The following is an 88,297-nucleotide window of genomic DNA, read 5'->3' as shown; positions in this document are numbered from 1 at the left end:
TGTTAAAGAGCTTTGTTAATAATAATTATAATAATTCGTTATGCTAACTCTGTTGACCTTATTAGTCAAGTTTTTCTTGTCTAAATATACTGATTAATTATAAATATCTTGACTATATTATAATATTGTTTTTAATAATATTTATTATTATAAATTGAATACGTAATTTTACAAGTATATTAATTATTTTGTAAATTTAAAATTTATTAATTATATCATATAATCTTATTATGATTAATAAATCATACAAATTAATAAAATATTTTATTTTAATTTTATAAACATATTTGTAATGTTAGGCATTATTCCATGCCATAATTTAAATGAATATGCAGCTTGGTAAATTAACATTCCCAGTCCGTCGGATAAATAATTACAGCCTTTTTTTTGACACCAATATAAAAAAGATGTTAATTTTTTTTGATAAAAAACATCATAACATCGTAGCTTATTATGTATTAAAGAAATAGGTAAAATAGGTATTTGGCCAATTGAGCTACTAGAAGTTGAATTAATAATTAAATCAAATTTTTTACCATTTAATTGATTAATATTACAAGAAGTAATATTACCATTATGTTTAAAATGATTAGCTAATCTATGAGATTTGACATCAGTGCGATTGGTTATTGTAATTATAGTTCCCAAGGTCAATAGTGGTAAAATTATTCCCCTAGCTGCACCACCAGCTCCTATTATAAGAACTTTGTCTCCACAATTTACCATTTTAAGTCTCTGAAGATCACTCAATAATCCAATACCATCAGTATTGTCTCCAAAAATTTTACCATTATCTAGTTTTTTTAAAGTATTGACAGCACCTGAATAATAAGCTCGTTCACTAAGTTCATCAGTAAATTCAAATGCTTGTTGCTTAAAAGGTAAAGTTATATTAGCTCCTAAACCACCTTGGGAAAAAAAACTTGAAATTGATTGTAAAAATCCATCAATTGGAACATATATACTTCCATAGGTATGTTGTATTCCTGTTTGCTTAGCAAATTCATTATGAATGAATGGAGACTTACTATGATAAATGGGATTCCCAAAAACTGCAAATTTAAACATGAACTATCCTTTACGTATTAAATCTCCAGTGATAATATTTCTAATTTCAGAAGGACGTTTTAAACCGTAAGTTTCACCTAATAAAATTGGAAATGATTTTCCAAATTTTTTTATAACATCTTCAAATGTACGACAAGGTTTTTGGTTCGCTAGATTAGCACTTGTTGATATTATAGGTTTACCAAATTTATTACACAGAGCTTTTATTCCAGGATGATTACTCACACGGATTGCCAAAGAATCGAATTTTCCAGTCAACCAAATTGGCGTTTGTCTAGAAGCTGGGACAATGAATGTTGTTGGACCAGGCCAATAAGAAAACATATAATCACGCTTAATTGAAGAAATTTTATATTCATCAACATATGATTTCAATTGATTATAATCATTACTGATTAATATAAAACCTTTGTTAAGAGAACGATTTTTAAGGAAAATTAGTTTCTCTACCGCGGTTTTATTTTCAGGATCACAACCAAATCCGAAAACTGCTTCAGTTGGATAAATTATAATTCCGCCTAGATAAAGTTCCTTTACGCAATGTTTTAATGAAATTAAAAAATCTTCTTTATGCATAATAAAATTTATTATATTAGCCGTTTTATTTGTTGTTTTTATAATTTATTAATAATATGTTTGAATAAATCAATTTTAACTCATATAGAAATAATATTGAATAATATAATTAGTTATTGTTAATAATTAAGAATAATATATTTTATTGTTTTAATACTTAAATAGTTATTTTTTAATTTTGATTTAGATAAGTTTTTATAATTTAGATAAAAAACATTACTATTAAAGCTGATTAATTTAAATCTTTAAATTAATCAATAACTATCATTTTAACATCTTACGTTTATCTAAAATAAACAAATGAAGGTCCTAAATCTAACCTTGTATTCTTATTACAAGTAAAATTATCATTTATATAATTATTATAATAATGATAAATTCTTAAAAATTATTTATCTTTAATATAAAAATCTATGTTTTTAAATTACCATACAAATTATGATTTAATTTAACATATATATTTCAAATAAAAAACCAATCATTATATCTAACATAGAATAATTTTATTTAGTTCTTTTAATTAAAAATTAATACAGAGATTGATATAGCAGTAAAAATAAATATAATGCTATATTATAACATTTAGTGAAAGCATTATAAATAAACATTAGAATTAAAAGTTTATCTTTAAAAAAGATATTGAGTGTATAATACATATAAACAAATCTATTTTATAAAAATATTTACTTTAATTATTAATGTTGAATGTTTATAAGATTTAATAATTTTATTATGATCAATGTTATTTTTAATTATAAATATAATTTAATTATACCTATTTAATTGATAATATAATATACTTCTAGTGAGTAAGCTTCATAATTCAATTAATGATGCAAGAAATGAAAAATTAATTAACTTATTTAATCATCTAAAGAAGTAATACATTTATGTCAGTTTTACCATTGTTATATTTTCCAGATGAGCGTCTACGTCAAAAAGCTTTACCAGTTAAAATAATTAATGAAGAAATACAAAATATTATAGATAATATGTTTGAAACTATGTATGCTTATAAAGGTATTGGTCTTGCAGCTACTCAAGTTAATATTAATCAACGTATTATAGTCATTGATATTTCTGAAAACCATAAAAATCGCTTAGTATTAATTAATCCAGAAATATTAAATATAACGGGTACTAATGGAATAGAAGAAGGTTGTTTATCATTGCCAAAACAACATGCCTTTATACAAAGAGGTGCAATAATTAAAATTAGTTCATTAGATCGAAATGGTGATGTTTTTGAAATAGAAACTAATGACCTATTATCAATTTGTATACAACATGAAATAGATCATCTAAATGGTAAATTATTTATTGACTATTTATCACCCTTAAAACGCCAGAGAATTAAAGTTAAGTTATCAAAAATGCTTAGAATTAAAAAATAATTACATTAAAATATAAAAAGCCTTTTTTAAAATTAGAAGAGAGAATTTTGATTATACCATCATTAAAAATTATCTTTGCTGGTACATCTGATTTTGCTGTATCTTATCTTAATGATATAATTACATCTAACCATATAGTATTAGCTGTATTTACTCAACCAGATCGTCCGTCTGGTAGAGGCTATAAATTAAAATATAGTCCTATAAAAATTTTTGCACAAAGTAAAAACATTCCAATATTTCAACCAAAATCATTGGATTGTAAATTACATCAAAATATAATTTCTAATTTCAATCCAGATATAATGGTTGTAGTATCTTATGGATTAATTATTCCAAACACAATACTTAAAATACCACGTTTGGGATGTATTAATATTCACGCCTCTTTATTACCAAGATGGAGAGGTGCAGCGCCTATACAAAGAGCAATTTTAGCTGGAGATAAAAAAACTGGAATCACTATTATCAAAATGGATGAAAAATTAGATACTGGAAATATATTATATCAAATTGATTGTGATATTAGCTTAAAAGATACCACATTAACACTCTATAATAAATTAAAAAAATTGGGTTCTCAGGGATTATTTAGTACTTTTTTAAAACTATATTATGGTAATATCAATTCTAAAAAACAAGATGAAAAATTAGCTAGTTATGCTAAAAAAATAAAAAAGAAAGAAGCAAAAATTAATTGGAATTTTTCAGCAAAACAATTAGAACGATGTATTCGTGCTTTTAATCCATGGCCAATAAGTTTTTTTTATGTTAATAATCAATTAATAAAAGTTTGGAAAGTAAGTATATTAGCTCATGTAGATAAAAAACCAGGAGAAATTATTAAAGTTACAAAACAAGGAATTCAAGTTGCAACTACACAAGGTATAATAAATTTAATTTGCTTACAACCTGCAGGTAAGAAACCAATGACAGTTAAAGAGCTAATTAATTCACGAAATGAAGTGTTTAAACCTAGCACTCAGCTCAACTAAAATACTAAAATAAGATAACAATACAACAAAATTAATCACCTTAAAGATTAAAGAGCAAAAAACCCAATTAATAGTGAGTTTTTTACTCTATTTTTTTTAAATTAGATAATTAACCAAAATTATTAATTATTAGTCGTTTTTATTTGTTTTGTTTTAATATTTTTCTGACGATCAATTAACTCAATATAGGCCATTGGTGCCTTATCACCAGAACGAAAACCACACTTTAGAATTCTAGTATATCCACCAAAACGATTTATGAAACGTGGACCTAATTGCTTAAATAATTTCGCAACAATTTCATTATCACGAATGTTAGCGAAGACAAATCTACGATTAAAGACACTATCAATTTTAGAAATAGTAATTAAAGGTTCAATAATACGACGTAGTTCTTTAGCTTTTGATAAAGTTGTCTTTATAATTTCATGACGAACTAAAGAGGCTGTAATATTACGAAACATAGCCTTACGATGACTTGAATTACGATTTAATTGACGCCCACTTTTACGATGGCGCATGATTTATCCTTTTATTAATATATTAATTTTTAATATAAAATTATTCTTCTATTATATTTTTTGGCGGCCAATTTTCAAGTCTCATACCAAGAGAAAGTCCACGTGAAGCCAAAACATCTTTAATTTCAGTAAGAGATTTTTTGCCTAAATTAGGTGTTTTAAGTAGTTCAACTTCAGTACGTTGTACTAAATCACCGATATAATGGATAGTTTCTGCCTTTAAGCAATTAGCAGAACGGACGGTTAATTCTAAATCATCAACAGGACGTAATAAAAGTGGATCAAATTCTGGTTTTTCTTCTTTTATTTCAGGTTGATGTAAATCTTGTAAATCAACAAAAGATTCTAATTGTTCTACTAAGATGGTAGCAGCTCTACGAATTGCTTCTTCAGGATCTATTGTCCCATTGGTTTCTAAATCAATAATTAATTTATCTAAATCAGTCCGCTGTTCTACACGTGCTGCTTCAACATTATACGCAATACGATCTATAGGACTATAACAGGCATCAACTAGAAGTCTACCTATAGGACGTTCATCTTCTTCACCTCTACGAATTCGATTAGCAGCTGGTACATAACCACGACCTCTTTGAATCTTTATACGCATATTAATAGCAGCATTTTTATCAGTTAAATGACAAATTATATGTTGAGGATGAATAATTTCTACGTGACTATCATGTGCAATATCAGCTGCAATTACAGGACCAATACCGGATTTATTCAAATTTAATACAACTTCTTCTTTACCTTCAACTTTTACGACTAATCCCTTAAGGTTTAGTAATATTTCTAAGATATCTTCCTGTACTCCTTCTTTAGTGGTATATTCATGCAATACACCATCAATTTCAACTTCTGTTACTGCATAACCTGGCATCGAAGAAAGCAAAATACGGCGAAGTGCATTACCAAGAGTATGACCAAAGCCACGTTCTAACGGCTCAAGAGTTACTTTAGCTTGTGTCGAGCTGAGTTGTTCTATATCTACCAGGCGCGGTTTTAGAAATTCTGTCACAGAACCCTGCATTATATCCTCTCTTTGGTACAAAGCCTTACTTAGAATAAAGTTCAACAATCAGATGTTCATTAATGTCTGTAGATAGATCCTGTCTTTCAGGAATGCGCTTGAAAAGACCTTCCATTTTTTTTTCATTAATTTCTAACCAATCTGGTTTTTTATTTTGCTCAGATAGTTCTAGAGCAGCTTTAACACGAGATTGTTTTTTAGCTTTATCACAAATTTTGATAACATCATTTGGATATACTTGATAAGAAGCAATGTTAACAAAACGGTCATTTACTATGATAGATTTATGACTTATTAACTGACGTGATTCTGCTCGAGTAGCTCCAAATCCCATACGATAAACTACATTGTCTAAACGACTTTCTAATAGAACTAATAAGTTTTCACCTGTATTACCTTTCAATCGTGCAGCTTTTTTATAATAATTACGAAATTGACGTTCAAGAATTCCGTAAATACGACGAACTTTTTGTTTTTCACGCAACTGAACACCATAATCCGATAAACGCGGTTTACGTATTCCATGTTGGCCAGGAGCTTGTTCAAATTTACATTTAGAATCGATCGCTCGAACACCAGACTTAAGAAATAAGTCAGTACCTTCACGTCGGCTCAGCTTGAGCTTAGGCCCTAAATATCTTGCCATTTTTTTCTCCAGCTATTTTAAAATAAATTATACACGACGTTTTTTTGGCGGACGACAACCGTTATGAGGGATGGGTGTCATATCAATAATATTGATAATCCGGAAACCAACTGTATTTAAAGCACGAATAGTTGATTCACGACCTGGACCAGGACCTTTTACCATTACCTCTAAATTTTTAATGCCGTAATCTTTTACCGCCTCTGCACAACGTTCCGCAGCAATTTGGGCAGCAAAGGGAGTTGATTTACGTGAACCACGAAAACCTGATCCACCTGCAGTTGCCCAACCTAATGCGTTACCTTGACGATCAGTAATAGTAACAATAGTATTATTAAAGGAAGCGTGGATATAAGCCACACCATCTAAAATTTGTTTTTTTACACGTTTACGTGTACGAACTAATGCCTTTGCCATTTTACTTATCTCGATTATTTTTTAATATGTTTACGAGGACCTTTACGTGTACGTGCATTGGTTTTAGTACGCTGACCACGAACCGGAAGACCACGGCGATGACGTAAACCACGATAACAACCCAAATCGATTAATCGCTTAATACTAATATTAACTTCACGCCGTAAATCACCTTCAATAACAAATTTAGCAACCTCATCTCGTAATTTATCAATTTGTTTTTCAGATAATTTACTTACTTTAATATTTTCATTAATACCAGTAATAGCACAAATTTTTTTAGAGCGAACTTTACCAATACCAAAAATAGTGGTTAATGACATAACTATATGCTTATTATCAGGAATATCTATTCCTGCTATACGAGTCAAATTACTCTCCTAATAATTTTCAATTAATTTTTGTACATTATATTGTGAATAAAAATATAAATTGAATAATTTGTTATAAAACAAATTATTCAATTAACCTTGACGTTGTTTATGTTTAGAATGAGACTTGCAAATTACACGGACAATACCGTTACGACGAATAATTTTACAGCTACGACATAGTTTCTTAACAGAAGTGCGAACTTTCATTTATAATATTCCTTTTTTACTATTAAATTTATTTAAAAATAATTAATCAGATTATTTTAAATTAGATTTTTTCAATGCAAGATCATATTGACTTGACATCATTAATGTTTGTACTTGAGACATAAAGTCCATAATAACTACAACCACAATTAATAATGAAGTCCCACCAAAATAAAATGGTACCTTCATAAGACTTCTCATGAATTCAGGAATAAGACATATAAACGTGATATAAAAAGCACCAAATAAAGTTAAACGAGTCATCACCTTATTAATATATTTTGCTGTTTGTTCTCCTGGACGAATTCCTGGTATAAATGCTCCAGATTTTTTTAAATTATCTGCTGTTTCACGAGGATTAAAAACCAAAGCTGTATAAAAAAAACAGAAAAAAATGATTGCAGCAGCATAAATCAATACATAAAGCGGTTGTCCAGGTTGAAGATATAAAGAAACAGTAGCTAACCATTTCCAATGATTATTATTACCAAGCCATGAAGTCATAGTTGCAGGAAATAGAATAATACTAGAAGCAAAAATAGCAGGAATCACACCAGCCATATTAACTTTTAACGGTAAATGTGTGCACTGTACTGCATACAAACGACGTCCTTGTTGTCTTTTTGCATAATTAGCCATTATTCGACGTTGACCTCGTTCGACGAAAATAACAAAAAATGTGACCATAAATATGAAAAGCAAAATAAATAGTAATAAAAAGATATGTAATTCACCTTGTCTGGTTTGTTCAATAGTGTGACTTATTGCTGATGGTAATCCTGCAATGATACCAGCAAAAATAATAATAGAAATACCGTTACCTATTCCACGCTCAGTAATTTGTTCACCTAACCACATTAAAAAAATAGTGCCTGATACTAAACTGACAACCGCTGTTGAATAAAAAAATAAGCCAGGTTTAAAAATTAAGTTATGCATACCTAGCATATTAGGTAAACCAACAGCAATACCCATTGATTGGAGTATAGCTAAGACCAAGGTGCAGTAACGCGTATATTTATCAATTTTACGACGACCTATCTCCCCTTCTTTCTTTATTTCTATTAGTTTCGGATGAATTGCAGTTAATAATTGAATAATAATTGATGCTGAAACATATGGCATTATTCCCAATGCAAAGATAGAAGCACGACTTAAAGATCCACCAGAAAACATATTAAACATCTCAATTATGGTTCCACGTTGTTGTTCAATTATTTTTTTAAGTATGCTCACGTCAATACCAGGAATTGGAATAAAAGAGCCAATACGAAAGACCACTAAGCTAATAAATAAAAATAATAATCTATTTTTTAAGTCACTTAAACTATTCTTGGTATTTTTAAAATCAAATCCCAATTGTTTTATCATTTAGTACTTAATCCTCAATTATGCCACCGATACCTTCAATAGCTTTTTTAGCACCATTAGTAACATTCAAACCACAAATTTTTATTGGTCTAGAGAGACCATTAGAAAAAATTATTTTAACGGATTTCACACGATTATTAATAACGTTAAATTTTTTCAGAGTATTTAAAGATATAATATCATCTTTAACTTTTATCAAATCAAATAGACGAACTTCTTGAACAAAATTTTTACGTGATGTAAAACCAAACTTTGGCAAACGACGATATATAGGCATTTGACCGCCTTCAAAACCACGGTTGATATTACCTCCAGAACGAGATTTTTGGCCCTTATGTCCACGACCACAAGTTTTACCCAAACCAGATCCTATACCACGACCTACTCTTTTACTAAAATGTTTAGATCCGATAGCAGGAGATAAATTGTTTAATCTCAAATTATTCATCTTCTTTTATTACTTTTACCATATATGAAATAACATTAATCATACCACGTATAGATGGATTATCCTTGCGTTCTACGGTATGACCAATACGCCGTAAACCTAAACCGATAAGAGTTAGTTTATGAGATGGTAAACAACCAATAGAACTACGTATCTGAGTTATTTTAATTTTTTTATCAATCATTTTATATCTCCATAATATTTTTTATAGATTTGCCCCGTTTAGCAGCAATCACTTCAGGAGAGCTCATATTACTTAATCCCTCTATAGTAGCACGAACAACATTAATTGGATTAGTGGATCCATACGTCTTAGCTAAAACATTATGTACTCCAGCAACTTCAAGTACAGCTCTCATGGCACCTCCAGCTATAATACCGGTACCTTGTGAAGCTGGTTGCATAAATACCTTAGAACCTGTATGAGAGCCCTTAACAGAATGCTGTAAAGTACCATTTTTTAATATGATGCTTACCATATTACGGCGAGCTTTTTCCATTGCCTTCTGTATAGCAGCGGGCACTTCACGTGCTTTACCATATCCAAAACCTACACGACCATTACCATCACCTACTACAGTCAGCGCTGTGAAAGAAAAAATACGTCCTCCCTTGACAGTTTTAGATACACGATTTACAGCAATTAGTTTTTCTTGTAACTCACCTATTTGTTTCTCGATATTTGCCATATTTAAATACCTACCTACTAGAATTTAAGGCCGACTTCACGGGCAGCATCCGCTAACGCTTTAATACGACCGTGATATTTGAAACCAGACCTATCGAAGGAAACACTAGTAATGTCTTTTTTCATTGCACGTTCTGCAATAAATCTACCTACAACACTAGCAGCTTTTTTATTACCAGTATATTGAAGTTGGTTATTAATAATTTTTTCTACAGTGGAAGCAGAAATCAAAACTTTAGAACCGCTTGAACTAATTACCTGTGCATAAATATGACGTGGGGTACGATGTACAACTAAACGAATAGCACCTAATTCTTTAATCTTACATCTTGTGCTATTACTACGACGGATACGAGCAGATCTTTTCTTGTTCATTATATACCTACTACTTCTTTTTAGCTTCTTTTATAGCAATTTTCTCATCAATATAACAAATACCTTTACCTTTATAGGGTTCTGGAGGACGATAAGAACGTAAATCAGCTGCTACTTGACCTATTAACTGCTTATTAGCACTTTTTAAAATGATTTCAGTTTGAATTGGACATTCAGCAAAAACACCATTAGGTAAAGAATGATTTATAGGATGAGAAAAACCTAAAGATAAATTTACTATATTATCATTAACTGATGCACGATAACCCACTCCAACTAATTGCAATTTTTTAATAAAACCTTTATCAACTCCAATAACCATTGCATTAATTATCGAACGGGATGTGCCAGCTTGTGACCAACCACTAACACAATCTTTACAAGGATTGAAAGTTAAAATATTATCAATATATTGTATTTTAACTGAACTATTTATAAACTGATGTAATTCTCCATTTTTACCTTTTATTGAAATTACCTGACCATTTAGTTTCACCTCTACACCAATTGGAATAATAATAGGCGTTTTAGCAATACGAGACATTAAATCCTCCAAAATAATTATTATCTTACGCTAAATGGCAAATAACTTCTCCACCAAGACCTATATAACGTGCCATACTATCAGTCATAACACCTTTAGATGTAGAAATAACAGCTACACCCATACCATCCATAACTTTTGGAAGGTTATTTTTCTTTTTATAAATTCTTAAACCAGGGCGACTTATTCTTTGAATTTTTGACAACACCGGTTTACCTTTAAAATATTTTAAAGTGAGTTCTAATTGCGTCTTTTTATCATTATCTATAACTTTAAAATTTTCAATATATCCTTCTTCTTTAAGAACTTTAGAAATTGCTAGTTTTAGTTTAGAAGAAGACATATTAACAGCGACCTTATTTGAAGACTGACCGTTACGTATTCTTGTTAACATATCAGCTACAGAATCTTGCATACTCATTAATTTTTTCCTCATTATAGTTAAATTAATCTGCAAAATTATTACCAACTAGCTTTTTTAAGTCCTGGTATATCTCCACGCATTGCTGCTTCTCTAACTTTTATACGACTTAAACCAAATTTTCGTAAAAAACCTCTAGGACGACCTGTTTGACGACAACGATTACGTTGACGTGAAGGGCTAGAATCACGAGGAAGACATTGCAATTTTAAAATCGCATCCCAGCGCATTTTATTAGAAACTTTAGTATTAGCAATAATTGCTTTAAGATCATTACGTTTCGTAAGTAATTTATTTGCTAATTTTATACGCTTAACTTCTCTAGCTTTCATTGATTTTTTAGCCATATTAGATATATCACCTCACCTTAATTATTTACGAAAAGGGAAATTAAAGGCTGCAAGTAAAGCTAAGCCTTCCTTATCAGATTTTGCAGAAGTACTGATAGCAATATCTAATCCCCGAATGTGATTCATTTTATCATATCTAATTTCAGGAAAGATAATTTGTTCACGTATCCCTATATTATAATTACCAAAACCGTCAAATGATTTAACTGAAAAACCACGAAAATCACGAATACGCGGTATAACGATGACAATTAAGCGTTCTAAAAATTCCCACATTCTTTTTCCGCGAAGTGTAACTTTACAACCAATAGGATATCCTTGTCTGATTTTAAATCCTGCTATTGATTTTCTAACTTTGGTAATTAAAGGTTTTTGGCCAGAAATTGCTGTTAAATCAGATATAGCATTATCTAATATTTTTTTATCCACAACCGCTTCACCAACACCCATATTTACTGTAATTTTACTGATTTTAGGAACTTGCATGACAGAATTGTAACCAAAATGAGCTTTGAGATTTTGGATCACTTCATTTTTATAATAATCCTGTAATGTAGACATCATTTTACTCCAAATTACTTAATTGTTTTGTTATTAGATTTAAAGAAACGAACTTTCCTACCTTCTTCAAATCTAAAACCTACACGATCTGCTTTTCCAGTAATTGAATTAAAAAGTGCAACATTAGAAATTTGGATTGCTGCTTCTTTTTCAATAATACTACCAGGTTTATTAAGTGATGAAATAGGTTTTTGATGTTTCTTTATTAGATTAACACCTTCTACGATAACCTTGCCAGAAATTAATATACTTTTCACCTTTCCTCGTTTGCCCTTATCTTTACCAGTTAAAACAATGATTTCATCATTACGACGAATCTTAGCTGCCATCATTATTTACCTCAATTAGAGCACTTCTGGTGCTAACGAAATAATTTTCATAAATTTTTCAGTACGCAGTTCGTGAGTGACTGGTCCAAAAATACGTGTACCGATTGGTTGTTCACTATTATTATTTAAAACAACACAGGCATTATTATCAAAACGAATTGTAGAACCATCTAAACGCCGAACACCTTTTTTACTACGAACAATCACTGCTTTTAAAACTTCCCCTTTTTTTACTTTACCACGAGGAATTGCTTCTTTAATAGTAATTTTTATTATATCACCAATTCTAGCATATCGTCGATGTGAACCACCTAACACTTTAATACACATTACTCTACGAGCGCCAGAATTATCAGCAACGCATAGCATAGTTTGTTCTTGAATCACTTTATTACCCCACTTAATTTTTTTATAATTACAACTAATTTTTAACAATATTATCTTTTTTTAAAAAAATTAATATTGTTAATATAAAAAATTTAATCAAGGAAAAAAACGAACGACCCTTCCGAGCCGTTCACCTATTATTATATTTCTATATCTATATTCTAATTTTGCAAAATAGCTCTTTCTATTACACGAACCAATTTCCATGATTTAGTTTTAGAAAAAGGACGGCATTCACAAACTTCTACTATATCATTAATTTTACATTCATTTTTTTCATCATGAATATGCAAATTAGTTGTACGTTTAATAAATTTACCGTATATAGGATGTTTTACAAGGCGTTCAATTACAACAACTGCAGATTTCTGCATCTTATCACTAATAACACGACCTTGTAGCGTACGGATTTTATTGGTAATCACAAATTATCAACCTTTTTCAGTTATTAAAGTTTTAACTCGTGCGATATCACGACGTACTTGTTTTAATAAATGAGTTTTCTGTAACTGACCGGATGACGCTTGCATACGTAAATTAAATTCTTCACGCAACAAACTAAACAGTTCAGTATTCAGTTCTTCAATATTTTTTTTACGCAACTTTGTTGCTTTCATTACATTATCGCTTTAGTTACAAAGGTAGTTTTGATAGGTAGCTTTGCAGCTGCCAATTTAAATGCCCCTCGGGCTAAATCTTCTGTTACACTACTATCTATTTCATAAAGAATTTTACCTGGTTGAATCATGGCAACCCAATACTCGACATTACCTTTACCTTTACCCATACGTACTTCTAATGGTTTTTCAGTTATCGGTTTATCTGGAAATACACGAATCCATATTTTACCTTGACGTTTAACTGCACGAGTCATAGCACGGCGAGCAGCTTCAATTTGTTTGGAACTTAAACGACCACGCTCAACTGCTTTTAAGCCAAACATACCAAAGCTAATTTTAGTCCCGGTAGCTAAACCACGATTTTTACCTTTATGTACTTTACGGAATTTTGTGCGTTTTGGCTGTAACACAGCGATTCTCCTTTACTTACGGTTTTTACGCTGCTGTTTTTTAGGTTGATTAGTTGAATCTAATTGTTCGATAGAAATTAAGTTACCTAAAATTTCACCTTTAAAAACCCATACCTTTACACCAATTACACCATAGGTGGTGTAAGCTTCAGCGATACTATAGTCAATATCAGCACGTATAGTATGTAAAGGTACACGTCCTTCACGACACCATTCTGTACGTGCTATTTCAGACCCTCCTAATCTACCACTAATTTCAACTTTAATGCCCTTGGCACCCAAACGCATAGCGTTTTGAACAACTCTTTTCATAACACGTCGAAACATTACGCGACGTTCTAACTGAGAGGTAATACTGTTCGCTATTAACTTTGCATCCAATTCCGGTTTACATACTTCAGATATGTTAACTTGCGTAGGAACACCAGAAATATTTGCTATAGACACCCTCAGTTTCTCTACATCTTCACCTTTTTTACCAATTACTATACCAGGACGAGCAGTATGGATAGTCACACGTATACTTTTAGCTGGTCTTTCAATAACTATACGAGATATAGAAGCTTTAGCTAGTTTTTTAGTAAGAAACTGACGTACCTTATAGTCGTTTTCCAAATTGCTTGCAAATTCTTTTGTATTTGCAAACCAAGTAGAATTCCACGGCTTTATGATACCCAACCTCATCCCATTTGGATGCACTTTTTGACCCATTACTAATCTCCGTATTTCAGCGATTAGATACAACTACAGTGATATGGCTAGTACGCTTTACAATACGATCAGAACGACCTTTAGCACGTAGCATCATTCTTTTCATAGTAGGTCCTTCATCTACTGAAATTTTTTTAATTCTTAAATCGTCAATATCAGAACCATTGTTGTTTTCAGCATTAGCTATAGCAGATTCTAATACTTTTTTTACTAATAAGGCTGCTTTTTTATTACTATACACTAAAACATTTAAAGCTTCTGATACTTTTTTTCCTCGAATCAAATTCACTACTAATCGCAACTTTTGGGCAGAAGAATGAGCACGGCGATATTTAGCGATACTTTCCACTTTTTTCCCCTACTTTACTTTTTTAACTTTCTTATCAGATGTATGACCACGATAAGTACGTGTTGGAGCGAATTCACCTAATTTATGACCTACCATTTCGTCAGAAATAAAAACAGGAATATGTTGACGACCATTATGAACAGCTATGGTTAATCCTATCATTTTAGGAAAAATAGTCGAACGACGCGACCAAGTACGTAAAGGTTTTTTATCACCATTTTCCACTGCTTTCTCTACTTTATTAAGCAAATGTAGGTCTATAAATGGACCTTTCTTGAGAGAACGTGGCATACGAGTGTATCCTCTATTATAATATTATTTATTACGTCTACGTACTATAAATTTATCAGTACGTTTATTATTGCGGGTTTTTTTCCCCTTAGTTTGAATACCCCATGGAGTTACGGGATGTTTGCCAAAATTACGACCTTCTCCACCTCCATGTGGATGATCTACAGGATTCATAGCTGTTCCTCGAACAGTAGGACGAATACCGCGCCAGCGAGATGCTCCAGCTTTACCAAAAGATTGTAACATATGTTGAGCATTACCAACTTCTCCTAAAGTTGCTCGACAATTAGAATTAACTTTACGTATTTCTCCTGAACGTAAACGCAAAGTAACATAAAAATTTTCTTTTGCAACTATTTGAGCATACGAACCAGCAGAACGAGCAATCTGACCACCTTTACCTGGTTTCATTTCTACATTATGTATAATTGAACCTACTGGAATATTATTAATTGGAAGTGTGTTACCTAATTTGATTAAAGCATTATTACCAGATTGAATCTTATCACCAACTTTCAAACCTTTAATAGCTAAAATATAACGACGCTCACCATCTTTATATAATACCAAGGCAATATTTGCAGAACGATTTGGATCGTATTCTAAACGTTCAATTGATGCAGAAACATTGTCTTTATTCCTTTTAAAATCTATTACACGATAACTTTGCTTATGACCACCACCAATATGACGCGTAGTAATTCTACCATTATTATTACGTCCTCCAGATTTAATCTTTTTCTCTAATAAATTAGCGAATGGTTTTCCTCTGTAAAGATTTAAATCAACTACTTTCACCATATGCCTATGACCTGGAGATGTTGGCTTACATTTCATAACTGCCATTATTGTTTTATTTCCTTCAGCATTATTCAGAGATATTAATAAAATCTAAGTTTTGGCCTTTTTGTAAAGTAATATAAGCTTTTTTCCAATTCTCTTGACGATTTTTTTGTTTTTTATTGTTTTTAATTTTATCTTTCACAATCAAGGTATTTACATTTTTTACTTTTACTTCAAATATTTTTTCAACAGCTAAAAAAATTTCTTTTTTATTAGTATTCTTACTTACTTTAAGCACAATAGTACTAGTATTCTTAACTAAAGAAGATGCTTTTTCAGAAGAATGTTGTTTTCTTATTATTTCAAAAAAACGTTCTTTACTATTCATTCTAGCATCTCCGAAATTTGTTTCATTGCATCAACTGTTATAATGATTTTATCAGACACAATTAAACTAACTGGATTAATATTTTTTACAGTTTTTATATCCACTTTATATAAATTGCGAGCTGATAAAAATAAATTTTTATCAGTTGTATGGGTAATTATAAGAATATTTCTACTACATCCTAAATTTTGTAATTTTTGCAATAACAATTTAGTTTTTGGATATTCTATAGCGAAATTTGTAAAAACTATTAATCTATTTTGACGTATTAACTCTGAAAAAATACTTTTCAATGCACCTCGATACATTTTTTTATTAACTTTTTGATTATATTTTTGGGGTTTTGCAGCAAAAGTTACTCCACCAGAGCGCCAAATAGGACTTCTTATAGAACCTGCTCTTGCACGACCAGTGCCTTTCTGACGCCAAGGTTTTCTACTAGAACCGCTTACTTCAGCTCTACTTTTTTGTGCACTAGTTCCTTGACGAGCACCTGATGCATATGCAACAACGACTTGATGAACTAATGCTTCATTAAAAGGATGACAAAAAGTAGTTTCAGAAATAGTCATAGTACTTTGAGCATCTTGCAATGATAATTCCATCGTCGCTATTCTCCTAAGTCTTAATGGCTGGTTTAATAATTAAATTACCACCTATAGCACCGGGAACACCACCTTTGACTAAAAGCAATTTTCTTTTAATATCAACACATACTACATCTAAACTCTGAATAGTTACGCGTTCTTTACCTAATTGCCCTGCCATTTTTTTACCCTTAAAAACTCTGCCAGGCGTTTGATTTTGACCTATAGAACCAGGGACTCTATGTGATAGAGAATTACCATGAGCAGCATCTTGAGTACGAAAATTCCATCTCTTCACTGTCCCGGCAAATCCTTTACCTTTAGATATACCAGTTATATCTACTTTCTTTATATCACAAAATAATTCTATGCTAATTTTTTGACCTAAAGAATATAATTCACTTTTGCCAACTCGAAATTCCCATAAACCAAGACCAGCTTCAACCATAGCCTTCTTAAAATGACCAGCTTGAGCTTTAGTTATACGATTTGTTTTTTTATTTCCAGTAGTTACTTGAATAGCATTATAGCCATCATTTACGAGATCTTTAATTTGAACAACATGATTATCTTTAACTTCAATTACTGTTATAGGAATGGATACACTTTCCTTAGTAAAGATACGAGTCATTCCGATCTTTTTACCAACTAACCCAGTCATTAATTCAACCTCTCCATTAACAGATCAACCTAAACTGATCTGTACGTCAACACCAGCTGCTAGATCTAGACGCATAAGAGCATCGACAGTTTTTTCAGTTGGTTCAACAATGTCTACCAAACGCTGATGTGTTCGAATTTCATACTGATCACGCGCATCTTTATTAACGTGTGGAGAAATAGTAACAGTAAAGCGCTCTTTACGGGTTGGTAATGGGATTGGACCACGAACCTGCGCACCCGTGCGCTTAGCAGTCTCAACTATTTCTGCAGTTGATTTATCGATTAAACGATGATCAAATGCTTTAAGACGTATACGGATTCTTTGGTTCTGCATGGACCAGAGCTCCCAAATATTTAGATTAAGAATAAAACAAATTACCTTATCGGTATAACCGATAAAACAGCTAATTATTTAATATCAATCATTAATTGATATTAAATAAATTATATTTATTATGGAATTAAATTTAGACAACCTCATGGGTTATTATACGTAAATTTATCAAATAATCAATAAATATTATATTTAGCTTTAAAATTGTTGTATTAAATTATGAAGTTTAATGAAGACATACAAATATCTTTTTTTATCATTAAGCCTAATAATTAAAATATCATTTATTTACAATCTTTAAATTATTGATTTATATAATCAGTTAATTTTGATATGAAAACTACAATACAAGAATAATAAAACAAACTCTCGCTCCAATACTACCATAAACACAGTTTATTTTACATACATTATTTTTACTTTTTTATAATAAATATAAAAAATATCATTTTTATTTAAAATGATTTTAATTGTTTCCATCAATAATCGGTGTATTAAATTAAATTAATAAAATAGTCATAGTACAATACAATTATATATGATTTTAATTAAATATCTTTATATATAATTGAACAATTCTATTTAAGTGGCCGTGCAGACGGCCACTTAAATATTAACTAACAACTTTAGTTACAACTCCTGCACCAACTGTTCTACCTCCCTCACGAATAGCAAAACGTAAACCATCATCCATTGCGATGGGATGAATTAAAGTAACAAACATTTTTATATTGTCACCTGGCATTACCATTTCAACACCGTCTGGAAGATCTATCGAACCAGTAACATCCGTAGTACGGAAATAAAATTGAGGACGATAACCTTTAAAAAAAGGAGTATGCCTACCACCTTCTTCTTTTGATAAAACATAAACCTCAGCTTCAAACTTTACATGGGGTTTAATAGTATTAGGCTTAGCTAATACTTGACCACGCTGAATATCTTCTCTTTTAATACCACGCAACAAGATACCACAATTTTCACCCGCTTGCCCTTGATCTAATAATTTTCGGAACATTTCAACACCAGTACATATTGACTTTACGGTTGGTTTAATTCCTATAATTTCTACTTCATCACCTACTTTTATACTACCACGTTCAACACGACCGGTAACAACTGTACCTCGACCAGATATTGAAAAAACATCTTCAATTGGTAATAAAAATGGCAAATCAATTGCACGTACCGGTTCTGGAATATATTTATCAAGATAATCAGCTAATTCTATGATCTTTTGTTCCCATTCCAATTCTCCTTCTAATGCTTTTAAAGCAGAACCACGAATAATTGGAGTACTATCTCCTGGAAAATCATACTGTGATAGTAAATCACGGACTTCCATTTCAACTAACTCTAAAAGTTCTTCATCATCAACTAAATCACATTTGTTCAAAAATACAATTATATAAGGAACACCAACTTGACGACCTAGTAAAATATGTTCACGAGTTTGTGGCATTGGACCATCAGTTGCGGCAACAACTAGGATTGCTCCATCCATTTGTGCAGCACCTGTAATCATATTTTTTATATAATCAGCATGACCAGGACAATCAACATGTGCGTAATGACGATTTAAGGTTTCATATTCAACATGAGAAGTATTGATAGTAATACCACGAGCTTTTTCTTCTGGCGCATTATCGATTTGATCAAAAGCACAAGCTTGACCGCCGTATTTTTTTGATAAAACAGTTGTGATTGCTGAAGTTAAAGTAGTTTTACCATGATCAACATGACCAATAGTACCTACATTTATGTGCAATTTATTTCGTTGAAATTGCTCTTTTGCCATGGTTAAATTCCTTAACTATAATATCTTTTAATAAAAGATATTTATTCAAATTAAAACCTATATTTTTATTTACCACGAGCTTCAATAATAGCCTGAGCGATGTTGTTGGGCGCTTCGTCATATCTCAAAAACTCCATGGAGTAAGAAGCACGACCTTTAGTCAACGAACGTAATTGAGTTGCATAACCAAACATTTCAGATAAAGGTACTTCAGAATAAATAATTACACCCATTGAATTTGATTCTTGACCTCTAAGAATACCACGACGGCTACTTAAATCTCCAATAACATCTCCTGTATTCTCTTCTGGCGCTTCAACTTCAACTTTCATAATTGGCTCAAGTAAAACAGGTTTAGCTTTTTTAAATCCATCTTTAAATGCTAAAGATGCGGCCAATTTAAAAGCTAGTTCTGAAGAATCTACATCGTGATAAGAACCAAAGTGCAAACGCACACCTAAATCAACCACTGGATAACCAGCTAATGGTCCCGCTTTTAACTGTTCTTGAATACCTTTATCAACCGCTGGTATATATTCATTAGGGATGACACCACTTTTAATATCATTAATAAATTCGTATTCTTTACTACCTAATTCTAACGGATATAGGTCAATCACTACATGCCCATATTGGCCACGGCCACCAGACTGTTTTATATACTTACCCTCAATATTTGTAATTTTTTCTTTAATCGTTTCTCTATAGGCAACTTGAGGCTTTCCTATATTAGCCTCAACATTGAACTCACGTCTCATACGATCAACAATTATATCTAAGTGTAATTCACCCATACCAGCTATGATAGTCTGATTAGATTCTTCATCAATCCATACACGAAAAGATGGATCCTCCTTTGCTAAACGATTTAATGCTAAACTCATTTTTTCTTGATCAGCTTTAGTTTTTGGTTCAAGGGCAATAGATATAACTGGTTCAGGAAATTTTATACGTTCAAGTACTACTGGGTCATTTAGGTCACATAATGTATCACCAGTCATAACATCTTTAAGACCTATAGCTGCAGCTATATCTCCTGCCCGAACTTCTTTTATTTCTTCACGTTTATTAGCATGCATTTGGACAATACGACCAAAACGCTCTCGATGAGATTTAGCCGAATTTAATACAGCATCACCTGAACTGACAACACCTGAATAAACACGAAAAAATGTCAAATTACCAACAAATGGATCATTTGCTATTTTGAAAGCTAATGCAGAAAATGGTTCTTTATCATCAGATTGACGCACAACAATATCATCTTGATTACTATTTAACAATCCTTTAACTGGAGGAATATCAGTTGGTGCAGGTAGATATTCTACTACTGCATCTAACATAGATTGAACACCTTTGTTTTTAAATGCAGAACCACAGGTAACGAGTACTATTTCATTGTTCAATACTCTTTTACGCAATGATTTTTGAATTTCATTTGCTGTAATAGTTTCATCATTAAAATATTTTTCCATCAATTGATCAGATGATTCGATAGCTGCATCAATCAAATTTTGACGCCATTCTTGGGCTATATTTAACATATTATTTGGAATTTCTTCAGATGTAAATGTAACACCTTGATCTTTATCATTCCAATAAATAGCTTTCATTTTGATTAAATCAATAATACCTATAAACTTTTCTTCTGCCCCAATTGCCAAGTGTATAGGAACAGGATTAGCTCCCAAGCGATTTTTTAATTGTTTGACAACATTTAAAAAATTAGCACCCATGCGATCCATTTTATTAACAAATGCAAGACGAGGAACTTTATATTTATTTGCTTGCCGCCATACAGTTTCTGATTGTGGTTGAACGCCACCAACTGCACAGTAAATCATAACTACACCGTCAAGAATACGCATAGAACGTTCTACTTCAATAGTAAAATCAACATGTCCTGGAGTATCAATGATGTTAATACGATGCGGATCAAACTGATTAGCCATACCAGACCAAAATGTAGTAGTGGCAGCCGAAGTAATGGTGATACCTCTTTCTTGTTCTTGAGCCATCCAATCCATAGTAGCTGCACCATCATGTACCTCTCCTATCTTATGGTTTACTCCAGTATAGAATAAAATACGTTCTGTGGTGGTTGTTTTACCAGCATCAATATGTGCACTAATACCGATATTTCGGTAATGTGTAATAGGTGTTGTACGAGCCATTTAATTCCTCTGATTTTTAAGACTTTCAAAGTAATTTGAGACAAGCAAATGTTTAAAATTTACTAGTAGTCAATTTACTGTAATAGTAAATTAAACATTTTGTTACCAACGATAATGAGCAAAAGCTTTGTTTGCTTCCGCAATACGATGAACTTCTTCTCTTTTTTTTACTGCAATGCCTTTATTTTCTACAGCATCTGAAAGTTCATTTATTAATCTTAGAATCATAGATTTTTCTTCTCTTTTTCGAGCAGCTTCTACAATCCAACGCATTGCTAAAGCATCACGTCTAATTGGACGTACTTCCACAGGTACTTGATATGTAGAACCGCCTACACGACGTGATTTAACTTCAATTATCGGACGCACATTTTCAATAGCTATCTCAAATGTTTCTATTTCACTTTTACCAAGACGTTTAGATAATGCTTTAAGAGCAGAATATACTATTGATTCAGATATAGATTTTTTACCATCAATCATTAAAATATTTATAAATTTACCTAATAATTCAGATTTAAATCTAGGATCTGGTAAAATTTTACGTTGACTTATAACACGACGACGTGGCATAAATACTCCGTTAACTTTATTGTTTTTTAGATTAAATATTAAAAATAAGTAATATATTACTTATTTAATATCAAGCTTTTTGCTTCTTCATGCCATATTTAGAACGTGCTTTTTTACGATCTTTAACGCCTGCGCAATCCAAAGCTCCTCTAATAGTATGATAACGTACTCCTGGTAAATCCTTAACTCGACCGCCTCGAATCAGAACTACAGAATGTTCTTGCAAATTATGTCCTTCCCCCCCTATGTAAGAGGTTACTTCAAAGCTATTAGTTAACCTTACTCGACAAACCTTACGTAAAGCAGAATTCGGTTTTTTAGGTGTTGTTGTATATACACGAGTACATACACCTCTTTTTTGTGGACAAGATTCTAGTGCTGGTACATTGCTTTTGGTGATTTTACGGATACGAGGCTTACGTACTAGTTGATTGATTGTTGCCATTAAGGAGCTCCCAGATGGATTTGCTTTTTTTAATTATTATTAAATAATAAAAATATATTGTGTTAAGAACTTTTTATAAATTAATTAATTTATAAACTAATTACCAAACTATTTGTTGGTGATGTTTTTCGGTTAACTCAACAAAACCATTATAGTTCACCAAACGTACTTTATTTGAAATTTGTTTAATTATTCCCCTTGCTATTAAATCTTCTTCTAATACCCAAATTATAATTGATTTATTTATTCTTAATATTTTATTTATTATTAAACTATCTTTCAAAGAAGCTAATACTCCATCTTGTAGTAAAAGAACATCATCTTCAACACTAATTAGTAATAATAATGTATCAAGATCGCTATAAGTAGGAGAATTCATTAAAGTATGAAGCATCGTTATTTTCATCTCAAAATGTCAAGATGTGATTATATTCATTTAAATTTTTACGTAATGTTTTAGAGTCAACTATTTTAACAACATTTAGCAAATTTAATTGATTAGCTGATAAACCACGTTGTATTAATGAATCTAAACATAAAAAATATTTTTTAATATCATATAATTTTAAAATATAAAAAGTAGAAGAATAGTTTTTTCCTAAGATTAAATCAGGATTTTGATTAGAATTTAGATGTAACACACCATCACCAATAAAAAAAATTCCAATATTTGTATTTAAATCACTGATCGCTATTGCGGCATTTAGTCCTTCTACACCAACACTATTACCGTAAGGCATATGGGAAAATATAAAAGCTATGCTATTCATTAAAATTGTACTATCCTATCACAATTTGAAATTGCTTCTGCCAAAGCTCTTAGTCCACTAAAATAAAAACCAGGTTGTAAATTGCCTGATGAATAAAATTTATTTTCAGCTTCTTGTGCATTTAATATCCCACGATAAAAAGATGACGATATACATATATTTAAAGATATTTCTTGTTCTCTACTAAGGTTCTTCCATGCTGTTATTAAATTAAATTCATTTTTAGGAATAATTATGAATTGATTAGCATTTAATACACCTTCTCTATAAAAAAAAATACTTTTTAATTTATGTCCTGCTTTCAAAAGAGCTCGAGAAAATAATAATGCACTGGTTGCATGTTGAGTACCATATGGAGGACCGGTTACTAATAAATTATAATTCATTATAAATTAATGCCTTATTTAAGATAAACTAACTTTTAATTATATTAATTAAAAAATAAAATTGTGATATACTACAAAATTAATAATATTACATTCAATTTAAAAGTATAGTAATTCTTCACCTATATTATTAATAATTTATTGATTATAAATCATTTATTTGTTTTTTTTGAATATTTTAAATTAATTAATAATTTATTTGGAATTATAAATATTTCAGATATATCAAATATAGCATATATAATATGCTTTAATTGTTTTAAAACTATATATTAGATAAATTTTTAAAATCATTCATTATTTATGAAATTTTATGATTATAATAAAATAATATGAGAGATTAAAAAAACATTTTTTTGATTTTCTAATGTGAGTTTTTATTCATTAACTAATACCAATGATAAATAAATAACTAAAATTCAACTTTATATAGGTTACAATAATTTAATTTAAAAGATATATAACTATTATACAAGATAAGCATTAATCAAATTAAAAAAAATTATAAATTATTTAATGGTTATATATTAATAATATTTATATTTTAGATTAATTTTTTTGAAATTTTTATTGATAGATTAATTCCAAATATCATTAATTGATAGATTATAGTAATTTTGTCGTAATAATACAATTAATATTTTGCAAATATTATGAATATTTTAGAATGATATTCAGTCAATGTTTATTAAATATCACTTATATAAGTTCGTATATTATTGGTTAAATAGTTAAAATAGTAAAATTATAAATAAATATTATTAATCGGTTAATTGCTAACACTATTATATTAAATTTTAAAAATTCAATTAAACTTATGTAATTGCATATAGTAATTAAACAAGTAATTTTACGTTTAGTTTTTTTTGTATCTAAAAACATTAATACTAAAAATTTAAGGATTTAAGAATAGATCTTTCTAATAAAAAAAATCGAATCATTTAACAATAAAATTGAATTTTTATGGGAAAAACATAATTATTTTTTTAATCAAGTAGTTTTATTAGTGAACTTAGACTATTTAAAAAATTTAAGAAAGTAGCACTTGCGGTCCGTGTAGAAATTGCATGTGAAGTAGCTGAAATTTCATATAAAAATTTAGATGAATTAATTCATCTAAATATCAAACATATTAATTAATAATCTCATCAAAAGTACTCATCGTTTACAAGTTACATCTGAAAAAGTTTTATCCTGATATTTTTAGATGTAAAAAAACCATTTCTAAAATGCTTATAAATATAATAACTAAACAACTAAATACTATCCAGATTGCAGATGGAATGCAAGTTAAAATCAATAGGCAATAAATTTGGCAAATAGTTGGTCGTATTTTTAAAATATTAGAAGACAAAAATAATTTTACTCATGGTGAAACTATCCTTGTAAAACTATCCTTGTTTAAGGAATAAGATAAAAAGATTAAGTTATTTATTATAAGTTCATTATAAATCATAAAATGAAAATTTCACAATAATTATTAACTTAATAAATTGTAAATAATAATCAACAAAAATCTATAATAACATGTAATATCAATAAATTAAAAACATAAACCTATCGCTTTATAAACTTTGATTATTGTTTCTTTTGCTTTCAATTTAGCTTTATTTGCTCCTTCGTCTATTATTTGCTTAAGAAAAGGTATATTATTACGGTAATAATGATAACGTTCCTGAAGTTCTAATAACATTAAAGAAACTTCATTAGAAACAACTAATTTTAATTGGTTATAAGTTTTGCCTTGAAAATCACTTTGTAATTCAAATACATTCTTACCTGTTATACCTGATAATATATTGAGAAGATTTGAAACACCAGCTTTTTCTTTAATATCGTAACGAATTATAGGAGGATTATCGGAATCAGTAACTGCACGCTTGATTTTTTTTTCTATAAATTGCGGATCTTCTAAAAGACTAATAACATTATTACGATTGCGATCTGATTTAGACATTTTTTTTTCTATTTCTGTAAGTGACAAAATTTTTGATCCAAATTTTAAAATCATTGGTTCTGGAATTTTAAAAATATCTCCATAGATACTATTAAAACGTTGAGCAATTTTACGACTTAATTCTATATGTTGCTTTTGATCTTCACCTACAGGTACTTTATTTGTTTGGTATAATAAAATATCAGCAGCCATTAATATTGGATAATTAAATATACCTGAATTAATTTTATCTTCACTAGTTAATTTATTTTTAAATTGCGTCATACGATTAAGTTCACCGTAATAACAAAAACAACTCAAAATCCAATTAAGTTGAGTGTGTTCTGCTATATGAGATTGAATAAAAATAATACTTTTATCAGGATCAACGCCACATGCTAAATAAAGAGCTAATGTATCTAAAATAGATCTATTTAATGTTTTAGGATTTTGGCGAACAGTTAAGGTATGTAAGTCCACAATGCAATATATGCATTCAAAATCGTTTTGTATTTTAACCCATTGACTAATTGCACCTAGATAATTACCAATAGTTAATTCACCAGATGGTTGAACACCACTAAAAACTACAAATTTTTCCATCATTAAATCCTAATAATCTAGGAAAATTAACTCTTTGATTTTTAATGAAAAAATATTACTAATTATTAATAAGTCAATAATATCGATTAATATTGCTTATAATTAAGGGAAAATTTTATAAGATGAATTCCTTTTATAAAACAACATTATTAATGTTTACTGAAAAATTAATAACTCATTAAGTTATATTTTTCTATTTCTTGTCTCATATTATCGATAACTTTTTTATAATTATTGTTATTAAAAATGGCAGAGCCTATAACAAACATATCAGCTCCAGCTTTAGCTATTTCACCAATATTATCTATCTTAATTCCACCGTCTACCTCTAAAATAATATCATATCCACTATTATCAATTCTTTGTCTTACTTCACGTAATTTTTCTAACGTATTAGGAATAAAAGATTGACCACTAAAACCTGGATTTACTGACATAAGAAGAATTATGTCTAATTTATCCATTACGTAATCAAGGTAGTTGAGAACAGTAGTTGGATTAAATACTAATCCAGCTTTACAGCCATTTTCTTTTATTATTTGTATAGTTCTGTCAATATTTTCACTAGTTTCTGGATGAAATGTAATATAATTAGAACCAACTTTAGCAAAAACAGGTATCAGCGCATCTACAGGCTTTATCATAAGATGTACATCAATTGGTGCAGAAATTCCATAATCACGCAATGATTTCAAAACCATAGGACCTATAGTAAGATTAGGAACGTAATGATTATCCATAACATCAAAATGAATTATATCTGCTCCAGAATTTAAAACCTTTAGGATGTCCTCACCTAATCTAGCAAAATCCGCTGATAGTATTGAAGGAGCTAATAGATATTTTTTCATCTAAATTTACCTATTTTATTGAAATTATTAACACATATAACAAATTAATTTTAACACTTACTATTATTTATAGTTCATTTGGTATTTATTAACTTAATAATTTGCTTAATATTTTATATTATGTTGGTATTGCATTTTTGTTGTTGGTGGTTATATCTATAAAAATAACAAAAATTATAATTTTTGAGACTAATAAACATACAATCTTATTAAGTTTTTTATTCAAACTATATTTATAAGTTTTATATTTTTACACTTTTTAAGTGTTATTATTCATATATTGAAAAATATTTATATATCTAATTTTCTATGTAAGCACAATCTTGACATTCGTTAATCACATCAAATATCAACTCATTAGATATACCATTACGTATTTCAGACATTCCAATTGATAAAGGAAGTATTAGTCTGAGTTTATCGGAAATTACTTTTTTATCTCTCATCATATAAGTTAAATAATCTTTAGGAACCATTTCTATTGGACCACGTATTGGTAATTTGGCTCTTTTTAATAGATTAATAATTTTTTCAGTATCACTCTTTTTAAATTGACCTAAACGTTCTGCTATACATGCAGCCATAACCATTCCAACAGATATTGATTCACCATGAAGCCAATTACCATAACCCATATGTGTTTCAATCGCATGACCGAAAGTATGACCTAAATTTAAAATTGAACGATGTCCTATTTCATGTTCATCAATAGAAACTATATTAGCTTTTAATTCACAACATCTACGAATACAATAAATCAATGCGTTTTCATCTAGTGCCATTAGTGAATCAATATTGTTTTCAAGCCAATGAAAAAATAAGTTATCTAAAATAATTCCATATTTAATCGCTTCTGCCAATCCTGAACTGAACTCACGTGAGGGTAATGAACATAAAAATTTAGTATCGATAATTACTGAAATTGGTTGATGAAAAGCACCAATCATATTTTTACCCAATATATGATTAACACCTGTTTTTCCACCAATAGATGCATCTATTTGAGCAAGTAAAGTTGTTGGTATTTGAATAAAACGAACACCTCGCTGATATATAGCTGCAGTAAAACCAGTTATATCACCAATAACACCCCCTCCTAAAGCAATTAAAATTGTATTACGACCATGTGATTGCTTTAACAGAGAACTAATAATTTGATTAACAGTTTCAAGATTTTTATATTTCTCACCATCAGGTAAAATTATATAATCAACTTTTATCCTTAAATTTTTCAATAATATTATAAATTCGTTTAAATATATTGGGGATAAAGTTTGATTGGTTACTATCATAACCTTATCATTGGCTTTTAAACACCAAAAGGAATTTAAATCCTTAAATAATCCATTAGATATGATAACTGGGTAAGTTCTGTTTCCTAATGAAACAGTAATTTTTTCCATAAAATTAAATACCTGATAAAATTTATTAACTTTACTAAGTTTTAAATTATTTCTTTTTCTAACATATAGATAATTTGATTTGCTACGATTTTTGTGTTTTGATTATCAGTACTAATTGTAAGATCAGCTATTTCCATATACAAAGGATTACGTTCTTCAGCTAATGATTTAAGTATTTTGCTGGGAGATAGATTAATTTGTTGTAATAATGGACGCTTTTTATCATGTTGAGTACGTGATAATTGTTTTTCTATTGTTGTTTTTAAATAAACTACAATTCCACGAGCTGAAAGACAACTTCTATTTTTTTGTGATTTAATAGACCCTCCTCCAGTTGCAAGAACAATTCCTTGTTTCCCAGTAAGTTCATTTATAATTTTTTCTTCACGATCACGAAATCCTTCTTCTCCTTCAACATCAAAAACCCAACTTATATCCGCTCCAGTACGTTTTTCAATTTCTTGATCTGAATCAAAAAATTCCATATTCAGTTGTTGAGCCAAATAACGACCAATAGTGCTCTTTCCAGCACCCATCGGTCCAACTAGAAATATATTACGTTTATCTGCCATATTGTTTGATATGAATGAAATTTATTAATAATATCCAGAAATTATGATTAAACCCTGGAAAGGTAAAGGAATTAAAACACATATAATTATCAACTCTGTTATATAATCATTAAAATACCTAAGACCCATAGACAACTAATTCATACTATCTATAACATTATTAATGTTTTTTAAAATTTATAACAATTATTGCACATTAAATTTTATATTAATAGTATTATTTACAAAAAATAATTTTAAAATTTAGATAAATAAAATTTTTACTAAAAGACAATAAATTATTGTCAGTTTCGATTATTGATAAAGAAATATTAATATTTAATTTTTAATTTATTTGTCATAATTTTTAAATTATTGAAATTAATGATTTCGAATCCATATTAATATTTTGATTATTAATTAATAAGTGAAAAATTAAGTTAGGCAACTATTAAAAATTATTTTTAATAGTTTATAAGACCTTTTTTTACTAACCATTCGCGTGCAATAAATAGAGTACTTACGTTTCGTGATTCACAAAAATTTGATTCTTTTAGTAATTCCAACATATTATGTATAGACCAATAATGTATAATTATTGGTTCTGGTTCGTCTCCTATTAGTTTTTTTTTATAAAGACTTTGAGCTAGTACAATATTGCTTATGCTATAGAGATAGGAAGGTGTAATAGTTATTTTACCAATTAATTCCAATTGATTAGCACCAAATCCTATCTCTTCTTTAAGTTCACGATTTGCAGCTTCCTTTATTGATTCACCAAAATTAATTAAACCTTTGGGAAAACCAATTGTATAACTTTCTGAACCTACAGCATATTCTTGAATTAAAATTAAATTATTATCAATAATTGGTATAATAATAACTGTTTCAAAATTAGATGCTTTAATACGTTCATAAACGCGATGTTCACCATTGCTAAAAATTAAATCTACTGATTCTATTTCAAATAATTTAGAACAAGCTATTGTTTTTACGTTAGTAATATTAGGTTTTTCTATTTTTTTTTTCATTGTTAATATCAAAATTTATGGCTTTAATAATTTTTAAAAATTAATTGTATTAATTTTTAAAATTTTCGTATGTATTGATTTTAAATTAACATAAAACATATAATTTTATGTTAATTTAATACGAATAAACATAAAAGTATAGTTAATTAGAAATCTATTTTTTTGATAAAATCAGTAATATATTTGCAAAACTTATCAGGATGAGAAATAAAGGGAGCATGTGCTGCTTTTTCCATTATAATAGAATTAGATAGCGAAACAATTTTATCTAAAATAGGTGAAATACAACGTGGTACTAAATTATCTAAGTAGCCGTAAATACGTAAAAATGGTATTTTAATTAAAGGTAATTTCGTACGCATATCTGTTTCAGTTAAAATTTTTAAACCATTATTTAGTACTTCAGCAGGCGTAATAGGTTGAGAAAATATTGCTTTTTTTAATGTTAAAACATCAAAATAACTTCTATTTGAACCTAATGTTTGTAATAATAAAAAACGATCTATTGTTTTTTGTAAATCTTTCTGAATATGAAATTGAAAATTTTTAAATACATTCAATTTTATACCTGGCCAAGATTTTGCAGCAATAAATCTTGGTGATGATGCTACAGTAATAATCCCACCTAATACTTCAGGCTTAATCAAAGCTAATTTCATAGCCACTAATCCTCCTAGAGACCATCCAATTAAGATTGATTGATAAGGTATAAATGGTAATAATTGAATTGCCATATCATTTAAAGTTAAAGCAGACAAATTTTGACTACGTCCATAACCTGGTAAATCAAATATATGCAAGCAAAAGTTTGCACTAAGGCACGGAACAATCTCATTCCATATTTCTGCATTAAGAGCCCAACCATGCAGTAAAACAAGATTTATTGTACCTTTGCCACAAGTATAATAATACATTTGAAATCAATTAAATATTAAAAAATACATAATAAAAATCCTGAATGAAGATATTAATTTTTAATTATGTGTTGCTATTTATTATTTATAAATTAGTTAAAACGTAATTAAGTTATATTATTTTAAATAAAATCTATTTTATATTTGAGATAGTCATAATTTTATGTATAATCAATGTAATTAAGCAAATAATTATTTATTATTTATTTAGGACTAATAATAATGCAAAATATGTTAAATGGATAAACTATATTTATTTTAATAATAGTTTTTTCCAAAATATTTTGATCTGAAATTGAGTAATTATCAATGATTAAAATAACTGATTCTGCTAAAAAACATTTTTTAAAATTATTGAATAAACAAAAAGATGGAACACAAATTAGAATATTTATTAATAATCCAGGTACACCTAATGCTGAATGTAGTGTTTCTTACTGTCAACCACATACTATTAAAGATACAGACACTGAATTAAATTTTGAAAAATTATCTATTTATATCGATGAAATAAGCTTACCTTATCTAAAAGAAGCAGAGATCGATTTAGTAGTAGATAAATTTGGATCTCAGCTGACATTAAAAGCACCAAATGCTACAAAAGTGCATAAACTGCCTGAAAATGCACCTATTAATAAGCAGATAGAATATCTATTGTATACGCAAATTAATCCACAATTAGCTGAACATGGCGGATATGTGTCATTAGTTGAAATTACTGATGATAATTATGCTGTATTACAATTTGGAGGTGGATGTAATGGATGCGCAATGATAAACGTTACCTTAAAAGATAGTGTGGAAAAAGCATTAATGATAGCTTTTCCTGTTTTAAAAGGAGTTATTGATAATACTGAACATCAGCATGGTAGACATTCTTATTTTTAATAAAAATTATTATTCAAAATTCATTTATTTTTATCAAAAAATAATTAAAATACAGTAAGATTGCAAATATTTAGATCAATAAATTTGAAGATATTATTTAAGTAACATTAATTATGTAATAATATCTTATTATTAAAAATAATAATTAGTCTGTATTTTATCTATTAAATTAACAAACGTAACATTCTGCGTATTGGTTCCGCTGCACCCCATAGAAGTTGATCACCAACAGTAAAAGCAGAATAATATGTTGAACCAATATTTAGTTTTCTTATTCGACCAACTGGAATCAATAATGTACCAGTTACTGCAGCTGGTGTTAATTGATGCATAGTTGGATCTTGATCGTTTTTGATAACCTTAACCCATTTATTATGTGAATCTATTATTTCTTCTACCTGTTCCAATGGTATATTTTTATTTAGTTTAATAGTAAATGCTTGACTATGACAACGTAACGTACCAATACGAACACATAATCCGTCAATTGGAATAATGGTTTTAGTGTTAAGAATTTTATTAGTTTCTGCTTGCCCTTTCCATTCTTCTCTGCTTTGACCATTTTCTAATTTTTTATCTATCCAAGGAATTAAATTATTCACTATAGGTACACCAAAATTATCAATTGGTAAAAAACCAGAATAGGTAAATTTAGCAATTTTTCTTTCAATGTCCAAAATCAAGCTTGTTGGATTATTTAAAGATTCTGCTACATGGTTATATATTGCTCCCATTTGTATTAACAATTCTTTCATATGACGAGCACCACTGCCAGAAGCAGCTTGATAAGTTGCAACTGATATCCAATCAATTAGATTGTGAGAAAATAAACCGGCCAATGACATTAACATTAAACTTACAGTACAATTACCACCAACAAAAGTTTTAATACCATTGTTTATTCCTTCACTAATTGTATGGCAATTTACCGGATCAAGAACAATAATGACATCTTTTGCCATACGTAATACAGATGAGGTATCTATCCAATAACCTTGCCATCCTATACTTCTTAATTTAGGATAAATTTCTTTAGTATATTCACTGCCTTGGCAAGTAATGATGATATCTAACATTTCTAAATGTTCTATATTAAAAGCATCTTGAAGAACACTATTAAAATTACCACCAAAATTTGGAGATAGTTTTCCTTGTTGTGATGTAGAAAAGAAGATAGAGTTAATCATGTTAAAATCATTTTCTTCAATCATTCGGGACATTAATACTGAACCAACCATGCCACGCCAACCAACAAAACCAACATTTTTCATGTTATCTCCCATATGGATTATTTGAATGTTCAATTTATTTTTTAAAGGCAATACTAAAATATTAATTTTACTTAGCTATGTGTAATAATTAAATTTACAAATAGCCAGAACTTTATAAATTATGTTAATTTCTATTAATAGAATAATTTTAAAAAAATACTAATTTTAGCTAATTAACAATTAATAAATTATATTAAAAAATTAAGGTGTAAAATAAATGAATGAGATAATTTCTGGAACAATATTATTACTATTAATTATGGATCCCTTAGGTAATTTACCTATTTTTATGTCAATTTTAAAATATATTGAACCTAAACGAAGGCAAATTATTTTAATTCGTGAAATGATAATCTCCTTAATTATTATGTTATTATTTTTGTTTTCTGGAGAAACAATATTAAATTTTTTAAATTTACGTACTGAATCAGTATCAATATCTGGAGGCGTTATTCTATTTTTAATAGCTATTAAAATGATTTTTCCTTCTTATGAAGATAACAATACAGGCTTACCTGCTGGTGAAGAACCATTTTTAGTTCCCTTAGCAATACCATTAGTTGCAGGACCATCCCTATTAGCAACTTTAATGATGCTAGCACATCAATATGTAAATCAAATATATATTATTATAGTTTCAATGTTAATTGCATGGGGAATAACATTAACAATTTTATTGCTTTCAGAACTTTTTTTACGAATACTGGGGGAAAAAGGTGTAAATGCATTAGAACGTTTAATGGGATTAATTTTAGTTATGTTGGCAACACAAATGTTTTTAGATGGTATTAGAGTTTACTTAAAAGTTTAATTTAATTAAATTTTAATTGAATTAAAAAGCAATTACAATATTAGGTAATATATTTTTTATCTATTATAGATATTTTAAATATCTATAATATGATTTTTTAGTAAAAATAATATTTTTTAGTAAAAATAATTTTGAATAGACTCTTATTATTTTGATAATTGATATAAAAGACTGAGTTTTAAAAATATCTTTTTTTTCCAATTAACATCATATTAATGAATATTTAATACTTAAAAAAAGATTACTATAATAATAATCTTGTAATTTTCATGACTCAATTGCTAGTCTAAGTTTTTTCATGGCATTTTTTTCAAGTTGACGCACGCGTTCGGCTGAAACTCCGTATTTATTAGCTAGTTCTTGAAGTGTTGTTTTACTATCCTCTTCAAGCCAACGAGTGCGTATAATATGCCTACTACGCTCATCTAAACTTTCTAATGCGTAACTTAATTTATCTGCTGCATGTAATTCCCAGTTATTTTCTTCAATACCATTAGCAAAATCAGAACTTTTATCTTGAAGATAAAGTACTGGTGCCATAGATTTATCTTCATTATTTTCATCATTATTACATAAATCAAAAGTCATGTCTTGAGCAGCCATACGAGATTCCATTTCACGGACATCTTTACTACTTACTCCTAATTCCCGTGCTACCATTTCTACTTCATTTTGGTTAAACCATCCCAAATGTTTTTTACTCTTTCTAAGATTAAAGAATAGCTTACGTTGTGCTTTTGTGGTCGCTACTTTTACAATACGCCAATTACGTAAAACATATTCATGAATTTCAGCCTTAATCCAATGGACAGCAAAAGAAACTAATCGCACACCAACTTCAGGATTAAATCTTCTTACGGCTTTCATTAATCCAATATTTCCTTCTTGTATTAGATCAGCTTGCGGTAACCCATATCCAGAATAGTTACGAGCTATATGGACGACAAAACGTAAATGAGATAGAATTAATATCTTGGCTGATTCTAAATCTCCATGATAGTGTAATTGTTTAGCTAAAATTTTTTCTTGTTCTGCTGATAACATAGGTAGTATATTTGCAGCCTGAATATAAGATTCTAAATTACCTAATGGAGCGAAAGTTATAGCTTGTGTTTTTTTTATCATTCAAACTCCTTTAATATTGTAATATAATTGCATTAATTAATATAATTTTTTTATAAAATGATTAAATATCTTTAAATATGTTTAGGTTGTTGCACAACTATCTTTAATTTAAGTTACTTAGATAACATTTTTATTATTGGAATGATATTAAAAAAATGTAATTAGTCATAATTATTATCTTTATATAACAAATTATAAATTAATTATTATATTACATATATAATAAAACATAATTCATATGTATTACCTTACGTTATTTTTTTAAGGTACTACATCATTAGTAGGTATATTTTAAGTATCTTCTTTGAATTTATAATTAATTTATATGATTAATAAATCATATAAATTATCATTGTAAGCCTTGATGATAACACTTTTTATTAACAAATATTTAATTTATTTTCTTTAATATTTTTTAAGAAAATAATGCTTCAATAAAATCTATAGATTTGAAAGTTCTTATATCTTCTCTACTTTCCCCAATACAAATATATCTGATAGGTATAGATAGTTGATTAGCTATTGAAAAAATAACTCCGCCTTTAGCAGTACCATCTAATTTAGTAATTGTAATTCCTGTGGGTTTTATGAATTCATAAAAAGATTTAGCTTGAATAACAGCATTTTGTCCTGTATTAGCATCTATAATTAACATTATTTCGTGGGGTGCAGATCCATCTATTTTTTTGATTACTCTAATAGTTTTCTTTAATTCTTCCATTAAATGTAATTTGTTATGAAGACGACCAGAACTATCTGCAATTACTATGTCAGTTTCACGAGATTTTGCAGCTTTTATCGCATCAAAAATCACTGAAGCAGAATCTGCTCTTTTATGTTGTGCAATTACAGGAACTTTATTTGTTTCCCCCCAAAATTGCAATTGCTCAATTGCAGCAGCCCGGAAAGTATCCCCGGCAGCTAAAATAACTGATTTACCTAATTTATTATATTGATAAGATAGTTTACCAATAGTAGTTGTTTTTCCAACACCATTAACTCCTACCATTAATATAACAAAAGGTTTTTTGTTTTTTATTTCTAATGGAATATCTATCCCGGTAAGTATATTGGCTAGTTCATTTTTTAATAAAATATAAATATCTTTTGTATCACATATGCTTTTAAATTTTGCTTGATGAGATATGTTATTGATAATCATTTTAGTAGTTTCTATTCCAACATCAGCAATCAATAACTGCTCTTCTATTTTATCAAACAATTCTTTATCTACTGATTTTTTTTTAAATAAATTAATTAAATTTAATGTTAAATTTTGACGAGTTTTTGTTAGACTGTTTTTTAATCGTGTAAACAATCCTTCATGTTGTTTTTTTAAATTATTTTGTATATTAACATTACGAAACTTATTATTTAATGTATCAATACTGTTATTACTAATTGATTTATTAAATTTATTGGTAGAACTTGCATTAAAAATATCTTCTGAAAGTTCCTTTTTAAAATTTAGATTATTATCAATTTCCTGATTAGTTTTAATTTTTTTATTTTCAGTACCTTCAGTTATTAGTGAAGACTTTTTTTGTATTTGATCATTTATTATTTTTTTATCTGTTTTTATGTTATTATTAAATAAAAAATCATTTTGATTTGTATTTGAATTATTTTTTTCTTGTTCAATCAAAGATATTTTTTCTGCCTCATCTTTTTTTTCTTTTTTTAATTTTAACCAAGAAAAAAAAGAATTGTTTTTCTTTTTTGTCATTATATTTTTGATTTTCCTATGATATTTTGACTTATTTTTTTACAATTAACTAAGCGTGAAATTTTATTATAAAAACAATAGATAACATACTTAATAATAATTTAATATTTATTTTTTTAAGAAAGTTATTTTAATATCACTATTATTTTATCATATCATATAAATATTTTAATGAAAAAGTTTTATAGTAATTATCGTTCAGGATCTATTCGCATTATTGCGGGACAGTGGCGTCGGCACAAACTACCAGTATTAAATAGTTATGGATTACATCCTACTACAGATCGTATGCGTGAAACTTTATTCAATTGGTTAAACCCTATGATCAAAAATGCAAATTGTCTTGATTGTTTTACAGGGAGCGGATCACTCGGATTTGAAGCATTATCTCGTTATGCAAATTTTGTGACTATGTTAGAGATAAAAAATTATTTAGTAAAACAACTAGAGATGAATTTAAAAAGATTTAAATCAAATAATGGCAAAATCATTCATACAGACACCCTGTTTTGGCTTGAAAATAACAAGGGTAAACCATTTAACATAATATTTATTGATCCACCATTTAATAGTAATTTATTAGATAAGACTATATTTTTATTAGAAAAGAAACAATGGATAAGTAATAATTCATTTGTATATATTGAAAAAAAATCAACTAATATAATAAATTATATACCAAATAATTGGACTTTATATCATAAAAAAACAGCTGGAAAGGTAACTTATTCTTTATTTATGGTTAAAAATAATCTAATTAAATGAAAATTTCGTAAAATTTACTATAAACACATTAGTAAAATATTATTTAATTATTTTTATAAGATATAAAAATAATTAAATTTATTTGTAATAAATATAACGCTTTCATAAAAAACAAAAATTATTAATAACAACTAATTTCTAAAATAATAACAAATATTATAATGAAAATGATTAATATAGACAAACGTCCAAGAAGGTTACGTGTTAATGTTTTAATGCGTAAAATTTTTCAAGAATGTAATCTAAACTTAGACAAGTTAGTTTTTCCGATTTTCGTTGAAGAAAATTTACATGATTACAAAGAAATAAAAACTATGCCAGGAATAATGCGTATCCCTGAAAAAAAGTTACCGTATGAAATTGAACGAATAGCTAAAGCAGGTATTAATATGGTATTATTATTTGGTATCTCTCATAAATTAGATAGCTTAGGAAGTGATACATGGAATGAAAACGGTCTAATAGCACGTATTATTCGTATATGCAAAAATACTGTACCAGAAATAATCTTAATATCAGACATATGTTTTTGCCAATATACTGATCACGGACACTGTGGAGTAATACGTAATAATACAGTTGATAATGATCAAACGTTAATCAATATGTGTAAACAAGCAGTTGTAGCAACAGCAGCAGGAGCTGATTTTGTTGCACCGTCTGCTTCTATGGATGGACAGGTAAAGAATATACGTAAGGCACTAGATTTATCTGGGTTTAATCAAACAGCAATAATTTCTTACTCTACTAAATTTGCATCTTCTTTTTATGGTCCATTCCGAGAAGCTACTGGAATTAATATTACAGGAGATCGAAATACTTACCAAATAAATCCAATGAATAGAAGAGAGGCTATTAGAGAGTCTTTAATTGATATTAATGAAGGTGCAGACGTCCTAATGGTAAAACCAGCTGGTGCTTATCTTGATATCTTGCGTGATATACGGGGAAAAACACAATTGCCATTAAGTGCATATCAAGTAAGCGGAGAATATTCTATGATTAAATTTGCGGCTAAAGCAGGCGCAATAAATGAATATAAAGCAATATTAGAAAGTTTAGGTTCAATAAGAAGAGCTGGTGCTGATATTATTTTTAGTTACTTTACGCTTGATCTTGCTGAAAAAAAAATAATTTAAAGCATAATCTATAAATTTATATTTTATTAATTATTTACATAATAATTAATAAAATTATTCTAAGAAATATATATATAATCATTCTCTATTAAATAATTAGGTTAACATCTAATATCTTGATGTATATTTTATTTTTAATAAAGAACCAAGATTAATATTATTAAGTTAATAATATTAATTAAAATATTATAAATTTAACTCTTAATTTAAGAAATTTTAGAATCATATAAATATTTATTATTTTAATCATTTCCTAAAATTATTAGGAAATAATCAATCAATGGATTATTCATTATATAACCTATCATAAAATTAAATTATAGTAAAATTTCTTTAAGGAGATAATAATGGTTAAACTTGGTATATTAATGGATCCAATTTCTTCTATTAATATAAAAAAAGATAGTACATTTGCGATGTTATTAGAAGCACAAAAACGAGATTATGAAATTTATTATATGGAAATAAATGATCTCTATATTTACGAGGGTAAAGCTTATGCAAATACATATTTATTAAATGTAAAAAAAAATTATGACAATTGGTATAATCTTGGTAAAAAACAAAATATTAAACTTTCTGATCTTGACGTTATCTTGATGCGTAAAGATCCTCCATTTAATATGCAATATATTTACTCAACATATATTTTGGAATATGCTGAAAAAGAAGGGACTCTTATTATAAATAAACCACAAAGTTTAAGAGATTGTAATGAAAAATTACATATATTATGGTTTAATGAATTTGCTCCTAGCACTTTAGTTACATGCAATAAAAAACATCTCAAAAAATTTTGGCAAGAAAATGTTGATATAGTAATAAAACCACTAAATAATATGGGAGGTAAATCTATTTTTTGTATAAAAAAAAATGATCTTAATTTTTCAGTTATCGTTGAAACTTTAACTAAGGAAGGACGTCTTTTTTGTATGGCACAAAAATACCTTCCAGATATTAAATACGGTGACAAAAGAATTTTAATAATAAATGGTGAACCGATACCTTATTGTTTAGCTAGAATTCCCAAAAAAGGTGAAAATCGGGCTAATCTTAGAACTGGTGGTATAGGTCAAGTACAAACTTTAAGCAAAAATGACTTCGAACTTGCTAAAAATATTGGCTCTGTCTTAAAAGATAGAGGATTAATTTTTGTTGGATTAGATATTATTGGAAATAAACTGACAGAAATTAACGTAACTAGCCCTACTGGTATATGTCAAATTGAATCAGCTATTTCAATTTCTATTACTTCTATGTTAATGGATGCAATTGAAAAAATATTGCATTAAATATTTGAATTATAATTAGATACCTATTAGTTGCTGTCCCCTCATTACAAGATCCTTTTTTTAAGCATTCTATTATATATATATTTGTGAACATAACGAAAAAGTAGTAATGGGATTAATTATTAACAAGTATATAAAAAACTTAACTATAGAAAATATACTTAACAAATTAAACATTATCTTTAGATAACAAAGACCTTAGTAAATTTAATAAACCAGTATTTAAAGGAGGCCCATTAGCTGAAGATTGCGGATTTATACTACATTCTGCACAACATATTTTTAATACTAGTATTTATGTATTTGAAAATATTATTATTACGATATTAAAAGATATATTAGAAGTTATTAGTTCAAGTTTACAACCTGATGATGTCCTTTTGATTATTGTGCTTTAAAAAAAATAATTAGAAAATGAATTAATGGCTAATTCTTGGTTAACTGCGCTAGCTAGCAGTAAAATTATTTTCCATACTCCTACAATATCGGTGTAAATATACATAATATTGCTAATTATGCGGGACATGCTTGATGTCAAAAAAAATTATAATAGGATTTGATTTTGGTATTAAAAATATTGGCGTTGCAATTGGACAATTAATTACTGGTACAGCACATCCTGTAAGTCCTTTAAAAGCTATAAATGGAATTCCAGATAGGAGACAAATTGAACAATTAATAAAAGAATGGCAACCTAGTTTGATTGTAGTTGGTTTACCTCTAAACATGGATGGCACCGAACAATATTTTACTTCTCATGCTAAGAATTTTGCCAATTACTTAAATAAAAAATTTGATATTAGTATTTTTATGCAAGATGAAAGATTAAGTACAAAAGAAGCACGTTCAGAACTATTTAGAAATGGAGGATATCGTTCTTTACTAAAAAAATCCATTGATTCTAAATCGGCTGCGATTATTTTACAAGATTGGCTTAGTGTAAATTTTTTAAAGACAGAAGATCATGTATTAAAATGATCTGTATCTTTGCTTATACTTTAGACTTAAAATTATAATTTTATGATTGTCAGAATAAAATACAATTACATAAATCGTTGTAATTAATTTTAGTTATAAAAGTAAAAAGCTAAATAATATAAATGATTAGTTTGTAAAACCACTAATTATTTTTTAAATAAGAAATCAATCATTTCATTTTCTAATATCTTGCGATCTTTATCATTTATTAAATTAAGTTTTTTCTCATTAATTAATATCGTCTGTTTATTTATCCATTTTTGCCAAGCTTGTTTTGAAATTTCGTTATAAATACGTTTGCCAATAATACCAGGATAAACTTTAGTATCTAATCCTTCAGTTTTACATTTTAAAAAACTACAAAAAATAATTCGACTCATTATTAATTTCTCAAAAAAATAAAATGTTCATTAGAATATTTATTTTAATTTAAAATCCTTTTAATAAACTCATAATCAATATAAATTAATTCATCACACTTTATAACAAATTAAATTTGATATCAATAATACAAAACATTATATATGTTAATTATTAAAATATTTTATAAAAATATAATAAAAGTATAATTCTATTAAATAAAATAATTAATTTTATACATATTAAAATAAAATTAACTAAAACTCAATAATTTTATTTAAGTAATGATTGGCTAATATTTGAGATGAGTTATTATATTAGCTAATATGTCAGAGTATAATTACTTAGGCATCTTAGGCATAGAGGTATATTTACTAGAAATTAGATATTATTTTAATGAGGTAAAAATAGAAAATTCAAAAACTAAGAATTATATATCATGATATTTTTTAAGTATTGGAGAATATAATTTCTGATTATTCATTTCAAAAAGTTCAATTAATTTACCATGATTCATGGCTAAAAAAATGCCATTATATATTTATTGAATTGATTACTAAAAAACTGCATGTATATGGTACTCTATTTCAATAGAGTATTAGAACTATATTAAAATAATCATAAGAATAAATATAATATTTAAGAATTAAGTTTTAAAAAATATCTTAAGAAATAATTGTTTTTTATTAATATCATTTATTTTTTATTAAAAATAATTCCAATAAATCATTTAGAAATAACCTTCCCTTCTTGGTAATTTTCCAATTTTTTTTTGTTTCAATTATATAACCTAAAGACACTGCTATATCTATATTTGATCTAACAGTTTTTTCCTTTAAACCAGTAAATAGCTCAAATTCTTTACGAGATAAATGTTTTATTAGACGAAATCTATTCATAAAATATTCAAAAGGTTTATCGATATCAGAAACAAAATATTTTTTATGAAGATAAAACCCTTCCATAAATCCTTTAGGATGACGAGTTTTTATAGTTCTTATGATCTTACCATTTAATTGTGTCACCTTGCCATGAGCGCCACAACCAATACCAAGATAATCACCAAAATACCAATAATTGATATTATGTTTACAATGGTAATTTGGTTTTGAATAATTTGAAACTTCGTATTGTTTATAACCACGATTGATTAATAAATCGTGTCCTTTTGTAAAAATATTCCATAATATACTATCCTTAGGTAATTTAATATCTTGCATCATATTGAACACTGTATTAGGTTCAATAGTCAATTGATACCATGATATGTGAGAAGGGTTAAGCAAAATAGCTTGATTTAAATCATTTAAAGCTTCTTTTAATGATTGTTTTGGTAAACCATGCATTAAATCAATATTAAAGTTATTAAATCCAACACTTTTAATTAAATGTATTGTATCACTTATTTCTTTTGACGTATGAATACGGCCTAAAGAATTCAAATTGAGTTCGTTGAAACTCTGAGCACCTATCGAAATACGATTAATTCCAATAAACTTATAAAAATACAGGAGATCAACCTCAATAGCACCAGGATTAACTTCTATTGAAATTTCTACATCTGATTTAAGATTTAAATTATCTTTGATCCCATTCATTAATAATTCTATGGATTTTATGTCTAGTAAACTAGGTGTTCCACCTCCAATAAAAATAGTATTTATTATTCTATTATTAATTAAATGAAGATCATTTTTAAGATCTAACAAAACATGATGTATATAATCAACATATGATATTTTTTTTTTAATCGATGTGAATTAAAATCGCAATAGTAACATTTTTTTATACACCAAGGTATATGAATATAAAGACCTAATGGAGGTAAATAATACATTATATATTCCATCAAAAATACCAATTCTACTATAAATTTATTATCTTAAAAATAACTAGAAAGTAACAAAATGAATTTACAACTATATAAATAATCTATTGATGAAATTTTATTCAGATATTATTATACTATAAATTGTTTTTATATGTTTTAAAATTATTTCTATCACCGAATATTGCAGTTCCAATACGCAGCATTGTACTGCCTGTAGCAATAGCTGCTTCTATGTCATGAGTCGTTCCTAATGAAAGAGTATCAATATTATTAAAGTTCTTTTTTAGATGTTGAAAGGTAATTGCCATTTTATTATAAACAGTTAGCTGTCTGTCAAAATTATCATCTAATTTAGGAATAGCCATTATCCCTCGAAGTTTTAACCTAGATAAAGATTGAATTTGCCCTACCATATTAAAAATGTTCTCCGCCATTATTCCTGATTTATTTTCTTCCCTACTTATATTAATCTGAATTAATACATTAAGTGGAGGCAAAAATATCGGTCTTTGCTCATTTAATCTATTTGCAATACGCATTCTATCAACTGTATGACACCAAGAAAAGTTTTCTGCTACTAATCGACTTTTATTAGACTGCAATGGTCCAATGAAATGCCATTCTAAATTAGAATAAAAGGTTTGTATTAATTTAATTTTTTTAATAGATTCCTGTACATAATTTTCACCAAAACTGATATGTCCTAGAGATGCTATCTTTTCAATATTGCTTAGAGGTTGATTTTTACTTACTGCAAGTATATTAATTTCTTTAGGATCACGATTGTATAATTTAGCAATATTATATATTTTTTTTGTTAAATTTTGAAATTTTTGTTGAATTGATATCATTTTCATAAAACTTTAAACTTGATATAAAATGAATTTAATTCACAGAACGAGCTTAATCAACACTATTAAACAATTATTTCTAAATTATTTCTATATAAAATTAACTTATTAAGTATTTATTTTAATAAATATTAGAATTTTATTCATTTAAGAATGAAATTAAGTCTTTCTGTAATTGATTTTGGTGTGTAAATATAAATCCGTGCGGACCATTTTCGTATAATTTTAATTTGGAACTATAAACTAAATTATGTGTTAATCCACTAGTAAATTGAAAGGGTAAAATTTGATCATTACTGCCGTGAATAATTAATATAGGAATATTAATTTTAGTTAAATCGCTATAAAAATTAGTTTCAGAAAACGATGTCACACAGTCAATAGTAGCTTTTAAAGATGCTGATAAAGCAATATTTAAAGCATAAATCATTATTCCTTCTGAAACCATGTTGCTAAAAAACATTTTCATAAATTCTTTAAAAAACTGTGCTCTATCTTTCAATATTTCTTCTTTTATAGTATCAAACATTGATTTTTCAATACCATTGGGATTTTCTTTAGATTTAATAACCATTGGTGTTATAGTTCCTAATAACACAATTTTTTTTACTTTATCTGTCCCATATTTGCTAATATAACGAGTTACATCTCCTGCGCCCATAGAAAATCCAACTAAAGTAACATTGTTTAAATTTAAATGTTCTATTAAATAATGAATATCATCAGAAAAGGTATCATAATTATAAGTAGTCCAAGGTTTTTCTGAACGACCAAAACCACGACGATCAAATGCGATTGCACGATAACCAAAATTTGCAAGATAATACATTTGACAATCCCACATATCAGAGCTTAATGGCCAACCATGACTAAATAGCACTGGTTGACCTTGTCCCCAATCTTTATAATAAAGATTACATTTGTCTTTACTCTTAAATATACTCATTGTTTATCTCTTATTAAAAATAAAATATTTATTTACAATATCGTCATTCTAAATATGAGCATTTATTGGGTTTTATTAAAAATAATTTCTGGATAACGTTCTTGTACAATTTTTAAATTAACCATATTGTAAGCGATATATATTATATTATTATTGCTATCTAATGCAATATTTGCTTTATGATTATTTTGAAATGATTGAAATTTTTTAAAATTATTACATTCTAACCAACGTACAGTAGAAATTTTAACATTTGTATATATAGCTTCTACTTTATATTCATAATTCAAACGTGATACAACCATATCAAATTGTAGCATACCTATTGTACCAATAATACATTCGTTATTATGAATAATACGAAAGAATTGTACATTACCCTCTTCTGATATTTCAACCAAGCCATTATATAATTGCTTTTGCCTAAAAGGATCTTTAGGACGAACACTATGAAAAATTTCAGGAGCAAATTTAGTAATTCCTAAAAAATTTATGTTTTCACCTTGTGTAAAGGTGTCACCAATCTTAATGGAACCATGATTATGCAAACCTATAATATCACCTGAATATGCTTCTTTTGTATGTATTCTATCACCAGCTATGAACGTCAATGCATCAGAAATAATCATATTTTTTTTAGTACGAACATGATATAATTTCATACCTTTGTTATATTTTCCAGATACTATACGAATAAATGCTATTCTATCGTGATGTTTTGGATCCATATTAGCTTGAATTTTAAATACAAATCCAGAAAATTTTTTTTCTTTTGGATACACCAAACGCATATCTGTATTACGTGGCATCGGAGATGGAGCCCATGAAACTAAATAGTTTAATATATGATCAATGCCGAAATTACCCAATGCAGAACCAAAAAGTACAGGGGATAATTTACCATTTAAAAATTTTTTTTGATCAAACTCAAAAAAAGATTCTTTTATTAATTTAATATCACTACGTAATTTCATGGCTAGTTCACTACCTATCTCAGCATCAAGATTATAATTATCAATACCTTCAATAATGTTCAATTCTTTTATTTTATGACCTTTTCCAGCTTGATATTTATATATAATATCGTTGTAAAGATTATAACTACCCTTGAAATTTTTACCAAAACCTATTGGCCAAGTAATTGGTGTACAATCAATATTAAGTTTTTTTTCTGTTTCATCTAATAAATCAAATGGATCACGTATATCACAATCAAATTTATTCATAAAAGTTAAAACAGGTATATCGTTTAATCGTGCAACTTCCATTAATTTATGAGTTCTTTCTTCTACACCTTTAGAAGCATCAATAATCATTAAACAGCAGTCAACCGCAGCTAAAGTACGATAAGTATCATCTGAGAAATCTTTGTGTCCAGGAGTATCCAATAAATTAATTAATTTACCGCAGTATAAAAATTGCATTACAGATGTAGTAACAGATATACCTCTTTGTTTTTCAATTTGCATCCAATCAGATTTAGCATATTTATTTGAGCCACGACTTTTTATTGTACCAGCTGTCTTAATTACTTTACCAAACAGTAATATTTTTTCTGTAATTGTAGTTTTGCCAGCATCTGGATGGGATATAATTGCAAAGGTGCGACGACGTGCGACCTCTTCTAAAAAGGAATTACACATAAATTAATTTCCTAAAAACAGCACGTCCCTATTCTAGTACTCATTAACAAATACTGTATCATTCATTGTTAATGAATATAACATAGTTTACATTATAATTATTAGTAAAAAGTTAAATTAAATACAAAAATAGTTGTTTCATTAATTTTAAAATAAATAGATTATGCATGTTTATTTTAGATGAAATTTTATTATTTAATATGCTGTTTCTAGTATGACCTGTAAAATTTATACATAAATGTGCTATTTAATGGTGTTTATAAAATAATTTATCATAATATTTACATTTTATTATTTAATATTTTAATTTATTAAAATTTTAGTATATAAGAACTTGATTTATATATCATTATATTCTTTCCTAGTTTCGATTTCAGCATTTAAAATTTCAAATTTTTTTAATATTAAATTATGACATAATCTAGATAATTCACGAACTGATAAATATTTATATGTTTTAAATTCTATAGGAGCAAGCATTTCAATAATTACCAAACCATTTTTTAAACGATTAAGATTAATATTATTAGTATTTGAAAAAACTACAGGAATAATAGGTACTTTTGCCATTATAGCAGCTTGAAAAGCTCCAGATTTGAAGGGCAATAAACCACGTCCATTATTACGAGTCCCTTCGGGAAATATCCAAAATGAAATACGCTTTTCTTTTAGTTGATTTACTAATTTCATAATAGTGCTATAAGCTTTCATTTTTTTATTACGATCAATAAAAATATTGCCAGTAATCCAATAAAATAAACCAAAAAACGGAATCCAAAATAAATTTTTTTTACCTATAGTCACTGTATTATTAGGTATGATTTTAGATAATATAACTAAATCATAATTATTTTGATGATTCGCTATATAAATGGCATTACCCAAATAATTTTCTACAGATTTAGATTTTCTTAATTTAATTTTAATTCCAAATAATGATGATAATATACTAAACATTCCACCACATATTGATAGATTTTGTGGATTCTTAGGAGAAAACAAACACCAAATAAAACCTATTGTAAACATTAAAAATGAATAAATAACAACGAAAATAATACGCAGTATTAGCAACATATATGTCTCATTATTACAACTTAAAATATTTAAGATTAAATAATTTCATTATTAAGAATTATATAAATAAACATTATAGAATAAAAATGTATTAAGACAATTTATTTTTAAACAATTAATAAAAACACCAGGCTTTAGATGTTAACACATTAATTAACAAAGTAACGCTTTTTATGCACTAAATTATATCTTTTTAATTTTAATAATTAAAATTTTAGTAATGATCTGGAATATAATTAAAATATTTTCTTACCACGAATAAAAATAATTAAATCTTTGACAGTTACTATAGGCATATTGTGATATTTAGCAAAAATAATTGCTTCTTCCATGCGAGCCATTGAACCATCATCATTAGTAAGTTCGCATAAAACTCCCGCTGGTTTAAAACCTGCTAATTTTACTAAATCTATTGTTGCTTCAGTATGTCCCGCTCTAACTAAAACTCCTCCATTACGAGCACAAATGGGAAAAACATGACCAGGACGATTAAGATCCTCAGGTTTTGCATGATCAGCGATTGCAGTACGAATAGTAGTAATGCGGTCTTTGGCAGAGACTCCCGTAGTGACACCTACAGCTGCTTCAATAGTAACGGTAAATCCAGTACCGTAAGAGCTTGTATTTTTTTCTACCATCATTGGTAAAGCTAGTTTTTGACGAAGACTTTCGTTTAAACAAAGACAAACAATTCCACTACAATAACGAATTGTTAATGCCATTTGTTCTACTGTCATAGTTTCGGCAGCAAAAACTAAATCACTTTCATTTTCACGGTTTTTATCATCTATTACTATTACACCTCTTCCTTTATTTAATGCATCAATAGAGCGCTCCACTCGTTGTAATAATGAGCCAAATTCAGAAAACAACCTCTGATTCATGGGAATAAACCTTTTAATAAACTCTTAAATAAGTGTATTAATTACCATAAATATGATAAATTCAGTAACAAAACAACCTAAATAGATATTAGCATATATATCAGTAATATTTATTATACAATTAATAATTGTATTTGTTATTATAATGTTATTTTAAAATAATTTTATACATAATTATGATTATTTAATTTTATTAGTAATATTATTTAATAATTTACTAAAGATACTAAACTAAATTAGTTACAATAGTAACTTTAATTAATAATCTTAATAAGATTTTTCTTAATTATATAATGATCATAAATATAAACTTTAGAATTTTTTAAATTGGTATATTATTTTAATTTTATTAATATACAATCCATCATTAATATTATAATATTAAATTTAAAAGTTAGATTAAATATTATTTTATTGTTCTATTAAAAATCACTTCTAAAATATTTAACTTTGCAAAAATATTTAATAATTAAATAAAAATAAAAATCATTATGATTTAATGAAATTATATTTTTGGCTATTTAAATAAAAAATATTATTTAATAAATTTAATTTTAGCATATTCATATTTTGTTAAATAACCATATCAAATTTTTATTCAACTATAATAAATTGATATTCAAAGAATAAAATATATTTTTTTATTTTCTAAAAATTAGTTTTAGTAAAAATATAATATCTAAATTTTTGGAGTTACATTCAATAATAATTTAAACCAATATTTAATTATTATTTACTAACTAAAAATTATTTAAAACATAATATTAAAATTACATGAATAAAAATTTATTTTTTAAAGAAATTTATTAGTAATTTCTATTATCATAAGTAATATATATTATCAATGTTTGATTTATAACTTACAAAATAAATGATAAAATATTTACATAATATTAGATCAAAATAAATTATTAACTACTAAAAACATTAATCTAAATAAATAATATTTAAATCATTAATTTATATTTAGATATAAAACAGGATAATTGTTTTAAGTTAAGGAGATTTATTAATGAAAATCTTTCTAGTTGGAGGAGCGGTTCGCAATAAATTGCTGAATTTACCTATTCAAGATAAGGATTGGGTTGTGGTAGGTGCTACTCCAGAAATAATGATTAAAAAAGGTTATCAACAAGTAGGTAATAATTTTCCCGTTTTTATTAATCCAAATAATGGAGAGGAATATTCTCTAGCACGTACTGAGTCTAAGGCTGGAAAAGGTTATAATGGATTTATTACTTGGTCAACACCAGATATTACATTAGAACAAGATCTAAAAAGAAGAGATTTAACTATTAATGCTATCGCATGCGATGAAAAAGGGAATTTATTTGATCCATATAATGGTCAATATGATATTGTCCATCGTAAGTTACGTCATGTATCTTCAGCTTTTAATGAAGATCCACTTCGTGTTTTACGTGTAGCAAGATTCGCTGCAAGTTTTGCGCATTTAAATTTTAGAATAGCTAATGAAACGAAAAAATTAATGTATCAAATGGCTAAGAATGGAGAATTATCTGATTTAACAGTAGAACGTGTATGGCAAGAAACTAGTAAAGCACTTATGTCAAATAATCCTCAGATTTATTTTTATGTATTACGTGAATGTGGTGCATTAAACATATTAATTCCAGAGATTAATAATCTATTTGGAATTCCATCGCCAGCTAAATGGCATCCAGAAATTGATACAGGAATTCATACTTTAATGTCTTTAACAATGTCTGCAGCACTATCTAATTCAATAGATGTAAGGTTTGCTACATTACTTCATGATGTAGGTAAATCATTAACTCCTCCTAATAAATGGCCAAGTCATCATAATCATGGAAAATTAGGAGTATCATTAGTAAAATCTTTATGTAATCGTTGGCGAATATCAAATTCAATCACTAATTTGGCCATAATAGTAACCGAATTTCATGATATGATTCATAATATTGAACATCAACCTATAGAGTCTTTGGTAGACTTATTTAATCGTATTGATGCATGGCGAAAACCATATCGAGTTGAACAAATAGCCATTATCAGCGAAGCTGATGCAAGAGGTCGTACTGGACTAGAAAATATTTATTATAAACAAAGTCGATATTTGCTTTTTACTTTTAAATTAGCTTTAAAGGTTTCAACTAAAAAACTTATTCAACAAGGACTTAAAGGCATTCAAATATCTCAAGAATTAAATAAAAGAAGAATCCAGGCTATTAAAAAAGGTCTTATTAAAAATATGAAATAGTTATCTTCTATATTAAATTCTTAAGAAATAATCCACGCTTGATTTTGATACCTACTTGTTTTGCTTGAGCAACAGCATTTGGTTTGCTAACTTTTATATAAACTCCAGGACAACCAAATTTTTTCATTAATAAATTTGCTACTCCTTCAGCTACTTTTTCAATTAATAAAAAATGATTATCTGTTAAATATGTCAAAATAGCTTCAGACACATCGGAGTAATTTAAATAATTATCAATATCATCTCTGTTATTAGATAAATTTTTATCCCACATCATTTCAACATCTAAAATTAATTTTTGTTTTATATTTTTTTCCCAATCATAAATACCGATAGTAGTAAATATTACTAGCTGTTCTATAAATATTATATCCATTATTTATTATTTTTACTTATTTTATATTTTAGTTATTATTTTATTTGAAAATATATTAAATATAATATGGTTTTAAAAATATGTATATCTTGATAAATAGAATATTTAATTAATAAAGTATAATATTCAAAATTAATTAACTAATATTAATTATAATACTATTAAATAGGAGATAGTTCTGTCAATGACCATCGAGGTCGAACATTAATACTAAGATCGTCTTGATTACTACTACTATTAATACGTAACATACCAACATAAGCTATCATAGCACCATTATCAGTACAAAATTCTGGACGAGAATGAAATATTTTTATATTATAATTTTCACCCATATTAAGCATTTTTTTACGTAAAGTACAGTTAGCACTCACTCCACCTGCTATCACTAATCTTTTTAGCCCAGTATAATCTAAGGCATTCTTACATTTAATTAATAATGTATCTACTACTGCCTCTTCAAAAGCGTGAGCAATATCACAACGTGTCTGATAATTATTATTATTTTTAGTGATAGCATTAGCAACACAAGTTTTTAAACCAGAAAAACTAAAGTTTAAATTATTACCCCCAGTCATAGGTCTTGGAAAAACAAACTTACCAGGTATTCCATCTTTTGCTATTTTTGACAACATAGATCCACCAGGATAACTAAGACCTAATAATCTAGCTATTTTATCAAAAGCCTCTCCTACTGCATCATCAATTGATTCACCTAATATTTTATATAATCCAATTCCAGTAACATTTACTAATTGAGTATGCCCACCTGATATCAATAATGCTAAAAATGGAAATATTGGAGGGTTTTCTTCTAGCATTGAAGACATAATATGACCTTCCATATGATGTACTGGTATAGCTGGGATTTTCCATGAAAAAGCCAAAGTACGACCAACTGTAATTCCAACTAACAATGAACCTATTAAACCAGGTCCTGCAGTATATGCTATAGCATTAATTTGATTTGGTTTTAGATTGGCCCGTTCTAAAGCTAGTAAGATTAATGGTATAATTTTACATATATGTTCACGTGATGCTAATTCTGGAACCACACCTCCGTAGTAAGAATGTAATTTTGCTTGACTATATACTTCATTACTTAATAAGCCATAACTGTTATCGTAAATTGCAACACCAGTTTCATCGCAGGACGTTTCAATACCCAAAATACGCATGTCAGTACCAGATTGTTAAGTTGATAAAATTATTATATAAATAATAATTTAATTTTACATAATAGGACAATTTCTATTTTTTAGAAATGATTAATACTTTACAAAGTAATTCATACTAGATTAGAATAATCTTTTGTAATAAATGAATTATAATTTATTAAAATAAACATAACAATAATATATTTAGATTAAATAATTATTAAGGAGTAACTACAATGCCAGTAATTAATGTTCGTGAAAATGAACCATTCGATGTAGCTTTGCGTCGTTTTAAACGTTCTTGTGAAAAAGCAGGCATTTTAACTGAAGTGCGTCGGCGTGAATTTTATGAAAAACCAACATCAGAACGTAAACGTGCTAAAGCTTCAGCAATAAAGCGTCATTCAAAAAAAATTGCCCGTGAAAATGCACGTCATATTCGTTTATATTAAATTAATTATTAATATTTTCTGCTACTGTTAATAAATCTTGTTTTTATTTTTCATTATTAATATAAAAATAATGTATGTGGTATTTAATGCTTTTTTAAATAAAGCCTTTAGTCCTTTTTATTTTAAAAATCAACAACTATAGGTCCCATGACTGAAAAAATTTCACGTAAATTTATTATCGAATTGCTTGCTAAAACAGATATTGTTGATTTAATTAATATTCGTATTAATTTAAAAAAACAAGGAAAAAACTTTTATGCATACTGTCCTTTTCATACAGAAAAAAATCCTTCTTTTAGTGTGAATAGTGATAAACAATTTTACTATTGTTTTGGTTGTGGTAGTTATGGTAATGCAATCGATTTCTTAATGAAATATGAACATCTCAAATTTGTTGAAGCTGTAGAAGAATTAGCTAATTCAAACAATGTTGATATAATACTTGAAAACTCAGATTGCTCAAATCAAAATATTAAATTTATTCGAAAAAAATTATATATCTTAATTAATAATATAAATAATTTGTATAGAACAGAACTAAAAAAATCTACTGGAAAGCATGCTTTAAATTACCTTAATTATCGAGGATTAAATTCTATAGTTATTGATCAATTTAGCATTGGTTATGCACCTTTCAATTGCAATAATGTTATTAATCTTTTTGGTAAAAGCAATGAAGAACGTGAATTATTAATAAAAGCAGGTATATTGGTTACCAGCAAAGATGGTAATTTATATGACCGACTTCGTGGAAGAATCGTTTTCCCAATTCGTAATAAAACTGGTCATATAGTTGGTTTTGGAGGACGTTCAATAGGAGATAAAATACCTAAGTATCTTAATTCTCCAGAAACTCCTATCTTTCATAAAAGGCATCATATTTACGGGTTATATGAAGCATTAAATTATAATCCTAAACCTAGTCATTTAATAATCGTTGAAGGGTATACTGATGTAATTTCATTATCACAATACGGAATAAATTATGCAGTTGCTTTATTAGGTGTTTCAATTACATCCGAACATATTCAAAAACTATTCTGCAACACAAAAAATATAATTTTTTGTTATGATGGTGATCGAACTGGACTCCAAGCTGCTTGGAAAACACTTAAAGTTGCTTTACCTCATTTAGAGGATGGTTATCAGTTAGGTTTTATACTATTACCTTCAAACGAAGATCCAGATAAATTAATTCGTAAAGAGGGCAAAATTAATTTTGAAAAAAGAATAAAAAACAAAATTCCACTTTCATCCTTTTTATTTGATACTATATTGAGAAAGGTGGATTTTAGTTCTTGTGATAGTAAGACCAAACTAAGTGCTCTTGCTTTGCCGTTAATTTCTCAAATTCCAGGTAAAACATTACGCATTTACATGCGTCAAAAATTAGGTAATAAACTAGGAATTCTTGATGATAATCAACTTGAAAAATTAATACCTAAAATAATAAAAAATAATAGCACATCCAAAAGTACATCATTCAAATTTACTACTATGAAAATTTTATTAGCATTATTAATACAAAATCCAAAATTATCAGTATTAGTAACATCTTTTGATGATGTTTCAGAATATAAAATTGTTGGTCTACCTATTTTTATGGAATTAGTTAAACAATGCAATAAAAACCCTAAATTAAATACATCACAACTATTAGAGTTGTATAGAGGAACAAATTTTATAAATAAGCTTGAAACATTAGCATTGTGGAACCACATGATAGTAGATGAACAAATCAAAGTAGTCTTTCAAGATTCATTAAATAAAATTCGCGATAATTTACGTGAACAGCAACTTGAATCACTGATCTCACGTGATCGTATCAAAAAATTAAACAGTGAAGAACGTAATAAATTTTGGGCCCTAAGTCAAACATTCGCAAAAAAATAGTTTATTTAACCTTTTTGTATTTTAAATATTATAATTCATAATAGATTTATTAGCACGGTTAAAATCAAAAAAAATAGAATAGATTTGTCACCGTTGTTGTTTAAGCCATGCCTTATATAAGTATTGTTCTGCTAGAGGCTGTACTCTTGCTTTATTTATGAGCAACACGTTAGCTCGTAGCCAAATAGACATTAATTTAATTCACAGGAGTGTAGGTACCGTCTTATGGAACAAAATTCACAGTCACAGCTTAAACTTCTTATTACCAGAGGTAAGGAGCAAGGATATCTAACTTATGCCGAAGTTAACGATCATTTACCAGAAGATATTACTGATTCAGATCAAATTGAAGATATAATTCAAACAATAAATGATATGGGAATACAGGTGGTTGAAAAAGCTCCAGATGCTGATGATTTAATATTGAATGAAAGCAATTCTAATAATTATGATGATACTGTTGAAGAAGCGACTGCTCAAGTATTATCAAGTGTTGAATCTGAAATTGGGCGAACTACTGATCCGGTTCGTATGTACATGCGTGAGATGGGCACGGTAGGATTACTTACTCGTGAAGGAGAAATTGATATTGCAAAAAGAATTGAAGAGGGAATTAATCAAGTTCAGTGTTCAGTTGCTGAATATCCAGAAGCTATAACTTATCTATTAGATCAATATGATAAAGTTGAATTAGGAGAGTCTAAATTATCTGATCTAATTATGAATTTTGTAGATCCTAATCTGCAAGAAGATTTAATATCTATTTCATCCAATAATGAATCATATTTATGCGAAAAAGATTGCAATGAAGAGGATGAAATAATAGATCCAGAAATAGCACGTGAAAAATTTTCAGCTCTTAGAGCTCAATATGAAATAACTAGAACTATAATTAAAATTAAAAGTCGTACTCATGTAGATGCAATTGCTACAATTCAGACTCTTTCTGAAATATTTAAACAATTTAGATTAGTACCAAAACAGTTTGATCATTTAGTTAATCACATGCGTAATATGATTGAACGCATACGTTTCCAAGAACGTGTAATAATGAAGTTTTGCGTAGAACTATGCAAAATGCCCAAGAAAAACTTTATTAAGTTGTTTTCTGGAAATGAAACAAATTACGTTTGGCTCAAAAGTGCTATAGTAATGAATACACCATGGTCTGAAAAGCTTTTAGAACACGAAGATGATATTTTAGTTTGTATAGAAAAATTATTAAAAATAGAACAAGAAACTGGACTAACTATTGAACAAATAAAAGATATAAATAGACGCATGTCTATTGGTGAAGCTAAAGCTAAAAGAGCAAAAAAAGAAATGGTAGAAGCTAATTTACGTTTGGTTATCTCAATAGCAAAAAAATATACTAATCGTGGTTTACAATTCTTAGATTTAATTCAAGAAGGCAATATAGGTTTAATGAAAGCAGTTGATAAATTTGAATATCGAAGAGGATATAAATTTTCTACTTATGCAACATGGTGGATCCGACAAGCAATTACACGATCTATAGCTGATCAAGCTCGTACTATTCGGATTCCTGTACATATGATTGAAACCATTAACAAGCTAAATCGTATATCACGTAAGATGTTACAAGAAACAGGTCGTGAGCCTACACCAGAAGAATTATCTGCACGTATGTTTATACCTGAAGATAAAATCCGTAAAGTACTGAAAATTGCAAAAGAACCTATTTCTATGGAAACTCCAATTGGTGATGATGAAGATTCACATTTAGGTGATTTTATTGAAGACACCAGCTTAATATTACCATTGGATTCTGCAACTTCTGAAAATTTACGATCAGCGACTAATGATATATTATCCGGCCTTACTGCACGTGAAGCAAAAGTATTAAGAATGCGCTTTGGTATAGATATGAATACTGATCATACATTAGAAGAAGTAGGTAAACAGTTTGATGTTACCAGAGAACGTATCAGACAGATTGAAGCTAAAGCTTTACGTAAATTACGTCATCCTAGTCGTTGTGAAATACTTAGAAGTTTTTTAGATGATTAAAATATCAAATATTATTATTTGATATATCAATTATCACATAACACTATTAATATTTTATATAATATCTTTAATTGAAATTTTTATTTTAATTAGCTGTAATAATTATTGTTTTATGATACTATTTAAAATATTGAACGCAATATTGATGTGATTGTTTATTAATTTTAACAAAATTAATATCTTCGATGTATTTTTGTTAAAATTTAAACTATGGCCCCTTAGCTCAGTGGTTAGAGCAGGCGACTCATAATCGCTTGGCCGCTGGTTCAAACCCAGCAGGGGCCATTTATATTTTAATGAAAAAACAATTTTATATTTAATATTAATATAATTAAAAATGAATTTAGATTATAAAATCTAATAATATTAGACATTATATACTTACAAATAATTTTATAAATTATTTGTAAGTATATTACTGATTTTACTTTCTTGTTGTTCTATTTTTAATAAAACATGTAATTTTATCTTTTTAGATAAAATGATTTGTTGTTATTATTGTTATAAATTTTAGTAATTAGTTAATAACTTTTTTAAAAACACCTTTATTTCTAGATTAAGATCATATTAAAATCTTAACCAAATAGTTTTATATATGCTATTTTTATTAATAATGATAGATATCATCTTTAACTAGTTTTATAAAAAAACCATTTTTTATAAACGTTTGTTTAAATATTTCATTCTTAAATTTTATTTTAAATATACCTTCCTGTTGTTTTAGTGAAATACACTATATATTACAGAATAATTGTATAGATAATTGTATAGATATAAGAACATTATTTGAAATAAAATCTATTTAATAAAAACATCAGGAAGTGTTGTAAATGAATATTTTACATACGTTATTACATGCTTTATGGCAAAAAGATTATAATACTCTATCAGATCCAGCCGTAATTTGGTTGATTTACGGCATTTTATTTATAATTATATTTTTAGAAAATGGATTATTACCAGCAGCTTTTTTACCAGGAGATAGTTTATTAATTCTAGTTGGTGTTCTTATAGGGAAAGGAATAGTGAGCTTTCCATTAATTATTGTTACGTTAACTATTGCTGCTGGACTAGGTTATTGGATGAGTTATATGCAAGGTAAATGGTTAGGAAATACTGCAATCGTCCAAAAATGGCTTTCACAACTGCCAGATAAATATCATCAAAAAGCTCATAACCTTTTTTATCGTCATGGACTAGCAGCATTATTAATAGGTAGATTCATAGCTTTTGTACGAACTTTATTGCCAACTATCGCTGGAATGTCTGGTTTAAATAATATTCGTTTTCAATTCTTTAGTTGGATTAGTGCGTTATTATGGGTAGTAATACTAACTACTATGGGATTAGTATTAAGCAAAACACAAATTTTTATTCATTACGAAGATAAATTAATGTTTTTACTAATACTATTACCATTAGTATTACTATTTTTTGGTTTAGTGAGTTTAATAATAATGCTATATCGCAAACGTAAATCCAAAAAAAATAAAACTAAATAATTATTATAATAGTGCTAATTATATTTATATAATCAACTAATATTTATATCATTATTAAATTATTAAAAATTTAATTATCAAGTCAAAATTAAAAATATCTTTAATATTAAATAATATTATTTGATTATAAAATGTTTTCTAAACTTACTGATATAAATTAACTTTTAATTTTAATCTTCAATGTCTATAATATATAGTCATGGAGATTTATTTTATAAGTCATAAAATATAATACTATAAACACAATTATCTGAAATTCATATTAAATCAGATATAAATATTATAATATAGTTTTTAAATTAAAGATATTATTTATGGATACTATAAAAAATAAAAAAGGTCCTAGCAAAACTATAATAGATATCATTCAAAATATGATTGCTAAAATAATAATTATAATCGAAACAAGATTACGTTTGGCAATTCTAGAAATAGAAGAAGAGAAAACCAAAATTATACAAATTTTATTAATGATTGGATTAACGGTTTTATTTATTACGGCGGGATTTTTTTGTTTATTAATGGTAATAATATTTTCTGTAAGCCCACAGTTTCGTGTTTTAACTATGTTAGTTATTAGTTTTATTCTATTTTTAATTTCATTTTTATTTATATTTTTGATTTTTAAAAAATCTCAAGATTCTACTTTATTGAAATATACTCTTAAAGAACTAAAAACAGATTGTAATATACTTGAGAGTAATAATTAATGAGGTATCAACAACGTAAAAAGGCATTAAATTTAATATGTAGTAAGATAAGTGATCAACGTTTAGATTTATCTAATTTAAAAAATGAATTGAATATTAAAACTGTAAACTATGATAATTGCTGGTTTAATTTTATTAATATAAAAAAATACTTACTGATCGGTAGTATTGTATTAGCAATATGGTCTATAAGAATACATAAACTAAAATCATTGTTTAGATTGGTAAGATTAAGCTTAGGATTTTGGAAAGCTTACAGAGCCATTATATCATTTTTAAAATTGATATAATCTATCTAAATAAAATTTATTGATAAAATAAATTGTAAAAGTCAACTTGTAAGCCGGGTTCTGTCATGGACAATCATTCATCTAGACTAATAATCGCTTATTAGTTCAAGCAGCCTACCCAGGTTTAGTACGGGTTATACTTTTTTAAAACCTCTATTTGGCCTTGCTCCGGGTGGAGTTTACAGTGCCGTAAACTGTTACCAATTACGCGGTGCGCTTTTACCACACCTTTTCACCCTTACTTTAATAAGCAGATATACAAACAATATTATTAAAGCGGTTTTTTTTCTGTTGCACTAGTCGTAAGCTCTCGCTTCCCAGGTATTACCTGGCACCTTACCCTAGGAGCCCGGACTTTCCTCTCCCTTTTTATTAAAAAATTTTAGAATAAAAAAGCAGCGACTGTCTAGTTGACTTTAAGAAAAATATTATCATATATTTTTGTTTATGTCTTCTTATATTTTTCTTCATATATTTAATTAAATAAAATTAACTATAAATACTATTTGACAATATTATTTTATTATTTTAGATTGGTTAAGTATTTATTGTATTTTTATTTGTTAAATATAGAATTAGTTTTTTTAATATTAAATCTTATAGATTTAGTTAGTTATAAATTAATATTTTGTTTATTTTGTACTATATGTTTTGATTAATATTGTTAAATTTGTTTTATTTTAAATTTGAGGTGTATCTTTAATGAGTTTAGATCAAGTACCAGCTGGTATAAAAATACCACAGGACATTTATGTAATTATTGAAATACCAGCAAATGACAATCCAGTAAAATATGAAATAAATAAACAATCACATGTCTTATTTGTAGATCGTTTTATATCAACAACCATGTTTTATCCTTGTAATTACGGTTATATTAATAATACTTTATCTCTCGATGGTGATCCAATTGATGTTTTAGTACCCACTCCTTATCCATTAAAATCACAATCTGTAATTAGATGTCGCCCAGTAGGTATTCTAAAAATGATAGATGATTCTGGAGAAGATTCAAAACTAATTGCAGTTCCACATACTTCAGTTTCTAAAGAATACGATCACATTAACAATGTAACTGACCTTCCTGAATTGCTACGCTCTCAAATAGTCCACTTTTTTTCACATTATAAAGATTTAGAAAAAGGAAAATGGGCAAAAATAAGTTCTTGGGATGATGTTATAGCAGCCAAAAATGAAATTATTTCCTCTATTGAGCGTGCAAAAAACAAGAATTTAAATATTACTAATTAATAATTAATGTATTTTTATGAAATTAAAATAATTAATTGAGCATTAAATAAGGTTATCTTTACAAGATAATTGTTGTAAATCAAAATTAGATATTAAAAACATAAAAATACAATCAAATATTATTTATTATAATTATACAGAAACCAAAAATTTTGGATTAATTAATGATTTTTTAGGTAAATAATTCAATGTCACACCTTGCAAATCTTTAATATATGCTCCACTAGCTAATATTATTGCATGCCCTGCTCCTGTATCCCAAATACTAGTAGGATTAAAGCGTGGATAGAATTGTGCTTTGCCTTCAGCTATTAAACAAAATTTTAATGAAGATCCAATTTCAATAATTCGATAATTATTAAAACTAAGTAAAAATTTATTCATTTCATTAATATTATTAAGATTATGTGAACGACTAATTAAAACTGACGGTGGATATATACAACAAGAATGAATCTGTTCTATTCGATTATTTTTTTCTTTCCAAGCTTTTCTTTTTAATACATCAGCATAATACATCGTCTTCAGTGCAGGTGCGTAAACTACTCCTAATATAGGGTTACCTTGTTTAATCAAAGCAATATTTATAGTAAATTCATTATTATGTTTAATAAATTCTTTAGTACCATCTAAAGGATCAACTAGCCAATAATTTTCCCAATTTTTACGAATTTCCCATGGATATAGGTTTTCTTCTGATAAGATAGGTATCTTAGGAAGTATGTTATTTAAACCCTTAATAATTATATTATGTGAAATAATATCTGCTACAGTAACTGGTGATTTATCAAATTTATGATATATATAGTAATTCATATTATTATTACTATATATATTCATCACAGCATCACCTGCTGATTTTGCTAATACACAAATATTTTTTAAGATATATTCATTTATATTATTCATATCATATAAAATATCATAATTTTTATATATTTTACGTTTTATATTTAGTAAATATAATTTTATTAATCTATCCTATTAAGACTAATTAATAAAATCAAAGGTGAAAATAATTATTTTTTGATTTAAGAACTTATGATATTTACTACTAACTTTGCAGATATTTTACTATGTAAATGGAAATATACCTCATGTTCACCAATTGTTTTCAAAACACCATTTGGCAGTCTTACTTCACTCTTACTAACTTCAATACCAGCTGAAGTAACAGCATTAGCAATATTACGAACACCAATTGAACCAAATAATTTTCCTTTATTTCCTGACTTTGATATAATTGTCACTATACCTAATTTATTTATTTTTTCTGCTTTACTCTTTGCTATAATTATATCTTCAGCTAGTTTATTATTTAACTGTTTTTGATTTTCTTTAAAAGAAAGAATGTTTTGTGATGTAGCAGTTGTAGCTTTTCCTTTTGGAAATAAAAAATTACGAGCATATCCGGGTCTTACATTAATAATGTCACCAACATCCCCTAAATTTTTGATTTTATCAAGAATAATAATTTTCACTATTTAATCCTATCTTATTAATATATTTGTTAATTATAGTAAATAATAATCACTTATGACGGTCAGTATAAGGTATTAAAGATAAATATCTAGCACGTTTAATAGCTCTAGCTAATTGACGTTGATATTTTGCACAAGTTCCAGTGATTCTACTTGGTACTATTTTACCGTTTTCGGTAATATAGTTTTTTATTGTTATAATATCCTTATAATCTATTTCGTCTATTCCTTCTACAGTAAAACGACAAAATTTACGACGACGAAAATAACGAGTCATTTAATTAATCCTCTAAATTTGCTAATTAATATTTAAAACAGTTTTAATATGATTATTATGTTATCTAAATACTATAATTTTAAATAAAACAACTATTTAAGTATCAAATAACTGTTCAATGTAATTAAATTAAAATAAATATATTAATCTTCAGTATTTTTAGTATCAGATGCACAATTACCAAGATCATTAATAGAATCTTCACGTTTATTTTTACGATCTTCTTTAATTTTAACCATAAATGAAGGTTCAACTATTGCATTTTTAACACGTATAATAATACTACGTATTATAGAATCATTAAATCTAAAACTAGTTTCTAATTCTTTAACTATTTCTTTAGATGCTTCAATATTGAGTAAAACATAATGAGCTTTATGAAGATTGTTAATTGGATAAGCTAATTGACGACGACGCCAATCTTCTAAACGATGTATTTTACCGTTAGCACTAGTTATAGAATTAGTATAATTTTCAATCATACTTTGAACTTGATCACTCTGATCAGGATGTACCATAAATACAATTTCATAATGACGCATTAGGCATAACTCCTTATGGATTATAGCTTCTTATGAGATAATTAATTAAGTGGTTATTTTAGAAGCAAGGAACTTTATATAAAATATAAATAGCCTTCTTTTAATGATACTTATTAAGTAATAAATTTTAAATCTTAATAAATTGTTAAATAAATCTTTTAAATTCATGTTAAATAGAAATTGTATATTATCTTTATATAAAACATTCATGTTTGTATAAAATATATTTTAAACAGTAAACAATATAACTTAAAAATAATAAAGAACTAATTTATATGTTCATTATAAGCAATAAAATCTATAAATTAAACAAATAAATTATTATCTAATAAGTTATTAACGTATTTTATATATTGAAAAAATAATATCTATATTTGATACAATAGTTATCAATTATCATATTGCTATTGAATATTGTTGCTGTCTTATTATTTCAAATAAGCATATACCAGTTGCAACAGATACATTAAGAGATGAAACTATCCCATGCATTGGAACACCAATAATCTTGTTGCAATATTTACTGGTTAGATGACGTATTCCATTGTTTTCTGAACCCATTACCAACGCTATTGGAGGGATTAATGTTTCTGCATATAAATTATTATTTGATCCATTTGCAGTACCAACTATTAAAATATTTTGTTCTTGTAAAAAGCACAACGTTCTTGATAAATTATTAACTCTAATTAAGGGTACTTTTACTGAAGCACCACTAGAAACTTTCTGTACAGTCGAATTAAGAGAAGCTGAACGATTTTTAGGAACAATTACTGCATGAACTCCAGCAGCGTCAGCAGTACGTATACAAGCACCTAAATTATGAGAGTCAGTAATACAGTCTAAAACTAACAAAAAAGGTTTTTTTACGGTTTGAATAATATTTTGAAGAAAATTTTCCTTGAATTGATTGATAGACTTAATTATTGCTATAATACCTTGATGTATAACACCTTTTTTTACTTTAGTTTCTAATAATTGACGATTAACTAAATTTATTTTAACTCCCCTTTTTTTAAGTGAAATATACAATAAATTTAAACGATTATTATCGTGGTCGTTAAGAATAAAAATTTCCTGAAAATTTTGGGGGTTTACCCTATTCATAGTTTCTACAGCATGTATGCCAAAAATAATTTTATTCATGATATTCTTTATTATTAATTTATAACATTAACAAGAAAAATTACAAAAAGTAATTTTTTCTTTTTACATAGAAATAATTACTTTTTAATTTTTGTATTTTAATGTTTTATTATTTGCAACTAATTCAAAATAAATCCTACGTTCATCTACATGTACAGCTGTAATATAAACTTTTACTGCATCACCTAAATGATAAATATAACCGCTTGTTTCGCCAATAAGACGTTGACATATTGAATCATACTTATAACACTCCTTCTTGAGAGTTGAAATATGTATTAATCCTTCAACAAAAAATTCGCTTAGACGGACAAATAAACCATAATTTGTAATACTAAAAATAATACCATCAAATATTTTACCTACCTGGTTTTTCATTAAATCACATTTTAACCAATCTGAAACATCACGAGTTGCTTCTTCAGCTCGACGTTCAGTTAAAGAACAATGACAACCTAATTTATCTATCTCCTTAATATTATAACGGTAACCTCCGTTATCAGTAAATAAATTTTTTGTTGTTGTGATTTCTTTCTTAGATAATAAATATTTAATAACTCTATGTAATAATAGATCTGGATAACGACGAATAGGAGAAGTAAAATGTGTATATGAACTCAAAGCTAAAGCAAAATGTCCTCTATTCTGTGGATCATAACTAGCTTGCTTCATAGAACGTAAAAAAATAGTCTGCAGTATTTCATAATCTGGCCTTTTGGATAAATTCATCATCATTAATGAATAATCAACCGGTTTAAGATAATTAAACTTTGGTAATATAATACCTAGTTCATTCAATATGGCGTTAAAATTTTTGATTTTATCATTAGTTGGACAATCATGATCACGAAATAAAATAGGTTCTTTATTTTTTTCAACAAAATTAGCAGAGGCAAAATTAGCCATAATCATACATTCTTCAACAATTTTATGAACGTCATTACGAAAAATTCGTTCGATACGTTCAACACGGTTTTTGTTGTTGAAAATAAATTTAGTTTCTGAAGTTTCAAAAGAAATACTACCTCTGTCTTGACGTGCCTTTTCTAATACTTTATATAAATTATAAAGATCATTAAGAATACTTTTTAACAATATATACTTATCATGTAATTTGCAATTATCTTGTAATATTTTCCATGCTTCATTATAAGTTAAACGGGCATGAGAATTCATAATTGCTTCATAATGTTTAAAACCAACTAACTTACCTTGAGAAGAAATATCCATCTCACATACCATGCATAAACAATCAACTTTTGGATTAAGGGAACATAATTCATTAGATATAATCTCTGGTAGCATTGGTATTACTTTTGAAGGAAAATATACAGAAGTACCACGTGAATATGCTTCTTTATCTATTGGTGTACCTGGACGTACATAATAACTCACATCAGCAATGGCAACCCATAAGCGCCAACCATTGCCATTAAGTTTTTTACAATATATAGCATCATCAAAATCACGTGCATCCTCATCATCAATTGTAATTAAAGGTAATTTACGTAAATCAACACGTCCTATTTTAACTTCTTCTGTTAATTGATGATTTAGTTTATTAAGTTGTAACATTATCTCAGGTGACCATTTATAAGGAAGTTCATGATTCCTTATTGCTATATTAATTGCAAGACTGGTAACCATATCCTTTCCTAAAATTTCAATTATTTTTCCAGTAGCCTTATTACTTACGGTAGGACGATGTAATAATTCAACTACTACTACACAATTATTACTAGCACATAAATTAAATCTTAAAGGAACTATTATATTAAAATTTAATCTATCATCATATGGAATAACGAAGCCAATACTAGATCGATAAAAATAACGACCAACAATCATTTTATTACGTGATTTTTTTACACGAATAACTATTGCTTCTTTACGACCTTTACGATCAGTATCTATTAGTTGAGCAAGTACAAGATCTCCATGAATACAAAATTTCATTTGTTTATTAGATAAATAAAAATCATCTTTTTTACCTTTTACTCGTAAAAAACCATATCCATCTCTATGACCAATAACTTTACCCCTTGTTAAATTAAAAAATTTAGGCATGATATAATATTTATGACGTATACATAATAAATGACCTTTTCGGGTCATATGATTAAGAATACGAAGTAAATATTTAAAATTATTTTTATTTTGAAAACAAAATTCTTTGAATAATTCTTTATAGCTTACCGGATTTTTTCTCTTTGCAAAAAATTCCATTATAAATTTATGGTTAAAAATATTATTTTTATTTTGTATTATTTCCTTATTTAAAAGAAAATGCTTTGGCATAATAATTCCCATAATGTTTATTTAATATTTGTTATTAAAAATAATATTAATAATATTAAACATACATTTTTTTATTAAAAATAAACAGTTTTGGTAGTTTTTATTAATATAATTTTAATTCGAAATTAAAATTATAGTATCTAATTAAAATAATTTTATTATAAATTAATAAATTTAATTTATTTTTTAGATAGTTATGGTAACTTTTTAATAAACCACAATAAAAAGATATTAGTTCTTATATATTTTTTTAAAATTAAATATCAAAGGGATTACGTATTATTATAGTATCTTTTCTATCAGAACCAGTAGAAATAATATCAATAGGAACACCAGCCAGCTCTTCTATACGATTTATATACTTTCTAGCAGCTTTTGGTAGCTTACTTAATATTCTAATACCAGATGTAGTTTGATTCCAACCAGGTATAGTTTCATATATCGGTTCAATGTTTTCCCATTTTTCAATTGTTAATGGTGTATTAACTAACTTACTGTCATCTGGCATTCTATAACCTATACAAATCTTTAATTCTTCAAAAGAATCTAATATATCTAATTTAGTTAAACATAAACCTGAAATCGAATTTATCTGTATTGCACGGCGCAATACTACAGAATCTAACCATCCTATACGACGACGTCGACCAGTAGTAGAACCAAATTCATGGCCCTTATAACATAATAATTCTCCTGTTTGATTATGCAATTCAGTTGGAAAAGGACCTGAACCTACTCTGGTAGAATAAGATTTTACAATGCCCATTATATAACTTACATGAGCACTACCTAATCCTGTACCTGTCAAAACTCCTCCTAATGTAGTATTAGAAGAAGTAACATATGGATATGTACCATGATCTATATCTAACATTGTACCTTGTGCACCTTCAAATATAATAAAATCTCCACGTGTATAAGCTTGATTTAAAATTTCTGATGTATCTACAACAATATTTTTCAAATAATCTGAAATATCCATTATTTGATTTAATATTTTATTAAAATTTACTGCATTTGATTTAAAGTAATGTATTAACTGAAAATTGTAATAATCTACTAATTCTTTTAATTTAATAGCAAAGGTATTTTTATTAAAAATATCACCAAGACGTAAACCACGGCGTGATACTTTATCTTCATATGCTGGGCCAATACCTCGACCAGTAGTACCAATAGCTTGCATACCTTTATATTTTTCTCTTGCTAAATCCATTTCTACATGACATTGTAAAATAAGGGTGCATGATTCAGAAATTAATAAACGTTCACTTACTATAATATTACGATTTTCTAAATATTTTATTTCTTGCATTAAAGCTTCTATAGAAAGCACGACACCGTTACCAATGATACTTGTTACATTATCGTGTAAAATTCCAGAAGGGATTGTATGAAGTATAGTTTTTTCACCATTAATGACTATTGTATGTCCAGCATTATGTCCACCTTGGTATCTAACTACATAGTTTGCTTTTTCAGTTAAAAGATCTACAATTTTACCTTTACCTTCATCACCCCATTGGGTGCCTAGTATTACAACATTCTTAACCATTTAATAAAACCACCTATAAATTGAAATAGATTTTAAATTTTTATATTGTAATTAATTCAAAGCAAACATTACTCGATATACTTAAAATTATACTAATAAATATTAATTACAATCTAATACATTAATTCACTTAAAGATATTATGAAGTTGAATCATTTAATGTTAATAATATATCAAGTCATTAATATGAGATCTTTGATTGATAAAGAAATAATAATTACTTAAAATAATTGATATTTTAATACTTATTAATAAGAGGATTTTTAATATATTTAAAGAAGTCACTATCTAGACTTAACACTATTAGGTCTTTTTTCTTACGAAAAATTTTTTTATAAGCAGTTAAACTGCGAATAAAGGTATAAAATTCCATATCATTTTTAAAATGATCAGCAAACATTCTTGCTATTTTTACATCGTTATCATTTTTAATTATTAATGCTTTTATTTTTGCTTCATTCATAATAAGATCTGCTTGATAATTTGCTTGCATTCTTATTTTCTTTGATTCTTCTTTACCTTTTAAGATCTGTTTTTGTGCTAATAATTTGTGTTTATTGCGTATCCGATTAAATATGCAATTTAGTTCATTATTTGTCAACTCGATATTATTAATATTCATATCAACAATTTCAATCCCTGACATTCCTATGGTATTGTTTTTAAATTTAAGATTATTATTTATTGATTTAGCAGTTAATTCTTTATTTTCTATGTTTATATTACTTAATGCATTATAAACATCTTTTGTTAAATGACTCTTTAAATCATTTATAACATCTTTTAAATATGAATGAGCTATATGAATATTCAAAATATCATTAGATTTACGATTTAAGATCATTTCTGTTTTTAAAATATCACCTTTTGTGGACATATAGTAATCGTTAAAATTATTAACACGCCATTTAATATAAAAATCTAATACAATCTCTTTTCCTTCCTTAGAAAAAAAATTATTTTTTATATTTGTGGTGTGAATACGATTATCTATGGATGTTATTATATCAATAAATGGAATCTTAAAATGTAAGCCTGGTTCTAATAATTTAATATTGTTATTTTTATCTCGCACGATTTTACTAAAACGAACTAAAATAGCTTTATGGCCTTCATTTACTATGCACAAAGATGTTCGACACATCATTAATATTACAATTATTATTAGAGTGATTATTTTATGCATTAATTTCTTCTCTTTTTTCACGCTTAATATTATTTCTGAAAGTATTAGATTTACGTTTATCAATAATATCATTTTGTTTTTTATTTAATTCATCGGTATTATTTAATAATTCTTGATTATTAGTATTATAAGTTGATAATGATTTTTTTATGTTATACGTTTCGTTTTGTTTTTTATTCAATTCATCTTGTTTTTTATTCAATTCATCTTGTTTTTTATTCAATTCATCTTGTTTTTTATTCAATTCGTATAAAGATATATTACCATTTTTAAAATCGGTTGGAAGTAATATAAGATTATTTTTATTAACATCAATTAATACCTTTCTTGCATGATTTAAAATATTTTCTAGAGTTTCAATATATAAAAATTCTCTAGTAATTTTTGGACTAGCTTTATATGCTTCTAACATTTTCACAAATCTTTCTACTTCTCCTCTAGCTTTTAATAATTTTTGTTTTTGAAGTATATGCGCTTTTTCAAGAATAAATTTTGCTTTATTTTTAGCAATTAATTTTAATTTTTCAGAATAATTATTTGCTTCTATTATATAATTTTCTTTATTTTCTTTTGCTTTAATAAAATCTTTAAAAGATGATTCAACCTCATTCGGAAGTTGTAAATGCCTTATGTTAACGTCTATTATGCTGACACCAATTTTATAGGGACTAATAATGTCTTTAATTTGGTATTTGATATCATGGCAAATAGTATCATTTCCTTTATAAAAAACATCTTCTATATTTGTTTTTCCAATTACATTGCGTAATGCGCTATTAGTAGCTTTTATTAAACTTTCTTCACTATTTATCACAGAATATAAATAATATTTAGGATTAACAATTTTATATTGAACATTGATTTCAACATTCACTAAATCTTCATCAGAAGTTAACATTATACCTGAAATATTTAATTCACGTATTTTTTTTATATTAACAATATTGACTTGATCTATGAAATTTAACTTCCAATTCAATCCTGATTCTGCTAATTTAATGAATTTACCAAAACGGGCAACTATACCACATTCTGCTTCTTGAATAGTATAAAAACCACTTAATATCCAAGTAAATATTACAGAAATTAAAACTATAAAAACAACTTTATAAGTTATAATGTTTAATCTTTTTTTCATATTATTGGATTTATTATTGTTGATTGCACTAATTTTTTTTATTAAATTTTTAATTATGCATCTTAAATTAAAATTTTTTTTATTATTTAAATTAATTTTGTCATTACCCAATGGATCACGACGATACTGCTTATTTCCAGGGTGATTCAATATCATATTTTACTCCACTCTTTTTGAGTTTACTTTTTTATTATGCATTTCTAAATTAGTGTATATTTTAAAAATAGCTTATTAATCAATCTTTATTATAATAAATAAATTAAAATATTCATTTGAATAAAAGTTTAATAAAAATGTTTATATCTAAAAATAATAAACATATTACATTTACTTAATGTGATTTTTAAATTTTATAATACAATTAATTAAAATATATTTTATGATTTATTTTTTATAAGATTAGTTAATTTGATATAAAATATGATAAAAAATAATATTTTTATATACAGTATATTAATTAGTTCTAATTATCTAGAAATAACTTAATTTTTTTTATAAGTTAAAAGATATTTTAGTACTTTGTTTAAAAGGAAGTGGTTAAATATTAATTTATATATTCCCAAAGTAATGTAAATTAATTAATATCAGCAGTAAATATTTTTATGATAGAATCAATAGCTAATTTAATATTTTCACTGTGTAACCAATGAATATTTTTCCACTTGCGCATCCAAGTAAATTGACGTTTAGCAAGTTGTTTAGTTGCACAAATGGCTTGATAAACCATATCCTCATAGCTTATTTCACCGTTTATAAAAGACCACATCTGACGATAACCAATACAACGAACAGAAGGCATATTTACATGCAAATCACCACGAGCGAATAAAGCTCTGGATTCTTCTTCAAATCCTAATGCTAATATTTTTTTGAAACGTAATTCAATGCGTTTATGTAATAAATCACGGCTTTCAGGAATTATACCAAATTGATATAAATTATAGGGTAGAGGTTTGATAGATTTTTTTTTAAGTTCAGTAAAAGTTTTTCCAGATATATAAATTACTTCTAATGCTCGCTGTATTCTTTGTATATCATTTTGATGAATACAGGACGCATAAATTGGATCGATTTTACATAATTGATTATATAAAAAACACCATCCTTTATTATTGGCTATTTGGTATATTTCACGTCGAACATTAATATCAGTTGATGGTAAATTAGATAATCCTTCAATTAACGTTTTAAAATAAAACATAGTCCCTCCGACAAGACAAGGTATTCGGCCGTTTTTTACTATGTTTTCTATTTCTATTAGAGCATCATGTCTGAATTCAGCAGCTGAATAATATTCCGCAGGGTCTCTTATGTCTAATAAAAGATGAGGTGTTAAAGACAATTCTTTAATAGATGGTTTACATGTACCAATATTCATTTGACGATATATTAATCCTGAATCCACGCTTATTATATCTATAGGTAATATTTTGTGTAATTTAATTGCTAAAGCAGTTTTACCTGATGCGGTTGGTCCTAGTAAAAAAATAACTTTTGGATGATATTTAGAGTGATTTAATTCAAACATTGTTTAGCATATTTATCGTATTTTTTATATTAATTTGCTGTATTAAATTTGAAGGAGGTGATCTTAATAAATCTGGACAAAAGTATTCAATTTCAGTTAATAATATATTTACCTTCAAATTAGTCCAATTTATAGTGTCATTTTTATTTTCATAAATTGCTAACCAATAACATAACTGTTGAATAGAAATATTTTTTTGTAAAAATAAATAATCTACTATTTCATGAATTAAAACTTTTAAATCATATACATGTAGAGTTGAAGGTATAGAAAGTAAAGTTATATGATCAGTCTCAATTTGAAAACATATCCCTATACTATTTAATATAGAATTGTTTTTTTGGATTGTTTTTAAATAAGATTCTCTAATTTTTATCTTTAGTGGAATTAATAAAGGACGTGTTTGTGATTTGAGTCTTCTATTTTGCAATTGTGATTGTTTTAAGTAACGGAAAGCTACAGGTAATGACATTAATCTTAATGTTTGATTTTTTTTAAGTACTGCATAACTATTTTTCAATACAGTTAATAAATGACCAAAATATTTTGGATATTTTACTGTTACATATGGTAATTTACAAACCGAAATTTGACTATTATAGTGTTCTTTTATTTCCTTAGGTATTAAATTAGATACATCATCTTTAAAATACCAATCAGGCAAAGAAAAAAAATCATTATTTTTCATATGATCATCATTTGATTGATTTTTAGATTCTTTATTCAATACAATTGATACTACTTTGTTTTTATAGTAAATTTCAAGTACATTAGTTATACCTTGAATGATAAAATCATATACTAATCTTGGTTGGTAAAAACGGATTTCTTTTTTCGTAGGATGAATATTTATATCAAGTTGACTTGGATTAATTTCCAAATATATTACATATGAAGGTTTTTCATTATTCTTTAATTGATCATTAAATGCTTGTCTGATAGCATTACTAATTAATTTATCTTTTATAATCCTTCCATTAACATAACAATACTGTAGAAAATCAATTATTTTATATTCAGATCTATTGATAATCCAACCATGGATAGATAAATTATCTTGTTGATAATCAACTCGCAAACAATTTTTTACAAAATTAGTTCCACAAACAAATCCTAATCTTCTTTTTATTTGATTTTCAGTAATTACTGCTGGCTGATAATATATTAAATAGTCATTATGACTAAAGGATATTGTAACGTCAAAACGAGCTAATAATATTTGATTAATCATATTATATATATGATTAAATTCTATTTTTTCTGTTTTCATAAACTTACGACGAACAGGAGTATTATAAAATAAATCAAAAACTTTAACTGTTGTGCCAATCGGATGTGTAGCTGGCTTGATTTTTACATCTATAATTTTATTGCCTTCTGTGTAAATTTGCCAAGCTTGATTTTGATTAACTGTTCTCGAAGTTAAAGTTAAACGTGAAACAGAACTAATACTAGTTAAAGCTTCTCCTCTAAAACCTAAGCTTGTAATTATTTCTAAATCTTTTATAGATCTTATTTTGCTAGTCGCGTATCGTTCTAAAGATATAGATAACTCATTTCTTATGATTCCACAACCGTTATCTTGTATTTGAATTAATTTCATTCCGCCTTTTTTTATATTTATATCGATACGATTAGCTCCAGCATCAAGGCTATTCTCTATCAATTCTTTAACAACTGATACAGGACGTTCAATTATTTCACCAGCAGAAATTTGATTTATTAAATACGGTGGCAAAATCTTAATTGACATTATAATTATCCTTTAAACTCTTAATTACTTTGTTAAATTAAGAGATTTGATAACTTATTTTTTTATTTTAAAGATATATCTTTAAGTATTTATTTTAGTTATTATTATTAATAAATTTTATTAATAAATTACACTTAAAATATTTTTATGAAAATCAAATGGTATTGATTTTAAATAATAAAGAATATAAAAAATCAATAAATAAAACTGAAATAGTTTTTCTTTTCTATAATTACCGCAACAAAATATCTATTTAATTTGTTTTGTGTATAAAGTTTTACAATAATTTTTAAATTTATATTAATTTATTACTTAATAAAAAATGAAGTGATTAAATAATTTATTTAATCTCAATAAGATAACTTTTTTCATATTATTTTTAATTGAACAAATTTGGGTTACAAAATCACTTGATTAATTAAGGATATATTATTATTTGTATTCATAGTTAAAAATATATTCAAATATTGAATTCAATTTATTACATTATTATGGAAATTTTTTATTTTTTATAATTATTTAATCTAAAGCATAGCAAAAAAAAGAATGTGTAAATAAATTTACTTTTCTTTCATTATTTTCTATACAACTAAGATTTAATACTATATCGGGTATTGACAATATATCTTTTTGTAGCCATTCAAATTGTATTATTAAAATAATCATGAATTACCATTGAAAATAGCTTAAATTAATTTAAAACATAATAAAGATCAAATATGATAATTTTTATTATTAGACATTTATAATATTTAATAAATGTACAACACCATTATAACTAAATGAATTTAAAAAACCATTAACTAAGTTAGTTTTACTTACTGCAATATCAACGTAAAGATAAATATTAGCCTAATTGTAACATAAAAAACCTAATTCAATAGTTTTGATTTATTAGGTAAATAAAATATAATATTCCATATTTTTCACTTTTTTATAAAATCTGGATTAACAAATTTCCATAATATTTTAAATAAATCTGTTGCTAACATTCCTCTTGTACCACGATTAACTGCTAATTCATCTGCTGCAGCACCATGTATTACACAACCGGCACAAGCTGCATCAAAAATTTCCAGTTTTTGACCTACTAAAGAAGCTATAATACCGCTCAATACATCACCCATACCACCAGATGCCATACCTGCATTACCTACATCAGCAATACCTATATTACCTTTTTCATCAGCAATGATAGTTCCTGCACCTTTTAGTACTACAACTCCACCATATTTATCTACTAAAGATTTTACAGCATATAACCGATCTTGTTCAACTTCCATAGTTCGCATATTTAGTAAAAGACTAGCTTCACCAGGATGAGGTGTTATTATACGATTATGGCACTTATCTTTAGTGATCGCTAGAAAACTAAGTGCATCTGCATCCCAAACCATTGGTTTTTTAATAAATGATATTTTTTCTAATATCCTTTTTGCTAAATCGTGATGACCTAAACCTGGACCAACAACAATAACATCCGCCCAGAGTAATGATTCTGTTAATTTATCATTTGTTATTTCATCTATCATAATCTCAGGACGTGCAGTAAGAAAAGGAATAATGTTTTCTTTGTAAGTTAATAATTTTACTAATCCGCTCCCAGTTCTAAGTGCTGCTTCTGCTACCATAAAAACAGCACCTACTGTGCCAATGTTGCCTCCAATTACTAACAGTCGGCCATGATTCCCTTTATGAGAAGTTTTTTTACGTGGTTTTAACCAATTTGGTAAAAAACTAGTATCAAAACGTGATATAGGTGCTTTTTTATCTACAAGGAAGGATTTTAATCCTAAATCAACATAATAAAGCTTTCCAATTAAATCCCTAGCGTTTCCGATAAATTGTCCAGGTTTTAAACCTATAAAACATAAAGTATGCGAAGCCATAATAGCCTTTCCAAGTACACTACCATTAGATGGAGATAAACCTGAAGGCATATCAACTGATAGGATTGGTGCTAAATGCATATTTGCTTTTTCTATCAAATTAAAATAAAATTCACTAGTAGTACGATTAATGCCTGTGCCTAATAAAGCATCAATAATTATATCTACTTTATGAGGCCATTTTATATTTGGTTGATAAATTTTCCCCTTTATTGATAACCAAGAATCATGAGCAGTTTGGGCTTCTTTGGATAATGGTCGTGTTCCTTTACAAGCAATTAATGTTACCTTTTTACCTGATGTTTTAGCTATACAAGCTGTTGCATAACCGTCTCCGCCATTGTTCCCATTACCGCATAAAATTAACCAATATTTAGCATTAGGCCAATTTGTACAAACATGTTCATAAATAGCTTTTCCAGCACGTAACATAATGTCATATAAGCTAATACCAAAATAATTAGCACCATCATTTTCCAATTTAGCAATCATGTTTACAGGCCAAATAGAATATGGAAGTTGATTATTTTCGTAATTTTTTTTAATCAAAAGATCACATTCTCCAGATCAGATTTTAATAAATTCAACTTTTAGATTCTATTTCTTACTAAGTAAATATGAATTAAATTTGAAAAATTATTTTATTGGTTTTTTAAAATCAAGGAAGAAACATGATAATGTTTAATAAAGAATAATATTGTTAATTATCTTATAGCATAAAATTGATGTGATTGATATATGGAGCGGGAAACGAGACTTGAACTCGCAACCCCGACCTTGGCAAGGTCGTGCTCTACCAATTGAGCTATTCCCGCAAAAATATTTTCTCATCATTTCACTAAATGAATAATTAATAAATTAAATATTTTTGTATAATTATATTTTTAGAAAATGTTTTCTATAATAATTTAACTCTGATATGGAATTTAGTATATCATTTAATGCACTATGTGGACAAGTGCTTTTTTTTTGCCTTAACCTTAATAATATTGCTGGATTCCAGCGAAATGCTAGTTCTTTTAGGGTACTTACATCAATTTGACGATAATGAAAATAATTTTCTAGTTCCGGCATATATTTGAATAAAAAACGACGATCCTGAGTTATACTGTTACCACACATGGGAGATGTTTTTTCTTGAATCCATTTCTTTAAAAAGTTAATAGTTTCTTTTTCAGCTTCTTTTTCTTTAAATTTACTTTTCTTTACTTTATCTAATAAACCACTATTAGTATGAGTATCTAAATTCCAAGTATCCATTAATTTAAGTTGATTATTTGATTGATATATAGGTATTATTGGACCTTTTGCTAAAATGTTTAAATTTACATCTGTTATAACTGTAGCAATTTCTATAATGCGATCTTTTTCAGGATTAAGTCCAGTCATTTCCAGATCAAGCCAAATTAAATTTTTTTCATTTTTATTAATTGTCATATTTTTAATATTTGTTATTTATTGAGTTAATTATATCAAATAGTTGAATACTTATATTCAATGAATAATATTATTTTCAGAACTGAATTTCTAATTAATTATTTTAAATATATCTAATAGTTAATAATTTACTAATTTGATTTTCTTTGATTAAAATTCATCAGTCTTTTAACTGAAAGTTATGAATATATCTTCTATACTGCTGTGTTTAATCGTTAACTATAAAAATACTATAATAATAATTTTTACCAACTTAATTAATAAAAACAATGAGTTTTATATGTTATCAATATTTTCGCTAATAATTTTATACACTTATTTATTATAATAAAAATTGATAAACATATTAATATTATTATTAAATATTAGATTAATTTAATTGCATAGTATTTTAAATATTAATATATTTCTTTTTTTGCTATTTTGTATAAGATGATTATCTGATACAAAAGTAGACAGTCTATATTTTGAGATAGGTTGTTAATCAATGTAAATGTATCTTATGCAGGATTAATATATTTATTATTGTATATTAAATTTTATAAATGATATATCTTAAAGCAATTACTTTATATTAATATTAATGTAGAATGTACTATATTATTGAAAAATTGAATTATACGTATTGTAATTGATAATCTCTTAAATCGAAAGTTATCACACTTTGTGATTTATTTTATCTAGTTTATTAATAAATATTACATACAAAACATTCTTTTTTGTAAATATGATGAATATCATTAAGTTCATTTTATGTAATGGTTATCTATTAAAAAAAATAAATTCAATATTTAAATTGTTAATTTAATATATTAATATTAATCTAGTTATATAATAAAGATTGTAAAGTGTCTTCTTTTAATGCAACTTTTAGTAATTGAACTATATTTCTTCTCAAAATGCAAAATAAAATTAAGTGTTTTTTATTCAAATTGATTATACATTTAAGTATTCCTATAGTTATAGGATTATGGATCAATAATTCAGTATCAGCTATCAATATTATTGATATATATCAATTAAAAAATAAAATAGAAGAAAAAACAAAAATTGAGAAAAATGATTTACAAAAACAACCAGATAATAATCTATTTTTATATCACAAAAATCAACATACAAAAAAAATAAAAAAATATAAAAAATTTATCAAACTATTTCCAATATTAGAAGCTGAATTTAAAAAACAAATATATGATTTAAAAACAAATCAGAAAATGTATTTAAAAAATACAAATAATAAAGATTTGAATCAAGAACTTATAAAAGTTAATCTGCAGTTGATAGAAGAAGAACGTCAAGCACAGAAACAAAATGATAAAATTCGTGAAATAAGTAATTCATTATCAATATTACCCCAATTAATTACTGAAGCAAGGTATTCTATAAGTAAAAATAATAACTTAGAAGAAGATGAAAATATATCAGAAAAAATTGAGAATAAAATTATATATTCAGGTGAAGAAAAATCAATTCGACGTAAGCAAGAAAATATTATTAATGAATTATATGTTAATGAGCTAGAACTAGCACAATTATCAGCAAACAATCGTCAAAAAATAGCTCGTTTAAATGCTGAACTTCATCAACTTAAGATAACATATTTAAACAATTATTTACAACAATTACGTATTAAGATAAAAAATCAAAATCAAACTAATTTACTAGAAGCTATTGAAAAAATTAAAAAAAATAAAAAAAATTTATTATTTGTATTCTTATTAAATTATATACACACCAATCAGGATCTATCTATTGCTTTAGACAATCAAATTAAATTAATGCATCAAATAGAAATTAAGCAACATATAATACATGATCAAATAAATCAGGTACAATCTTTAAATTCTATGCTTAACGAAAAATCAAACGGTTTGACTTACTCCGTGTTATTAGGTGAAACATTAAGACTACGTATAGCAAAACTGCCTGAAATGCCACAATTAAAAAACATTGATCAAGATATCGCTAAAATACGTTTACAACGTTTACATTATGAATATTTAATAGAAAATAAAGAATCATTAATTCAACAAGAAATGACAACAGCCTATGATCATATAATCAGCGATGTTTTTAAAAAAATGTTTAAACAACAACTATTAATAAAATATAAATTAATTAATTTATTAATTTCTGGATGTGATAGCTTAATTCTTGAAACTACCAAATTAAAAATATCAAAGATACAATTACAAGATTATTTAAGAAAAGCCACCAAGTTATCTCAAGAACGTCTTTTTTGGATTGCTGATAATAATCCATTTGATTTTAAAAATTTAAAAAATATTAAAGTAAATATAAAATATTTATTTTCTTTAAACATACTTAAACACCTTAAAAAAGGTGTAATAGATTTAATCTTAAATATAAAAACTTTTTTACCAGTATTAGGTGGATTATTCTTAGTTGTTTTAAGTTTTATTATACGTAATAAGTATAATAATTTTTTAGAAACTTCAGCAAGTAAAGTAGGAAAAGTAACACAGGATCGTTTTAAATTAACTATACGTACTGTTATATTATCTATTTTAATGTCCATACCATTACCATTACTATGGACACAAATAGGTTATGGTTTACAAGAATCTTCAGAACATCCAATTGTAGTAGCGATAGGTGATGGCATCGTTAATACTGTACCAGTTTTGACAATTTTCATAATCATCACTATTTTTTCAAAACCAAATGGTTTATTTATTATGCATTTTCGTTGGTCACAAGTTTTAGTGACTCGGGCGATCAATAATTTTTTTATAACTTTATGCTTTATTGTTCCACTTATTATATTATTAAGTGTCTTAGATGATTTAGAAGAACATAATTTATCTTCATCTTTGGGACGTGTATGTTTTGTTTTGATTTGTTTTATTATTAGCATAAGTAGTATAAACCTAAAAAAATCTAATATTCCGCTTCATATTAATAAAAGTGGCAAAACTAATAATTTTATCAACAACACAATATGGAATATTATAATTTTAATTCCAATAATTGATGCAATTGCTGCTTTAATGGGTTATTCATCAACTGCTAAAGCTATTTTATTACATATAGAAATATCAAATGTTATTTGGTTTGTAGTTGTAATAATCTATCATATTATCCGTCGATGGATGCTGATTCAACATCGTAGATTAAGTTTTGATCGTGCTAAACAAAAAAGGGCTGAAATACTTGCATTTAGAGCTCGTAGTGAAGAAGAAAAAGAACAAAGCATGATAATGCAAAACGCAGATTCTATAGAAATAGAAGAACCAATAGTTAATTTAGATGTAATTAGTGCACAATCACTGAAACTTGTACGCTGGATCTTAATGTCAGTTACTTTAGCATTATTAATGCTTTCATGGTCAGAAATTCATCTAGCTCTTGGTTTTTTTGACAATATTTTATTATGGAAAGCTAATGCTTCAAATCAGGGAAATGGAAATTATCATCCAATTACTCTTGGTGCGTTGTTAGTTGCTGTTTTTACATTTATTATAACAATGCAATTAGTTCGTAATATGCCAGCTTTAATTGAACTTATATTACTTCAACACCTAAATCTAAAACCCGGTACTAATTATGCTATTTCTACATTAACTAAATATACTACAATTTTATTTGGAGGCTTATTTGGTCTTTCTGTAATAGGTATTGATTGGTCTAAATTACAATGGTTAGTTGCAGCATTAGGAGTAGGATTGGGCTTTGGTTTACAGGAAATTTTTGCTAATTGTATTTCCGGATTGATCATTTTATTCGAAAGACCCATACGTATTGGTGACACCGTGACTATAAGAAATTTAACTGGGAGTATTACTAGAATTAATACACGTGCTACTACTATTACTGATTGGGATCGTAAAGAAATAATAGTGCCTAATAAAGCATTTATAACTGAACAATTCGTTAATTGGTCACTTTCAGATTCAGTTACGCGTGTAGTTTTAACTATCCCAACACTAAATATTACCAATAGCAGTAAAGTAACAAAAATTTTAAAACATTCTGCTGAATGTTGCAATTATGTTCTAAAAACCCCTTCGCCAGAGGCATTTTTAGTAGATTTACAACAGGGTACTTTATTATTTGAATTACGTGTATATGTAGCTGAAATGGGTCATCGTATGCCATTACGTCATGAATTAAATCAATTAATTGTGGAAAATTTTGCAAAAAATAATATAATAATTCCTTTTCCTCCTTTTCAAATGCGCATAGAATCTGTAAAAGGAAAATATTTCTTTAAAAATAAAATATTTTCTGATAGATTTTTCTAATCAAATTAGTTCTAGAAATAAAAATGTTTAATTTCTAAATAGATGATAATTTCTTGACAAACATTTCACCACGTAAGATATCTTGATTTAAATGACTAATCATATTATTTAATATTGATTCTTCAAATAAACTAATTTTACCTATTTCCTTATATTCTATAATGCCATTTTTTCCTAAAACAAAAGGTTGAGAAAAAAATTTTGCATACTTACTATCACCTTCAATATATGCATATTCTAATATATTACTATTACCAAGCAAACCATTTACCAATGATAAACAAAAACGTGATGCTGCATAACTCATTGATAAAGTTGCAGAACCACTACCAGATTTATATTTTATTACTTCGTCCCCTGCATTTTGAATTCTTCTGGTAATATCTATAACTTCTTGATTATTAAAATTAATATTTCTTAATTTTGATAATAAAGGTAAAATAGTCTGATTAGAATGTCCTCCAATCACTGGTACATTAATATTGTTAACATTTTTACCTTTCATATCATGAACAAATTTATTAGCACGAATACTATCTAAGGTAGTAATACCAAATAATTTTCTTTTATCATAAACTTGATATTTTTTGAGTATTTCAGCTGCAATTACTACAGTACTATTAATTGGATTAGTAATTATACCAATTAAAGCATTAGGTGATGTTATAACTATTTGTTTAATCAATTTTAAAATAATATCAGCATTGATATTAAATAAATCATCTCGTTCCATTCCTGGTTTTCTTGCTATACCTGCTGATATTATTACTATATCTGTATTTACCAATGCCTGAGTTATATCCTTTCCGATAAAACCTTTTACTATTACATTATTGGAGACGTGACTAAGATCTAATGCTATACCTAACATAGCAGGTGTAACATCATATAAATGTAGTTCTGAACCGACAGGAAGGTAAATTTTCAATAATAATGAAAGAGCTTGACCTATATTTCCAGCGGCACCAAGAATTGAAATTCTCATCATTTAATCCTTACTTCGTTGATACTAATTTTATTTTATGTTTAAAACAATATATTCTATATATAATCTTATAAGAATAATTATTTATTTGATATTTATCAAAATAAGAGTAGTTACGATAAGTGGATTGCTAAAAAACGATCTTAAGTTATTTGTAATGTTTTAAATATGTTATTATTTTTTGTTAATTGTTTAAATAAATTATTTAAAATTATAAACAAATATTTATTTGGTGTAAATAAAATAAGAATAAAAAATTAATAGCAATATCTTTTGATTAAAAAAACAAATATTGGCCATATCATAGCATTAATCATACTATTAGAAATAAGTTCATATTTTAAAGGAACACCAATAATTAAAAATTCAATCAAAAATATGATTAAATTCATTAAAATAGATAACAATACAACTATACATAATTTTTGTAACATATTTAAACCATTAATTAATTGAATATTAAAATTAATTAAATAGGCTATTATACTTAATGCTAAGGCCCCTATACCTAATAGGGATCCCGTAGTAATATCCATAATAATGCCTAATAAAAAACCGATATATATATTGTTAGCATATTTTGGTAAAGCTGATATCCAATAAATAAGAAACAATAATAACCAAGATGGACGTGATATATAAATTGTTTGTGGCCAAGGCATTACTTGTAATAAAAAAATTATTATAAAAGACAAATAAATAGATTTTTTTTTCGGAAAATCATATTTGTTCAAGCATTAACCTTAATACAATATATAATAAATTAAAATATTTTCATTTAATTATTATATATAATAAATTTTATATATTTCAATGACGGTAAATAAGATTTTATTTCCTTCTTACGATACCACGATGTTTATTAATTAAAGTCTCTTGTAAGATATAGTCCAATTTATTATTAATTTTATCTGCTTTCTATAGCAACAATCTATAGCAACAACAAATAATTTAAGTTCTTGAAATAAATGTTAGAATGAATATGAGCATAAACTTTATATTTACTTTTATTAATTTCAATTGAGGACACCACGCCAACCGGATAACCTTCAGGAAATTTATTATCTAAACCAGATGTAACAATGATATCTCCAAGACGGAGATTATTATATGAACTATGATTATTTATTAAATACTTTAATTTAAAACCTTTATTACATCCTTCTCCGGAAATAACAGCAAAAATATTATTTCGTAATACTTTTACAGAAAGTTCATTAGAAGAATCACAAGCTAGCAAAATATGGCTAGTATTTTCGTTAATAGAAACAACTTGTCCTACGATACCTTTATCTGTAATAACAGGTTGTTTTTTATAAACACCATCTAATTTACCCTTATCTATTACCACCTGACTAGCAAATGGAATAGAAGTGCTAAAAATAACTTTACTGAGTATTGCACGTTTATTATAATTCATTTTATAATTTAATAACTTAAGTAAGTTTTCATTTTCTTTTTTATATTTATATTGTTTTAATAAACATATATCAGTATTTTTTAAAAATAATTCTAAACGTAATTTTTTATTTTCTATTCGTATTTTTTTATTTGAAGAAAAAATTTCTAAAGTATTTTTTATAACTTGAGAAGGTTTTTGAATAAAGGAATAACATAAACCTAAAGACATATCAAAATAACTACGTATTTTGGCAAATAATCCCAGACGATAATCTATGAAAATGAATGTGATAGATAAAAATATCGCAAAAAAAAGACGTAATCCAAAAGATTTCTTTTTTGAAAATTTTAACTTCATATCTTACAGTTATTAAATTATTAGATAATTAATTGTAACAATAAGTTATTCTTCACTAAATAAATCTCCACCATACATATCAATCATTTCTAATGCTTTACCACCCCCTCTTGCAACACAAGTTAGTGGATCATCAGCAATAATTACCGGAATTCCAGTTTCTTCTATTAATAAACGCTCTAGATTACGTAGAAGAGCACCACCACCAGTTAATATCATTCCTCGTTCAGATACATCAGAAGCTAATTCAGGAGGACATTGTTCCAATGCGACCATAACAGAACTTACAATACCTGTTAAAGGTTCTTGCAATGCTTCAAGAATTTCATTAGAATTTAATGTGAAACTTCTAGGAACACCTTCAGCTAAGTTACGACCTCTTACTTCAATTTCGCTTACTTCATCGCATGGATAAGCTGAACCAATCTCATGTTTAATACGTTCTGCTGTTGCTTCACCAATTAATGAACCGTAGTTACGACGTACATAATTAATTATAGATTCATCGAACCTATCTCCTCCAATACGTACAGAAGAAGAATAAACTACCCCATTTAAAGATATCACTGCTACCTCAGTAGTACCACCTCCTATATCTACAACCATAGATCCTGATGCTTCAGAAACCGGAAGACCCGCACCAATAGCAGCGGCCATCGGTTCTTCTATTAAGAATACTTCACGTGCACCAGCACCTTGTGCAGATTCTCTTATAGCACGTCTTTCCACTTGAGTGGCTCCTACGGGTACGCAAATCAATACTCGTGGACTAGGACGCATAAAGCTATTACTATGAACTTGTTTGATGAAATGCTGAAGCATTTTTTCAGTGACAAAAAAATCAGCGATAACACCATCCTTCATAGGTCTTATAGCAGCAATATTTCCAGGTGTTCGACCTAACATCCTTTTTGCTTCATATCCTACAGCAGCAACGCTTTTTGGTGAACCGGTACGATCTTGCCTAATAGCAACAACAGAAGGTTCATTTAATACAATACCTTGACCTTTGACATAAATTAAGGTATTTGCAGTACCTAAATCAATAGATAAATCAGTGGAAAACATACCACGAAATTTTTTAAACATATTCTAAGAATAAATCCTATACTAATTTAATTAAAAATAATATTAGTCTAAAAAGTGTAATCAATTAATGTGTAGTATATCCCATTCATGTATTATCATATACATATATAATTAAAATATTCCTAATTAAATAATATCTAAAGTAAAAATACTAAAAACAATTTTAGTAAAAACATTGTTAAAACTTATAAAACCTCAATAATCTAAAATTAATTTAATATCAATACGTTAAAATTTTGTTATTTTATTTTATTATTAATTAATAAAAATCCTTAAAAAGTCATAACAATTGCATCCATTTATTCTACTTATGTTTAGATCATAAAAGTAACAAATATGTTAATAATATATTTAAGCTTACTACTTAAAATTAAATTATACAACCCTAATTAGTATTAAATTAATTTTCCTTAATTCCTCATATACAAAATTAAAATAATAAAATTATTTAATTAATCATGTATATTGATCAATAAATTAATACAAATAATTCAATTAAATAAACTAATTAACTTTATAATTTAACTATATCAATTTATTTTTAGATAAAATGTCAAATAATTATTGGTTTGAATTTATTAAATTTTGACTCTAAAATACTAAAAATTTTAAAGGAAAATTTTAATAAATTACATCAATATAATAATTTATTTATCTAAATAAAATTTAATTGTTAAATTTACATAAAGAAACAAACTTATATTTTTTAATTTAATATAAATATTTTCTCTAAATATAAAATTAAATATATTTGATAAATAATAGGAGTTAAATGTAAAAATGAAATATAAATTTCATATTTTAATTTTAAACGGTCCCAATTTAAATTTACTAGGAAAAAGAGAACCAGAAAAATATGGTTACATTAGCTTACAGGATATTTTAAAAGATCTTAATAAATACGCTAATACTTTAAATATAAAATTAAGTCATTTACAATCTAATTCTGAATGTAAGTTAATAGATCGTATTCATGAAGCTTATGGTAATGTAGATTATATTATTATCAATCCTGCAGCTTTTACTCATACCAGCATAGCATTACGTGATGCTTTATTAGCAGTAAATATTCCATTTATTGAAGTACATATCTCAAATATATATTCACGTGAACAATTTCGTCATATTTCTTATCTTACTAATATATCAGAAGGTATAATATGTGGATTTGGTACTGATTGTTATCTATTAGCCTTACAATCAGTTATAAAAAAACTTTCCTAATTAATCGATCAAATAAGATATGGAAAATTATACATGGATATCCGTAAAATAAAAAAATTAATTGAATTAACAGAAAAATATAATATTTCTAAATTAACAATTTCAGAGCAAACAGAATCTATTAGTATTAGTCGCATACCAAAAAATATTGACAATACAGAAAATCAACAACAATTTTCTAACATATCTTCTCCAATTAATTCTCAAAATACAGTTAAACCATATCACTCGGAATTAACTCAAATAGAATTAAGTAAGCTAGAAAATCAAAAAATGACAAATGCAAATACTCATATAATACGTTCACCAATGGTAGGTATATTTTATTTGACTCCCAATCCAAAATCTCAAGTCTTTATTGAAATAGGTAAAAAGATTAGTGTAGGTGATACATTATGTATTATAGAAGCTATGAAAATGATGAATCAAATCGAATCTGATATATCTGGAACAGTAAAAGCAATTTTAGTGGAAAATGGTCATTTAGTAGAATTTAATGAGCCATTAATTATTATTGAGTACTAGGACATCATCAAATGATAGATAAAATAGTTATTGCTAATCGTGGTGAAATTGCTTTGCGTATTTTACGTGCTTGTAAAGAACTTGGTATTAAAACTGTAGCTATACATTCCGATATAGACAGAAACCTTAAGCATGTATTATTAGCAGATGAAACTGTTTGTATAGGACCAGCACAATTAATTAAAAGTTATCTTAATATACCTGCAATTATTTCAGCTGCTGAAATTACTGGAGCAACGGCAATTCATCCTGGTTATGGTTTCCTTTCCGAAAATGCTGATTTTGCAGAACAAGTTGAAAACTCAGGTTTTATATTCATTGGTCCTAAAGCAGAAACTATACGTCTTATGGGAGATAAGATATCAGCAATAAATAAAATAAAAAAATTTGGTATTCCATGTATACCTGGTTCTGATGGTCCACTAAGTGATAAAATAGAAAAAAACTATGAAATTGCAAATCTAATAGGATATCCTGTAATTATTAAGGCTTCTAGTGGTGGTGGTGGATTTGGTATGCGTATTGTATATAAAGAAAAGGATTTAAATAAATATATTAACAAGACAAAAATAGAGGCTAAATCAATTTTCAATAATGATATTCTCTATATGGAAAAATATATAGAAAGTCCTCGTCATATTGAAATTCAAGTAATGGCAGATGGGAAAGGCAATGCTGTTTATCTAGGTGAAAGAGATTGTTCCATACAACGAAGACATCAAAAATTAATAGAAGAAGCTCCAGCATTTGATATTAGTCCAGAGTTAAGAAGATATATAGGAGAACTTTGTTCTAAAACTTTTATTGAACTTGGATATAAAGGAGTTGGTACATTTGAATTTCTTTATAAAAAAGGAAAATTTTATTTTATAGAAATGAATACTCGTATTCAAGTAGAACATACAGTAACAGAAATGATTACTAATATTGATTTAGTTAAAGGACAAATAAGAATTGCTAACAATGAAAAACTATGGATAACACAAGAAGATATTAAATTTTTCGGCCATTCTATTGAATGTCGTATTAATGCTGAAGATCCAAATACATTCGTTCCAAATTCAGGTAAAATTGAACGTTTTCATGCCCCAGGAGGTTTAGGAGTAAGATGGGAATCACATATTTATACGGGATATTATGTTTCACCTTATTATGATTCAATGATTGGTAAGTTAATAACTTATGGAGAAAATCGTAATGTAGCAATTTCACGAATGAAAAATGCATTATCTGAATTAATTATTGATGGTATAAAAACCAATGTAGGATTACATACTAAAATTATAGACGATATAAATTTCAAAAATGGCACCAATAATATTTTAGAAAGCAATACAAAAAAATTATAAGTATTTAATTAAGGAATCCTGCCTGGCGATTTCCTACTCTCACATGGAGAAACTCCACACTACCATTGGCACTACGACATTTCACTTCTGAGTTCGACATGGTT

General features: G+C 26.9%; 91 protein-coding genes, 2 tRNA genes, 1 other RNA gene and 2 pseudogenes. 22 read left to right on the top strand and 74 right to left on the bottom strand.

Features of this window, described 5'->3' with window-relative positions; genetic code table 11:
• Positions 1 to 264: 264 nt before the first annotated feature.
• Both aroE and tsaC read right to left on the bottom strand, forming a co-directional pair.
• Positions 265 to 1,068, bottom strand: coding sequence for a shikimate dehydrogenase (aroE, locus tag CRV09_RS02780; RefSeq protein ID WP_136132610.1), 804 nt, complete (start codon positions 1,066 to 1,068; stop codon positions 265 to 267).
• Between the two features lie 3 nt (positions 1,069 to 1,071).
• On the bottom strand, positions 1,072 to 1,644 hold the full coding sequence (gene tsaC / locus CRV09_RS02775) for an L-threonylcarbamoyladenylate synthase type 1 TsaC (RefSeq protein WP_136132609.1): 573 nt from the start codon (positions 1,642 to 1,644) through the stop codon (positions 1,072 to 1,074).
• Positions 1,645 to 2,534: 890 nt separating this feature from the next.
• Here tsaC and def point away from each other — a divergent pair.
• Positions 2,535 to 3,038 carry a peptide deformylase gene (gene def, locus CRV09_RS02770; RefSeq protein WP_136132608.1) on the top strand — a complete coding sequence of 168 codons (504 nt, stop codon included), beginning with the start codon at positions 2,535 to 2,537 and terminating at the stop codon, positions 3,036 to 3,038.
• Positions 3,039 to 3,088: 50 nt separating this feature from the next.
• A complete protein-coding gene (gene fmt / locus CRV09_RS02765; RefSeq protein ID WP_136132618.1) occupies positions 3,089 to 4,033 on the top strand; it encodes a methionyl-tRNA formyltransferase in 945 nt (314 codons plus the stop codon).
• 122 nt (positions 4,034 to 4,155) lie between these two features.
• On the opposite strand, the gene rplQ is transcribed toward fmt, so the two are convergent.
• From rplQ to bioH, 41 genes are all read right to left on the bottom strand, one after another.
• Positions 4,156 to 4,554 carry a 50S ribosomal protein L17 gene (rplQ, locus tag CRV09_RS02760; protein ID WP_136132607.1) on the bottom strand — a complete coding sequence of 133 codons (399 nt, stop codon included), beginning with the start codon at positions 4,552 to 4,554 and terminating at the stop codon, positions 4,156 to 4,158.
• 40 nt (positions 4,555 to 4,594) lie between these two features.
• Positions 4,595 to 5,587 (bottom strand): DNA-directed RNA polymerase subunit alpha, encoded by a 993-nt coding sequence (locus tag CRV09_RS02755; protein ID WP_136132606.1) that lies wholly within the window; start codon positions 5,585 to 5,587, stop codon positions 4,595 to 4,597.
• A gap of 25 nt (positions 5,588 to 5,612) precedes the next feature.
• A complete protein-coding gene (rpsD, locus tag CRV09_RS02750) occupies positions 5,613 to 6,233 on the bottom strand; it encodes a 30S ribosomal protein S4 (protein WP_136132605.1) in 621 nt (206 codons plus the stop codon).
• A gap of 27 nt (positions 6,234 to 6,260) precedes the next feature.
• Entirely contained in the window at positions 6,261 to 6,650 is a 390-nt protein-coding gene (gene rpsK, locus CRV09_RS02745) for a 30S ribosomal protein S11 (protein WP_136132604.1), read from the bottom strand.
• Positions 6,651 to 6,664: 14 nt separating this feature from the next.
• On the bottom strand, positions 6,665 to 7,021 hold the full coding sequence (rpsM, locus tag CRV09_RS02740) for a 30S ribosomal protein S13 (RefSeq protein WP_136132603.1): 357 nt from the start codon (positions 7,019 to 7,021) through the stop codon (positions 6,665 to 6,667).
• A 93-nt stretch (positions 7,022 to 7,114) separates the two neighbouring features.
• On the bottom strand, positions 7,115 to 7,231 hold the full coding sequence (gene rpmJ / locus CRV09_RS02735; protein WP_136132602.1) for a 50S ribosomal protein L36: 117 nt from the start codon (positions 7,229 to 7,231) through the stop codon (positions 7,115 to 7,117).
• 51 nt (positions 7,232 to 7,282) lie between these two features.
• A complete protein-coding gene (gene secY, locus CRV09_RS02730; protein WP_136132601.1) occupies positions 7,283 to 8,602 on the bottom strand; it encodes a preprotein translocase subunit SecY in 1,320 nt (439 codons plus the stop codon).
• 7 nt (positions 8,603 to 8,609) lie between these two features.
• On the bottom strand, positions 8,610 to 9,041 hold the full coding sequence (gene rplO / locus CRV09_RS02725) for a 50S ribosomal protein L15 (RefSeq protein WP_136132617.1): 432 nt from the start codon (positions 9,039 to 9,041) through the stop codon (positions 8,610 to 8,612).
• Position 9,042: 1 nt separating this feature from the next.
• The gene (gene rpmD, locus CRV09_RS02720) at positions 9,043 to 9,231 is read right to left on the bottom strand and encodes a 50S ribosomal protein L30 (protein ID WP_136132616.1); all 189 of its coding nucleotides are present in this window, start codon (positions 9,229 to 9,231) and stop codon (positions 9,043 to 9,045) included.
• 4 nt (positions 9,232 to 9,235) lie between these two features.
• Positions 9,236 to 9,739 carry a 30S ribosomal protein S5 gene (gene rpsE / locus CRV09_RS02715; RefSeq protein WP_136132600.1) on the bottom strand — a complete coding sequence of 168 codons (504 nt, stop codon included), beginning with the start codon at positions 9,737 to 9,739 and terminating at the stop codon, positions 9,236 to 9,238.
• Between the two features lie 17 nt (positions 9,740 to 9,756).
• The gene (rplR, locus tag CRV09_RS02710) at positions 9,757 to 10,113 is read right to left on the bottom strand and encodes a 50S ribosomal protein L18 (RefSeq protein WP_136132599.1); all 357 of its coding nucleotides are present in this window, start codon (positions 10,111 to 10,113) and stop codon (positions 9,757 to 9,759) included.
• 10 nt (positions 10,114 to 10,123) lie between these two features.
• The gene (gene rplF, locus CRV09_RS02705) at positions 10,124 to 10,657 is read right to left on the bottom strand and encodes a 50S ribosomal protein L6 (RefSeq protein WP_136132598.1); all 534 of its coding nucleotides are present in this window, start codon (positions 10,655 to 10,657) and stop codon (positions 10,124 to 10,126) included.
• A gap of 25 nt (positions 10,658 to 10,682) precedes the next feature.
• On the bottom strand, positions 10,683 to 11,078 hold the full coding sequence (rpsH, locus tag CRV09_RS02700; RefSeq protein ID WP_136132597.1) for a 30S ribosomal protein S8: 396 nt from the start codon (positions 11,076 to 11,078) through the stop codon (positions 10,683 to 10,685).
• A 41-nt stretch (positions 11,079 to 11,119) separates the two neighbouring features.
• On the bottom strand, positions 11,120 to 11,425 hold the full coding sequence (rpsN, locus tag CRV09_RS02695) for a 30S ribosomal protein S14 (protein ID WP_136132596.1): 306 nt from the start codon (positions 11,423 to 11,425) through the stop codon (positions 11,120 to 11,122).
• 24 nt (positions 11,426 to 11,449) lie between these two features.
• Positions 11,450 to 11,989 (bottom strand): 50S ribosomal protein L5, encoded by a 540-nt coding sequence (gene rplE, locus CRV09_RS02690; protein WP_136132595.1) that lies wholly within the window; start codon positions 11,987 to 11,989, stop codon positions 11,450 to 11,452.
• A 14-nt stretch (positions 11,990 to 12,003) separates the two neighbouring features.
• Positions 12,004 to 12,318 (bottom strand): 50S ribosomal protein L24, encoded by a 315-nt coding sequence (gene rplX, locus CRV09_RS02685; protein WP_136132594.1) that lies wholly within the window; start codon positions 12,316 to 12,318, stop codon positions 12,004 to 12,006.
• Positions 12,319 to 12,333: 15 nt separating this feature from the next.
• Positions 12,334 to 12,705: a 50S ribosomal protein L14 gene (gene rplN / locus CRV09_RS02680; protein ID WP_136132593.1), complete on the bottom strand. Its 372-nt coding sequence runs from the start codon at positions 12,703 to 12,705 to the stop codon at positions 12,334 to 12,336.
• A 161-nt stretch (positions 12,706 to 12,866) separates the two neighbouring features.
• Positions 12,867 to 13,127, bottom strand: a complete 261-nt coding sequence (gene rpsQ / locus CRV09_RS02675) for a 30S ribosomal protein S17 (protein ID WP_136132615.1) — start codon at positions 13,125 to 13,127, stop codon at positions 12,867 to 12,869.
• Positions 13,128 to 13,136: 9 nt separating this feature from the next.
• Positions 13,137 to 13,322 (bottom strand): 50S ribosomal protein L29, encoded by a 186-nt coding sequence (gene rpmC, locus CRV09_RS02670; RefSeq protein WP_136132592.1) that lies wholly within the window; start codon positions 13,320 to 13,322, stop codon positions 13,137 to 13,139.
• A complete protein-coding gene (gene rplP / locus CRV09_RS02665; protein ID WP_136132591.1) occupies positions 13,322 to 13,735 on the bottom strand; it encodes a 50S ribosomal protein L16 in 414 nt (137 codons plus the stop codon). Before rplP ends, rpmC begins: the two co-directional genes overlap by 1 nt.
• A 12-nt stretch (positions 13,736 to 13,747) precedes the next feature.
• Complete coding sequence (rpsC, locus tag CRV09_RS02660; RefSeq protein ID WP_136132590.1) at positions 13,748 to 14,446, bottom strand: 30S ribosomal protein S3; 699 nt, start codon at positions 14,444 to 14,446, stop codon at positions 13,748 to 13,750.
• A gap of 16 nt (positions 14,447 to 14,462) precedes the next feature.
• A complete protein-coding gene (rplV, locus tag CRV09_RS02655) occupies positions 14,463 to 14,795 on the bottom strand; it encodes a 50S ribosomal protein L22 (RefSeq protein ID WP_136132589.1) in 333 nt (110 codons plus the stop codon).
• A gap of 9 nt (positions 14,796 to 14,804) precedes the next feature.
• Positions 14,805 to 15,086, bottom strand: coding sequence for a 30S ribosomal protein S19 (gene rpsS / locus CRV09_RS02650; RefSeq protein ID WP_136132588.1), 282 nt, complete (start codon positions 15,084 to 15,086; stop codon positions 14,805 to 14,807).
• A gap of 24 nt (positions 15,087 to 15,110) precedes the next feature.
• Entirely contained in the window at positions 15,111 to 15,932 is an 822-nt protein-coding gene (rplB, locus tag CRV09_RS02645) for a 50S ribosomal protein L2 (RefSeq protein ID WP_136132587.1), read from the bottom strand.
• Between the two features lie 22 nt (positions 15,933 to 15,954).
• Positions 15,955 to 16,257 (bottom strand): 50S ribosomal protein L23, encoded by a 303-nt coding sequence (rplW, locus tag CRV09_RS02640; RefSeq protein ID WP_136132586.1) that lies wholly within the window; start codon positions 16,255 to 16,257, stop codon positions 15,955 to 15,957.
• Positions 16,254 to 16,862, bottom strand: a complete 609-nt coding sequence (gene rplD / locus CRV09_RS02635) for a 50S ribosomal protein L4 (protein WP_136132585.1) — start codon at positions 16,860 to 16,862, stop codon at positions 16,254 to 16,256. Before rplD ends, rplW begins: the two co-directional genes overlap by 4 nt.
• A gap of 13 nt (positions 16,863 to 16,875) precedes the next feature.
• On the bottom strand, positions 16,876 to 17,505 hold the full coding sequence (gene rplC, locus CRV09_RS02630) for a 50S ribosomal protein L3 (protein ID WP_136132584.1): 630 nt from the start codon (positions 17,503 to 17,505) through the stop codon (positions 16,876 to 16,878).
• A 24-nt stretch (positions 17,506 to 17,529) separates the two neighbouring features.
• On the bottom strand, positions 17,530 to 17,841 hold the full coding sequence (rpsJ, locus tag CRV09_RS02625; RefSeq protein WP_136130275.1) for a 30S ribosomal protein S10: 312 nt from the start codon (positions 17,839 to 17,841) through the stop codon (positions 17,530 to 17,532).
• 613 nt (positions 17,842 to 18,454) lie between these two features.
• Positions 18,455 to 19,639: an elongation factor Tu gene (gene tuf, locus CRV09_RS02620; RefSeq protein WP_136132583.1), complete on the bottom strand. Its 1,185-nt coding sequence runs from the start codon at positions 19,637 to 19,639 to the stop codon at positions 18,455 to 18,457.
• Positions 19,640 to 19,704: 65 nt separating this feature from the next.
• Positions 19,705 to 21,813 (bottom strand): elongation factor G, encoded by a 2,109-nt coding sequence (fusA, locus tag CRV09_RS02615; protein ID WP_136132582.1) that lies wholly within the window; start codon positions 21,811 to 21,813, stop codon positions 19,705 to 19,707.
• 102 nt (positions 21,814 to 21,915) lie between these two features.
• Positions 21,916 to 22,386, bottom strand: a complete 471-nt coding sequence (gene rpsG, locus CRV09_RS02610; RefSeq protein ID WP_136132581.1) for a 30S ribosomal protein S7 — start codon at positions 22,384 to 22,386, stop codon at positions 21,916 to 21,918.
• Between the two features lie 70 nt (positions 22,387 to 22,456).
• On the bottom strand, positions 22,457 to 22,831 hold the full coding sequence (gene rpsL, locus CRV09_RS02605; protein WP_136132580.1) for a 30S ribosomal protein S12: 375 nt from the start codon (positions 22,829 to 22,831) through the stop codon (positions 22,457 to 22,459).
• A gap of 100 nt (positions 22,832 to 22,931) precedes the next feature.
• Complete coding sequence (tusB, locus tag CRV09_RS02600; RefSeq protein WP_136132614.1) at positions 22,932 to 23,225, bottom strand: sulfurtransferase complex subunit TusB; 294 nt, start codon at positions 23,223 to 23,225, stop codon at positions 22,932 to 22,934.
• Between the two features lie 13 nt (positions 23,226 to 23,238).
• The gene (tusC, locus tag CRV09_RS02595; RefSeq protein WP_136132579.1) at positions 23,239 to 23,601 is read right to left on the bottom strand and encodes a sulfurtransferase complex subunit TusC; all 363 of its coding nucleotides are present in this window, start codon (positions 23,599 to 23,601) and stop codon (positions 23,239 to 23,241) included.
• The gene (gene tusD, locus CRV09_RS02590; RefSeq protein ID WP_136132578.1) at positions 23,601 to 23,987 is read right to left on the bottom strand and encodes a sulfurtransferase complex subunit TusD; all 387 of its coding nucleotides are present in this window, start codon (positions 23,985 to 23,987) and stop codon (positions 23,601 to 23,603) included. The genes tusC and tusD overlap by 1 nt, the downstream gene beginning before the upstream one ends.
• Before the next feature lie 1,543 nt (positions 23,988 to 25,530).
• Complete coding sequence (gene trpS, locus CRV09_RS02585; protein ID WP_136132577.1) at positions 25,531 to 26,526, bottom strand: tryptophan--tRNA ligase; 996 nt, start codon at positions 26,524 to 26,526, stop codon at positions 25,531 to 25,533.
• A 167-nt stretch (positions 26,527 to 26,693) separates the two neighbouring features.
• Positions 26,694 to 27,377: a ribulose-phosphate 3-epimerase gene (rpe, locus tag CRV09_RS02580; protein ID WP_136132576.1), complete on the bottom strand. Its 684-nt coding sequence runs from the start codon at positions 27,375 to 27,377 to the stop codon at positions 26,694 to 26,696.
• Between the two features lie 299 nt (positions 27,378 to 27,676).
• Positions 27,677 to 28,780 carry a 3-dehydroquinate synthase gene (aroB, locus tag CRV09_RS02575; protein WP_136132575.1) on the bottom strand — a complete coding sequence of 368 codons (1,104 nt, stop codon included), beginning with the start codon at positions 28,778 to 28,780 and terminating at the stop codon, positions 27,677 to 27,679.
• A 41-nt stretch (positions 28,781 to 28,821) separates the two neighbouring features.
• Complete coding sequence (gene aroK / locus CRV09_RS02570) at positions 28,822 to 29,352, bottom strand: shikimate kinase AroK (RefSeq protein WP_136132574.1); 531 nt, start codon at positions 29,350 to 29,352, stop codon at positions 28,822 to 28,824.
• 443 nt (positions 29,353 to 29,795) lie between these two features.
• Positions 29,796 to 30,362 (bottom strand): ADP compounds hydrolase NudE, encoded by a 567-nt coding sequence (gene nudE / locus CRV09_RS02565; protein WP_136132573.1) that lies wholly within the window; start codon positions 30,360 to 30,362, stop codon positions 29,796 to 29,798.
• A 146-nt stretch (positions 30,363 to 30,508) separates the two neighbouring features.
• Complete coding sequence (gene bioH / locus CRV09_RS02560) at positions 30,509 to 31,276, bottom strand: pimeloyl-ACP methyl ester esterase BioH (protein WP_136132572.1); 768 nt, start codon at positions 31,274 to 31,276, stop codon at positions 30,509 to 30,511.
• 309 nt (positions 31,277 to 31,585) lie between these two features.
• On the opposite strand from bioH, the gene nfuA reads away from it, so the two are divergent.
• On the top strand, positions 31,586 to 32,164 hold the full coding sequence (gene nfuA / locus CRV09_RS02555) for a Fe-S biogenesis protein NfuA (RefSeq protein ID WP_136132571.1): 579 nt from the start codon (positions 31,586 to 31,588) through the stop codon (positions 32,162 to 32,164).
• 164 nt (positions 32,165 to 32,328) lie between these two features.
• Here nfuA and asd read toward each other — a convergent pair whose 3' ends face one another.
• Positions 32,329 to 33,435 (bottom strand): aspartate-semialdehyde dehydrogenase, encoded by a 1,107-nt coding sequence (gene asd / locus CRV09_RS02550; protein ID WP_136132570.1) that lies wholly within the window; start codon positions 33,433 to 33,435, stop codon positions 32,329 to 32,331.
• Positions 33,436 to 33,652: 217 nt separating this feature from the next.
• On the opposite strand from asd, the gene CRV09_RS02545 reads away from it, so the two are divergent.
• A complete protein-coding gene (locus tag CRV09_RS02545) occupies positions 33,653 to 34,246 on the top strand; it encodes a YhgN family NAAT transporter (RefSeq protein ID WP_136132569.1) in 594 nt (197 codons plus the stop codon).
• 267 nt (positions 34,247 to 34,513) lie between these two features.
• Here CRV09_RS02545 and rpoH read toward each other — a convergent pair whose 3' ends face one another.
• Entirely contained in the window at positions 34,514 to 35,371 is an 858-nt protein-coding gene (gene rpoH, locus CRV09_RS02540; protein WP_136132568.1) for an RNA polymerase sigma factor RpoH, read from the bottom strand.
• Between the two features lie 415 nt (positions 35,372 to 35,786).
• Positions 35,787 to 37,097, bottom strand: coding sequence for a signal recognition particle-docking protein FtsY (ftsY, locus tag CRV09_RS02535; RefSeq protein WP_136132567.1), 1,311 nt, complete (start codon positions 37,095 to 37,097; stop codon positions 35,787 to 35,789).
• A 171-nt stretch (positions 37,098 to 37,268) separates the two neighbouring features.
• Here ftsY and rsmD point away from each other — a divergent pair, with 171 nt between their 5' ends.
• The 5 genes and pseudogenes from rsmD (at position 37,269) to ruvX (ending at position 41,271) form a co-directional block, all read left to right on the top strand.
• A complete protein-coding gene (gene rsmD, locus CRV09_RS02530; RefSeq protein WP_136132566.1) occupies positions 37,269 to 37,862 on the top strand; it encodes a 16S rRNA (guanine(966)-N(2))-methyltransferase RsmD in 594 nt (197 codons plus the stop codon).
• 161 nt (positions 37,863 to 38,023) lie between these two features.
• Positions 38,024 to 39,001: a porphobilinogen synthase gene (gene hemB, locus CRV09_RS02525; RefSeq protein ID WP_136132565.1), complete on the top strand. Its 978-nt coding sequence runs from the start codon at positions 38,024 to 38,026 to the stop codon at positions 38,999 to 39,001.
• 347 nt (positions 39,002 to 39,348) lie between these two features.
• Positions 39,349 to 40,293: a glutathione synthase gene (gene gshB, locus CRV09_RS02520; protein WP_136132564.1), complete on the top strand. Its 945-nt coding sequence runs from the start codon at positions 39,349 to 39,351 to the stop codon at positions 40,291 to 40,293.
• Positions 40,294 to 40,301: 8 nt separating this feature from the next.
• Positions 40,302 to 40,825 (top strand): annotated as a pseudogene (locus CRV09_RS02515) (YqgE/AlgH family protein).
• Positions 40,825 to 41,271, top strand: coding sequence for a Holliday junction resolvase RuvX (gene ruvX / locus CRV09_RS02510; RefSeq protein WP_136132563.1), 447 nt, complete (start codon positions 40,825 to 40,827; stop codon positions 41,269 to 41,271). Before CRV09_RS02515 ends, ruvX begins: the two are co-directional and overlap by 1 nt.
• A gap of 146 nt (positions 41,272 to 41,417) precedes the next feature.
• Here the strand turns inward: ruvX and CRV09_RS02505 are convergent, their stop codons facing one another.
• The 7 genes and pseudogenes from CRV09_RS02505 to ribB form a co-directional block, all read right to left on the bottom strand.
• On the bottom strand, positions 41,418 to 41,651 hold the full coding sequence (locus CRV09_RS02505; RefSeq protein ID WP_136132562.1) for an oxidative damage protection protein: 234 nt from the start codon (positions 41,649 to 41,651) through the stop codon (positions 41,418 to 41,420).
• Between the two features lie 672 nt (positions 41,652 to 42,323).
• Positions 42,324 to 43,468: pseudogene (gene hemW, locus CRV09_RS02500) on the bottom strand (radical SAM family heme chaperone HemW).
• Between the two features lie 128 nt (positions 43,469 to 43,596).
• Positions 43,597 to 44,313: a YggS family pyridoxal phosphate-dependent enzyme gene (locus CRV09_RS02495; RefSeq protein WP_136132613.1), complete on the bottom strand. Its 717-nt coding sequence runs from the start codon at positions 44,311 to 44,313 to the stop codon at positions 43,597 to 43,599.
• Positions 44,314 to 44,452: 139 nt separating this feature from the next.
• The gene (locus CRV09_RS02490; RefSeq protein ID WP_136132561.1) at positions 44,453 to 45,259 is read right to left on the bottom strand and encodes an alpha/beta fold hydrolase; all 807 of its coding nucleotides are present in this window, start codon (positions 45,257 to 45,259) and stop codon (positions 44,453 to 44,455) included.
• 62 nt (positions 45,260 to 45,321) lie between these two features.
• On the bottom strand, positions 45,322 to 46,902 hold the full coding sequence (prfC, locus tag CRV09_RS02485; protein WP_136132560.1) for a peptide chain release factor 3: 1,581 nt from the start codon (positions 46,900 to 46,902) through the stop codon (positions 45,322 to 45,324).
• A 339-nt stretch (positions 46,903 to 47,241) separates the two neighbouring features.
• On the bottom strand, positions 47,242 to 47,979 hold the full coding sequence (locus CRV09_RS02480; protein ID WP_136132559.1) for a 1-acylglycerol-3-phosphate O-acyltransferase: 738 nt from the start codon (positions 47,977 to 47,979) through the stop codon (positions 47,242 to 47,244).
• 236 nt (positions 47,980 to 48,215) lie between these two features.
• Positions 48,216 to 48,863 (bottom strand): 3,4-dihydroxy-2-butanone-4-phosphate synthase, encoded by a 648-nt coding sequence (gene ribB / locus CRV09_RS02475; protein WP_136132558.1) that lies wholly within the window; start codon positions 48,861 to 48,863, stop codon positions 48,216 to 48,218.
• Positions 48,864 to 49,875: 1,012 nt separating this feature from the next.
• Between ribB and CRV09_RS02470 the strand changes: the two genes are divergently transcribed.
• Positions 49,876 to 51,105, top strand: coding sequence for a multifunctional CCA addition/repair protein (locus CRV09_RS02470; protein WP_136132557.1), 1,230 nt, complete (start codon positions 49,876 to 49,878; stop codon positions 51,103 to 51,105).
• Positions 51,106 to 51,112: 7 nt separating this feature from the next.
• On the opposite strand, the gene folB is transcribed toward CRV09_RS02470, so the two are convergent.
• Both folB and tsaD read right to left on the bottom strand, forming a co-directional pair.
• Entirely contained in the window at positions 51,113 to 51,481 is a 369-nt protein-coding gene (gene folB / locus CRV09_RS02465; protein WP_136132556.1) for a dihydroneopterin aldolase, read from the bottom strand.
• Positions 51,482 to 51,642: 161 nt separating this feature from the next.
• Positions 51,643 to 52,659, bottom strand: a complete 1,017-nt coding sequence (gene tsaD / locus CRV09_RS02460) for a tRNA (adenosine(37)-N6)-threonylcarbamoyltransferase complex transferase subunit TsaD (RefSeq protein ID WP_136132555.1) — start codon at positions 52,657 to 52,659, stop codon at positions 51,643 to 51,645.
• Positions 52,660 to 52,874: 215 nt separating this feature from the next.
• On the opposite strand from tsaD, the gene rpsU reads away from it, so the two are divergent.
• From rpsU to CRV09_RS02425, 7 genes are all read left to right on the top strand, one after another.
• The gene (rpsU, locus tag CRV09_RS02455; protein ID WP_136132554.1) at positions 52,875 to 53,090 is read left to right on the top strand and encodes a 30S ribosomal protein S21; all 216 of its coding nucleotides are present in this window, start codon (positions 52,875 to 52,877) and stop codon (positions 53,088 to 53,090) included.
• Between the two features lie 147 nt (positions 53,091 to 53,237).
• Positions 53,238 to 54,983, top strand: a complete 1,746-nt coding sequence (gene dnaG / locus CRV09_RS02450; protein ID WP_136132553.1) for a DNA primase — start codon at positions 53,238 to 53,240, stop codon at positions 54,981 to 54,983.
• Between the two features lie 225 nt (positions 54,984 to 55,208).
• Positions 55,209 to 57,014 carry an RNA polymerase sigma factor RpoD gene (gene rpoD / locus CRV09_RS02445; RefSeq protein ID WP_136132552.1) on the top strand — a complete coding sequence of 602 codons (1,806 nt, stop codon included), beginning with the start codon at positions 55,209 to 55,211 and terminating at the stop codon, positions 57,012 to 57,014.
• Between the two features lie 212 nt (positions 57,015 to 57,226).
• Positions 57,227 to 57,299, top strand: a tRNA-Ile gene (locus CRV09_RS02440).
• A 545-nt stretch (positions 57,300 to 57,844) separates the two neighbouring features.
• Positions 57,845 to 58,516 (top strand): DedA family protein, encoded by a 672-nt coding sequence (locus tag CRV09_RS02435; protein ID WP_136132551.1) that lies wholly within the window; start codon positions 57,845 to 57,847, stop codon positions 58,514 to 58,516.
• A 314-nt stretch (positions 58,517 to 58,830) separates the two neighbouring features.
• Positions 58,831 to 59,226 (top strand): phage holin family protein, encoded by a 396-nt coding sequence (locus CRV09_RS02430; RefSeq protein WP_136132550.1) that lies wholly within the window; start codon positions 58,831 to 58,833, stop codon positions 59,224 to 59,226.
• A complete protein-coding gene (locus CRV09_RS02425) occupies positions 59,226 to 59,516 on the top strand; it encodes a YqjK family protein (protein ID WP_136132549.1) in 291 nt (96 codons plus the stop codon). Before CRV09_RS02430 ends, CRV09_RS02425 begins: the two co-directional genes overlap by 1 nt.
• A 33-nt stretch (positions 59,517 to 59,549) precedes the next feature.
• Here the strand turns inward: CRV09_RS02425 and rnpB are convergent.
• Positions 59,550 to 59,934, bottom strand: an RNA gene (rnpB, locus tag CRV09_RS02420) — RNase P RNA component class A.
• Positions 59,935 to 60,218: 284 nt separating this feature from the next.
• Here rnpB and ppa point away from each other — a divergent pair.
• Positions 60,219 to 60,767: an inorganic diphosphatase gene (ppa, locus tag CRV09_RS02415; RefSeq protein WP_136132548.1), complete on the top strand. Its 549-nt coding sequence runs from the start codon at positions 60,219 to 60,221 to the stop codon at positions 60,765 to 60,767.
• Positions 60,768 to 60,899: 132 nt separating this feature from the next.
• Here ppa and cysQ read toward each other — a convergent pair whose 3' ends face one another.
• The 14 genes from cysQ to orn all read right to left on the bottom strand — a co-directional run bounded on the left by cysQ (position 60,900) and on the right by orn (position 76,997).
• Entirely contained in the window at positions 60,900 to 61,655 is a 756-nt protein-coding gene (gene cysQ / locus CRV09_RS02410) for a 3'(2'),5'-bisphosphate nucleotidase CysQ (protein WP_136132612.1), read from the bottom strand.
• 143 nt (positions 61,656 to 61,798) lie between these two features.
• The gene (gene rplI, locus CRV09_RS02405) at positions 61,799 to 62,248 is read right to left on the bottom strand and encodes a 50S ribosomal protein L9 (protein WP_136132547.1); all 450 of its coding nucleotides are present in this window, start codon (positions 62,246 to 62,248) and stop codon (positions 61,799 to 61,801) included.
• A 49-nt stretch (positions 62,249 to 62,297) separates the two neighbouring features.
• Positions 62,298 to 62,525, bottom strand: coding sequence for a 30S ribosomal protein S18 (gene rpsR / locus CRV09_RS02400; RefSeq protein WP_136132546.1), 228 nt, complete (start codon positions 62,523 to 62,525; stop codon positions 62,298 to 62,300).
• A 143-nt stretch (positions 62,526 to 62,668) separates the two neighbouring features.
• Positions 62,669 to 63,067, bottom strand: a complete 399-nt coding sequence (gene rpsF / locus CRV09_RS02395; RefSeq protein WP_136132545.1) for a 30S ribosomal protein S6 — start codon at positions 63,065 to 63,067, stop codon at positions 62,669 to 62,671.
• 396 nt (positions 63,068 to 63,463) lie between these two features.
• A complete protein-coding gene (gene rlmB / locus CRV09_RS02390; protein WP_136132544.1) occupies positions 63,464 to 64,213 on the bottom strand; it encodes a 23S rRNA (guanosine(2251)-2'-O)-methyltransferase RlmB in 750 nt (249 codons plus the stop codon).
• Between the two features lie 84 nt (positions 64,214 to 64,297).
• A complete protein-coding gene (gene rnr, locus CRV09_RS02385; protein WP_158675184.1) occupies positions 64,298 to 66,511 on the bottom strand; it encodes a ribonuclease R in 2,214 nt (737 codons plus the stop codon).
• A 256-nt stretch (positions 66,512 to 66,767) separates the two neighbouring features.
• Positions 66,768 to 68,066: an adenylosuccinate synthase gene (locus CRV09_RS02380; RefSeq protein WP_136132542.1), complete on the bottom strand. Its 1,299-nt coding sequence runs from the start codon at positions 68,064 to 68,066 to the stop codon at positions 66,768 to 66,770.
• Between the two features lie 238 nt (positions 68,067 to 68,304).
• Complete coding sequence (gene hflC / locus CRV09_RS02375; RefSeq protein WP_158675183.1) at positions 68,305 to 69,252, bottom strand: protease modulator HflC; 948 nt, start codon at positions 69,250 to 69,252, stop codon at positions 68,305 to 68,307.
• Positions 69,245 to 70,546, bottom strand: coding sequence for an FtsH protease activity modulator HflK (gene hflK, locus CRV09_RS02370; protein WP_136132540.1), 1,302 nt, complete (start codon positions 70,544 to 70,546; stop codon positions 69,245 to 69,247). The genes hflC and hflK overlap by 8 nt, the downstream gene beginning before the upstream one ends.
• A gap of 418 nt (positions 70,547 to 70,964) precedes the next feature.
• On the bottom strand, positions 70,965 to 71,918 hold the full coding sequence (gene miaA, locus CRV09_RS02365; RefSeq protein WP_136132539.1) for a tRNA (adenosine(37)-N6)-dimethylallyltransferase MiaA: 954 nt from the start codon (positions 71,916 to 71,918) through the stop codon (positions 70,965 to 70,967).
• Positions 71,911 to 73,671, bottom strand: a complete 1,761-nt coding sequence (mutL, locus tag CRV09_RS02360; RefSeq protein WP_136132538.1) for a DNA mismatch repair endonuclease MutL — start codon at positions 73,669 to 73,671, stop codon at positions 71,911 to 71,913. Before mutL ends, miaA begins: the two co-directional genes overlap by 8 nt.
• 926 nt (positions 73,672 to 74,597) lie before the next feature.
• Positions 74,598 to 76,109 carry a bifunctional ADP-dependent NAD(P)H-hydrate dehydratase/NAD(P)H-hydrate epimerase gene (nnr, locus tag CRV09_RS02355; protein ID WP_136132537.1) on the bottom strand — a complete coding sequence of 504 codons (1,512 nt, stop codon included), beginning with the start codon at positions 76,107 to 76,109 and terminating at the stop codon, positions 74,598 to 74,600.
• A gap of 190 nt (positions 76,110 to 76,299) precedes the next feature.
• A tRNA-Gly gene (locus tag CRV09_RS02350) sits at positions 76,300 to 76,375 on the bottom strand.
• Between the two features lie 61 nt (positions 76,376 to 76,436).
• The gene (gene orn, locus CRV09_RS02345; protein ID WP_136132536.1) at positions 76,437 to 76,997 is read right to left on the bottom strand and encodes an oligoribonuclease; all 561 of its coding nucleotides are present in this window, start codon (positions 76,995 to 76,997) and stop codon (positions 76,437 to 76,439) included.
• A 932-nt stretch (positions 76,998 to 77,929) separates the two neighbouring features.
• Here orn and mscM point away from each other — a divergent pair.
• Complete coding sequence (gene mscM / locus CRV09_RS02340) at positions 77,930 to 81,262, top strand: miniconductance mechanosensitive channel MscM (protein WP_158675182.1); 3,333 nt, start codon at positions 77,930 to 77,932, stop codon at positions 81,260 to 81,262.
• Positions 81,263 to 81,296: 34 nt separating this feature from the next.
• Here mscM and mdh read toward each other — a convergent pair whose 3' ends face one another.
• From mdh to CRV09_RS02320, 4 genes are all read right to left on the bottom strand, one after another.
• Positions 81,297 to 82,247 (bottom strand): malate dehydrogenase, encoded by a 951-nt coding sequence (mdh, locus tag CRV09_RS02335; RefSeq protein WP_136132534.1) that lies wholly within the window; start codon positions 82,245 to 82,247, stop codon positions 81,297 to 81,299.
• Between the two features lie 257 nt (positions 82,248 to 82,504).
• Positions 82,505 to 82,981 (bottom strand): rod shape-determining protein MreD, encoded by a 477-nt coding sequence (gene mreD / locus CRV09_RS02330; RefSeq protein ID WP_241973710.1) that lies wholly within the window; start codon positions 82,979 to 82,981, stop codon positions 82,505 to 82,507.
• Positions 82,982 to 83,178: 197 nt separating this feature from the next.
• Positions 83,179 to 84,006 (bottom strand): rod shape-determining protein MreC, encoded by an 828-nt coding sequence (mreC, locus tag CRV09_RS02325; RefSeq protein ID WP_136132533.1) that lies wholly within the window; start codon positions 84,004 to 84,006, stop codon positions 83,179 to 83,181.
• A gap of 45 nt (positions 84,007 to 84,051) precedes the next feature.
• A complete protein-coding gene (locus CRV09_RS02320; protein ID WP_136132532.1) occupies positions 84,052 to 85,095 on the bottom strand; it encodes a rod shape-determining protein in 1,044 nt (347 codons plus the stop codon).
• A 780-nt stretch (positions 85,096 to 85,875) separates the two neighbouring features.
• Between CRV09_RS02320 and aroQ the strand changes: the two genes are divergently transcribed.
• From aroQ to accC, 3 genes are read left to right on the top strand one after another with little or no spacing between them, the layout of a single operon-like run.
• Complete coding sequence (aroQ, locus tag CRV09_RS02315) at positions 85,876 to 86,319, top strand: type II 3-dehydroquinate dehydratase (RefSeq protein ID WP_136132531.1); 444 nt, start codon at positions 85,876 to 85,878, stop codon at positions 86,317 to 86,319.
• 33 nt (positions 86,320 to 86,352) lie between these two features.
• A complete protein-coding gene (gene accB, locus CRV09_RS02310) occupies positions 86,353 to 86,844 on the top strand; it encodes an acetyl-CoA carboxylase biotin carboxyl carrier protein (protein ID WP_136132530.1) in 492 nt (163 codons plus the stop codon).
• An 11-nt stretch (positions 86,845 to 86,855) separates the two neighbouring features.
• Complete coding sequence (gene accC, locus CRV09_RS02305) at positions 86,856 to 88,193, top strand: acetyl-CoA carboxylase biotin carboxylase subunit (protein ID WP_136132529.1); 1,338 nt, start codon at positions 86,856 to 86,858, stop codon at positions 88,191 to 88,193.
• The last annotated feature ends 104 nt before the right edge of the window (positions 88,194 to 88,297 follow it).

Source organism: Candidatus Pantoea edessiphila (assembly GCF_002933345.1).
In the GTDB taxonomy this organism is placed as follows: domain Bacteria; phylum Pseudomonadota; class Gammaproteobacteria; order Enterobacterales; family Enterobacteriaceae; genus Pantoea_C.
Note: the sequence above shows the minus strand (reverse complement) of the source record. Positions and strands in the feature narration are given on the sequence as shown.

Excerpts from the sequence above, each read along its gene's own strand:
- CRV09_RS02490 (WP_136132561.1), bottom strand. The coding sequence starts at position 45,259 with ATGAGTATATTTAAGAGTAAAGACAAATGTAATCTTTATTATAAAGAT.
- aroK (WP_136132574.1), bottom strand. The coding sequence starts at position 29,352 with ATGGCAGATAAACGTAATATATTTCTAGTTGGACCGATGGGTGCTGGA.
- rpsN (WP_136132596.1), bottom strand. The coding sequence starts at position 11,425 with ATGGCTAAAAAATCAATGAAAGCTAGAGAAGTTAAGCGTATAAAATTA.
- rpmJ (WP_136132602.1), bottom strand. The coding sequence starts at position 7,231 with ATGAAAGTTCGCACTTCTGTTAAGAAACTATGTCGTAGCTGTAAAATT.
- rpmC (WP_136132592.1), bottom strand. The coding sequence starts at position 13,322 with ATGAAAGCAACAAAGTTGCGTAAAAAAAATATTGAAGAACTGAATACT.
- fusA (WP_136132582.1), bottom strand. The coding sequence starts at position 21,813 with ATGGCTCGTACAACACCTATTACACATTACCGAAATATCGGTATTAGT.
- tusC (WP_136132579.1), bottom strand. The coding sequence starts at position 23,601 with ATGAATAGCATAGCTTTTATATTTTCCCATATGCCTTACGGTAATAGT.
- rsmD (WP_136132566.1), top strand. The coding sequence starts at position 37,269 with ATGAAAAAGTTTTATAGTAATTATCGTTCAGGATCTATTCGCATTATT.
- nfuA (WP_136132571.1), top strand. The coding sequence starts at position 31,586 with ATGATTAAAATAACTGATTCTGCTAAAAAACATTTTTTAAAATTATTG.
- rpsF (WP_136132545.1), bottom strand. The coding sequence starts at position 63,067 with ATGCGTCATTATGAAATTGTATTTATGGTACATCCTGATCAGAGTGAT.
- rplC (WP_136132584.1), bottom strand. The coding sequence starts at position 17,505 with ATGACTGGGTTAGTTGGTAAAAAGATCGGAATGACTCGTATCTTTACT.
- folB (WP_136132556.1), bottom strand. The coding sequence starts at position 51,481 with ATGGATATAATATTTATAGAACAGCTAGTAATATTTACTACTATCGGT.
- rpe (WP_136132576.1), bottom strand. The coding sequence starts at position 27,377 with ATGAAAAAATATCTATTAGCTCCTTCAATACTATCAGCGGATTTTGCT.
- rlmB (WP_136132544.1), bottom strand. The coding sequence starts at position 64,213 with ATGAATAAAATTATTTTTGGCATACATGCTGTAGAAACTATGAATAGG.
- rpsS (WP_136132588.1), bottom strand. The coding sequence starts at position 15,086 with ATGCCACGTTCTCTCAAGAAAGGTCCATTTATAGACCTACATTTGCTT.
- ftsY (WP_136132567.1), bottom strand. The coding sequence starts at position 37,097 with ATGACAAAAAAGAAAAACAATTCTTTTTTTTCTTGGTTAAAATTAAAA.
- rplQ (WP_136132607.1), bottom strand. The coding sequence starts at position 4,554 with ATGCGCCATCGTAAAAGTGGGCGTCAATTAAATCGTAATTCAAGTCAT.
- CRV09_RS02545 (WP_136132569.1), top strand. The coding sequence starts at position 33,653 with ATGAATGAGATAATTTCTGGAACAATATTATTACTATTAATTATGGAT.
- CRV09_RS02320 (WP_136132532.1), bottom strand. The coding sequence starts at position 85,095 with ATGTTTAAAAAATTTCGTGGTATGTTTTCCACTGATTTATCTATTGAT.
- asd (WP_136132570.1), bottom strand. The coding sequence starts at position 33,435 with ATGAAAAATGTTGGTTTTGTTGGTTGGCGTGGCATGGTTGGTTCAGTA.
- CRV09_RS02435 (WP_136132551.1), top strand. The coding sequence starts at position 57,845 with ATGAATATTTTACATACGTTATTACATGCTTTATGGCAAAAAGATTAT.
- rpsE (WP_136132600.1), bottom strand. The coding sequence starts at position 9,739 with ATGGCAAATATCGAGAAACAAATAGGTGAGTTACAAGAAAAACTAATT.
- rplR (WP_136132599.1), bottom strand. The coding sequence starts at position 10,113 with ATGAACAAGAAAAGATCTGCTCGTATCCGTCGTAGTAATAGCACAAGA.
- accC (WP_136132529.1), top strand. The coding sequence starts at position 86,856 with ATGATAGATAAAATAGTTATTGCTAATCGTGGTGAAATTGCTTTGCGT.
- rplE (WP_136132595.1), bottom strand. The coding sequence starts at position 11,989 with ATGTCTACATTACAGGATTATTATAAAAATGAAGTGATCCAAAATCTC.
- rpsH (WP_136132597.1), bottom strand. The coding sequence starts at position 11,078 with ATGAGTATGCAAGATTCTGTAGCTGATATGTTAACAAGAATACGTAAC.
- CRV09_RS02470 (WP_136132557.1), top strand. The coding sequence starts at position 49,876 with ATGAAAATCTTTCTAGTTGGAGGAGCGGTTCGCAATAAATTGCTGAAT.
- ribB (WP_136132558.1), bottom strand. The coding sequence starts at position 48,863 with ATGAATCAGAGGTTGTTTTCTGAATTTGGCTCATTATTACAACGAGTG.
- CRV09_RS02480 (WP_136132559.1), bottom strand. The coding sequence starts at position 47,979 with ATGTTGCTAATACTGCGTATTATTTTCGTTGTTATTTATTCATTTTTA.
- rpsU (WP_136132554.1), top strand. The coding sequence starts at position 52,875 with ATGCCAGTAATTAATGTTCGTGAAAATGAACCATTCGATGTAGCTTTG.
- rplW (WP_136132586.1), bottom strand. The coding sequence starts at position 16,257 with ATGAATAGTAAAGAACGTTTTTTTGAAATAATAAGAAAACAACATTCT.
- ruvX (WP_136132563.1), top strand. The coding sequence starts at position 40,825 with ATGTCAAAAAAAATTATAATAGGATTTGATTTTGGTATTAAAAATATT.
- ppa (WP_136132548.1), top strand. The coding sequence starts at position 60,219 with ATGAGTTTAGATCAAGTACCAGCTGGTATAAAAATACCACAGGACATT.
- tusB (WP_136132614.1), bottom strand. The coding sequence starts at position 23,225 with ATGCTTCATACTTTAATGAATTCTCCTACTTATAGCGATCTTGATACA.
- CRV09_RS02755 (WP_136132606.1), bottom strand. The coding sequence starts at position 5,587 with ATGCAGGGTTCTGTGACAGAATTTCTAAAACCGCGCCTGGTAGATATA.
- rnr (WP_158675184.1), bottom strand. The coding sequence starts at position 66,511 with ATGCCAAAGCATTTTCTTTTAAATAAGGAAATAATACAAAATAAAAAT.
- CRV09_RS02505 (WP_136132562.1), bottom strand. The coding sequence starts at position 41,651 with ATGAGTCGAATTATTTTTTGTAGTTTTTTAAAATGTAAAACTGAAGGA.
- CRV09_RS02380 (WP_136132542.1), bottom strand. The coding sequence starts at position 68,066 with ATGGTTAAGAATGTTGTAATACTAGGCACCCAATGGGGTGATGAAGGT.
- miaA (WP_136132539.1), bottom strand. The coding sequence starts at position 71,918 with ATGTTTGAATTAAATCACTCTAAATATCATCCAAAAGTTATTTTTTTA.
- hflK (WP_136132540.1), bottom strand. The coding sequence starts at position 70,546 with ATGATATTGAATCACCCTGGAAATAAGCAGTATCGTCGTGATCCATTG.
- rpsG (WP_136132581.1), bottom strand. The coding sequence starts at position 22,386 with ATGCCACGTCGTCGTGTTATAAGTCAACGTAAAATTTTACCAGATCCT.
- rplX (WP_136132594.1), bottom strand. The coding sequence starts at position 12,318 with ATGGCAGCTAAGATTCGTCGTAATGATGAAATCATTGTTTTAACTGGT.
- CRV09_RS02495 (WP_136132613.1), bottom strand. The coding sequence starts at position 44,313 with ATGATATCAATTCAACAAAAATTTCAAAATTTAACAAAAAAAATATAT.
- gshB (WP_136132564.1), top strand. The coding sequence starts at position 39,349 with ATGGTTAAACTTGGTATATTAATGGATCCAATTTCTTCTATTAATATA.
- rpsL (WP_136132580.1), bottom strand. The coding sequence starts at position 22,831 with ATGGCAACAATCAATCAACTAGTACGTAAGCCTCGTATCCGTAAAATC.
- aroQ (WP_136132531.1), top strand. The coding sequence starts at position 85,876 with ATGAAATATAAATTTCATATTTTAATTTTAAACGGTCCCAATTTAAAT.
- mutL (WP_136132538.1), bottom strand. The coding sequence starts at position 73,671 with ATGTCAATTAAGATTTTGCCACCGTATTTAATAAATCAAATTTCTGCT.
- CRV09_RS02430 (WP_136132550.1), top strand. The coding sequence starts at position 58,831 with ATGGATACTATAAAAAATAAAAAAGGTCCTAGCAAAACTATAATAGAT.
- aroB (WP_136132575.1), bottom strand. The coding sequence starts at position 28,780 with ATGGAAAAAATTACTGTTTCATTAGGAAACAGAACTTACCCAGTTATC.
- rplF (WP_136132598.1), bottom strand. The coding sequence starts at position 10,657 with ATGTCTCGTATTGCTAAAACGCCTATTATTATTCCAATTGGTGTAGAG.
- rpsR (WP_136132546.1), bottom strand. The coding sequence starts at position 62,525 with ATGACTCGTTATTTTCGTCGTCGTAAATTTTGTCGTTTTACTGTAGAA.
- bioH (WP_136132572.1), bottom strand. The coding sequence starts at position 31,276 with ATGTATTATTATACTTGTGGCAAAGGTACAATAAATCTTGTTTTACTG.
- trpS (WP_136132577.1), bottom strand. The coding sequence starts at position 26,526 with ATGGAAAAATTTGTAGTTTTTAGTGGTGTTCAACCATCTGGTGAATTA.
- rplD (WP_136132585.1), bottom strand. The coding sequence starts at position 16,862 with ATGGAATTATCATTGCAAGATGCTCAAAGTACTATGACTATTTCTGAA.
- def (WP_136132608.1), top strand. The coding sequence starts at position 2,535 with ATGTCAGTTTTACCATTGTTATATTTTCCAGATGAGCGTCTACGTCAA.
- tuf (WP_136132583.1), bottom strand. The coding sequence starts at position 19,639 with ATGGCAAAAGAGCAATTTCAACGAAATAAATTGCACATAAATGTAGGT.
- tsaD (WP_136132555.1), bottom strand. The coding sequence starts at position 52,659 with ATGCGTATTTTGGGTATTGAAACGTCCTGCGATGAAACTGGTGTTGCA.
- orn (WP_136132536.1), bottom strand. The coding sequence starts at position 76,997 with ATGACAATTAATAAAAATGAAAAAAATTTAATTTGGCTTGATCTGGAA.
- hemB (WP_136132565.1), top strand. The coding sequence starts at position 38,024 with ATGAAAATGATTAATATAGACAAACGTCCAAGAAGGTTACGTGTTAAT.
- rpoH (WP_136132568.1), bottom strand. The coding sequence starts at position 35,371 with ATGATAAAAAAAACACAAGCTATAACTTTCGCTCCATTAGGTAATTTA.
- tsaC (WP_136132609.1), bottom strand. The coding sequence starts at position 1,644 with ATGCATAAAGAAGATTTTTTAATTTCATTAAAACATTGCGTAAAGGAA.
- nudE (WP_136132573.1), bottom strand. The coding sequence starts at position 30,362 with ATGAAAAAAAAAATAGAAAAACCTAATATTACTAACGTAAAAACAATA.
- mreC (WP_136132533.1), bottom strand. The coding sequence starts at position 84,006 with ATGAAGTTAAAATTTTCAAAAAAGAAATCTTTTGGATTACGTCTTTTT.
- rpsC (WP_136132590.1), bottom strand. The coding sequence starts at position 14,446 with ATGGGTCAAAAAGTGCATCCAAATGGGATGAGGTTGGGTATCATAAAG.
- secY (WP_136132601.1), bottom strand. The coding sequence starts at position 8,602 with ATGATAAAACAATTGGGATTTGATTTTAAAAATACCAAGAATAGTTTA.
- rpsD (WP_136132605.1), bottom strand. The coding sequence starts at position 6,233 with ATGGCAAGATATTTAGGGCCTAAGCTCAAGCTGAGCCGACGTGAAGGT.
- rpoD (WP_136132552.1), top strand. The coding sequence starts at position 55,209 with ATGGAACAAAATTCACAGTCACAGCTTAAACTTCTTATTACCAGAGGT.
- dnaG (WP_136132553.1), top strand. The coding sequence starts at position 53,238 with ATGACTGAAAAAATTTCACGTAAATTTATTATCGAATTGCTTGCTAAA.
- rpsJ (WP_136130275.1), bottom strand. The coding sequence starts at position 17,841 with ATGCAGAACCAAAGAATCCGTATACGTCTTAAAGCATTTGATCATCGT.
- accB (WP_136132530.1), top strand. The coding sequence starts at position 86,353 with ATGGATATCCGTAAAATAAAAAAATTAATTGAATTAACAGAAAAATAT.
- mdh (WP_136132534.1), bottom strand. The coding sequence starts at position 82,247 with ATGAGAATTTCAATTCTTGGTGCCGCTGGAAATATAGGTCAAGCTCTT.
- aroE (WP_136132610.1), bottom strand. The coding sequence starts at position 1,068 with ATGTTTAAATTTGCAGTTTTTGGGAATCCCATTTATCATAGTAAGTCT.
- rpsK (WP_136132604.1), bottom strand. The coding sequence starts at position 6,650 with ATGGCAAAGGCATTAGTTCGTACACGTAAACGTGTAAAAAAACAAATT.
- hflC (WP_158675183.1), bottom strand. The coding sequence starts at position 69,252 with ATGCATAAAATAATCACTCTAATAATAATTGTAATATTAATGATGTGT.
- rplB (WP_136132587.1), bottom strand. The coding sequence starts at position 15,932 with ATGGCAGTTATGAAATGTAAGCCAACATCTCCAGGTCATAGGCATATG.
- tusD (WP_136132578.1), bottom strand. The coding sequence starts at position 23,987 with ATGAATTATAATTTATTAGTAACCGGTCCTCCATATGGTACTCAACAT.
- prfC (WP_136132560.1), bottom strand. The coding sequence starts at position 46,902 with ATGTGTAATTCCTTTTTAGAAGAGGTCGCACGTCGTCGCACCTTTGCA.
- CRV09_RS02425 (WP_136132549.1), top strand. The coding sequence starts at position 59,226 with ATGAGGTATCAACAACGTAAAAAGGCATTAAATTTAATATGTAGTAAG.